This window comes from Tardiphaga sp. 619_E2_N8_4 (assembly GCF_051810905.1).
Taxonomy (GTDB): Bacteria; Pseudomonadota; Alphaproteobacteria; order Rhizobiales; family Xanthobacteraceae; genus Tardiphaga; species Tardiphaga robiniae.
Genome location: NZ_JBPWQJ010000001.1, coordinates 1023492 through 1135503, shown reverse-complemented (window position 1 = coordinate 1135503; position 112012 = coordinate 1023492). Strand labels below are relative to the sequence as shown.

Genomic DNA, 112012 nt, shown 5'->3' with positions numbered 1-112012 from the left:
CGGCCGCTACATCCTCGAACTGACCGGCGTTTCCCGTTTCGAAGTGGTGCAGGAACTCTCGGTGCTGACGGCATACCGGCAGTGCAAGGTCGACTACTTCCCCTTCATCGACGATTTCACCGCACGCAAGGGCGAAGATGATGTCGATCGGGCCGCGCTGCTCGCGGTACTCACCGACTTCCTCAAGGCCAACAACCTGAAAGTGGATTGGGAAGGCATCGACAAGGCTCCCAACGAGGCCCTGGTGAACGCGCTGGCGATGATGTCGCCCTATGGTCCGCCAGAGAAGCAGGCGATGCTCGAAGCCCCTGACCTCAAGACCCGCGCTGAGATCCTGATCGCTGTCACTGAAATGGATCTGGCCAAGAAACGCACCAGCGGCGACCCGCCGCTGCAGTAATTCTGATAGATAAGCATGATCAACGACCGCATCACCGGAGCGCACCCATGACCACACCGCCAATCGAGCGCGCCGAAAGCACCGTCGACGCCAAGCTGCTCGAGATTCTGGTGTGCCCGCTGACCAAGGGCCAACTCGAATTCGATGCCGCCCGCCAGGAGCTGATCTCGCGCCAGGCCAAGCTTGCTTATCCGATCCGTGATGGCATTCCGATCATGCTGCCGGAAGAAGCGCGGAAGATCGACTGAGTTTCTGATATGGCGGCTCATGCCGGCGCAAATCTCAGGGCGACGATACCGGCGACGATGAGGGCGACCCCGCCGCCGCGCAGCAGAGTCATCGACTCGCCAAACAGCACGCTTCCGAACAAGACCGTCCCGGCTGCACCGATCCCGACCCATACCGCGTAGGCGGACCCCACCGGCAAAACCTCCAGAACCCGGCCGAGCAGATAGACGAACGCGGCGAGGAAGATCAACGACAGGATGGTCCAGCCCAGGCGGGTGTAACCCGCGGCATATTTCATCGAGATCGCCCACGCCACATCGAGAAGCCCGGCCACGATCAGCAGCAGCCATGCGACACCCTGGCTCACGGTTGCCTCACGCTGCGATCTTGAGAAGATGAGCGTCCCGCTCAGCGAGGAATGCGCGCAACCGATCAGCGTAGTCGGCCGTGACGGCATTCGCTACGCTCGGACGCCTGCGTAACGCTGCGCGCCATGCCCGAACCTTGGGTGTTTGGGCGAAGACTTCCGTGTCAGCGATGGTATCGAACACATCAAAGTAGCGGAAGATCGGCGCGTAAACCGCATCGACCATACTGAAGTGCTCCCCCGCGAAAAACGGCGCTGCGGTTAGCACGTTCTCGATGCGACCGAATTTGCCGGCCAACATCTTCCGCTTCGCTTCGTAGCTGTTCGCGTCGGTGGCCGTCTCGAATCCCCACAGATCGGCGAGGATCGACGAGCCGAACTCGATCCAGCCACGGTGCCCGGCTCGTTCGAGCGGATCGGATGGGTGAAGCCGCACGCCTGTCTGCGTCTCTTCGAGATATTCGCAGATCACCGCACTCTCGAAGATCGCGGCAGGGTCATTGCGGTCGCGCCGGACAAGCAGAAGCGGAACCTTGCCCAGCGGGGAGATCGCGTGAAACCAGTCCGGCTTGTGCGCGAGATCGATATAGCGCCGCTCGAAACGGACGTCCTTTTCGGCAAGCACGATGGCCGCTCGCTGCACGTAAGGGCAGAGATGATGGCTGACGAGCATCAGTACTGGCGCGTCTGGTTGATCCACGGTCATGCGCTCACCTTTATTCTCTCGGCGCGCATGGCCTGCTGTACGGCGGGCCGCGCTTCGACGCGGGCCATGAAGTCGCGCAGATAGGGAAAGTTGGACAGATCAACCTTGGCGAAGTTGGACCAACCGACGATCGTGAACAGATAGGCGTCGGCCGCCGTGAAGTTTTCTCCGAGCAGGAATGGCCTGCCCGCCGCCAGATGGCGTTCGACCGACGTCAGCCGCTCTGCGATCTTTGCACGTGCAACATCTCCCGCCTGCGCGCCATATTCGGGGTGAAACAGCCACGGGCTGAACATCTTGTGGAGTTCGGTGGCAATGAAGTTGAGCCAGGATTGCAGCTCGACACGCTGCGGTGTGCCGGCAGGCGGCGCCAACCTGCTCTCGGGTTTGAGGTCCGCAAGGTATTGAACGATCGCGGTGCCCTCGGTCAGCACTGTGCCGTCATCGAGCGCCAGCGCCGGCACATAGCCATTCGGGTTCACCGCCGAATAGTCGCTGCCCGCCTCGGTGACGTGGGGCGACTTCCGGATATCCACCCGCACGAGTTCAAGCGGGATACCCGCCTCGTTCGCAACAATGTGTGGCGAGAACGAACAGGTACCGGTGGCGTAATAGAGTTTCATGGTTGGATCTTTCATTGCATCCGTCGTAGGGGCGCTATCGCGCCAGCAACGTAGCGCCCGCGCAAACGCAAGTCCCATTGGCATTTCGCCAGCGACGCTTGCGTGACTGCAAGCAGCTACACTGCTATCTTCGTCGGCATGGATGATTGGAACGAACTTCGGCTGGCGCTCGCCATCCAACGCGCGGGCAGCCTGACGGCGGCGGCGATAACACTCGGCGTCGATCACTCCACGGCCTTCCGCCGCCTGAAAGCGTTGGAGGACAAGGTTGGCGTGCGACTATTCGAACGGCTTCCAGGCGGCGTCTATCAAGCGACGGAAGCCGGTGCGCGGATGGCTGCCGGCGCAGAGCGCATGGAGGACGAGGCACTGGCGCTTGATCGCGACATATCCGGTCGCGATCATCGTTTGTCCGGCCGCCTGACGGTCACGTCGTCCGAAACGCTGGCCTATAGCCGGCTGACGCCGCTTCTCGCCGCGTTCCAGCAGACTCACCCCGGCATTGTCGTGGAGTTGATGATCGACAACCGCGTACTGAGCCTGTCGCGCCGCGAAGCCGACATCGCATTGCGCCCTATCCGTCCGAAGGAAGGCGATCTTTGGGGACGCAGACTGTCGGCCATCGCGTGGGGGCTCTATGCCGCCCCTGCCTATCTCGAGGCAATTGGCGGCCCGTTATCGAATCCATCCGAGATCGATCGCCATTCCTTGATCGGCTGGGAGGAAACAACATCAGGCATCGGGGCCGCCGACTGGCTGTCGCGCGCCGCGCCATCGAAGGCCTTCGTCTATCGGACAAACAGTCTGGTCAACCAGCTCGTCGCAGCGAAGGCCGGCATCGGGCTCGCGCTAATGCCGTGCTATCTCGCAGATCACGACGCCGGGGTGGCAAGAGCACTATCTGAGCCCCTCAAGGAACTTGAGGGTGAACTCTGGATCGTGACTCATGCGGATTTGAAGAATACGGCGCGCGTCAGGGCCTTCTTCGATCTCGTCGGCGAAGGATTGATCCGCGAGCGCCCACTGTTCGAAGGCGAGAAGAAGCAGACACCTTCACCACGTTGAGCGGCATAACCGCATGACGTGCTGCCTACAGTGCCTCGCCCTTCAACAGCCGCGGCACTTCCCCCGACAATCCCGCAGCCTGCTTGATGAACGCGCCCTTCAGCGGCGGCAACCGATCGACGATGCCGAGACCGATGTCGCGGATGCTGCGCACGAAGGGCAGATCGTTCGAGAACAGGACGTTCAGCACATTGGTGGCGACACCCATTGTCATGGTGTCGAAGCGGCGCCAGCGCTGGTAGCGCTCCAAGACATCGCTCTGGCCGAAATCCATCCCAAGACGTGCAGCATCAACGATGGTTTCTGCCAATGCCGCGACATCCTTCAGACCCATATTGAGTCCCTGCCCCGCGATCGGATGGATCACATGCGCAGCGTCGCCGATCAGCGCCAGCCGTTCGCCGATGAAGGAGCGCGCGACGAAATAGCCGAGCGGAAAGGCCCGCGGCTTGTCGAGCGCTTTGACCTCGCCGAGGTGCAGGCCGAACCGCTGCTCGAGCTCGGCATGGAATTCATCATCCGGCAAAGCGACGATGCGCGCGGCTTCCGCGCGCTTCTCGGTCCACACCAGCGACGAACGCTTGCCAGTCAAAGGCAGAATTGCAAACGGCCCGGCGGGCAGGAAGTGTTCTTCGGCACGTCCGTCATGATCGCGCTCATGGCCGACCGTGACGACGATACCGGACTGGTCATAATCCCAGCCATGGGTCGCGATGCCCGCACGCTCGCGTAGCTTCGAGCGCGCGCCATCGGCAGCGACAAGAAGTGCTGCTTCAATCACGCTGCCATCACCGAGCGTGACGCTGACACCGTCGGCCCGTGAATCGAATGTCGTCACCGCGGTCGCACGCAGGTCGACGCCCGCCGCTTCGGCGCGGATCACGAGTTCGTCGATCAACCGGCGATTTTCGACCATATGTGCGAACGGCTCGCCCGGCTCCACATGGCCGCCGAAGGTCAGGAAGGTCGGACGGGTGGCGTCTTCCAGCTTGGAATCGGTGACGACCATGTCGAGAATCGGCTGGCTTTCGGCAGCCACAGCATCCCAGACACCGAGAGCATCGAACAGCCGCCGACAGGCAGCAACGATGGCCGTGGCGCGCGGATCGCGGCTCGGCCGGTTCGCCAGCGCGGGATCGGCTACAATAATCGGCAGATCGGGGCCAAGCCCCTGGCGCAACGCCAAAGCCAGCGCCAGTCCGGCGAAGGCTCCGCCGCCGATGACAATGCCTCGTTGTGCCGCCATGATATCCGTTCTCGCTGTTGCCACGCGCTTATAGCTGGGCGAAACAGGATCGCGAAACAAGGGCGGCAATGGGACCGGGGCCTGCACGGCCAAGGTCTTGGTAAACCTCCCTTAATATTGCCGCTGAGCGAAAGATGCCGACATGTCCAAGAGCCTGATCGATCTGATCGATATCCTCGATCTCGAGACCATCGAGGTGAACATGTTCCGCGGGCGCAGCCCGAAAACGCGCTGGCAGCGGGTGTTCGGCGGCCAGGTTATCGGCCAGGCCATGGTGGCTTCGTGCCGCACCGTCGAAGGCCGCATGCCGCATTCGCTGCATTGTTATTTCATTCTGCCCGGCGACCCGCAGATTCCGATCGTCTACGAGGTCGAGCGCCTGCGCGACGGCAAGAGCTATTCGACCCGGCGTGTCACCGCGATCCAGCACGGCCATGCGATCTTCTCGATGATGGTGTCGTTCCACGCCGAGGAGGAGGACTCGTTCAACCACCAGGATCCGATGCCAGACGTGCCGCCGCCGGACAAGCTCACTGCGGAAGAGCTCTCGAAACATCCGATCATCGAGAAGATGCCCGATTTCATCCGCCGCTATTACGAGTCCGATCGGCCGATCGAGCTGCGTCCGGTGGAATTCCAGCGTTATGCTGGCGAGAAGATTCCGGAGGGGCGGATTAATTTCTGGATTCGTACCGCCGCGAAGCTGCCCGACGATCCGGCGCTCCATATGTGCGCGCTGGCCTATGCGTCGGACTTTTCGCTGCTCGATTCCATCATGGCCCGCTATGGCCGCACCTTGTTCGACGGTCAGGCGATGGCGGCCAGTCTCGATCACGCCATGTGGTTTCACCGCCCGTTCCGCGCCGACGAATGGCTGCTCTACAGCCAGGATTCGCCGAGCGCCCAGAACGGTCGCGGCCTCGCGCGTGGACTGATCTTCAAGCCCGACGGCACGCTGGTGGCGACCGTGGCGCAGGAAGGCTCAGTGCGCGAGCGCCGCGAGAAGCCGGCGACGTAAGTCGCTCCGCTTCCAGTCATGAATCCCGCTTCGCCGTCTTGGCGTGCAAACGGCCCGCCCCGAAGGCAGGGTCGCCGCCCAATTTCCACGCGCCATGCCAACGGGGATGGCATAAAGCTGTCTGATTGCGTAAGCAGGGTCGTACACCGCCCCCGAAGAGGAATCCTGCATGAAGCTCGTGGTCGCGATCATCAAACCCTTCAAGCTCGATGAAGTGCGTCAGGCTCTGACGGCCATCGGCGTCCACGGCATGACGGTGACCGAAGTGAAGGGCTATGGCCGGCAGAAGGGCCATACCGAGATGTATCGCGGCGCCGAGTATATTGTGAACTTCCTGCCCAAACTACGCCTCGAAATCGCTGTGGCGTCCGACCTCGCGGCCAAGGCGGTCGAGGTCATCTCCACCGGAGCCCGGACCGGCCAGATCGGCGACGGCAAGATCTTCGTGACCCCGATCGACCACGCCCTGCGTATCCGCACCGGCGAGACCGACAGCGACGCGCTTTAGGCAATAAGCCAGCGCCCACTGGGCTTTCAGCCAGAACTGCTCTCGCAGTCCGCTCGAATACGCCCGAAGGACTCTGCGGTCTTGCCCGGTTGAACCATGTCAATTCCACGCGCGCCAGTTGGAAGGCCTGCAGATTAGACAATTTCGAGTTTTTTGCCTCGGATTGACGTATTTGGGCACCTCTGGGCTGCCCGCCGCCTAAGCAGGAATATGTCGAGAGCCTGTCATGCTTCCCTTTTGGGCAGGATTGGCTAGAGTTTGGGCGCGACCGAATAGCGCACTCTGTCTCATCACGTGAGAAACGCGAAAAGCTGGGGATTCATAAACCGTTAGAGAATTCCGCCGATCTGGCACGGCATTTGATTCTATCTGGTCTGGCTGTGCCCGCGTAGTGAACTTCTCCGCGTGGTGAACCTCAGTCGAGATCGCCCGGTCGGTTTTCGGTCGGGCCCAAGCGGGGATAGGACCCATGAAAATTGTTATGGCGATCATCAAGCCATTCAAGCTTGAGGAAGTCCGTGATGCCCTGACCGCCATTGGCGTTCATGGTTTGACGGTGACGGAAGTCAAAGGATATGGCCGACAGAAGGGCCATACGGAAATTTATCGCGGCGCTGAATATGCGGTGAGCTTCCTGCCCAAGATCAAGATCGAGGTGGCTGTCGCTTCCGATCAGGTCGACAAGACCATCGAAGCCATCACCACCGCCGCCAAGACCGGCCAGATCGGCGACGGCAAGATCTTCGTCATCAACCTCGACCACGCGGTTCGCATCCGCACCGGCGAGGCCGATGCTGCAGCCCTCTAAGTCGAATTCCTCGGATTTCGCGCTCACCCATTCTTCAATCAGGAGTCAAACACAATGACGTTTAAGCGTCCCTCTGGCGCGGGATTGGCGGCACTCGCCGTTGGCCTGTTCGCCGCAACTGCGGCTTACGCCGATCCGACGGTCAACAAGGGCGATAACGCCTGGATGATGACCTCGACGGTGCTGGTTCTGTTGATGACCGTCCCGGGCCTCGCCCTGTTCTATGGCGGCCTCGTTCGCTCCAAGAACATGCTCTCTGTGTTGATGCAGGTCCTCTACACCGCTTGCATCGTGATGGTGATCTGGGCTCTCTACGGCTACAGCATCACGTTCACTGGCGGTTCGGCCTATATCGGTGGTTTCTCGAAGGCGTTCCTCGCCGGCGTGACGCCTGACTCGATGGCTGCTTCGTTCACCGCGGACGCCAACATCTCGGAACTCGTCTACTTCTGCTTCCAGATGACCTTTGCCGCCATTACCCCCGGCCTGATCGTCGGCGCCTTCGCAGAACGCACCAAGTTCGCCGCGATTGCACTGTTCATCCCGCTCTGGGTGACGTTGATCTACTTCCCGATCGCGCACATGGTCTGGTACTGGGCTGGTCCGGACGCCATCGTTGCAGCCGCCAAGGCTGTTGCGGCTGCGGCTCCCGATGCGAAGGCTGCGGCTCAGGCCAAGCTTGATGAAGTCATGGCCGATGCTGGCCAGGTGTTCCTGTGGGGCGCTCTCGACTTCGCTGGCGGCACCGTCGTTCACATCAACGCCGGCATTGCTGGCCTCGTGGGCTGCCTGATCATCGGCAAGCGCACCGGCTACGGCAAGGAGCTGATGGCTCCGCACTCGCTGACCATGACCATGATCGGCGCGTCCCTGCTGTGGGTTGGCTGGTTCGGCTTCAACGTCGGTTCGAACCTCGAAGCCTCGGGCACTGCCGCTCTCGCGATGACCAACACCTTCCTCGCAACTGCGGTTGCGGCGATGGCCTGGATGTTCGCGGAGTGGATGACCAAGGGTCACCCGTCGCTGCTCGGCGCAGCATCGGGCGCGGTTGCCGGCCTCGTCGCCGTCACCCCGGCTTGCGGCTTCTCGGGCCCGATGGGCGCGATGGTTCTCGGTCTGGTCGCAGGCATCGTCTGCCTGTTCTTCTGCACCGTCGTGAAGAACTCGCTCGGCTATGACGACTCGCTCGATGTGTTCGGCGTCCATTGCGTCGGCGGCATCATCGGCGCGCTTGGCACCGGCATCCTGGTCAACCCGGCCCTCGGCGGCACCGGCGTCATGGACTACGTCGCCGGCAAGATCGGCGACTACGACATGGTCACCCAGATGATCGCGCAGTGCAAGGCTGTCGCGACCACGCTGGTGTGGTCGGGCGTCGGTTCGGCGATCCTGTTCAAGGTCGTCGACGTGATCGTCGGTCTCCGCGTCAATGTTGAAGTCGAGCGCGAAGGCCTCGACGTCACCGAGCACACCGAACGCGCCTACAACATGTAAGCGTCACGAGCCATCCCGGATCATCGGTCTGGGATGCTCACAAAGGGATCGGTTGGGGCACTACCCGGCAATGTCCCAACCGTCGAAGGGCTCCAGCGCAAGCTGGGGCCTTTCACTTTTTGGGGGCCATTCTGATCCCCGCATAGGCCTGGACGGCCGCTGAACGCGTGATAGCAAGGCCGGCCCCTCGATGGTTAATCGCGTCTTAACCTCGCCGTATCTATGGTGGTTTGATCCCATTTCGGCCGATCTCATGGGGCGATCGGCTGCCTTGAAAGTACTGGCGTTTTCCTGATGGCACTCACCGCTCCTCCTTCCGCGGCGCAAGGCGCTGGCAGCCGGACCTCGGCTGGGCCCGATGGCGAGCGTTCGCCGTTTGCGCGACTGACGGAATTGCTGGCGCCATATCAGCCCGGCCAACCGCTGATCACACTGTCATTGGGCGAACCGCAGCACCCCGTGCCGGATTTCGTCGGGCCGGTCCTCGCCAAACACACCGCCGATTTCGGCCGCTATCCGATCGCCAAGGGCATTGAGCCGTTCCGCCGCGCCGCCGCGACGTGGATGGGCACGCGCTTCAATCTCCCGCGCGACCTCGATCCGGAAACCGAAATACTGGTGCTGAATGGCAGCCGCGAAGGCCTGTTCTTCGCCGCGATCACGGCCGCGCGCTTTGTCGGCCCGCGTAAAGGCACGCCGGCGATCCTGCTGCCGAACCCGTTCTATCCGGCCTATGGCGCCGGTGCGCGCGCCGCGGGTTGCGAGCCGATCTTCATGCCGACCACAGTGGCCAACGGCTTCCTTCCCGATCTCGACGCACTCGATAAGGCGACGCTGGCACGCACGGTGGCCATGTACGTCGCATCGCCGGCCAACCCGCAAGGCGCCGTCGCGACGCCCGCTTACTTCAAGAAGCTGCACGACCTCGCGCTGCGCTACGGTTTCATCGTGCTGTCCGACGAATGCTATTCGGAAATCTACACACAGGCCGCGCCCGGCAGCATGCTGGCGTCAGCCGGACCCGACTATGCCAATGTCGTTGCGTTTCAGTCGCTGTCTAAGCGCTCGAACCTACCCGGCATGCGCGTCGGCTTCGTCGCTGGCGACAAGAGATTCCTCGGCGCATTTCACGAATTGCGCAACGTGGCCGCGCCGCAGGTGCCGGTGCCGCTGCAACAGGTCGCAGTTGCCGCCTATAGTGACGAAGCGCATGTGGAAGAGAATCGCAGACTCTACCGCTTGAAGTTCGATCTTGCGGATCAGATCCTCGGCAATCGCTACGGCTACAAGCGCCCGGCCGGCGGCTTCTGTCTGTGGCTCGATGTCTCCGCATATGGCGGTGACGAAGAGGCAGCCGTGAGACTGTATCGCGATGGAGGCGTGCGCGTGGTGCCCGGAAGTTATCTGGCGCGCCCGCAGGCCGACGGCAGCAATCCCGGCGCCGGCTATATTCGTTTGGCCATGGTGCAGGACAGTGAAACGACAGCCGAGGCTTTGCATCGGCTGGTGAAGATTTTGAATTGAAGATCCTGGATTGATGCAGGGCGCATGAGCACTCCGGTATGAGCACCACGATCGAACGCGTCATTCCTCTGGTCGGTCATCTGCCCGCGTCAATTCGCGAGATGCTGGGACGACGGCTGCGCGAACTCGCCGGCTTCGGTCTGGTCTGCGCTGCGGGTGTCGCAACGGCAGCGATGATGACGTGGTCGGTGCAGGACCCGAGCCTGAGCCATGCCACCTCGCGTGCGATCCGCAATGTCGCCGGTTATCCCGGCGCGATCGGTGCCGATCTGTTGATGCAGATCCTCGGCCTCGGCGCGATCATGATGATTCTCACCATCGCCGTCTGGGGCTGGCGGATGATGACGCATCGGCATTTCGATCGCGAAGCGCTGCGTATCGGTTGCTGGGTCCTTTGCACCATCATCGCATCAGGCTTTGCCAGCTGCTGGCAGCATGGCGGGTCGTGGCCCCTGCCGACCGGCGTCGGTGGCGTGGTCGGCGACGCGCTGTTTCGCGCGCCCGCGGTCGTCTTCGGTCCCGTCGGCTTCATCTATCGATTCGTCCTCGGCTTTATTCTCTGCGCGGCGATGATCGTGACCTTCTTCATCGCCTGCGGTTATGGCGCGCAGGCGAAGGAAGAGTTTGCCGAGATCGACATCGAGGAAGACGACGAGCCATTCGAGGAAGACGAAACCCGCGATCGCAGCTCGATCTCGGTCTCGCTTGGCTGGGCCGCGCATGCCGTGATGAGCGCGAAGGCGCGTCTCGGCCGTTTCCTCTCGTTGGTCTATGGCAAGATGGTTGCAAGCGAGCCCAAGGTGCGCGCGGCCTCCTTCGAACGTCAGGAACCGAACCTCGGCGGTCGTCGTAACAGCCCGTCAATTGCGCCGCGCGACGAAGACGAGAGCGATCACGACAAGGACGAAGAGCACGACTACGAGGAAGAAGAAGAGGAAGAGGAGCCCGCCCCGAAGGCGCGCAAGAAATCCTCAGCCAAGGAGCCGGTGCGCAAATCCAACGGCAAGTTCGAACTGCCCTCCGTCGGCATGCTCACCGCGCCGAAGGCCGCCGATCGCAAGCCGCTCAGCAAGGCCGAACTCGAAGCCAATTCGCGCGCGCTGGAAGGCGTGCTGCAGGACTTCGGCGTGCGCGGCGAAATTGTCAAAGCCAATCCCGGCCCCGTCGTCACGCTGTACGAACTCGAACCCGCACCCGGCATCAAGTCGTCGCGCGTGATCGGCCTTGCCGACGACATCGCACGCTCCATGAGCGCGCTGTCCGCCCGCGTCGCCGTCGTCCCCGGTCGCAACGCCATCGGCATCGAGCTGCCGAACGCCCATCGCGAAAACGTCTACTTGCGCGAACTGCTGACCGTGCAAGACACCAATGACGGCAGCATCAAGCTCCCGCTCTGCCTCGGCAAGAATATCGGCGGCGAGTCCATCATCATCGATCTTGCGCGCACCCCGCATATGCTGATCGCCGGTACCACCGGTTCGGGCAAATCAGTCGCGATCAACACCATGATTCTCAGCCTGGTCTACCGGCTGCGGCCGGATCAGTGCCGCCTGATCATGGTCGATCCGAAGATGCTCGAACTCTCCGTCTATGACGGCATCCCGCATCTGCTGACGCCGGTCGTGACCGATCCGAAGAAGGCCGTGGTCGCGCTGAAATGGGCCGTGCGCGAGATGGAAGAGCGCTACAAGCGGATGGCCAAGCTCGGCGTGCGCAATATCGACGGCTATAATACGCGCCTCGTGGAAGCCAAGGCCAAGGGCGAGGAGCTCTCGCGCACCGTTCACACCGGCTTCGACAAGGAAACCGGCAAGGCGATCTACGAAGAAGAGAAACTCGATCTCGCGCCGTTGCCCTATATCGTCATCATTGTCGACGAAATGGCCGACCTGATGATGGTCGCCGGCAAGGACATCGAAGGCCTGGTGCAGCGCCTCGCGCAGATGGCACGCGCCGCCGGTCTGCACGTCGTCCTCGCAACGCAGCGTCCTTCGGTGGACGTCATCACCGGCACGATCAAGGCCAACTTCCCGACGCGCATTTCCTTCCAGGTCACGTCGAAGATCGACAGCCGCACCATCCTGGGCGAGATGGGGGCCGAGCAACTGCTCGGCCGCGGCGACATGCTCTATATGGCTGGCGGCGGCCGCATCTCGCGCGTACACGGTCCTTTCGTGTCGGACGAGGAAGTCGAGAAGGTGGTGCGTCACCTGAAGACGCAGGGCGAGCCAGAATATCTCGAAGCGGTCACCGCCGAAGAACCGGAAGAGGGCGAGGACGGCGCGGTATTCGATTCGACCGGCATGGGTGCCGATGGCGGTGGTGGCGATCTGTTCCAGCAAGCCGTTGCCATCGTGAAGCGCGACCGGAAGGCGTCGACCAGCTACATCCAGCGCCGGCTGCAGATCGGTTACAATCGCGCAGCGTCGTTGATAGAGCGCATGGAAAATGAAGGCATCGTCGGTCAGCCCAACCATGCCGGTAAACGCGAGATTCTGATCGAAGAAGAAGAAAGCGGGTTCTGAGAGTTTGACCCCGCCGATGGACAATCCCGCTTTTGAGTCGCGAAATCGCCACAGCTCCGGGTTAGCGCCTGCGCTGGCGGCGCCAGCCGCGGCGGGGGCGCAAGAGACCACCGGCCGGACCGCAAAACCGGTACCCATTCTGACGCAAAGCGCGGTAAAATGCGCCGAACCCTCCGAGCAGGACGACGCCTTGATGAGACGCCCGACCCATCACGCCGCAGACCGGTCTTTCCTGCGCATCGGCGCAGCCGGCCTCGTCGCGACGTTTGTCGCCGCCATTGTGGCGCCCTCGGCCTATGCCCAGTCAATCCCATTGCCGCGACCTGCACCGCAGGCGCGCAGCAATGGCAGTTTCCAGATGTCGGCCTCCGAGCCCCAGGCCGTTCGGCCGCCAGTTGCAATCGCACCCAAGACATCGGCGACGACATCCACGCCACCGAATCCAATCATTCCGGATCCGCGCCGCAACGTTCCCGCCAGCATTTTCATGAGCTTCGACGCCAATCAGAAGGCGCAGGCGAGCAAAGTAAGCAGCTATCTGTCATCGCTCAGCAATCTGAGCGGTAACTTTGTTCAGGTGGGCCCGGACGGCAGCCGCACCACCGGTGACTTCTTCATCCAGAAGCCCGGCAAGGTCCGTTTCGAATATGATGCACCGACGACCATCGCCATGGTGTCCGACGGCCAGTCGCTCGCCGTCCGCGATTCCAAGCTGGCAACCCAGGACATCTACCCGCTGTCGCAGACACCGTTGCGCTATCTGCTGTCCGATCGCATCGATCTGATGAAGGACACCAATGTGGTCGCCGTCAGCGCTGACGACCTCTATACGTCGGTGACCATTGAGGAAAAGAACGCGCTGGTCGGCACCTCGCGCCTGATGCTGATGGTCGGCACCAAGGATGGACAGCTCAAGCAGTGGACCGTCACCGACCCGCAGGGCTATGACACCACGGTCGCGATCTACAATCTCGATACCGCGAAAAAGCCCGACCCGGGGCTGTTCAAGATCGACTTCACCAAGTATCCCACCAGCGGCGCGAATTAGTTTTCGCTGCAGGTGATGCCCTCATGATGAGCAGGCGCGCTTGCGCCGTCTCACCATCGGATTTCCATGCGTTTTTCCCTGACCACCTGGAATATCAATTCGGTGCGATTGCGCATCGACCTTGTCGCCAAGTTTCTCGAAGAAATGCAGCCGGATGTGCTGTGTCTGCAGGAAACCAAGTGCCCGGACGATGCCTTTCCGCTCAAGCGCTTCAAACAGCTCGGTTATGACCATGTCGTGCTGAACGGGCAGAAGGGCTATCACGGCGTCGCCATCGTCTCGAAACTTCCATTCGAGAGCAGCGACATCCGCGTGTTCTGCAACAATCTGGACTCACGCCACATCTCGGTATCGTTCGGCGAAAAGGCCGGCATGGCCGTGCCGCTGATCGTGCATGATTTCTATGTGCCTGCCGGCGGCGACGTTCCGGATCCGGACGTGAATGCGAAGTTCGCGCACAAGCTCTCGTTCCTCGACGAGATGAAGACCTGCGAGCCGCTGCATCCGCGCGGCGATGCGCGTCATATCCTGGTCGGCGATCTCAACGTAGCACCGCATGAGAATGACGTGTGGTCGCACAAGCAGATGCTGAAGATCGTGTCGCATACTCCGATCGAATGCGAAAAGCTGCTCGCCGTGCAGAGCGAGGGCAACTGGATCGACGTCGCGCGCGAACGCATTCCACTGTCGGAAAAGATCTACACGTGGTGGAGCTACCGCGCCGCCGACTGGGCGGTGTCGAATCGCGGCCGCCGCCTCGATCACATCTGGGTGTCGTCCGCGCTAAAAGATTCGATCCGCGACTTCACCGTCACGTCAGATGCACGCGGCTGCGAGCGACCATCGGATCACGTCCCGGTCACGACGGTGCTGGAGCTTTGATATCAGTTACTGGCTGAGCTTGGCGCCGATCAGCGTCACGTCGCTGGCGAGCTGACTGACGCGAGTCGCCATGTCGTCACGCAGACGGCGCGCGGCCGCGGGATCGCTGTCAAGCACGCGCTGAAACAGGCTGCGTGTGATCCGGATCGTGCTGGAATATTCCGTGGCGACCGCCGTCGAGGGCCGCTGCATCGCCACCAGTAATGCAAGTTCGCCCATCAATGTGCCGGGGCCTGCGATCACTTCATGATCGCTGCCGTCGTCGAGGCTGATGCGGAATGCGCCGTTCTGGACGACGTAGCCGCAATCGGCATCGTCGCCCTGCCGAAACAACACCGAGCCCCGCGCAAATTCCTGCTGCTCGGAACCGATCGCGATCACGCGCAAAGCGGCGATACCCAACAGGCGCAATGTCGGGACACGCTCAAGCAGGGCTACATCATCATCGATCGACATGCAGAACCGTGTGATCGGGACGCGCAAAGGAGGATACCGAACAGCTAATGGCGAATCGGCTCCCGAATCGTATCACGGCACCAACTTGTAGCCACCGGCTTCCGTCACCAGGATTTCAGGATTGGCGGCGTCCTTCTCGATCTTCTGACGCAGCCGATAGATGTGCGTTTCCAGCGTGTGCGTGGTGACGCCGGAATTGTAGCCCCAGACTTCCTGCAGCAACGTCTCGCGCGACACCGGCAACTGCCCGGCGCGGTACAGGAAGCGCAGGATCGCCGTTTCCTTCTCGGTCAGGCGGACCTTCTTGGCATTGGCACCGGTGAGCATCTTGGAGCCAGGCCGGAAGCTATAGGGACCGACGGTGAAGACGGCATCTTCGCTGGCTTCGTGCTGACGGAGCTGCGCACGAATACGCGCCAACAGCACAGCAAAGCGGAATGGCTTGGCGACATAATCATTGGCGCCGGATTCCAGACCGAGAATGGTGTCGGAATCGGTGTCATGCCCGGTCAGCATGATGATCGGCGCCTTGAAGCCACCCTTGCGCAGGCTGCGCACGACTTCGCGACCGTCCGTGTCGGGCAGGCCGACATCCATCAGCACCAGATCGGGGGAATTGGCCTTGGCTGCAGTAGCGCCCTTGGCGCCGGTGTCGACAGCGGAGGCCTCGAACTCTTCGTGCAGCGACAGCTGCTCGACCAGCGCCTCGCGCAAATCAGTATCGTCATCCACGATCAAGATCTTGCGGGCATTGGGCATTGCGACAATCCTTTGAACGGCTGCGGCGGAGCGTTGTTCGCCGCGCTGAAACAGTGGGCCAGAAATCGTGACAGGCTTCGCCGTTACTGCATATTCTAGCGCAAAATCAGCGACATTCCCGGCGAATGTACTGCTGCAGCGCGAAATAGAACATTTGCGGTAAATAGCAAGGCGGAGTTCGCGATTCGGATGGGAAGTCTCGTTATTTCAGACACTTATCGAACAAGCTTGCGTGATCGACCGCTAACTATGGTTCACATTCGCGCGTCAGCCGGAGACAGACTCCGTGGATGGCTGACGACCGATCACGCAACCATACCCGTCGCGCTCGGCCGCGGCGGAATCAAGGCGAACAAACGCGAAGGAGATGGCGGAACGCCGCTTGGGACGTTTCGCCCCATCCGCCTATGGTGGCGAGCCGACCGCAATCCACGTCCGCGTAGCTTTCTGCCGATCCGCCCCATCACGCCGATGGATGGCTGGTGCGAGGATCCGTCTGATCGGCACTACAATCGGCCTGTGCGGCTCGATCGTGGTCATGACGGCGACCGACTGGCCCGCGAGGATCATCTCTACGATTTCATCATCGAGATTGACCAGAACACCCGGCCGCGGATCGCCGGACGGGGGAGCGCGGTGTTCCTGCATCTGGCGCGCCCAAAATTCGCGCCGACCGCGGGCTGCGTGGCCATGACCAAGCCAGCCATGCTGCGGCTGCTGGCCCGGATCGGACCGAAGACGAAGATCGTTATCGGCTAGGCCTCTGGCCTAGCGACGTCCGAAAATCGCCGAGCCGACGCGCACATGAGTTGCGCCGAACTGGATGGCGATGGCGAAGTCGGCGCTCATTCCCATGGATAATTGCGTGAGCCCGTTGTGTGCGGCGATCTTCGCTGTCAGCGCGAAATGCGGTGCCGGCGCATCGTTAACCGGCGGAATGCACATCAGTCCGGAAATCGTCAGCCCATAGGTATCGCGGCAACGCGCCAGGAAATCATCAGCCTCGCCCGGCGCGATACCGGCCTTTTGCGGCTCCTCACCGGTGTTGAGCTGTACGAAGAGCTGCGGCGTCCGCTGCTGCGCCTTCATCTCCTTGCTTAACGCTTCGCAAATGCTCGGTCGATCGACCGAGTGAATCGCATCGAACAAGGCGACCGCTTCCTTGGCCTTGTTGGACTGCAAAGGCCCTATCAAATGCAACGCAATCGCGGGTTGAGTGGCGATTAACGCCGGCCATTTGGATTTTGCCTCCTGGACGCGATTTTCGCCGAACACACGCTGACCGGACTGGATCACGGGCGCAATTGCGTCAGCCTCGAACGTCTTCGACACCGCGATCAACGTCACAGAACTGCGGTCCCGCCGCGCTTCGTTACATGCGCGGAAGATATCGTACTCGACCGAAGCGAGTCCGTCGGTTGGTAAAGAAGACGTTACGCCCGACGACTCTTGCACGGATTTATTTTCAACCAAGGCGCGAACTTTCTTGAGATCCATTGCAGTTTAACGAATCCGGGAAAGGCTTTTTGAAGGCTTTGGAGTACCTATGTCCGCGGGGCTTAGGGATCGAAGATGTCACGCATCGGTATTAACCGCAATAAAGCGAGGCTTAGGGGAGCTCTCGGTATTCGCGCTCGACTGGTCCTGTTGGCCCTCATTCTGGTCGGGCCATTAATGGCGGAGCGAATTCGCTCACTCGATGTGACGCGTACCCACCAGATCGCGACGGCCGCGCGTGATTTCGCTGGCGTCGCCCAGCACAGCGCCGATGCACAGCGCGAAGTCTTCGCCTCGATCGAGGCCGTGCTGAAATCATCCGCCTACATCTATACGTCGGCCGCTCAGGTGAATCGGAGCTGCGCCATCATGCGGGCGAGCCTCCGCGGCGATATGCCGTGGCTGCGCAGCCTGACGGTGGCCGGCGCGGATGGCATCGCCATGTGCTCGACCTGGCCGGAAGTCATCGAGCAGAGATTCGATTTCAGCGATCGCCCCTATTTCAAGAGAGCGATAGCGACCGGTGAGTTTGTCGTCAGCGATTATCTGTTCAGCCGTTTAACGAACCAGCCGACAGTGATGGCTGCCTATCTCGCACCGGGCCTTACTAAGGGCGACGATGCCGTGGTACTGGCGGCGGTGAATCTCGACTGGATGTCGAAGATCATGGGCAATCTCGGCGACCGGCCCGGTGTCACGACACTGCTGGTCGATCATGCCGGCACCGTGCTTGCAGCGCCGCCGACAAACGCCAGCGCGATTGGTCGGCCGATGGAAGACCTTGCTCTATTGCCGATGATCGAAGCGCATCTGCGCAATACGGATAAGCAGACCGGTTCGCTGTCATTCAGCGCCAATGACGGTTCACAGCGCACCGTATCATTCGCGACAATCCCCGGTACCGGCGCGCAATTGATCGTCAGCATCGACGAGGCCCGAGTCTCGGCGGTTGCCGATCGCGAGATCCGCACCGCCTATTTGCAGCTCGCCTTCGTTTGCCTGTTCGTTCTGCTTGGCGCGCTGGTGGTTGCGGAGCGACTGATCATCAAGCCGATCCAGATGATGGAGACCATGGCGCAGCGCTTCGGTCGCGGCGACTGGTCGGCCCGCGTAGCGCGGAACAAGCTGCCGGCCGAGTTCGTACCGCTGGCACGCGCATTTTACGGCATGGCGGCGCAGTTGCGTGGTCGCGAACGCGAATTGCGCGCCAGCAACGAGCAGCTCACGGTGCTTGCCTCCATCGACATGCTGTCTGGCCTTGCCAATCGGCGCGGCTTCCAGAGCCGCCTCGATTTCGAATGGCTGAAGGCCCAGCAATCCGGCGACCATCTGACGCTGCTGATGATCGACGTCGATCACTTCAAACTCTTCAACGACACCTATGGCCATCCCGAAGGCGATGCTTGCCTGGCGCGCGTCGGCGAAGCTCTCTCCAGCCTGGCCGATCGCTGCTCGGGCTTTGCCGGACGCTATGGCGGCGAGGAATTCTGCCTGCTGCTGCCGGGCACCGAGGTCGCCCGCGGCGTCCAAATCGGCGAAATGGTACGCGCGGCAATCTGGAACCTGGCGGTCTCCCATGCCACCAGCGCACATCAGCGGGTCACGGTCAGTGTCGGCGTGGCCTCGACGATGCCAGCTACGCTGGAGACGGCGAACGATTTGATCGAGGCAGCCGATGCCTCGCTCTACGCCGCCAAACGGCGTGGCCGCAACACCGTGGTGGAGCACGGCTTCGTCCGGGCGTATGGCACGGCCGTGTCGCTGGCGGGGTGAGACGGCGGGCCCCCGCCCCTGGCCCGTTTCTTGTCTTAAACCATTGACCTAACGCGGCCTTTTATGGCCTAGTCCCCCGCCTCAGCGCGAATTCAGCCCGAGCAAGCACCGGTTTGCGACCTCGTTCGCGCGTCCATGATCTGAGAAGCGCTCGAACCGGCCGGCGGATTTCAAAAGCACCATGAGCAACGAACGTTACAACGCCCGCGAGACCGAACCGCGCTGGCAGCGCGTCTGGGACGACAAGGCGATCTTCGCCACCAAGAACGACGATCCGCGCGAGAAGTATTACGTACTCGAGATGTTCCCCTATCCGTCGGGGCGCATCCATATGGGCCATGTCCGCAACTATACGATGGGCGACGTGGTTGCGCGCTTCCAGCGCGCGCAAGGCAAGAACGTTCTGCATCCGATGGGCTGGGATGCGTTCGGCCTGCCCGCCGAGAACGCCGCGATCGAGCGCAAGGTCGCTCCGAAGGCGTGGACCTATGAGAACATCGCATCGATGAAGAAGCAGCTGCAGACCATGGGTCTGTCGCTGGACTGGGCGCGCGAATTCGCGACCTGCGACCCCAGCTATTACAAGCATCAGCAGAAGATGTTTCTCGACTTTCTGAAGGTCGGGCTCGCAGAGCGCGAGAAGCGCAAGATCAACTGGGACCCGGTCGATATGACCGTGCTCGCCAATGAGCAGGTGATCGACGGCCGCGGCTGGCGCTCCGGCGCGCTGGTCGAGCAGCGCGAGATGAACCAGTGGGTCTTCAAGATCACGAAGTATTCGCAGGAGCTGCTCGACGCGCTGGATACGCTCGACCGCTGGCCCGACAAAGTCAGGCTGATGCAGCGCAACTGGATCGGCCGCAGCGAAGGCCTGTTGATCCGCTTTGCGCTGGATCCCAAAACGACGCCATCAGGCGACAATGAACTGAAGATCTTCACGACGCGGCCCGACACACTGTTCGGTGCCAAGTTCATGGCGATTGCGCCGGACCATCCGCTTGCCACGGCGGCAGCGAAGAACAATCCGGCACTGACCGAATTCATCGCCGAGTGCAAACGGCGCGGCACCGCCCAGGCTGAGATCGACACCGCCGAAAAGATGGGCTTCGATACCGGCATCAAGGCCGTGCATCCGTTCGATCCGAACTGGAAGCTGCCGGTCTATGTCGCGAACTTTATCCTGATGGAATACGGCACCGGCGCCATCTTCGGCTGCCCGGCACATGACCAGCGCGACCTCGACTTCGTCAATAAATATGATCTCGGCAGCACGCCGGTAGTCTGTCCCGAGGGGCAGGATCCGGCGACCTTTGTCGTGACCGACGTCGCCTATGACGGCGATGGCCGCATGATCAATTCGCGCTTTCTCGATGGCATGACGATCGAACAAGCCAAGGCTGAGGTCGCAAAGCAGCTCGAAGCCGAGATTCGCGGCAACGCACCGGTTGGCGAGCGGCAGGTGAACTTCCGCCTGCGCGACTGGGGCATCTCACGCCAGCGCTACTGGGGCTGCCCGATCCCGATCATCCACTGCCCGAGTTGCGATATCGTGCCGGTGCCGGACAAGGATCTGCCCGTCGTGCTGCCGGAGGATGTGACCTTCGACAAGCCAGGCAACGCGCTCGATCATCATCCGACCTGGAAGCACGTGAAGTGCCCGAACTGTGGCGCGGATGCGCGGCGCGAGACCGACACGATGGATACGTTCGTCGATTCGTCCTGGTACTTCGCGCGCTTTACCGATCCGTGGAACACAGCAGCGCCGACAACACCGGGCGTCGCCAATCGCATGATGCCGGTCAATCAGTATATCGGCGGCGTCGAACACGCGATCCTGCATCTGCTCTATAGCCGCTTCTTCACCCGCGCGATGAAGGCGACCGGTCACGTCAATTTCGACGAACCGTTCGCCGGCATGTTCACGCAGGGCATGGTGGTTCACGAGACCTACAAGAAGCTGGACGGCACCTTCGCCTCACCGGCCGAGATCAACATCACCGGCGACGGTGACGGCCGCCGCGCAACCATGCTGACCGACGGATCACCAGTGGAGATCGGCTCGATCGAGAAGATGTCGAAGTCGAAGCGCAACACGGTCGATCCCGACGACATCATCGGCACCTACGGCGCCGATACCGCCCGCTGGTTCATGCTGTCGGATTCGCCGCCGGACCGCGACGTCATCTGGAGCGAGGAAGGCGTCAAGGGCGCCTCACGTTTCGTGCAGCGCCTGTGGCGTCAGATCAACGAATCAGCCGCGCACGGCAAATCGGCGCCGGCAGCCCGTCCCACCGAATTCGGTCCGGATGCGATGGCGATCCGCAAGGCCGCGCATGGCGCGCTCAGCAAGGTCTCGACCGAGATCGAAAAACTGCATTTCAATGTCTGCCTCGCCCATATCCGCGAATTTTCCAACCTGCTGGGCGAAGCTTTGGCGCGTTCGGGAACCCCGACCCCGGATGTCTGCTGGGCGCTCCACGAGGCCTCGGTCATCCTTGTTCAACTGTTTGCGCCGATGATGCCGCATCTGGCCGAGGAATGCTGGGGTGTGCTGGGGCAACCGGGCATGATCTCGGAAGCCCGTTGGCCGCAAATCGAGCCCAATCTGCTGGTTGAAGACACCATGACCCTGCCGGTACAGGTCAATGGTAAGAAACGTGGAGAAGTCACAGTGGCCCGGGAAGCGACGAACCCGGAAATTGAGGCTGCCGCTCTGGCGCTCGATGCTGTAAAACAGGCGCTGGACGGCAAGCCCGTCAAGAAGGTCATCGTCGTCGCCCAGAGGATCGTGAATGTTGTCGGCTAAATCCCGCATTGCCGCCCGGCTCATGGTCGTCGCCACCCTGGCGGCGCTGACGGCCGGCTGCTTCCAGCCGATGTATGCCGAGCGTGGCGACGGTAAACCCGGCCTGCGCGAGAAGCTGCAGGGCGTCGAGGTGCCGCCGCTAGACTATCCCAACGCGTCGCCGCAAGCCCGCGTCGGCGTGAATATCCGCAATGCACTGATGTTCAAGATGTACGGCAGCGCCACCGGCCTGCCGCCGACCTATCAGCTGAAGATTCGCTTCAATCCGAGCCGGACCTCGCTGATCGTCGATCCGAATACCGCGCTGCCGACCAGCGAAAACTACGGCATCGATGCGACCTATGGTCTAATCGAGATCGCCACCGGCAAACAGGTCCTGACCGGCAGCACCTTCTCCCGCGTCACTTATGACATCCCGGGCCAGTTGCAGCGCTTCGCCCGAGCCCGCGCCTATCGGGACGCCGAAGACCGTGCGGCCGGTGAGATCGCCGACAACATCAATACCCGTCTGGCGTCGTTCTTCTACGCCGGCACCTAAGCCGTCGCGTGGTCGCGCTTCGCGGAAAAGACATCGACACGTTTCTGGCGCGGCCGGATGCCGGCCGGCCGATCATTCTGCTCTACGGAGCTGACGCTGGACTCGTCCGCGAGCGCGCCGACGCGCTGATGAAATCCGCGGTCGACGATCCCAATGATCCATTTTCGCTGGTTCGCATGGACGGCGATGATTTGGCCGCCGAGCCGTCGCGTCTCGTCGAAGAAGCCATGACGGTGCCGCTGTTCGGTGGGCGGCGGGCGATCCGTGTGCGCGCAGGCTCGAAGAATTTTTCCAGCGGCGTCGACACGCTCGCTGACTCCGATATCAAGGATTGCCGCATCGTCATCGAGGCTGGTGAGCTTCGGCCGGAATCGCCATTGCGGAAAGTCTGCGAGAAGGCCAGGACCGCGGTGGCCATCGCCTGTTACCCCGACACCGAGCGCGATCTCGCAAAGCTTATCGATGAAGAGCTCCGCGTCTCCAATCTCCGCATGGCGCCGGATGCACGCGCCACACTAATGTCGCTGCTCGGCGGCGATCGGCAGGCATCGCGTAACGAGCTCCGCAAGCTCACGCTCTATGCGCATGGTACCGGCGAAGTCACGCTCGACGACGTGATGGCCGTCGTCGCCGACGCGTCCGAGCTGAAGATCGATCCAATTGTCGACGGCGCCTTTGCCGGGAATCCCGCCGCGGTGGAAGTCGAGTTCAACAAGGCGATGATCGCCGGAACTTATCCGGGCATGATCATGATGGCCGCGCAGCGCCAGGCCGCATTGCTGCACAAAGCCAGCCTGCTGGTGGAGGCTGGTAGTTCGGCATCAGCAGCCGTGGAAAGCGGATTTCCGCGGCTGCATTTTTCCCGCAAGGGAACGGTGGAAGCAGCGCTGCGAAATTTCTCCGCACAGCGGTTGGTCAGCATCATCGACCAGCTCGCCGTTGCCGCCCTCGACGTCCGCAAGCAAAACGCCCTCGGCGCGGTGATCGCACAGAGGGCGTTGATGTCGATTGCCGTGAATGCAAGGCGGCGAGGTTAGCTCTCCGAATCCAGCCGCTTCAGAATTTCGTCGAGCTGATCGAGATCACGATACTTGATGATCACGGTCCCGCCGGGATCACGGTGATCCACCGACACTTTCAGCCCGAGCACGTCGCTGACCCGTTTCTCCAGCGCGATCGTGTCGGCATCTTTCGCCGCCTTGGGAGACGACGTGCGCGGCTTCTGCGGCGCGCGCTCCGGCACGCCCTCTTCATGCGCGAGTGCTTCGGTCTGACGAACGTTCAGTCCCTCGGCGATGATCCGTTTCGCGGCGCTCGATGCGTCCGGCAGGTTGATCAGCGCGCGGGCGTGACCGTTGGAGAGCTGCCCCGATGCGATCAGGTCCTGCACGTCATCCGGCAGCTTGGTAAGGCGCATCATGTTGGCGACATGGCTGCGGCTCTTGCCGACGATTTTCGCGATCTCGTCCTGGCTGTGTTTGTAGGTCTCGGCGAGCGCGTGATAGCCCTGCGCCTCTTCCATCGCATTGAGATCTTCGCGCTGGACGTTCTCGATGATCGCGATTTCCATCGCGGCCGAATCCGTCACGTCGAGCGGCACGATCGGCACTTCATGCAGACCGGCGATCTGCGACGCGCGCCAGCGGCGTTCGCCGGCGATGATCTCGAAGCGATCGTTGCTACCCTTCACCGGGCGCACCACGATCGGCTGGATCACGCCATGCTGCTTGATCGACGCCGCGAGTTCGCTGAGTTCCGCATCCGCAAAGGCCCGCCGCGGATTGCGCGGATTGGCCTTGAGAAATTCGATAGGCACCTTGCGCTGATTGCGCGAAGGACGCTCGACATGCGCGGCTTCGCCGCCGACATCGCCGATCAGACTTGCAAGACCGCGGCCCAGCCGCGAACGCGCTTCATCAGCCATCGCCAATCCCTTCGAACTCATCGCGCCACTCCGTACTCAAACTTGAAATTCGGTTGCAGGCTGGGTAAAGGCGCACTTGCGCCGCGCCTGCCATTATCGTTTGCGATCCGCTGTGGTGGGCACGCTGTGCTTTGCCCACCCTACTTGCTCAGTGAGCGGTGCGCAGGTCGCGCTCGCGCTGGATCACTTCGGTCGCGAGCCGCAGATAGGCTTCAGAGCCCGAGCACTTCAGGTCATAGACCAGCACCGGCTTGCCGTAGGACGGCGCTTCCGAAATGCGAACGTTACGCGGGATCATGGTCTCGTAGACCTTGCTGCCCATGAATTCGCGGACATCGGCAACCACCTGGTTTGACAGGTTGTTGCGCGAGTCGAACATGGTCAGCACGATGCCATGGATCGACAAGTTCGGATTCAGCGTCGAGCGCACCTGCTCCACCGTCTGCAACAATTGCGACAGACCTTCGAGCGCGAAGAACTCACACTGCAGCGGAACGAGGATCGCATCCGATGCGGCCATCGCATTGACCGTGAGAAGATTGAGCGACGGCGGACAGTCGATCAGCACGTAAGTATAGTCGGAGCCCGGCGAGACATTGTTGTTCAACTCGCCGATCGCATCGCGCAGCCGGAAGGCGCGGTCGCGGGCCGAGCCGAGTTCGAGTTCGAGACCCGAAAGATCCATGGTCGATGCGGCAATATGCAAACGCGGCACCGCGGTGACAACGACGGCATCGCGCAGCGGCGCTTCGCCGATCAACACGTCGTAGGTTGAGCAGTTGCGATTGCGGCGATCGATGCCGAGTCCGGTGGACGCATTACCCTGCGGATCGAGATCGACGATCAACACGCGCTCGCCGATCGCGGCGAGTGCGGTGCCGAGATTAATCGCGGTGGTGGTCTTGCCAACGCCGCCTTTCTGATTCGCCAGCGCCAGGATGCGCGGATGGCCAGGCACCGTATTTGACGTATGCTCTTGATATTGCTGATCAATTACGGTCATTGGTGTGGCCATTTTGGTTTGCGGACGGGGTCAGTCGCTCGATCCGGTCGAGTTCGACGATCCAGCCTTGTCCGCCGGTCAGGCTGGCATGCAGGCGCGGGCTTATATTCCAATATCTAGTAGCTTCGGTCAATTCCGATTCTACATCTTGACCCTTGAGAAATAAGGCTTTTGTGCCCGGCTTCATCAGGGGCTCGGCGAAACCGATAACGATATGTAACGACGCAACGGCACGCGCGGTGATGCAATCGACATGCTCGGGAAATCTATCCACATTATCCCCGATGTCAGCCAGATGAATCGTGCCGGGGGCTTGCGTCACACGTAACGCTTCGCGCAGGAACGCCGCCTTCTTGGCGTTTCGCTCGACGAGATGAACATGTCCGCCAGCGACATCACCCATGGCACAGGCCAGAACCACACCGGGGAAACCTCCGCCGCTGCCGAAGTCGAGCCAGGTCATGGCTGAAGGCGCGAGGTTCAGAAGCTGCAGCGAATCCGAGATATGGCGCGTCCAGAGATTTGGAAGCGTGGCCGGCGAAATCAGATTTGTCTTGGCCTGCCACTGCAGCAACAGGTCGACATAGCGATCGAGCCTGTCTTCCGTTTCACGTGAAACAGGGGTCAGCCGCAAGGCCGCAGCTTTATCGGCATCGAGCCGGGGTGCGGGCGCCGCTTGTTGGGATCGTTGAGCCATTGGATTGTCTGTAAAGCTGTTGGGACCCATCCATACTCTGAGTCCATTTTTCCAGCTATCGAATTGCGGAGCGGCAGCGGCAAATCGGGACGAAAAGCACGCGATGACCGAGCGACCGACCTATCAGGAGGCTCTGCGGCGAACTAATCTGCTCAGGATCCTGGCGCCGTTCGATCCGCATGTGGTCGGCACACTTCCGCTTGGCGTGGCCAGACCCGGCAGCGACATCGATATCGTCTGTTGTGCCACGGATAGATCTTCCGTAGCCACCCTGCTCTGGGAGCATTTTCGCGATGCCGATGACTTCGCGCTCTATCAATGGTCGGCCAGAGGCCGACCGGTCGTCGCTAAGCTCAGCACCTATGGATGGCCATTCGAAATCTTCGTCAGCTCGACTCCGGTACAGGATCAAGCTGGCTGGCGGCACTTCGAGGTCGAGAAGCGACTGCTGACCCTGGGCGGACCCGCCTTCCACACCGCCATCTGCGCGTTACGGGCCGGAGGAGTAAAGACAGAGCCTGCCTTTGCGCGTGCTCTCAAGCTTGAAGGCGATCCTTACGCCGTCCTGTACGACCTGTTCAGCACCTCTGATAACCAGCTGAATGCCGTCCTGAGGGCGCAAGGGTTTGTAGTATAGAGGATTCAGGACAGTGAGTTGACTAGGATCAATGCGAGCAGGACGAGTCCGGCCTCCAATGAATCATCGTTGGAGGCAGATGACCATGAGTGTGATCGTACGGCTTTTCCTGATGCTGGCAGCACCCATCACTGCGCTATTCGTCTCGCGTGATGCGCTCAATTTCGACGTGGTCCAGACAATCGTCGCCGTGATCCTCTTTACGGTGGCCGTAGCGGCTATTGCCTTCTGGCCTCGCCCAACGAAGCCATCTTCCACGAAGCGGCACTGATTTCAGCGTCCTGTTTCACGTGAAACAACCAACTATGCCAAAGCAGCCTTCGGCTTGCGTGCTTCGCGGCGGAGATAGGCCGCGAGAATGGCCAGCGCCGCCGGGGTCATACCATCCAGACGTCCCGCCTGCCCCACAGTGTGAGGAAGCGCTGCCTTGAGCTTCGCCCGGGCCTCATTGGACAGTCCGGGGACCGCATCATAGTCGACATCCACCAGCGAGAGACCCTCGTCACGGCGAAAAGCCTCCACATCCGCGGTCTGACGCTTCAGATAGACATCATATTTGGCGTCGATCTCGATATGGGTGCCGATCGCTGGGTCAATGGCCGACAATTCAGGCCAGATCCGGGTCACGGTGGCCCATTCGGTCTCTGGGTAGGACAGGAGATCGAAGGCAGAGCGACGCTGACCATCGTGATTGAGCACCAGACCATGCTTCGCCGCCCCGTTAGGAGTGATCGAAAGCGCCTGCGTGAGCGTCTTACCGACGGTGAGGGCTTCCATCTTGGCGCCATGCCGGACCGAACGAGCGCTGCCGACACATCCCAGGCTGATACCCTTGTCGGTCAGGCGCTGATCGGCATTGTCGGCACGCAGCGTGAGACGATATTCGGCCCGCGAAGTGAACATCCGATAGGGCTCGGTAATCCCGCGGGTGACCAGATCGTCGATCATCACGCCGAGATAGCCATCGGCGCGATCGAATACGGTCAACTGGCTACCGCTCGCCACCAAAGCCGCATTCAGACCGGCGACGAGACCTTGGGCGGCGGCTTCTTCGTATCCTGTGGTGCCATTGATCTGCCCGGCCAGAAACAGGCCAGGGACGCGCTTGGTCTGCAGCGTCGGATCGAGTTCGCGGGGATCGACGTGGTCATATTCGATCGCATAACCCGGGCGGGCCATTCGGACCCGCTCGAGACCGGGGATCGAGGCCAGGATCGCAGCCTGAACCTCCTCGGGCAGTGAGGTAGAGATGCCGTTCGGATAGACCGTGGAGTCATCGAGGCCTTCCGGCTCCAGGAAGATCTGGTGACCATCGCGATCGCCAAAGCGGACGATCTTGTCCTCGATGGACGGGCAATAGCGCGGCCCTGAGCTCTTGATCTGGCCGGAATACATCGGCGAGCGATGCACATTGGCCCGGATCACCTCATGGGTCGCCTGTGTAGTGCGCGTGATGCCGCACTGAATCTGCGGATTGGTGATCCGCTCGGTCATGACCGAGAACGGCTCCGGCGGATCGTCGGCGGACTGCATCTCAACCCCGGCCCAGTCGATGGTGGTGCCATCGAGCCTTGGTGGCGTGCCGGTTTTGAGCCGTCCGAGGGTGAAGCCGACACGCTCGAAGGCCCGGGACAGGCCCAGCGCCGGGGCTTCATCGATCCGGCCGGCCGGCCAGTTCTTCTCGCCGAGATGGATCAACCCGCGCAGAAAGGTGCCAGTCGTGATGACCACCGATCCGGCAGAGAGTTCGCGGCCGTCGGCCAGACGGATGCCGGTGACCCGGCCATTTGACATCAGCAGATCGTCGGCTTCGCCCTCGATCACGCTCAGATTCTCGGTCGCCACGATCGCCGCCTGCATCGCTGCAGCGTAAAGCTTGCGGTCCGCCTGGGTGCGCGGGCCACGAACGGCCGGACCCTTCTTGCGGTTGAGCATGCGGAACTGGATGCCGCCGGCATCGGCGATGCGTCCCATCAACCCGTCCAGCGCATCGACTTCGCGAACCAGATGACCCTTGCCCAGACCGCCGATGGCGGGGTTGCAGGACATCGCGCCAATAGTCGCGAACTGGTGCGTGACGAGTGCCGTCAGCGCGCCCATGCGCGCAGCACCAGCCGCGGCCTCGCAGCCGGCATGGCCTCCCCCGATTACGATGACGTCGAACTTGTCCTGCATGGCCGCAGCTTCTAGCGCGGGTGCCGCCGGGATTGAAGAGAAATCCACAGGCACTGTTTCACGTGAAACAACGGATGTCCTCTGAAGAGGATCCGAGAGGCAAGACTGTTTCACGTGAAACACAGTCTGCTTTAGCCGTCATTGCGTGGCGCCACGCCTGCAACGAGCAGTCTTGTCCTTTTAAAACGGTTGAAATCTGTTTAACCGAGAGGCTCGCTTCTTAGATGATCTCACATTCATTTCATAAAATAATGAACAAAGAAATATTACTTACCTATACAAAAGTCCCGAAAGATGCTATCGAGGATATCCTCTACATCGACACGTCCCAGCAATCGTCCCAATTGCTGCGCTGCAGCACGCATATCTTCGGCAACGAATTCTTCACCTTGCTCAGCCGATGCTGCAGCATGCTGCAGCAAATCCGATGTGCTGCGCAGCAAAAGACGCTGCCGCTCCCGGGTAATCAGCCCGGCCTCTCCGCTTCCAAAGTACCGACCGGCGAAATCTATAAGCAGGGCCAACAATTGCGCGAGGCCATCGCCGCGCTCTGCAGAGATGGCGATCAACAGGTCTGACCCGGCCGACGCCTCCTGGAACAGATCGACCTTGTTCCGGACCACCCAGACCGGCGTTTCAGATTCCGCCAACCATTGCCCCGGATTGGACGCCTCCGCCTCGGAGTCGACCAGCCACAGCACCAGATCCGCTTCGGCCGCCCGAGCCCGCGCCCGGCGCACGCCCTCCCCCTCCACCGGATCGGCCGTCTCGCGAATGCCGGCGGTATCGATGATCATCACCGGATAACCGTCGAGATCGAGCTGCACCTCGATGACGTCCCGGGTGGTGCCCGCATGCGGTGAAACAATTGCCACGTCGCGCCGGGCGAGCTGATTCATCAGCGTCGATTTGCCGACATTGGGCTGACCCGCGATCGCCACCACCAGACCGTCACGCAAGCGCTCGCTTCGACCCTGTGCCGCCAGCACCTCCTCGATCTCCCGATACAGCGCCGATGCCTTCGCCAAAGCCGGCGCCAGCAATTCGGCAGATACGTCGCCCTCGTCGGAAAAATCGATGCCGACTTCAACCAGGGCCAGCGCCTCGATAATCTGCTGTCGCCAATTGCGCGCCTTGTCGCCGAGCAGTCCCCTGAGTTGCCGCAGCGCCTGACGCCGCTGCCGGTCAGTGTCCGCGTGAATCAGATCGTCGAGGCCTTCCGCCTCGGTCAGGTCGAGCTTGCCGTTCTCGAACGCGCGGCGCGTGAATTCGCCGGGCTCCGCCGGCCGCAAGTCGTCGATGGCGCCCAGGGCCTCAAACAAAGAAGCCAATACCGCGCGCCCGCCATGAATATGAAATTCGGCGACATCTTCCCCAGTCGCACTGGCCGGTCCCGGAAACCACAGCACCACCGCATCGTCGATCGGGCCGAGCTTCTCATCCAACAACAGAACATGGGTAGCCAACCGCGGCGCCGGCAGCTTCCTTGCCAGACGCGTCAGCGCCTCACCTGCCTGAGGACCTGACACGCGGACAATCGCAATCGCCGTCGGCGGGCGCCCGGAGGACAAAGCGTAGATCGTCTGGTCGCGTGGATGCATCGCCTATTTGCCGATGGGGGCGATGCGATGCAATGGGGATTCTGAACCCAGAATCCCCAGATGTTTAAAACAATCCGGGATTCAGGGTCTGTACTTCGGCCGACTTCGCCGACCTCCGTACATCCCGGAATGACGGTCAACGGTCAGTAGCAAAGAACCGACACAAAAAAGCGCCGCTGCTTTCGCAACGGCGCGTTTTGCAGTCCTGCAGCTGTTCGCTCGAACAGCCCCGAAACTTACGTATTCATCGAATCGAAGAATTCCGAGTTGTTCTTCGTGTTGCGGAGCTTGTCGAGCAGGAAGTCGATAGCGTCCATCGTACCCATCGGATTGAGGATCCGGCGGAGCACATACATCTTCTTGAGGAGCTGCGGATCGGTGATGAGCTCTTCCTTGCGGGTGCCCGAGCGCGAAATATCGATCGCCGGGAAGGTCCGCTTGTCCGAGACCTTGCGGTCCAGGATGAGCTCCGAGTTACCGGTACCCTTGAATTCTTCGAAGATGACTTCGTCCATGCGGCTGCCGGTATCGACCAGCGCGGTGGCGATGATGGTCAGCGAACCACCTTCTTCCACATTACGGGCGGCACCGAAGAAGCGCTTCGGACGCTGCAGCGCATTGGCGTCGACACCGCCGGTCAGCACCTTGCCGGATGAAGGCACCACGGTGTTGTAAGCACGGCCAAGACGGGTGATCGAATCCAGCAGGATGACCACGTCGCGGCCATGTTCGACCAGGCGCTTGGCCTTCTCGATCACCATTTCGGCGACCTGAACGTGACGGACGGCCGGTTCGTCGAAGGTCGAGGAAACGACTTCGCCCTTCACCGAACGCTGCATGTCGGTGACTTCTTCCGGACGTTCGTCGATCAGAAGAACGATCAGATAGCATTCCGGGTGGTTGGCGGTGATCGAATGCGCGATGTTCTGCATCAGCACGGTCTTACCCGTACGCGGCGGCGCGACGATCAGTGCGCGTTGACCCTTGCCGATCGGCGCGACGATGTCGATGACACGCGCCGAGAGATCGCGGCGGGTCGAATCTTCCAGCTCGAGGCGGAAGCGCTGGTCCGGAAACAGCGGGGTGAGGTTGTCGAAATTGACCTTGTGCTTCGACTTCTCGGGATCTTCGAAGTTGAGCGTATTGACCTTGAGCAAAGCGAAATAACGTTCGCCTTCCTTCGGGCTGCGGATATGGCCTTCGACCGTATCCCCAGTGCGCAAGCCGAAGCGGCGGATCTGCGACGGCGAGACATAGATATCGTCCGGACCTGGCAGGTAGTTCGCATCGGGCGACCGCAAGAAGCCGAAGCCGTCGGAGAGAACCTCGACGACGCCTTCACCGATGATGTCGGTTTCCTTGATCGCCAGCTGCTTCAAGCTCGCGAACATCAGCTCCTGCTTGCGCATGGTGCTGGCATTTTCGACCCCGAGCTCTTCCGCAAACGAGACAAGCTCGGCTGGCGTCTTGGCCTTGAGGTCCTGGAGTTTCATTTCCCGCATTGGGAGGTGTCCTGTGGAAAGTCGGGGAGGGAGCGCGAGGTAGCCAAGACGGATGCGGACGCTGGAAAAGATCAGGAAAGTCCGCAGGTCTCTGGCCAGGAAGTCTTGAGCGAGGAAGGTGCTGAAGGAGCTTCAAACCTGATGCGGTGGCCGGTTCAAAAAGCGAAACCGGTACAAACCACATCCGCCTGCGTGGGGTGGGATGACGCGAATATAGAAAATCGCAGGGTGTCGCGCAAGGAGCCGAAACGGCGGTTGTGATGAGAAATTTGGCCTAGAACGGCTTCACGATCACCAAAATGACGATCAGGATCATCAAAATTGTGGGTACCTCGTTGATAATTCGATAGAATTTCGAAGTCCGCGTATTTTTGTCCTGAGCAAAATCACGCACCCGGGCACTCAGAAAGCCATGAACGCCAGACATCAGCAGCACCAGCGTCAGTTTGGCGTGAAACCAGCCCGAGCTGAACCAGTGACCGGCCCAGGCGAGATACAGGCCGAGGATCCAGGTGACGATCATCGCCGGATTGATGATCGCCTTGAGCAGGCGACGCTCCATCACCTTGAAGGTTTCGGATTGCTTCGAACCGATCTCCGCATCGCAGTGATAGACGAATAGTCGCGGCAGATAGAGCATGCCCGCCATCCACGAGATGACGGCGATCACATGCAGCGCCTTGGCCCATTCATACATTCAAAAGTTCTTTCCAGCATCACTGCGTCCCATCGCACGTGCCGAGACCGGACATTTCACCGGAAAGCCGCGTTGCAGGACGCGCCGATACAGAGCGGATCACCGCACTATCCGCAAGCCATCCTTCTCTTAAATAATATTTATAGAATCTTAGGTTTGAGTCTAAGTGACAGTGGATTTCAGCCGCCCAAAACAATCCCGGAACTGTCCCACGCTTATGCACATCGCCACGTGATTTCCCCAAAGCGGCCTGCATGCAAGTTCGATATGCAGCGCAAAGGCTTACCGTCGCCGTGCACTGGATTATCCCAAGACAAACCCGGATAACCCCATTATCATTCAGAGCAGCCTCAGAGCTTTTCCTCTTCATGAGCCCTGTGAAGAAAAAACCGAGTTATCCCGGGCTCGCCGAGGCGATGGTCGATTTCCCGGAAAAGCTCCACAGAGATTCACAGGACATACACGATCATGGTGCCCACCACCGGCAGCTATTTTCATCTTCATCTGGTCTCCGATTCGACCGGTGAGACGTTGATCACGGTGGCCCGCGCCGTCGCGGCGCAATATGCGAATGTCACGCCGGTCGAGCATGTCTATCCGCTGGTCCGCAGCCAGAAACAACTCGATCGCGTGCTCTCCGAAATAGAGGAAGCGCCCGGCATCGTTCTCTTCACGCTGCTGGAAAAAGATCTGGTTGGCCGGTTGGAAGCCAAGTGCCAGGAGATCAACAGCCCGAGCCTGTCGATCATCGGGCCAGTGATGCAGCTGTTTCAGGCTTATCTTGGTGCGTCGACCACCGGCCGCGTCGGTGCGCAGCACACGCTCAACGCCGAATATTTCAAGCGTATCGACGCGCTGAATTATTCGATGATGCATGACGACGGCCAGCATGTGGAAGGCCTCGAAGAAGCGGACGTGGTTCTGGTCGGCGTTTCGCGCACATCGAAGACACCAACATCGATCTATCTTGCCAATCGTGGTGTGCGCACGGCCAATGTGCCGCTCGTCCCGGGCATCCCCATTCCCCATCAGCTTGAGACGTTGAAAAATCCGCTGGTGGTCAGCCTGCACGCGACGCCGGAGCGCTTGATTCAGATTCGCCAGAACCGGCTTCTCAGCATTGGCAGCGATACGGCCAATGACGATTATATCGATCGCCAGTCGGTCACGGACGAAGTCACCTATGCGCGCAAGCTTAGCGCCAAATACGGCTGGGCTTTGTTGGAAGTGACACGTCGCTCCATCGAGGAAACCGCGGCGGCCATCATGAAACTGTTGGCCGATCGCCAGCGTCAGAGGATGTCCGAATGACCATTTGGCGTGGCGTGCAACCGCTGATCCTGGCGTCGCAAAGTTTGGCGCGTCGTGAGTTGCTGGCGAATGCTGGCATTACGTTTGACGCGATGCCGGCGGATATCGACGAGCGCGGCATCCAGCAGAAATCCGGGTTGAAGGCGCCGGGCGAGATCGCAGCCTTGCTCGCCGAGCGGAAGGCGGCCTTTATCTCGCTGCGTCATCCCGGCCGCTATGTTCTTGGCGCCGATCAAATCCTGGCGCTCGGGGATCGGATGTTCAGCAAACCCGCCGGACGCGAACAGGCGGCCGAACAACTTGCGATCCTCGCCGGTCGGACCCACGAATTGCATTCAGCGCTTGCCGTCGTTTGCGATGGTGCGACGTTGTTCTCCAATGTCTCCGTGGCGCATATGACCATGCGCAAGCTGGATGGTACGGCGATCAATGCCTATCTGGACGCTGCGGGCGACAAGGTGACGACGAGTGTCGGCGCCTATCAGCTCGAAGGTCTGGGTGTGCATCTGTTCGAGCTGATTGAAGGCGATCACTTCACCATTCTTGGTCTGCCACTACTGCCACTGCTGAGTTTCCTGCGCGGCGAAGAGATGATCGCGATCTGATTTTGATGAGGACTTGATGCGCGTATTGGGGCTGACCGGTTCGATCGGAATGGGGAAATCCACCACGGCGAAGTTGTTCATGGAAGCCGGCGTGCCGGTCTATGACGCCGACGCCACCGTGCACATGATCTATGAGGGCGAAGCTGCACCGCTGATCGAGGCGGCGTTTCCCGGAACCACCGTGAATGGCAAGGTCGACCGCGCGAAGCTATCGCCGCTGGTGGTGCACGATGCCGCCGCGATGAAGAGGCTCGAGCAGATCGTGCATCCGCTGCTCGGCGCCTATCACAGAAAATTCCTGGACGATGCAGAGAAGTCGGGTGCGCCGGTGGCAGTCGTCGATGTGCCCCTGCTCTATGAAACCGGCGGAGAAAAGCGGGTCGATGCTGTAGTCGTCGTGTCCACCAATCCCGAGCAGCAGCGCGAGCGTATCCTGGCGCGCGAGGGTATGACGGCCGAGAAACTCGACGCCATTCTGGCGCGGCAGCTGCCTGACGCCGAAAAGCGCAAGCGCGCCGACTTCGTGGTGGATACATCGAACGGATTGGATCCCGTGCGGGAGCAGATCCGTGAAATTCTCGCCGAGGCTGTTAAGATGCCGCAACGGCGACCGTAACCGCCCCCTGATTCGACAACCGGCTTACTGCGATGCGCGAAATCGTCATGGATACCGAAACAACCGGCCTCGATCCCCTCCGGGGCGATCGGCTGGTGGAAATCGGTTGCCTCGAAATTTTCAACCGGATGCCGACCGGCCAGACCTTCCATGTCTACGTCAATCCCGAGCGTGACATGCCTCAGGAAGCATTCAACGTGCACGGGCTGTCGGCCGAGTTCCTGTCGACCAAGCCGCTGTTTCACGAAGTGGTCGACGACTTCATGGCCTTCATCGGCGATTCGCCGCTGGTGATTCATAACGGCATGTTCGACCTCGGCTTCATCAATGCCGAACTCGATCGCATCAAGCGCCCGCCGGTGCCGCGCGAGCGTCTCGTTGACACGCTGCTGCTGGCGCGCCGCAAGCATCCCGGTGTGTCGAACAAGCTCGACGATCTCTGCGCCCGCTATGCGATCGACAATTCCCGCCGCACCAAGCACGGCGCGCTGCTCGACTCCGAATTGCTGGCGGAAGTCTATATAGACCTCATTGGCGCCCGTCAGTCGCAACTGATCCTGGCGGACGAAGCGCCTGCGCAGCGCACCGGCAGCATCAATGACGCGCCGCGCCGCCAGCGCGAGATCGCACTTGCGCCGCGCGTGACCGAAGCCGATCGCGCCGAGCACCGCGCCTTTGTCGCAACGATGGGCGAGAAGGCAATCTGGAACGAATTTCTGGGAACGCCGTCGTAAAACGACAATGGCCGGGACAAGCCCGGCCATGACGTAAGCTTATTGTTTGGAGCACCCGAACTTAGTTTGCCGGACCAGCGTCGGCTTGAGCCTGACGTTCTAGGTTCTGCCGGTACAGACCGACGAAATCCACGGGATCGAGCATCAGCGGCGGGAAGCCACCATCGCGCACCGCGGTGGCGATGATTTCGCGCGCGAACGGGAAGAGTAGGCGCGGGCATTCGATCATAACCAGCGGGTGCAGGTTTTCCTGTGGCACGTTGACGATGCGGAACACGCCGGCATAGGCCAGTTCGAAAGAGAACAGTACCGAGCCGGCGTTCTCGGCCTTGCCCTCGACCGACAGCGTCACTTCATATTCGCTCTCGGAGAGATTGTTGGCGCCGACATTGATCTGGATATTGATGTTCGGCTGCTGGGCCTGCGGTGCCAGCGAGGCTGGGGCGTTCGGGTTTTCGAACGACAGGTCCTTGGTGTACTGCGCCAGTACATTAAGCTGAGGGGGGGACTGCTCCGGAGGGGTGCCGTTGCCGTTTGCCATCGAAAATTCTCCTGAAGCGCTGCCGGGCGGGTGGAACCGGTTCGTCGCGGGCGTCCGCACGAACGGTCGAATGAGGTGATCGCGGCGAGTGGCTATCATAGGCCTGCGGCACTCGACAAGGATGCCACGCCACAACCTGGACGCTAGAAAATCGCTGGTTTGACCCACCGCTTGGGCATCCAGGTGCAAAACCGGTCATATTCGCCCCGAATTCACGTTAAATGACTGAAAGTGCGGGTTTTCCTCGTTCGATCCGATTTCCTCTGACAGACAAACGCGCTAGAATTTATCGAAACGGTTGCGGTCGAGGCTGCCGGTGCGAAGGCCGCTTTGCCGCAGCCGGACACGATGGCGCGCCATTGGCTGGGCTTAGTTTCATGTCTACATGGAGCAGGTTCGCCCATGACGCGATCTCCCGACCCTGTGGGAGCCGATTTCAGCACCGCGATGGGCGGCATAGTCTTCCGCCGGGCATGCCCGGCACCGATCAGAAAGCAATAAGACGTGGACATTTACACCATCATCTTCCTGGCACTGGCGGTCTTCATTTTCATCCGCCTGCGCAACGTGCTCGGACAGCGCACCGGCGAGGAGCGTCCGCCCTTCGACCGCGCCGCGCGTGATGCTCTGCCGCCCGAAGGCAATGTCGTGCCGATGCCTGGCGGTCCCATCGATCAGGCTGCGCCGGCACCGGCCGCCGACGTCTCTCCCGCCGAGCGCTGGAAGGGCATCACCGAACCGGGCACGCCGCTCGCCGCCGGTCTCGATGCCATCGTCGACCAGGATTCGTCGTTCGATCCGCGCCATTTCATCACCGGCGCCAAGGGCGCCTATGAGATGATCGTGTTGGCCTTTGCCAATGGCGATCGTCGGTCGCTGAAGGATCTGCTGTCATCGGAAGTGTTCGACTCGTTCGACGCCGTCATCAAGGACCGCGAGAAGAACGAGCAGAAGACCGAGACCCGTTTCGTCTCCATCGACAAGGCCGAACTCGTCGGCGCCGAAGTGCGCGATCGCGCGGCACAGCTCACCGTGCGTTTCGTGTCGCAGATGATTTCGGTGACGCGCGACAAGACCGGCGCTGTGGTCGACGGCAATGCCGACAAGGTCAGCGACATCACCGACGTCTGGACCTTTGCCCGCGATATCACCTCGCGCGATCCGAATTGGAAGCTGGTTGGCACCGGCAGCGTGCAATAACGCTGCCGGGCTCGGCCGGCTTGCCGCGCTGTGCGTGATTGCTGCTGCGTTGGTTCCTGCCTCTGCAGACGCGCGGGTCCGGCGTCACGCCAAGCACGTCAAGAATGATCCTGCACAATTTGTATATGTGCCGCGGCACAATCCGCCGCGGGAATGGCCGTTCGAATTCACAGGCAGCCAATATGCGCCGGTGAATTGGGCCGATATCGCCGGCTGGAGCGAGGACGATCACCTCCTCGCCTTCCAGGCTTTTCGCACCAGCTGCAAGCCGATTGTTGCTCAACGCAACCCACCAACTGATTCGAAGGCGCTCGGCACCACGCTCCGCGATCCCTGCCGGGCTGCGAGAACTGCCGAGATTTCCGATGGCGCCAAGGCCCGCGCCTTCTTTGAAGACCATTTTCTGCCGCTGCGTATCTCACGGCTCGGCGAACCCGAAGGTTTCGTCACGGGCTACTACGAGCCAGTGATCGACGGTTCGCGCACGAAGACTGACGTTTACACCGTGCCGGTCTATCGCCGCCCGTCGAATCTGTTTGTGCGCGGCTATCGCCAGTCATCTGCGAGCATGCCGAATGGCGGCGATGTGTTCCGCAAGATTGGCCGTCGCAAACTCGTGCCTTATTATGATCGTGGTGAGATCGAAGACGGCGCCATCGCCGGGCGCGGGCTTGAAATCGTCTGGCTGAAGAGCCAGACCGATTTGCTGTTCACGCAGATCCAGGGCTCGGCGCGCGTCCGCCTCGAAGACGGCGGCACGGTGCGGATCAATTACGATGCGCATAATGGCTATCGCTATACGCCGGTCGGTCGCGTGCTGATTGATCGTGGCATCATTCCGCGCGAGCAGATGTCGATGCAGCGTATCCGGCAATATATGGAAGAGAACCCGGATGCCGCGAGCGAACTGCGTCGGCAGAATCGCTCTTATGTCTTCTTTCGCGAAGTGCAGCTCTCCGACAAGGACGAAGCCGTCGGTGCGCAAGGCGTGCCGCTGACGCCGGGCCGATCCATCGCCGTCGACAAGTCGCTGCATGTCTATGGCACACCGTTCTTCATCGAAGGCGATCTGCCGGTCGACTCGGATACGGCAAAGACGCCGTTCCGTCGCCTGATGGTAGCGCAGGACACCGGCTCGGCCATTGTCGGCCCGGCCCGTGCCGATCTGTATTTTGGGGCCGGCGCAGAAGCTGGCCGAGTCGCCGGCCGGATGCGCCATCCTGCGCGCTTTGTTATGCTGGTGCCGAAGAGTCTCGATCCCTCTGTGCGCGGCCATCACATGCCGCTGCCCGATGCGCGGCCGTCTGAGACAATCGCAAAGATGTTCCCGCAGACCGAGCCGAAGCCGGTCGAAGCATCGAAGGTCGAAAATTTCGCGATCGATAACAAGGCTGCAGCAAGGCCCGATACGTCCAGATCTGATACATCGGTCGCGTCGAAGCCCGCGGCGCCAGCCGTGACAGCGCCGCCGCCATTGCCGGTTGCAAAACCGGCTGTGGCTGCAGTCGCGCCCACCCCGACATCGTCTCCATCCGTGGCTACGACAGTGCCATTGCCGGAGGCTCGGCCTGCGGTCGCGCCTCAAGTCGCAGCCGAGGCGAAGTCGCAGAAAAAACCCGAAGTAAAACCTGAAGTGAAGCGGGAAGCGAAACCGAAACGTGCCAAAGCCAGGCACCGCGTGTATCGTCGCGCAGCGAAGCAGCCGCAGTCCCTCTTCCGTTTCCCCTGGCAATGAAGCGTTCACGTCCACCGCAACTCATCGATCCCGTGGCGCCGCGCCGTCGCCGCGTGCTGAGCGAAGAGGAGCGCGCGCTGTGGGAACTGGTCGCCAAACAGGTCAAGCCGCTGCGCAAGAAGCGTGTGGTGAAGCCGGAGCCTGCGGAAGACGCGCCAACGCTTGTGAAAGTCGCGGCGCCCAGGAAGATGACCTCGGCACCGCCGGCAGTCCTCAAAACCGCAAAGCCTGCGCCGCCGCCGGTGCCGCCTCTGGCGCCGCTCGGCCGTCGCGAGCGTTCGCAGCTCTCGCGCGGTCGCAAGGACATCGACGCGCGGATCGATCTGCACGGAATGACACAGACGCGCGCGCATCACGCGCTGTCGGCATTCCTGCATCGCGCCAGCCATGACGGAATGACTTTCGTGCTGGTTATCACCGGCAAGGGCCGCACGACCGGCCCGGAATCCGAGCGCGGCGTCCTGCGCCGCCAGGTGCCGCTCTGGCTGGGGTTGCCGGAGTTTCGTTCGCTGGTGGTTGGATTCGAGGAAGCGCATATCGGGCACGGCGGCGCCGGTGCGCTGTATGTGCGGATCAGGCGGGCGCGTTCTTAACCTCTCCCCGCAAGAGCGGGGCGAGGGAGCGAAAGGTCGGTGCTTCGTCTCACAAAATAAACCGGCTCAGATCCGAATTCTTCGCCAGATCCCCCACATGCTTCTGCACATAGGCGGCATCGATTCGGATGGTCTCGCCGTTGCGATCGGGCGCAGCGAAGGAAATCTCGTCGAGCACGCGCTCCATCACCGTCTGCAAACGTCGTGCGCCGATATTCTCGACGCTTGAATTCACGGCAACGGCAACGTCGGCCAGTGCATCGATGGCGTCGTCGGCGAATTCCAGCGTCACGCCTTCGGTCTGCAATAGCGCCACATACTGCTTGATCAGCGAAGCCTCCGGCTCGGTGAGAATGCGGCGCATGTCGTCGCGGGTCAGCGCATTGAGCTCGACGCGGATCGGCAGGCGGCCCTGCAATTCCGGCAAGAGATCGCTCGGCTTGGCAATATGGAATGCGCCGGACGCGATGAACAGGATGTGGTCGGTCTTCACCGCGCCATGCTTGGTGGAGACGGTAGTGCCTTCGATCAGCGGCAGCAGGTCGCGTTGCACGCCTTCGCGCGAGACTTCGCCGCCGCTGCGCCCATCACGCACGCAGATCTTGTCGATCTCGTCGAGGAACACGATGCCGTTGTTCTCGACGACTGAAATCGCTTCCTGCACGAGCGCGTCGCTGTCGAGCAGCTTGTCGGCTTCCTCATTCACCAACGGCTCATGCGCATCTTCTACCCGGAGGCGGCGCGTCTTGGTGCCCTTCCCCATCTTGCCGAAGATATCGCCAATCGAGATCGCGCCCATCTGCGCGCCGGGCATTCCCGGGATTTCGAACATCGAGGGGCCGCCGGAGGACTGAACCTCGATCTCGATCTCCTTGTCGTTGAGCTCGCCGGTGCGGAGCTTCTTGCGGAACGACTCTTTCGTTGCTGCGCTCGCGGTGGCGCCGACCAGCGCATCGACCACGCGATCCTCGGCGGCGAGCTGAGCTCGCGCCTGGACGTCCTTGCGCTTGCGCTCGCGGGTTAGCGAGATCGCGACCTCGACGAGGTCCCTGATGATCTGCTCGACATCACGGCCGACATAGCCGACCTCGGTGAACTTGGTGGCTTCGACCTTGATGAAAGGCGCGCCGGCGAGCTTCGCCAGCCGCCGTGCGATCTCGGTCTTGCCGACGCCGGTGGGGCCGATCATCAGGATGTTCTTTGGCAGCACTTCGTCGCGGAGCGATCCGGTCAGTTGCAGGCGCCGCCAACGATTGCGCAGCGCGATCGATACCGCGCGCTTGGCGTCGTGCTGGCCGACGATGAACCGGTCGAGTTCGCTTACGATTTCGCGGGGAGAAAAGTCGGTCATGTCACTCTACGTAAGTTGAGAAGGGCGTGGGGACAAGCGGATCAGATAATAGGTGGGCCGGCCTGCCAGGTTCGGATCGCTTCGAATGGATGAATCAGCATGATCACGTTCAAAGTGAGATTGTCGCGAATGTGCAGGCCGACCAGTACCTCGAACAGAAGCGCGATCGCGACGGTCGCGGCGACTGGGAGCTTCCGCGCAAGGATGAAGCCCGTGATCATCGAGAGTGTATCAGCCAGTGAATTGACGATGCTGTCGCCGAAATAATCCAGCGACATCGTACCCGCGCGATAGCGTTCGATGATCCAGCTCGAATTTTCCAGCAGCTCCCAGCCGCCTTCAATGAGCATGGCGACGATCAGGCGCGCGATCCAGGACAGTCGTGGAAGCAGCAGCCAGGTGGCGGCGTAAAACAAGAAGCCGTGGATGATGTGAGAGAATGTGTACCAGTCGGTGAGGTGCTGTGAATTCTCCGAACTCAGCACCACGCCATGCCACAGCTTCACGTAGCCACAGGCGCAGATCGGCAATCGCCCCATCGCATAAAGAAGAGTCGCCTGCAGGGCGAGCAGGCCGAGTGCGATGACGACGCCCTGCTTGACCGAGAGGTCGCTGCCGGACGACGCGCGGGTATTGTGACCCGCGACGGTCATGCCTCCAGCATTTCCAGCGTCACGTTGCGGTTGGTGTAGACGCAGATATCGGCCGCGATATCCAGCGACTTGCGCACGATGGTCTCGGCATCCTGGTCGGTATCGACCAGCGCCCGCGCCGCAGCCAGTGCGTAATTGCCGCCGGAGCCGATGGCCATCACGCCGGCTTCCGGCTCGAGCACGTCGCCGGTGCCGGTCAGCACCAGCGAGACGTCCTTGTCGGCGACGATCATCATGGCTTCCAGCCGGCGCAGATACCGGTCGGTGCGCCAGTCCTTGGCGAGTTCGACGGCCGCCCGGGTCAATTGGCCGGGATACTGCTCCAGTTTGGCTTCGAGACGCTCGAACAGCGTGAAGGCGTCCGCCGTGGCGCCGGCAAAGCCGCCGATCACGTCGCCCTTGCCCAGTTTACGGACCTTTTTGGCGTTGGATTTGATGACCGTCTGGCCGATCGAGACCTGGCCGTCGCCGCCGATCACGACTTTACCGCCCTTGCGGACGGTCAGGATGGTGGTGCCGTGCCAGACCGGGGACGATCCGTCATGGGAAGCCGAATAAGATGCGTTCATGGAAACCCTCTTGAGCGCCTGATCTAGGCACGGATACCGGCCGTTGCAAATCCGGCGAGGAAGCATAGGCCAGCGGCCGATGGGCGCGGATTCCGGTCACCATAGGCGCAAAGATCGGTCCGGAATCGGCTCTCTCGCGGTAGCGAAGGTGTCATCTCCCTGTTAAAAGGGCGCGTTTTCAGCAGGCGGAGAGGCGTTTTCATGCGCACGGCGACGATCAAGCGCAAGACCAAGGAAACCGATATCGAGGTCTCCGTGAACCTCGACGGTACCGGCGTATCCAAATCGACCACCGGAATCGGCTTCTTTGACCATATGCTCGATCTGCTCGCCCGCCATTCCCGCATCGACGTCACCGTGAAAGCGGTCGGCGACCTTCATGTCGATTTCCATCATACGGTAGAGGATGTCGGTATCGCGCTTGGCCAGGCGGTCAAGCAGGCACTTGGCGACATGGCCGGGATCACCCGCTATGCCTCGGTCTATATGCCGATGGACGAGACCCTGACCCGGGTGGCGCTGGATATTTCCGGCCGGCCGGTGCTGGTGTTCAAGTCCACCTTCCCGACCCACAAGATCGGCGAATTCGACACCGAGCTGGTGCGCGAGTGGTTCAACGCCTTTGCCGGCAATGCGGGCGTGACTTTGCACGTCGAAACCCTATATGGCGAGAACAGCCATCACATTGCCGAATCCTGCTTCAAGGGTCTGGCGCGGGCGCTGCGGGCGGGTGTTGCGATCGATCCGCGCAACGCCGGCGAAGTGCCATCCACCAAGGGTCAGCTCGGCGGCTGATCGGCCTCTACGGTTTCGGGCGGAGTTTGCCATGCCGGTCTACACAGTTCACGCACCTCGCGGTGCCGGCCCTGAGCCGTTTGCGGCAACGGACAAGTTCGAGTTCGTGCGCGATGGATTCCATTTCTGGGCGTTCGTCGCCGGCCTGATCTGGCTGATCTATCATCGGCTGTGGTGGGCACTGCTCGGCTATGTCGTGCTGTCGATCGCCGGCGAAGTCGCGCTGTCGATGTTGAAGGTCGATCTCGGCGCCCGTTTCGTCGTGATGCTGCTGTTCGCGCTGCTGATGGGCTTTGAGGCCGCCAGCCTGCGCCGCTGGACGCTGTCGCGCGGCAAGTGGCGTCAGCTCGATGTGGTCGTCGCCGATAACAAGGATGCCGCCGAGCGTCGCTTCTTCGATCGCTGGACCGCGCAGCACAACGCAGTCAACGATCAGTGGGCGAGCGATCGCGGCGGTCCGCCGCCGACCCGTCACGCGCCCGGCCAAGCATTCTCGCGTCCGCCGTCGCCGGCGCAAAACGACATCATCGGGTTATTCCCGCAACCGGGGGTGACACGGTGAGCGTTGCCATTATCGATTACGGCTCGGGCAACCTGCATTCTGCGGCGAAGGCGTTCGAGCACGCCGCGCGCAGCATGGACGTGCCGGAGAAAATTATCGTCACGCGCGATCCTGAAACGGTGTTTCGCGCCGATCGCATCGTGCTGCCCGGCGTCGGCGCTTTCGCGGATTGCCGCAAGGGACTGGATTCACTGGACGGCATGGTCGAGGCGATGACCGAAGCGGTGCGCGACAAGGCTCGACCCTTTTTTGGCATCTGCGTCGGCATGCAGCTGATGGCGACCAAGGGCAAGGAGCACGTTACGACCGACGGGCTGGGCTGGATCGCCGGCGATGTCGAGAAGATCAAGCCGCGCGAAGAGAACCTGAAGATCCCGCATATGGGCTGGAACACACTCGACATGGTGCGCGAGCACGCGGTGCTGGAGCGCCTGCCACTCGGGCCGAAGGGTCGCCATGCCTATTTCGTACACTCCTATCACCTGAACGCGGTCAACGAGGCCGATGTGCTGGCGCGCGCCGATTACGGCGGTCCCATTACCGCCATCGTCGGCAAGGACACCGCGATCGGTACGCAATTTCATCCCGAAAAGAGCCAGCGTTTCGGGCTGGCTCTGATTTCGAACTTTCTGAAGTGGAAGCCGTGATTCTCTTTCCCGCCATCGATCTGAAAAACGGCCAGTGCGTTCGCCTTGAGCAGGGCGACATGGCGCGCGCCACTGTGTTCAACCTCGATCCCGCAGCACAGGCGCGCGACTTCGAGACTCAAGGCTTCGAATATCTCCATGTTGTCGATCTCGATGGCGCCTTTGCCGGTAAGCCGGTGAATGCGCAGGCCGTGGAATCGATGCTGAAGGTCATCAAGATGCCGGTGCAGCTCGGCGGCGGCATTCGCGATCTCAAGACGGTGGAAGCCTGGCTCTCCAAGGGCATTACCCGCGTCATCATCGGAACGGCCGCGGTGCGCGATCCCGCGCTCGTGAAGGAAGCCGCGAAGAAATTCCCCGGCAAGGTGGCCGTCGGCCTCGATGCGCGCGATGGCAAGGTTGCCGTCGAAGGCTGGGCCGAGACCTCGACGGTTACAGCACTTGAAATCGCGCAGCGTTTTGAAGATGCCGGCGTTGCCGCCATCATCTTCACCGACATCGCGCGCGACGGTTTGCTCAAGGGTATCAATTGGGATGCGACGATTGCGCTGGCAGATTCGATTTCAATTCCGGTGATCGCCTCGGGCGGTCTCGCCTCCATCGATGATATCAAGGCCATGCTTGAGCCACGTGCTGCGAAGCTCGAAGGCGCGATCTCCGGCCGTGCGCTGTATGACGGGCGGATTGATCCGGCCGAGGCGCTGAAGCTCATCAAGCAGGCGGCATAAGGACCGAGCCATGTTCAAAGTCCGCGTCATCCCCTGCCTCGACGTCAAGGATGGACGCGTGGTGAAGGGCGTTAATTTCGTCGACCTGCGCGATGCCGGCGATCCCGTAGAGGCTGCGATCGCCTATGACGCCGCTGGCGCCGACGAGCTCACTTTCCTCGATATCAACGCCACCCACGAAAACCGCGGCACCATGATGGACGTGGTCCGTCGCACCGCCGAAGCCTGCTTCATGCCGCTCACCGTCGGCGGTGGCGTGCGTACGGTGGACGATATCAAGACGCTGCTGCGCGCCGGTGCCGACAAGGTCTCGATCAATTCGGCCGCGGTGGCCAATCGCCAGTTCGTCAAGGAAGCCGCCGAGAAGTTCGGCGACCAGTGCATCGTAGTGGCGATCGACGCCAAACGGTCCGGCTCGCGCTGGGAGATCTTTACCCATGGCGGCCGCAAGTCGACCGGCATCGATGCCATCGAATTCGCCCAGGAAGTCGTGTCATTGGGCGCGGGTGAAATCCTGCTCACCTCGATGGATCGCGACGGCACCCGCTCCGGCTTCGATATCGAACTGACCCGGGCCATCGCCGACAGTGTCGGCGTACCGGTGATCGCCTCGGGCGGCGTCGGCAATCTCGATCATCTGGTCGAAGGTATCAGGAACGGCCACGCCACCGCGGTGCTGGCGGCCTCGATTTTTCACTTCGGGGAATTTACCATTCGCGAGGCCAAGGAGCATATGGTCCGGGCTGGACTGCCGATGCGGCTCGACCCCTAGGTCAATCTCTGGCAGGAGTTTGCGCTGCCCAGCCAACAAGGCGCCGAAATGGCTTTTACGCTTCATGACCTTGCCGATACCATCGACGCCCGCGCGGCGGCGGGTGGCGACGCGTCCTATACCCGCAAGCTGCTCGACAAGGGCGCGGAGCATTGCGCCAAGAAATTCGGCGAGGAAGCGGTCGAGACCGTGATCGCGGCGGTCGAGAACGATCGCACCAATCTGATCAATGAAAGTGCCGACCTGCTGTTTCATCTGCTGGTGCTGCTGAAAGCGCGCGGCGTAACGATTCAGGAGGTCGAGGCGGCGCTCGGTCAGCGCACGTCGCAATCCGGACTGCAAGAGAAAGCGTCGCGCAAGAGCGAGTAACAGCGTCGATCACAACGGGGACCGCTTCATGGATATGCGGGCAGACCAACAATACAATCCCTATCGGAATTTCTCGCGCGAGCAGTGGGCCAAGCTGCGCGACGATACGCCGATGACGCTGGAGGCCGGCGAGATCGCCGCCCTGCGTTCGATGTATGATCGCCTCGATCTGCGCGAGGTCGAAGAGATTTACCTGCCGCTGTCCCGCCTGCTTTCGATCTATGTCACGGCGACACAACGTCTGTATTACGCGCAGCGCAAGTTCCTCGGCATCGAGGATCGCAAGATGCCCTATATCATCGGCGTCGCCGGGTCGGTGGCGGTCGGCAAGTCGACCACCGCCCGCGTGCTGCAGGCACTGCTCGCAAGATGGTCGCCGCGGCCCAAGGTCGATCTCGTCACCACCGACGGCTTTCTCTATCCGAATGCGGTGCTTGAGCGCGAAGGCATCATGCAGAAGAAGGGCTTTCCCGAAAGCTACGATCTGCCGACGCTGCTGCAGTTTCTCAGTGACATCAAAGCCGGCCGCAATGCCGTCCGCGCGCCTGTGTATTCGCATCTCACTTACGACGTGGTCCCAAACAAGTGGGTCGAGGTCGATCAGCCCGACATCCTGATCGTCGAAGGCGTCAATGTGCTACAGACCGGCCGCCTCCCGCGCGACGGCAAGGCGGTGCCTGTGGTCTCCGACTTCTTTGACTTCTCCGTCTATATCGACGCCGATGAGCCGGTACTGCGCGACTGGTATGTGAGACGGTTTCTGGCGCTGCGTGACACCGCATTCCACGATCCGCGATCCTACTTCAATCGCTACGCATTGCTGTCGGATGAAGAAGCGACGGCGACGGCGCTGGCGATCTGGGAGCGCACCAACCTCGCCAATCTCGAAGACAACATCCTGCCAACACGACCGCGTGCGACGCTGATCCTCAAAAAGGGCGCGGATCATGTGGTGGAAAACGTCGCGCTGCGTCGCCTCTAAGCGATTACGCCGCGTGGCGTGAGGTGTCCGTGCTGAAATGCTCGATATAGCGTGCGCCGATCGACGTCACCGGCATCACGATCAGAACGTCGGTGGTGCCGAACTGATGATCGATCACGGCGCCGTCGCCGATCATGGCGCCGATCCGTAGATAGCCTTTGATCAGCGGCGGTAGCGCACGAAGCGCCGCCTTGGTGTCGATGGCATCCGCGGCCATCCGGTTCATCTCGACATAGCGCGACGGATGCGCGCGGGCGCGCCAGGCCTCGGGGGCACGCGCATTGTGGTGCAGGAACGACAGCGGCAGCGCGAGGCGATCCGGATCGGTGCCTTCAAAGCTGGCGCAGCCGATCATGACGTCGAACTTGTTCTGCCGCACGTAGCTCCAGATGCCCTGCCACAGCAATTCGACGGTGCGCTTGTTGCGGTAGCGCGGCAGCACGCAGGAGCGGCCGAGTTCAAGAAAGCGCAGACCGGCATGGCGCTCGATCATCCCCGACAGATCGAATTCGCTGTCGGTATAGAAGCCGCCATTCTGCATGGCCGCCTCATGGCGTAGCAGGCGATAGGTGCCGACCACCGGCTGCTTGCCGGACAATGTGGGCTTGGCATCGTGATCGACGACGAGAAGGTGATCGCAGATCTTGTCGAATGCATCCTTGTCGCGGCGTGCCAGCATGGTGGCGGCGTCGGCGATCGCGGTGCCGTTCTTGTAGAATACCTTGTAGCGCAGACGCTGCGCGCGCTTCACGTCGCGCTTGTCCTGCGCGAGGCGAACTTCGAGCGGACCCATCCGGCCCAGCGAATTCGTGGCGACGGGAATACCGTTGGCCGGATCGAGATGCAGCGGCGGCTTGAACCAGGTGATCGCAGTCTGCGCAGCGGCGCTCATGTTCTGGGGCCGCAACATCTGCATGAAACCCTGCTTCGGTCGCACCAGTTCGTTGCCGTGCATGGCCATCCCCAACTCAATCGCCTTGTGCCGCAGGCATCACGCGAATCATCGATGCGGCTTATCCGCACCAGACATCACGGGCGCTCAACAGCCGTGTGACGGGCGTGTTGCGGGGGTGTGACAGCGAAGGTGGAGCTAGGCGGCGACGTGCCGCATCTTGGCGAGTCCCTTGAGGGCTTCGGCGAGCTTGTCGCGGTCCAGCGGCTTCATCAGGAAGCCGTCCATGCCGGCCTCGAAACAGGCATAGCGATCTTCGACCAGTGCGTTCGCTGTGAGGGCCAGGATCGGCGTCCGCCTGACGCGTTGACCGGCCTCGCGCGCGCGAATGCGTTTGGTGGTCTCGATGCCGTCGAGCTTCGGCATCTGGATATCCATCAGGACGAGGTCATAGGGCGTGCCTGCGGAGTCGGAGGCGAGCCAGGATTCCAGTGCCTCTTCGCCGTTGGTGGTCACGACGGGCTTGTGGCCAAGCCGCGTCAGCAACGAGCGCATCAGTAGCGCGTTGATCTCGTTGTCTTCGGCGACCAGGATCGAGAGGCTGGGTGCCATCGCCGCCGTTGGTTCCGGTGTGGCCGGATCACGATCCAACGGATCATCGGCGGCGATTGTCGGTGAGTCCGTCTGTAATGTCAGGCGCGCGGCGAGCGAGGTCGCACGCAGTGGCTTCACCAGATAGCCGGTGAACGCACTCGGCGTTGTGGGCTGCAGCTCATGACGCATCGCCGGCGTGAACAGCACGATCCGTCGCAGCGCGTGCGGAATTGCAGCGTTCGCAAGCTGCTCGGCAGCGTCAGCACCAAGAGCGCGATCGATCATGACGGCATGCCATGAACGTTCGGGTAGCAGCGCCTGCGCGACGGCGAGATCGGAGACAGTGCAGGTCTGGGCGCCCCATCGCCCGAGTCGCAGGGCTGTGAGCGAAGCTTCGATGGTTTGTGGCGCCACCAGCATCACCGAAAGGTCCGTGAGATCCGGCGGCACGAAGGTCGCGGTGCCGCTGTCGGAAGCGGTGAGCGGGATAGACACTTCGAATGTCGAGCCGGCACCGAGCGTGCTCTGCAGCGTGATGCGGCCGTTCATGCGCTTGACGATGCGCTCGCTGATGCTGAGGCCAAGACCCGTTCCGCCATAGTGCCGCGCGGTACCCTCGTCTGCCTGTTCGAATTCGCGGAAGATGCGCTGCTGCGCATCCGGCGCGATGCCGATGCCGGTGTCGCGCACCAGGAAAGAGACTTCGTTCTGCCAGATGCCGGGTTCGACGATCAGCGCTACGCCGCCGGTCGCCGTGAACTTGATGGCATTGCCGGCGAGATTGAGCAGCACCTGGCGCAGGCGCGCCGCATCGCCCATCACTGTCAGCGGCAATCGCTCATCGACATAGGCCGCGATTTCGAGATTGCGTGCCTGCGCGCGCGGCGCCAGCAATTCGGTGATGTCCTCGATCAATCCGGCTAGTGCAAAGGGGCGATGTTCCAGATCGATCTTGCCGGCCTCGATCTTGGAGTAATCCAGTAGCTCCTCGATCAGCGACAGCAGCGCATCGCCGGAGGTCTTCACGGCCTTGGCGTAAGTGGTCTGTTCGGGGGTCAGCGGCGTATCGAGCAGCAAGCCGCTCATGCCGAGAATGCCGTTCAGCGGCGTGCGGATTTCATGCGACGCCATCGCAAGGAACCGTGACTTGGCGCGGTTGGCGGCATTGGCATGGTCGCGCGCTTCACCGAGGGCGCGCTCGGTCTGGGTGCGGTCGGTGACATCGCGTCCAACGCATTGCAACTCGGCGGGCTGGCCCGCATCGATCCGCACCAGACCTTCGCGCCAGGCGATCCAGCGCGGACCGGTCGCCGTGGCGATCTTCTGATCGTGCATGCTGGTGCCGTTGGGCTCGTTGGCGATATCGCCCTGCTCCAGCAGCGTGAGTTCGAAACGGCTGCCGATCAATGCTTCGCGTGATTGTTCCGCCAGCGCACAATAGGCATCGTTGACGAAGGTGATGCAGCCTTCGCTATTGCGGATTACGATCAGGTCGCCTTGCGCTTCGAACAGGCTGCGCGCGCGCTCTTCGGCTTCTTTCAATTCCCAGTTCCGATCGACCAGGGCTTCGTTATGCGCAGCCAATTTGCGCATCCGCTTGCCTATGAAGCGCATACGGATGCTCATGGTGGCCAAGGCGACGCAGGCCAGCGCGAACAGGAAGCTGGCACCGATCGCAAAAGCATGCGGATCGTAACCGGAGTCTTTGGAGGTCGAACCGGAGATGAAGCCATAGGCGCCACCGAAGGCAGCCGAGAACATCACGAAGGAGCGGATGACGAAAGCAAGCCACGGAAAGCGGCGCGCGAAGCGGCGGAAGTAGACCTTGATCCGGAAGACACCTTTCGCCACAGATCAGCACTCCGGCTTGGTCACATCATGGCTCGCGATTGCACGCGACTACAGGCCGCGATCAGGCGATCGCAGATCTCAGAAACAATGCGGGTATGTTGTTGCCAAGTGCTTGCACGGGGGCAGTTTTGAATTTGCCCGCGCAGACATGGTTGATGAAGCGTTAATGCGCGGCCTAGAGGCTGGCCGCTGCCATCCGCGCCGGGCTGCGGCTGTGGGCGCTGACGATCAGCGCTGCGGCATCGCGCACCGTGAAGCTGCGAGATTTCACGAAGATCCGGTAGTCGGCGTCGCCCTGTTCCGACAGGTAGATGATGGGCTCTGACGTTGCCGATGTGTCGGCAATACCGATGAAACGCGTCGCAGCGGTGACGGGACAGGCATCGGGTTCCGCTGCATCGACATCATCGAGCACGACAAAGTCGGCGGTCTCGGCGCTGTCGACGATCTGCACACGGACGGTTGCCTGTAGGGGATCGTTGGTGAAGCTGACATGCGATCGCGCCTGCCAGGGCATGGCGGCGATCTGGACGGTGGTCTCACCGGTGGAGATGCAGGGATGCGTGCCGGCTACGAGATCACCACGCGCGAGAAAGGCCGCGAGTACCAAAGGAATCGTCGAGGCTAAAATCTTGAAACGCAGCATGACACGGTACTCGCCCTGGCCCCGTAACGCGGGGTTATGGTGAGCAGAGCGTAAACAAAACTCGTTACTATCGCGTTGACGTCCACATCAGTGGCGAGGAGGAGACGTCAAGCAGCTCGGCGAATGTCCTCCGCCAGCGCGCGGTAAGACAACGCTTCGGCCAGATGCAGCCGCCCGATTTTCTCGGCGCCGTCGAGATCCGCCAGCGTCCGCGCCACGCGCAGTACGCGGTGATAACCGCGCGCGGTCAGTCGCATCGTTTCGGCGGCATCGCGCAACAATATCAGTCCCTGCGCATCGGGCTGCGCAACCGTTTCCAGCACGGAGGCGGGCGCGGAGGCATTGGTATGTGTGCCCGGCAATCCCGCCGCGGCATAGCGCATGGTCTGCAGATCGCGCGCGGCGGCGACACGCGCCGCGACTTCGGCGGAACCTGCCGACGGTGGTGGCAAAATGAGATCCGCCGCGGTGACCGCGGGCACTTCGATGCGTAGATCAATGCGGTCCATCAAGGGGCCCGAGATGCGCGCCTGATAGTCCGAGGTGCAGTGGTCGATCCGGCCGCGCTTGCAGGAGAAGCCAGGCTCGAAAGCGTGACCGCAGCGGCATGGGTTCATCGCAGCGACAAGCATGAAACGGGCGGGATAGGTGACGCGGTGATTGGCGCGCGAGACCGCCACCTCGCCATTCTCGAGCGGCGCGCGCAGCGAATCCAGCACGCGCGGATCGAACTCCGGCAGTTCATCGAGAAACAGCACCCCCTGATGCGCCAGCGAAATCTCGCCCGGCCGCGCGCGCAACCCGCCGCCTGTGAGTGCGGCCATGCTGGCGGAATGATGCGGTGCGCGGAACGGCCGGCGTGCGGTGAGTGCGCCGTCCTTGATCTCGCCGGCCACCGACGCAATCATTGAGACTTCGAGCAGCTCCGCCGGCGACAGCGGTGGCAGGATCGACGGCAGCCGTGCCGCCAGCATGGATTTGCCGGAACCTGGCGATCCCGCCATCAATAGATGGTGGCCGCCGGCGGCAGCGATCTCCAGCGCGCGTTTGGCGCTTTCCTGTCCCTTGATGTCGCGCAGATCCAGCAGCGTTTCCTCACGCGCATGTATCTTCGGCTGCGGCCGCGACAGAACCTGCGTGCCCTTGAAGTGATTGGCGATCTGGATCAGCGATGTCGCGGCAATGATCTGAATATCGGGACTGGCCCAGGCGGCTTCCGCGCCGCAGGCTTCTGGGCAGATCAATCCCTCGTCGCGCGCATTGGCGCCGATCGCTGCAGGCAGTACGCCAGCCACTGGCGCGAGCGAGCCATCGAGACCGAGTTCGCCGAGCACGGTGAAGCCCGTCAATGCATCCGGCGGAATCGCGCCGATCGCGGCCATCAATCCCAGCGCGATCGGCAGATCGTAATGGCTGCCTTCCTTGGGTAAGTCAGCGGGCGCGAGATTGACGATGATCCGCCGTGCCGGCAGCGCCAGACCCGAGGCGACCAGCGCGGCACGGACCCGTTCGCGCGCTTCGGATACTGCCTTGTCGGGCAGGCCGACGATCAAAAAATTCGGCAGACCGGGCACGACCTGAACCTGCACGTCGACCGCGCGGGCCTCGATCCCCTCAAAGGCTACGGTGGAAACCCGTTGAACCATGCCGCCCCCATTCGAGATGAGAGCGTAACCTAAGGTTGCTTCTACATCAAGAACAATCAGTGAACGAAATGTAGCGGTAAAGTATGCTGGTTTCGGCTGAAGTCGGCCATTGGCGTAGAAAATCTTAAACACGTCATGCAAAGCATCCTATGAGCTTCGAGACGAAGACTGGGTGCCCGCAGATGTCAGATCGCTTGTCGATGCCGCCAGACGCTCCGGATGACGCCGACCTGATCGCTGCGCTGAAGGCGCAGATCGAAGCTCAACAGGCCATCATCGATCAACAGGCTGCTTCGCTGGCGCATAGCCGGAAGATATTCGATCGCTCCTCGGCGGCAGCGCGAATCGGCGTCTGGGAATGCGACCTCTCCGATGAATCGCTGGTCTGGACCGATGTTGTCTATGACATCTTCGATCTACCGCGTGGCTCGACGCCGATTCGCGAGGAGGCGCTCGCCTGTTATCCCGAAGAATCCGTCAGGGAACTGACGAAGCGGCGCAGCAAGGCCATCGAGGATCGCACGGGCTTCAGTCTCGATGCGGAGATCATCACCTTCAAGGGCAACCGGCGCTGGATCAGGATCACGGCCACTGTCGAGTCGGTCGATGGCGTTGCCGTCCGCATCTTCGGCATGAAGCAAGACATCACCGAAGAGAAAATTCTGGCGGATCGCAACCGCTATCTCGCCGAATTCGATACGCTGACCGGCCTCGCCAATCGCAGCCAGTTTCAAACCAAGCTGTCGCTGTTCGATGCGGCGTCGGCCATCAAGGTGAAGCCGTTCGGCGCGCTGCTGTTGATCGATCTCGATGAATTCAAGCCGGTCAATGACTGTTTCGGCCACGCAGCGGGCGATGCCTGCCTGACCGTTGTTGCAAATCGAATTCGCAACATCTGTGCCGGTGCGGAACTGGTCGCACGACTCGGCGGTGACGAATTCGCGGTTCTGCTGGGGCCTCACGCGGAATTCGAGGAAGCCTCGGAGACGGCGCGTGCGATTGTCACGCAGTTGGGACTGCCGATTGATCATCGCGGACAACAGTTGCGGGTTGGCGCATCGGTCGGCATCGCGCTGGCCGATAACTGCACGTCATCGCAATTGGCAGCCATGGCCGATTCGGCGCTCTATGCGGCGAAGGATGCCGGACGTGGCACGTTCCGGATCTACAAACGCGGAGCGGAGAGACGTCAGAGGGACGCCTCATCCGCGGCGTGAGGATAAATTGCTGCGGAATTCCTGCGGCGGTCACTGTCTCAAGATCGCCGCAGGAAAGTCGCAGGACTTCCGCTAGAGATTCATCACCATCGGCTCGGCGATATAGCGGAAGCCGTCGCCCGATTTGACCACATGGCCATAACCCGGCCAGGCAAAGTGATAGGACATCACGGCGGTCTTGTTGGCCGCGAGCATGTCGAGCATCTTTACCCGCGTTGCCGCGGCCATCTTCGGATCGGAATCATAGGCGAACTCCATCCGCGGCTTCTCCAGCAACAGCACCTGATGATGGGTGAGGTCGCCGAGGAACGCGAAGGACTTTCCGTCCGACTGGATCATGAACATGTGGTGGCCGAACGTATGGCCGGGCGCATGCATGGCAGTAACGCCGGGCAGGAACTCCTGGCCGTCCTTGAAGAACACCAGGCGATCCTTCACCGGCAGCAGGTTCTTGCGTGCATGGACGATGAAGTCCTTGAGCGGCGAACCGAGCTTGCCTTCGTCGGTCCAGAACTTGAAGTCTTCCTCGCTGAGATAGACCTGCGCATTGGGAAAAAGCGGCTTGTCATTGGCATCGACGATGCCGCCGATATGATCGATATGTGCGTGCGAGCACACCACGGCATCGATATCGCCCGGCTTGATGCCGGCTTCGGCCATGCTCTTCTGCAGGCGGCCCGTGGTGTTGCCGAATAGTTGTGACGTGCCCATGCCGGTGTCGAACAGGATGAGCTTGTCGCCCATGTTGACGATCGGCGCGTTCTGTTCGAGCACGACATTGCTGCTGCTGAGGAAATTATCCGTCAGCATCTTCTGCACGTCTTCCTTGGGCACGCCGACGAATGTGCCGGAGGGATCGCCGAGCGGCAAAGGTCCGTCCGAGACAACGGTGACTTCCGCGTTGCCTAACATGAAACGGTGGAAGTAGGGCGCTTGTGTGCCGAGCTTTGGTGCCTTGGCCGATGCGCTGCCGATAAGGCCGGGAGCGAGGAGATTAGCGCCCAACCCTGCGCCGAGCGAGAGCAGGGACCTTCGCGAAACTTCTGAAGTCATGCGTTTCTCCACTGATATGCTTTTGCTTGCCGCCATATGTAGCGGGCCGCCCGATTGGTCGAGCGTGCATCAGCATGCTGCGCTTGCCGTCCATGACTGGCAAGCAAAAGCAGCAAGCGGAGAATTGCGACAAATGGAATTCAAACTGCTGCGTCAAGTATTGACGCAGCGCAGCGAGTGACGCGAGCGGAGTTTACTTCCGCTTCGCTTCGATCACGTCCCAGACCCGCGCCGCGACATCCGGTCCGCCAAGCTTGGCGATGGCGCGAATGCCCGTGGGCGACGTCACGTTGATCTCGGTGAGATTGCCATCGATCACGTCGATGCCGACGAACAGCAGACCGAGATCACGCAGTGCCGGTCCGACACGTTCGCAGATTTCGCGCTCACGCGGCGAGAGTTCGGTGGCCTTGGCGGCGCCGCCACGCACCATGTTGGAGCGCAAATCGTCTTCAGCCGGCACGCGGTTCACGGCACCCGCGAATTCGCCGTCGATCAGGATGATGCGCTTGTCACCATGCTTCACTTCGGGGAGGAAGCGCTGGATGACCCACTGCTCCTTGAAGGTCACGGAGAACAGATCGTAGAGCGAACCGAAATTCATGTCCTGCGGCAGCACGCGAAACACCGCTGCGCCGCCATGGCCATGCAGCGGCTTCATCACCACAGCGCCATGCTCGGCGCGGAATGCATTAATCTCGTCCTTGTCGCGCGAGATTAGCGTCGGCGGCATCAGGTCCGAGAAGCCCATCACGAAAATCTTCTCCGGCGCGTTGCGCACCGAGGCCGGATCGTTGACCACCAGCGTTTTCGGATGAATGCGCTCGAGCAGATGCGTCGAGGTGATGTAAGCGAGATCGAATGGCGGGTCCTGCCGCAGCAACACCACGTCGAAGGATTCCATGTTGGTGCGGGTGGGATCGCCGAGGGTGAAATAATCGCCCTCGATATCGCGCACCGACAGCGATTGCACTGGCGCCACCACGTCATTGCCGCGCAGCGAGAGCTTGTCCGGCGTGTAATAGGACAGTTTGTGGCCACGCTTCTGGGCTTCCAGCAACATCGCGAAGGTCGAATCGCCCTTGTGATTGATGCGCGCGATGGGGTCCATCTGGACGGCGACGTTTAAGGTCATGCTGGGGTCCGGAATTGTGGTCGGGAAAGCGAAAATTCAGGTACTGGCGTCGAATGCCGCTAACAGATGGCGTGGCAAATGTCTTGGCGCAATCAGCACGACGTCGAAACGCAGGTCGAATTCTGCATGTTCGGGATGCGCCATCAGCCAGCCCTGGGCGGCATCCATGATCCGGGCCTGCTGACGTGGTGTCACCGCATAGGCGGCCTCGTCCAGGCTGGCGCGGGCCTTCACCTCGACAAAGGCGATCAGGCTGCGTTTCTTGGCGACAATGTCGATCTCGCCGTGGGGCGTGCGAAAGCGGCGTGCGAGGATGCGGTAGCCCTTGGCCAGCAGCAAAGCGGCAGCGCGGCTTTCGGCGGAGAGGCCGGTATTGAACGCGGCAACGCGTTCCGGCGCTGCCGGTCTGGCCGCGGGCTTTGGCGCGGAGACTTTGTCAGTCTTCGTCATCGCCGGCGTCCCTGTGAATCTCCTTCGCCAGTTCCAGCGCGCGAGCATAGACGGCGCGGCGCGGCCGGCCGGACAGTTCGACCGCATGTGCCACGGCATCCTTGACGCTGTCGCGCTGCAACGAGCTGCGCAGCAGGGCATCGAGATCGTCCTCGGTCATGGCCTGCGCATCCGCAGCCGGTGGCCCGATGACGAGCACGAATTCACCGCGGGTCTCCAGCCCATCGGCCCCCTTGGCCAGATCGACAATGGGTCCACGATTGATCTCTTCATGCATCTTCGTGAGTTCGCGGCAGATCGCCGCATCGCGGTTGCCCATGATATCAGCGAGATCGGCCAGCGTGTCCTGCACGCGGTTGCCGGAGTCGAACATCACCAGCGTGGCGTCGATGGCAGCGAGCTCCGTCAGCCGTGACCGGCGCGCCATTTGCCGTGACGGCAGAAAACCCTCGAAGAAAAAGCGATCCGTCGGCAGGGCAGAGACGGCCAGCGCGGCTAGCACCGAGGACGGCCCCGGCAGCGAAATCACATTGAAGCCTGCTGCAGTCACTTCCCGCACGAGTTTGAAGCCCGGGTCGGAAATCAATGGCGTGCCGGCATCGGACACCAGTGCGATGGACGCGCCCTGCGACAGCTTTTCAAGAATTTTTGGCCGTGCCTGTTCGGCATTGTGCTCATGATATTGCTTGAGTGTGCCGGTGATCCCGTAGCGCTCGGTCAGGCGGCGGGTGATGCGGGTGTCTTCGCAGGCGATGATATCGACCCCCGCCAGGGTCTCCAGCGCGCGCAGGGTGATGTCGCCGAGATTGCCGATCGGCGTGGCCACAAGATGCAGCCCCGGAACAGCTTTCGGTGCCATGAGCAGATGGCCGGAGACCGTGAAGGTCCGGGCCGATGGCGCCGCGGCGTCCGCAGGCGATGAGGAGAGGGGTGTTGCGCGCATGGCGACAATGTAGAGCGAATTGCGCCAAAGGGGGACAGCCGTTTTTTGGGCGTTTGGCCGTGGTTCATTCCCGTCGTGCTAATCCAGCCGCGGTGACGGGGTATGCCGGACATAAAGCTTTTGTTTTGGTTAACTTATCGCCGACAATATGTCTGAATCCGCGCCTCACACTATATAGTGGGTGACGAGGCGGGCCGATCTGATACGGCCGAAAGAAGAGAAGTGATGGCGGATCCGTTCGACCCCAAATCCGGGACCAAGGGCGCGACGTCGGGCGCAACACGGCGGACGGCTGTCGGCCTGCTGCTGGGCGCGCCGCTGCTCGGGGCCTGCGCGGGTGTGCAATCGACGCTGACCAATGCGTTTGGCACCGGACCGACGGCGCCATCGGGACCGCCTGCGGGACCGGCGCAGCAGTCGCAAGCCATCGGCACCGGGGGCACGAAAGTCGGACTGATCCTGCCGCTGTCGGCTTCCGGCAATGCCGGCGTCGCCGCGCAGTCGATGAAGAACGCCGCCGAAATGGCGCTCACCGAATTCCAGAATCCCAGCATTCAACTCCTGATCAAGGACGACAATGGCAGTGCGCAGGGCGCGCAGCAGGCCGCCCAGCAGGCGCTCGACGAAGGATCCGAAATCATTCTCGGACCGTTGTTTGCGCTGTCAGTGCCGGCCACCGCGCAGCTCACGCGCGCGCGCAACGTGCCGGTGATCGCGTTCTCGACCGATTCCAGCGTCGCCGGCCGTGGTGTCTATTTGCTCAGCTTCCTGCCCGAGTCCGACGTCAATCGCATCGTCGATTACGCCGCGGGCACGGGCAAACGCTCCTTTGCGGCGATGCTGCCCGAGAATGCCTATGGCAATGTGGTCGAAGTTGCGTTCAAGCAGGCCGTCGCGCGCAAGGGTGGCCGCGTCGTCGCTTTTGAGCGCTATGGTGCTGACCGCTCCAGCGCAGCACGCAACATTGCCGCATCGCTCACCGGCGCCGACGCGTTGTTCATTGCTGACGACGGCGATGCGGTCGTCGCGACGGCTGATGCCTTGACTGCGGCGGGTGCCAATCTGCGCAATGTGCAATTGCTCGGCACGGGCCTGTGGGACAATCCGCGCGTCTTCAACAGCGCCGCGTTGCAGGGTGGGCTCTATGCCGCGCCGGATCCCGCAGGGTTTCGTGCCTTTGCGGGCCGTTATCGCGCGAAATATGGCGGCGATCCCGTGCGTACCGCGACGCTCGCTTATGATGCGGTGGCGCTGGTCGCCGCGTTGGCGCGCACCCAGGGCGGACAGCGCTTCGCACCTGAAACGCTCACCAATCCATCAGGCTTTGCCGGCATCGATGGCCTGTTCCGGTTCCGCAGCGATGGCGGTAACGATCGCGGCCTCGCCGTGATGAAGGTCGCGTCGGGTGGTGGTCAGGCCGTGGCGGGCTCGCCGAAGAGCTTCGGGGCTTAGCGCCTACGCCGCCAGATCTGCCACGACAGCATCGAGCACGGGGAATCCTTCCTGCGTCACGCGCAGGCGGCCGTTCTGCTCGACGACGATCGCGCCTTCTTCGCGCAGGATCTGAATGCGCTTTTCATCCAGCGCGCGGCCGGACAGCATCTGATAGCGCGCGGGATCGATGCCCTCAGCGAGGCGCAGGCCCATCAGCAGATATTCGTCGGCGCGTTCTTCGCTGTTGAGCAACTCATCCGACGTGACGCCGTGGCCGTTGTCTTCCACGCGCATCACCCAGGCTTCCGGGCGTTTCTCGGTGGCGATGGCATGTCTGATACCATCGATGTCGAGGCGGCCATGAGCGCCTGGCCCGATACCGGCATATTCCTGGCCGCGCCAGTAGACGAGGTTGTGTTTGCACTCCGCGCCGGGGCGGGCATGATTGGAAATCTCGTAGAACGGCAGGCCTTGCTGTGCGCAGACTTCCTGCGTCACGTCATAAAGTGCGCGCGCGAGGCCCTCGTCGGGGGTCTTGAGCTTGCCGGCGGCGTGCAACCCGAAGAACGGCGTGCCTTCCTCGATGGTCAGCTGATACAGTGACAGATGTTCGGCGGCTTCCGAGATCGCGAGCTTGAGTTCGTCGGTCCACATCTGCGGGGTCTGGTCGGGGCGCGCATAGATCAGATCGAACGAATATCGATCGAACGCGCTGCGCGCGATGGCCACGGCATCGAGTGCCTCGCGCGCCGTATGCAAACGTCCGAGCGACTTCAGCGACGCATCGTCGAGTGCCTGTACGCCAAGTGACACGCGGTTGACGCCGGCCTCGCGATAGCCGCGAAAGCGCGTCGCTTCGACGGAGGTCGGGTTGGCTTCGAGTGATACTTCGACGTCGGAGGCGACGTTCCAGTACTTGCCGATCGAATCCAGAATCGCGCCGACCGTCTGCGGCTGCATCAGCGACGGCGTGCCGCCGCCGAGAAAGATCGACGTCACCGTGCGGCCCGGGGTGCGGGCTGCGGTGGTTTCGATCTCCCGTGCGAAGGCCCGCGCGAAACGTACTTCATCGACGGCGTGGTGACGGACATGGCTGTTGAAGTCGCAATACGGGCACTTCGACAGGCAGAACGGCCAGTGCACATAGACGCCGAAAGCGTCTTGCTGTGCGTCAGCGGGGTTCAAGGCAGATCTCCGCGAGTTTCACGAATGCCTTGGCGCGATGCGACAAGCCCTCGCCGAGTGGCGGCAACCCGTGCTTCTCGACCGCGGTCATTTCGCCGTAAGTGCGGGTGTGACCATCGGGCAGGAATGTCGGATCGTAGCCGAAGCCGGCAGCGCCGCGCGGCGGCCAGACCAGCGTGCCATGGGCGTGCGCTTCGACTTCCTCGAGATGACCGTCGGGCCACGCCACGCAGAGTGCCGAGACGAAATGCGCGGTGCGCTTGTCAGGCGAGGTCGCGCCGCGCTCTTGCAGCAAACGCTCGATGCGCGTCATTGCGCCGGTGAAGTCCTTGGACTCGCCGGCCCAGCGCGCCGAGAGGATGCCGGGCGCGCCGTCGAGGGCATCGACGACGAGGCCGGAATCATCTGCGAAGGCGGGGAGTTGCGCGACATTGGCCGCGGCAATCGCCTTGATCGCGGCATTGGCCTTGAAGGTGTCGCCGGTCTCGTCGGGCTCGGCGAGGTCGAGTTCGCCGGCCGACACTGCTTCGATGCCGTAGGGGGCCAAGAGATCGCGCATCTCGGCAAGCTTGCCGGGATTGTGGGTGGCGATGACGAGCTTCCCAGTGATTCGACGATGCATGATGCGAGTCTACGCCTGCTTGATGACTTGCGGAATCACGCGATGGCCATTTTCTGCAGTTCAACCAGACGTCCGACGCCCTTTTGCGCCAGTGCCATCAACTTCAGGAACTCGTCCTGCGTGAACGGCGTCTTCTCGGCAGTGCCCTGCACCTCGATGATGCGGCCGTCGCCGGTCATCACGAAATTGGCGTCGGTGTCGGCTTCGGAATCTTCGGCATAATCGAGATCGAGCACCGGGGTGCCCTGATAGATGCCGCAGGAAATCGCCGCGATATTGTCGCGCAGCACGTTGCCGCCGCCGTTCTTGAACATGTTGCGGTTCTTCATCCACGAGATGCAGTCGGCCAGCGCAACCCATGCGCCGGTGATCGACGCCGTGCGGGTGCCGCCATCGGCCTGGATCACGTCGCAGTCGATGGTGATCTGGCGTTCGCCGAGCGCTTCGAGGTCGACGGCAGCGCGCAGCGAGCGGCCGATCAGGCGCTGGATCTCGACGGTGCGGCCGCCCTGCTTGCCGGATGCGGCTTCGCGGCGGGTGCGTTCCAGCGTGGCGCGGGGCAGCATGCCGTATTCGGCGGTGACCCAGCCGCGGCCCTGGCCCTTAAGCCATGGTGGCAGGCGCTCCTCCAGCGTGGCGGTCACCAGCACGTGGGTGTCACCGAATTTCACCATGCAGGAGCCTTCGGCATATTTGACCACGCCGCGTTCCAGCGACACGGCGCGCAGTTCATCGGGCGCACGACGGCTTGGCCGCATGAGAAAATCCTTCCAAATGTCCAGAGAAGCCTGTTCGCGGTGCTTTTAGGGGCCACAGACCGCAGCGGCAAGGGCGGGGCAGGTTCCACAACCGCAATGGTGCTTGTATCCGGCCCGCCGGAGCGACAGATTAGGTTCTCAAGGAGTACCCTGTGGCCCACCACGATCCGATCGGCCTGATTTCGCCGCATGCCGGGCTCGCCCAGCTCAATGAGCGATCGCGTGAGATCTTCCGGCAGATCGTCGAGAGCTATCTCGCCACCGGCGAACCTGTCGGTTCGCGCAATATTTCACGCCTGATCACGGTTCCGCTGTCGCCAGCCTCGGTCCGCAACGTCATGTCGGACCTGGAGCAGCTCGGCCTCATCTATGCGCCACACACGTCTGCCGGCCGGCTGCCAACCGAACTCGGGCTGCGGTTCTTCGTCGATGCCTTGATGCAGGTCGGTGACCTCACCGAGCCCGAACGGCAGTCGATCCAGCAGCAACTGTCTTCGGTGGGGCGCTCGCAGACGGTGGAAGCGGCGCTCGGCGAGGCGCTGACGCAGCTGTCCGGGCTGACCCGCGCGGCGGCGGTGGTTTTGACCGCCAAGTCCAATGTGCGGCTGAAACACATCGAATTCGTCCGTCTGGAGCCCGAAAAGGCGCTGGTCGTGCTGGTCGCCGAGGATGGCCAGGTCGAAAACCGCGTGCTGACCCTGCCGCCGGGCGTGCCGTCGTCGGTGCTGAATGAGGCGTCGAACTTCCTTAATGCCCGGATTCGCGGCCGCACGCTGGCTGAGGCCCGGTTGGAGCTGGAGACGGCGCTGACCCAGAACCAGATCGAGCTCGATCAGCTGACCCAGAAGGTCATTGCCGCCGGCATTGCCAGCTGGTCGGGTGGCGAGAAGGATGATCGGCAGCTGATCGTGCGCGGCCAGGCCAATCTGCTCGAGGATCTCCATGCGCTGGAGGATCTTGAACGCGTTCGCCTCCTGTTCGACGATCTCGAAGCCAAGCGCGAGGTGATCGACCTTCTCGGCCGGGCGGAGACGGCCGAAGGTGTCCGCATCTTCATCGGCTCGGAAAACAAGCTGTTCTCGCTGTCCGGCTCGTCCACGATCATTGCGCCCTACAGCGATGGCGCCGGCCATATTGTCGGCGTTCTCGGTGTCATCGGCCCGACCCGGCTGAACTATGCGCGGGTGATCCCGATGGTAGATTACGCGGCGCGCATCGTTAGCCGCATGCTCGGCGGCTGACAGATCGGCCGAATCCGGCCGGTTGCGCTTGATTTTCGGCGCTCAAACCCCGATATCCCGCTCAGCAATCCCACCATTTTGGCGTGTTTTTGAGAAGGCAGCGTGATGACTGATTCCAATGGGCAGAACGACAATCAGGACAAGACGGCAGCGGCCGCCGATCCGGTGGTCTCCAAGCCCTACATCATGCCGGACGATCCGGAACCGAATTCGGTCGAGGCCCTGACCAAGGAAGCAGCGGAATCGCGCGACAAGATGCTGCGCACGCTGGCGGAGATGGAAAATCTGCGCAAGCGGACCCAGAAGGAAGTCGCCGACGGCCGCACCTATGCGATCGCCAATTTCGCGCGTGAAGTGCTCGATATCGCCGACAGCCTGCAGCGCGCCCTCGATGCCGTGCCTGCCGACACCAAGGCCGCCGCCGATCCAGGCCTGAAGGCGCTCCTCGAAGGTGTCGAGCTCACCGAGCGTTCGCTGCTCAACACGCTGGAAAAGAACGGCGTGAAGAAGTTCGATCCGTCGGGCGAGAAGTTCGATCCGAACTTCCAGCAGGCGATGTACGAAGTGCCCGATGCCTCGGTGCCCGCGGGCACCGTCGTTCAGGTCGTGCAGGCCGGTTACACCATCGGCGAACGCGTACTGCGCCCGGCGCTGGTCGGCGTGTCGAAGGGTGGGGCCAAGGCGGCGCCTGTAGCGTCGGAGTAAAGCTGCGTAGTAAGAGCTGGATCGCCCGGTCAAGCCGGGCGATGACAGCGAGAGTTAAGCCGCCAGATCGCCTGACTGAATCCGTTTCACGCCGGCTTTGTTCATGTCGGCCCAGGCCTTGGCCAGCGAGCCCTGCGTGTCGATGCCGCGGCAGGCATCTTCGATCACATAGACATCGAAACCTGCTTTTCGCGCATCGAGCGCCGACCACGCGACACAGAAGTCGGTGGCGAGGCCGGCGATAAATACACGCTGCAATTTGCGGGCTTTCAGATAGGCGGCAAGACCGGTGGTGGTCTTTCCGTCAGCCTCGGTAAACGCCGAATAGCTGTCGACGTCCTTGTTGAAGCCCTTGCGCAGGATCAGCTCGGTATGCGGGATCGCGAGATCCTTCGACAGCGCAGCCCCTTCAGTGCCCTGCACGCAGTGATCCGGCCACAGCACCTGTTTGCCGTATTTCACCTCAAGGGTCTCAAACGGCTTCTTGCCGCTGTGGCTGGATGCGAAGGAGATATGGCCCGGCGTGTGCCAGTCCTGTGTCATCACCACATCGGCGAATTTCTTCGCGATGCCGTTGATGATCGGGACGACCTTGTCGCCGTCCTTCACGGCCAAGCTGCCGCCCGGCAGGAAGCAGTTCTGCACGTCGATCACCAGCAGAACGGATGTGCGATCGAGACTGACCTTGCCGGCGGCGGATAATGTTTTGGGAGCTAGGCTGGTCATGGCTACGGCTCCAAGCCCCCCGAGAACCTGACGTCTGTTGAGCATCGCGAAATTCCCCGTACCGAATTGGCCCAGCAAATCAGGTCACGGGGAGATCGTAAAGCGGGCCGTGAGGACGGCCGTGCGTTCTTTAGCGCGGCTCGATACCGTCGCGCACGGCGCGGAAGCGCGGAAACGCCTTGGCCCAATCGTCACGTGGGGCGCTTGCGATAATGCGCATGGTGACCTTGCCGCCGCCGAAGCGCAGCCACTGCACAACGCTGACCGGCGTGTTGTTCTTGCCGCTGACGGCGTCGATACGGGTCTCCCAGCCTGCCATGCCGTCGATCCGTTGCGGCTCCGACATGGTGATGCGGCCTTCGCGCAGGCCGGGAATCGTGCCTGCTGCCTGCTGAGCAAAGCGGCCGCGATCTTCGGCCTTTTCCGGCGCCGAGGCCAGGCTGCCGATCACCATGAAAGGGCTCGTTTCTATGCTGTTCTCGTCGCTCGAGTCGGCAAGCAACAAAGCGGCGCCGGGCGCCAGCGTACGGACAGTTTTGAAGTCGCTCATTTCGGCGACCTTGAACGGCATCAGGCCGAGCTGCTCGGCCAGCGGGACTTCCTTGCGGACCACGGCGGATGAGAGCATCTGGCGCACCGCGTCGTCGGTGTAGATTTTCTGGGCGTTTTCCGGGACCTGCACGGCGACATAGCCGGAGAAGGTCCCGCCGCCGACGATCATCGAATAGCGCCTGACATTGCCGGTCGCGTCCTTGGCATTCTCGATCGTGTAGAAGGCCTTTCCGGCTGTGGTCTCTATGCTTTCCGGCTTCGCGACCATGCCCGCCGGATTGGCCTTGAACGCGGTCTCAACCTCGTTGAAGGCGGCGGCCGGCAGTTCGGTTACAAGCACCTTGACGCCCTGATCGGAGGTCTCGAAGCCGACAAAGGTCTTTGCCGGGGCGAGGCCAACCAGCGGGGCCAGACCCACACGGACACCCGGCGGGAAGACGGGATCAGCCGCCAAAGCGGGGCGGTGGGCGACCGAAATGGCCGTCAGCATGGTCAAGGCGAACAGGGGCGCAGCATGTTTCATGAAAAATCTACTGGGTTTGCATTGAGGCTGTTCGATGGTGCGGGGCTCCGGCCTTGGTCGCCGCGCGCCCGGTCGGAAAGGGCTTTCACGGTTGCCCTGTTCCGCCAACAGATCAAGCCATAAATCCGTTCCCGGCGCGGTCCGCGCCCATCCGTCGCGTATTGGCGAAACAACCGCCAAGGGTCTGTTTCACCAAATATTAATTTCGCGCACCGGTCGTGTTTTCATGGGTCTGGAGTGTGCCAGATGCCTTGCGGCCACCACCCCCCCTCCTATATGAGGCCTACCGTCGCAATATCGCGAATAGTTGATGTTTGGGGGTTGGGAGCGGGGTGCCGTCAGGGCCCAGCCAACCTGCCGCAGAAAAAGGATATGAGAGCATGGGAAAGGTCATCGGTATCGACCTCGGTACGACGAATTCCTGCGTCGCCGTCATGGATGGCAAAACGCCGAAGGTCATCGAGAACGCAGAAGGCATGCGGACCACGCCGTCCATCGTGGCTTTTACCGATGATGGCGAGCGCCTCGTCGGCCAGCCGGCCAAGCGCCAGGCAGTTACCAATCCCGAGCGCACCATTTTCGCGGTGAAGCGCCTGATCGGCCGCCGCTATGACGATCCGACCGTCGAGAAGGACAAGAAACTTGTCCCCTACAAGATTGCCAAGGGTGGCAATGGCGACGCCTGGGTCGAAGTCGACGGTAAAACCTATTCGCCCTCGCAGATCTCCGCCTTCACGCTGCAGAAGATGAAGGAGACCGCGGAGGCTCATCTCGGCCAGAAGGTCGAGCAGGCCGTCATCACCGTGCCCGCCTACTTCAACGATGCCCAGCGTCAGGCCACCAAGGATGCCGGCAAGATCGCCGGCCTCGAAGTGCTGCGCATCATCAACGAGCCGACTGCGGCTGCGCTCGCTTACGGCCTCGACAAGTCGAAGTCCGGCACCATCGCGGTGTACGACCTCGGCGGCGGCACCTTCGACGTCTCGATCCTTGAGATCGGCGACGGCGTGTTCGAAGTGAAGTCCACCAACGGCGACACGTTCCTCGGCGGTGAAGACTTCGACATGCGTCTGGTCGGCTACCTCGCCGACGAGTTCAAGAAAGAGCAGGGCATCGACCTGCGCAACGACAAGCTGGCTCTGCAGCGCCTGAAGGAAGCTGCTGAAAAAGCGAAGATCGAACTGTCGTCGACGACCCAGACCGAAATCAACCTGCCGTTCATCACGGCGGATGCCTCCGGTCCGAAGCATCTGACGTTGAAGCTGACCCGTGCCAAGTTCGAAGCGCTGGTCGACGATCTCGTGCAGAAGACCATCGAGCCTTGCCGCAAGGCGCTCAAGGATGCGGGCCTCACCGCCGGTGAAATCGGCGAAGTGGTTCTGGTCGGCGGCATGATCCGCATGCCGAAGATCCAGGAAGTCGTGAAGCAGTTCTTCGGCAAGGAGCCCCACAAGGGCGTCAACCCGGACGAAGTCGTGGCCATCGGCGCCGCCATTCAGGCCGGCGTGCTGCAGGGCGACGTCAAGGACGTGCTGCTGCTCGACGTGACCCCGCTGTCGCTGGGCATCGAGACGCTGGGTGGCGTGTTCACCCGCATCATCGAGCGCAACACGACGATCCCGACCAAGAAGAGCCAGGTGTTTTCGACGGCCGAGGACAACCAGAACGCCGTCACCATCCGGGTCTTCCAGGGTGAGCGCGAAATGGCAGCCGACAACAAGCCGCTCGGCCAGTTCGACCTGATGGGCATTCCGCCGGCTCCGCGCGGCATGCCGCAGGTCGAGGTGACCTTCGACATCGACGCCAACGGCATCGTCAACGTGTCGGCGAAGGACAAGGCGACCAACAAGGAACAGCAGATCCGGATCCAGGCATCCGGCGGTCTGTCCGAGTCCGACATCCAGAAGATGGTCAAGGACGCCGAAGCCAACGCTGCCGAGGACAAGAAGCGTCGTGAGGCTGTCGATGCCAAGAACCACGGCGATGCCCTCGTGCATTCGACCGAGAAGGCTCTCGGCGAGCATGGCGACAAGGTCGGTGAGACCGAGCGCCGCGCTATCGAGGATGCCATGAGCGACCTGAAGGAAGCTCTGAAGGGTGATGATGCCGAGGCGATCAAGGCCAAGACCAACACGCTGGCGCAGGCTTCGATGAAGCTCGGCGAAGCGATGTACACCCAGCAGGCCGAGGCTGACGCCAAGCGCGATGCCGAGAAGGATGACGTGGTCGACGCCGAATTCACGGAAGTCGACGACGACAAGCCGAAAAAGTCGGCCTGATAGGCGAGCGGAACAATGACCCTCATCCTGAGTAGCGCGGTGCGCGTCTCGATGGATGAGGGTTGTTTTTTGTCAGGCGGGCCTTGTTAGGCAAGTTTTGTTAGTGCGGGAGTAGCATCTTCATCGATGCGTTCTTCTGGGATGCTCCTCGGGATGAGGACCAATTTCGGGCGGATCTGACTGATGTCCACCAAGCAATGTTATTACGAGACGTTGGAAGTCGAGCGCGGCGCGAATGATGCGACCCTGAAGACGTCGTTTCGCAAGCTTGCGATGAAATGGCATCCGGACAAGAATCCAGGCGATGCCGCCGCTGAAGTGAAGTTCAAGGAAATTGCCGAGGCCTACGACGTTCTGAAGGACGGCGACAAGCGCGCGGCCTATGACCGTTATGGCCATGCGGCCTTCGAACAGGGCAATGGTGGCGGTGGTGGTCCGGGCTTCGGATCCGGCTTCGCCTCCTCCTTCTCCGACATTTTCGAAGACCTGTTCGGCATGGCCGGACAGCGCGGCGGTGGCCGCAGCGGCGGCCGCGAGCGCGGGGCAGATCTTCGCTACAACATGGAAATCACGCTGGAGGAGGCTTATTCCGGCAAGACCGCACAGATCGAGATTCCGGTCGCGGTGACCTGCGAAGCCTGCTCCGGCACCGGCGCCAAGGCAGGAACCAAGCCGAAGGCCTGTTCGACCTGCGGCGGTGCCGGCCGCGTCCGTCAGGCCCAGGGCTTCTTCACGCTGGAAAGAACCTGCCCGAGCTGTCAGGGCCGCGGTCAGATGATCGAGGATCCGTGCCCGAGCTGCTCCGGCGCCGGCCGCGTCGAGCGCGAGCGCACGCTCTCGGTCAACATTCCGGCGGGCGTCGAGGACGGCACCCGCATTCGTCTTGCCAATGAAGGCGAAGCCGGCGCGCGCGGTGGTCCGTCGGGCGATCTCTATATTTTCCTGTCGCTGGCCTCGCACGACTTCTTCCAGCGCGATGGCGCGGACCTACATTGCCGCGTGCCGATCTCGATGGTGACTGCGGCGCTGGGCGGCGAATTCGAAGTGCCGACCATCGAAGGCGGGCGCAACAAGGTCAAGGTTCCCTCGGGCACCCAGTCCGGGCGCCGCTTCCGCGTTTCGTCGAAGGGCATGCCGGTGCTGCGCTCGCGCCAGACCGGCGACATGTATGTCCAGGTCGTCGTGGAAACGCCGCAGAACCTGACGAAAAAGCAGCAGGAGCTGCTGGCCGAATTCGAGAAACTATCTTCGGGTGCAACGCAACCTGAAGCCGCGGGTTTCTTCACTAAGGTCAAGGACTTCTTCGGAACGCGGACCGGCTCCTGACGTTGGAAGCTTGACCGTTTCTATTGTTGCCTATACCTCTTTATGACGAAATTCTGACGTTCCGCACGTTCCGCGGTCTGCCTGGAAGCGACATGCCTCTGCACTCGTCCGCGCGTACGTTGAAGAAGCCGCTCCGTCTCGACGACGAGGTTCGCTTCCTCCGTTCATGGATCGATAAGCCGCTGCATATGGGTGCCGTGATGCCGTCGGGCAAAGCTCTTGCCCGCACGATGGCGCAATATGTCGACAATGACGCGACCGGTCCGGTCATCGAACTTGGACCCGGCACCGGCGCGATCACCTCTGCGCTCGTCGCGCATGGGGTGGACCAGAAGCGTCTGGTGCTCGTCGAATTCAATCCCACCTTTTGCGCACTGCTGCGTGAGCGTTACCCACAGGCGACGATCGTTCAGGGCGACGCCTACACATTGCGCGATACCCTGTGGGATGTGCTGAAAGAGCCCGCCTCCGCCGTCGTCTCCGGCCTGCCGCTGGTCACCAAGCCGATGCTGACGCGCCTCAAGCTGATCCGCGATGCCTTCGCGGCGATGTCGCCGAACGCGCCCTTCGTGCAGTTCACCTATTCGGTGGCGCCGCCGATCCCCAAATCGCTGCCCGGCGTGTCCACAGAGGCCTCCGAGCGGATCTGGATGAACCTTCCGCCGGCGCGCGTCTGGGTGTATCGCAAACGCTAGTGCCGGCCGCGATCGCGCGGTGGCTTCGCCCCGACGATCGGAATCATGGCTGCGATCAAGATCCTCGTTATTCCAGGCTCGCTGCGCACAGGGTCGCTGAATGCGAAACTCGCGGCTGTCGCCATTGACGCGCTGGTTCGCGCCGATGTCGATGCCACCAGGATTTCGCTCGGTGACTTTCCGCTGCCGATCTATGACGGCGACCTCGAGAGCAATTCCGGCGTACCGAAACATGCGCTCGATCTGAAGCGTATGATATCGGCGCATCATGGTGTGCTGATCGTGACGCCTGAATACAACGCGTCGCTGCCGCCGCTGGTGAAGAATACGATCGACTGGATCTCGCGCGTGGAAGACACGCATGAGAGCAAGGGCCAGGTGTTTCGCGAGCGGCCGTTTGCGATTGCGGCGGCTTCGAATGGGCGGCTTGGCGGTGCGCGCTGTTTGCAGGCTTTGCGGCTGGTGCTGTCGGCGTGTCGCGCGATGGTGATCCCGAACCAGCTCACGCTGGCGTTCGCCGGTGAGGCCTATGACGATATGGACCGGCTGAAACACGCCGCCGACAAGGATGCGATGACGGCGATGGTGCGCCAGCTTATCGATGTCGCGCAGCAGATGAAGTGAGACGAGATGACGTTGCAGACCATTGATCCCCGCGACCGCCTGATCGTCGCGCTCGATTTGCCGGATGTTGACGCTGCCGAAGCGATGATCGCGCGGCTCGGCGACAGCGTGACTTTCTACAAGATCGGCTATCAGCTCGGCTATGCTGGTGGTCTGCCGCTGGTGCGCAAGCTCGCCGATACCGGAAAGAAGGTGTTCGCCGATCTGAAGATGCACGACATCGGCAACACCGTCGCGCGCGGTGTGGAAAGCGTGGCGAAGCTCGGCGCGACCTTTCTCACCGTGCATGGGTATCCGCAGACCATGCAGGCCGCGGCCAATGCCAGCAAGGGCTCCGGCCTGAAGATCCTCGCGGTGACAGTACTGACCTCGTACGACAATGAGGATCTGAAGGCCGCGGGCTATCAACTCGGTGTCAGCGATCTCGTCGCCGCGCGCGCGCAGCAGGCGCAGGCGCTCGGTATCGATGGCCTCGTCTGCTCGCCGGAAGAGGCGGCGAACCTGCGCAAGCATATCAAGCCTGAGATGTGTCTGGTCACGCCCGGTGTGCGCCCTGCGGGCAGTGACGTGGGCGATCAGAAGCGGATCATGACCCCGGCACGCGCGATTGCCGAAGGTTCGGACTATCTGGTGGTCGGCCGTCCGGTAATGGAAGCTGCTGATCCGAAGGCTGCGGCCGAGGCGATCGTCGCCGAAATTACGCAGGCACTGGCGAACAAGTAACAACGGGACAGGGAGAGAGACAGATGGCCAAGGCTTACTGGATTGCACGTGTCGACGTGCACAATATGGACGGCTACAAGCAATACGTGGCCGAGAACGGCCCGGTCTTCAATAAATTCGGGGCCAAATTCCTGGTGCGCGGTGGTCAGTTCGAGGCCAAGGAAGGCACGTCGCGCTCGCGCAATGTTGTGCTCGAATTCAAGGACTACGCGACCGCGCTAGCCTGTTACAATTCGCCGGAATACCAGCGGTTGGTAGCGATGCGCAGCCCGCACGGCGAGAGCGATCTCGTGATCATCGAGGGGTATGACGGTCCGCAGCCTTGAGCGGCAGGGCCTTAAGCATGTGTTTGATCTGATTGGTATCTAAGGACTTTAGGTACCGTGGGCGTGTTGCCGCCGTGGCAACGCGCCGCTATACCGCCTTGAGATACTGAGGATCGTTCAATGTCCGATATGAGACTGATCGTTGCTGGCGCCGGCGGCCGAATGGGCCGCGCGCTGATCCGCACCATCTCCGAAACCCCCGGCGCTGTCGTTTCCGGTGCGCTCGAGGCGCCCGGCTCGGAGCTGCTCGGACAGGATGCCGGCGTGCTCGCCGGCCTGCCCGAGAACGGCGTCAAACTCTCGGCCGACCTCTGGACGCTGTCGAAGGATGCCGATGGTATCCTTGATTTCACCGTGCCTGCGGCGACCATCGCCAATGTTGCGATCGCAGCCCAGCGCGGCCTCGTTCACGTGATCGGCACCACCGGCCTGTCGTCGTCGGACAACGCGGTGATCAAGAGCGTGACCGGTCAGGCCATCGTCGTGCAGTCGGGTAATATGAGCCTCGGCGTCAATCTGCTCGCCGCGCTGGTGAAGCGCGTTGCGCAGTCGCTCGATGACGGCTTCGACATCGAAGTGCTGGAGATGCATCACAAGGCCAAGATCGACGCGCCCTCGGGCACGGCTTTCATGCTGGGTCAGGCTGCGGCCGAGGGTCGCAAGATTCCGCTCGAGCAACATTCGGCGCGTGGCCGCGACGGGCTCACCGGCGCGCGCAAAACCGGCGATATCGGCTTTGCCTCGTTGCGCGGCGGTACTGTCGCTGGCGATCATACGGTGATCTTCGCCGGTCCCCATGAACGCATCGAGCTGTCGCACAAGGCCGAGGATCGCATGATCTTCGCCCATGGTGCGCTGAAGGCGGCGATGTGGGCGCATGGAAAAAAGCCCGGTTTGTACTCGATGGCTGACGTGCTCGGCCTTGGTGAAATGTAAGAAGAACGAAACGGAATTCTCGATGAACGAACGTCTTCTCGTCCTCGTCCGTCATGGACAGAGCGAATGGAATCTGAAGAACCTTTTCACCGGCTGGAAAGATCCTGATCTCACCGAGAAGGGCGTCGCAGAGGCCAAGGAAGCCGGCCGCAAGCTGAAGGCGCAGGGCTTGACCTTCGATGTCGCGTTCACCTCGGCGCTGACCCGCGCGCAGCACACGCTCGATCTCGCACTGGATGAGATGGGCCAGACTGGTCTGCCGATCACCAGGAACCTGGCGCTGAACGAGCGCGATTACGGTGATCTCTCCGGCCTCAATAAGGACGACGCCCGCGCCAAATGGGGCGAGGAGCAGGTCCATGTCTGGCGCCGTTCCTATGACGTGCCGCCGCCCGGCGGCGAAAGCCTGAAGGATACGCTGGCGCGTACGCTGCCGTATTTCGTGCAGGAAATCCTGCCTTGCGTGCTGCGCGGCGAACGCACGTTGGTCGCCGCGCACGGCAATTCGCTGCGTGCCCTGATCATGGTGCTGGAGAAGCTGACGCCGGAAGGCATTCTGGCGCGGGAGCTCGCGACCGGCGTGCCGGTGATCTATCGGCTCAATGCCGATGCGACGGTGGCGTCGAAACTCGATCTGGCGGGTTGATCGACGCGCTCGGTTGCGTGGCGCGGTTAGCGCGCCATCGCAGCCGACACGAAATCCGAGATCGCATCGAGAAAGACGTCCGGCTTCTGCAATTGCGGGACATGCGCGCAGCCCGGAAGCAGGATCAGCCGTGCATCAGGTAGTCCGGCAGCAAGCTCTCTGGACATCGGTGGTGGCGTCGCTTCATCGTGCTCGCCGACCAGTACCAGCACCGGCACTTTGACGGTCCCGATCTCAGGCCGGAGGTCCAGCGTCGCCAGGGACTCGCAGGCACTCTGAAACACGCCGGGATTCGTGCGTAAAAAGGCCTCGCGGCGATCGCGCATCAGCTCCGGGTTCTGTTCCTGAAATTCAGCGGCGAACAAGCGTCGCATCGCGACATCGGTAACCGCCGGCAATCCCTTGGTCGATGCTGCTGTCGCCATGTTGCGGAACGCCTCGCGGCCGGATTCGGAAAACGCTGCGCCGCAATCGGCGAGAACCAGACGGCCTGCAATGCCGGGATGGCGGATCGCCATCTGCAAGGCAACGAAACCGCCATAGCCGTTACCGAGCACGATCGTGTCCGCGCCGTCGCCGCAGTCCCTGACGGCCTCCGCCACGCGGTCCGCTACGGCTGCCAGTCCGCCGCTTACGGCGTCTGATCCCCCAAAACCCGGCAATTCGGGAACGATGACACGGTGGGTCTTGGCCAGCGACGGCACGATGCTGTCGAAGCTTGCCCGGTCAGACAGCAGCGAGTGAAGCAGCACGATGGCCGGTCCTTCGCCGAATTGCGCTGCATTGACGGTTCCGTTTGCCAAGCGCCGATCTGCCATTTCTGCCTCTCCCGTCAAAAGCTTGTAGCCCGCAGCCTGATCGGCTGTCGCATCCGCCTGTCTTGTTGTGTCCCGGACCGGAGCCTAAAAGCAAGGCCTCGATCGCGCAAATCTGACTTGACGTGATATTTCACGAGATGCATCTTTGTCGGAGAATCAGAGGAAATATCCGTGCTTCTTCGAGATAATGTCTACAATAGCCTCAGGTCTGATATCCTGATGTGTCGCTTTCTGCCAGGCGATGATATGCGGGAGCAGGAGCTTGCGGAGCGCTATGCGGTCAGCCGCCAGCCCGTACGTGAGGCTTTGCTGCGGTTGGAGCGCGAGCATCTCGTGACGGTGCAGCCGCGCCAGGGTTATCGGGTCAATCCGATCTCGATCTCGGACGCCCGGGACCTGTTGCGGTTTCGCTATGCGGTCGAGCCGGCCTGTGTGTCGGAAGCGATCGAGCACGCCTCGGACAACATCCTGCGCGGATTGGACCAATACAGGTCGTTCGACGGCTCGGCGGAAGATTTCATCGATTATAACCGCGCCTTCCATATCGCGCTGGCACAGGCGTCCGGCAACCGGCGCATGGCGTCGGCCGCGCGCGATCTGATCGAACAGGCCGACCGGCTGGTGCGTATCAGCATCGCCAACGTCAAGGGCCGCGATCACATGCAGCTCGTGGGCGAGCACGTCAGCCTGATCGACGCCATGCAGCGCCGCGACCAGCGCGGCGCGGCGCGCATCATCAAGGCTCACATCGAGAAAACAGAAAAGCGCGTGCTGCCTGCCTTGGCGCGTAACGCGATCATCGTCGAAGGGAGAGATCTATGAACATTCCAACAAAAACAGGCTCCATCGATGTCGAGATTCACGGCAACTTCGTAGACGGCCGCGAAGTCGAGGCCGGCAACGGCGAGATGATCGATGTGCGCAACCCGGCCACGGGCGACGTCATCGCGCGAATTCCCAATTCGACCGCAGCCGATATCGATCATGCCATGAAGAGCGCGCGTGTGGCGTTCGAAGGGCGCGCCTGGGGTGGCATGGATACACGTGCCCGGGCGCGCCTGATCAATAAGCTCGCCGATGCCTTCGAGGCTAATCTCGACACGCTGTACCGACTGGAGACGTTGAACAACGGCCGTCCGGTCAACGAGACCCGTGCGCAGCTTGCGCGTCTCCCTGATTTCTTCCGCTATTTCGCCGGCGTCGCTCTGGCGCGGCGCGATTCCGTCATCCCGGTCGAAGGCGCGTATCTCAACTACACACTGCGCACGCCGATCGGGATCGTGGCGAACTGTACGCCGTTCAATCATCCGCTGATGATCCTGTGCAAGTCGCTGGCTGCCGTTCTGGCCACCGGTTGCGTCACCGTCGTCAAGCCGTCGGAATATACGCCCCTGACCACGTTGAAGCTCGCGCAGATCTTTACCGAAGCCGGCCTGCCGCCGGGTGTGTTTAATATCGTGCTGGGCTACGGCCCAAGTACCGGCAAGATGTTGTCCGAACATCCTGACATCAACAAGCTGGTGTTGACCGGCGGTACCGAAGCCGGGCGCATCGCCGGTGCTTCGGCAGCGAAAGTATTCGCGCATCAGACGATGGAGCTTGGCGGCAAGACGCCCGTCATAGTGTTCGACGATTTCGATGTCGATCAGGCAGTGAACTACGCTGCCTTCGGTGCCTTCATCGGTGCCGGCCAGACTTGCGTCTGCGCTTCCAGGCATATCGTGCAGGCCTCGATCTACGACGAGTTCGTCGCGAAGCTACAGGCCAAGACGAAGTCTATCCGTATCGGCGATCCGTTCGATCCCAACACGCAGCTCGGCCCGGTGATCTCGGCGCGCCAGCGTGACCGCGTGCTGTCCTATGCGCGTTTCGGTCACGAAGACGGTGCCCGGCTGGTTGCTGGTGGCGTTGCGGCAAAGGTTGCCGGTCACGAAAACGGGTTCTTCGTGGAGCCCACGGTGTTCGCCGATGTTCGGTCGGACATGCGCATCTTCCAGGAAGAGGTGTTCGGCCCGTTCACCTCTGTCACGCCGTTCAAGGACGAGGCCGATGCGTTGCGTCTGGCCAACGATTCTCCGTTCGGCTTGGCCGCGGCGATCCGCACCCGTGACGTCGCGCGCGCACATCGCGTGGCCGGCCGCGTCAAGGCGGGTATCGTCTGGATCAACGATCATCATCGCCTCGATCCTGCATCGCCCTGGGGCGGCGTGGACGACAGTGGCATCGGCCGTGAATGCGGCACCGAAAGCTTCGATGATCACTTCAACACCAAGAGCGTGATGGTGGCGACGGGCGATGGCCCGTTCGACTGGTATCGCGACACGGCGGGGCAGAAGCGACTGAACTAGAGCAAAGCGATCGCCAACAGATCCCCCACAGAGGGACGGCGCTAATCGATATGGAAACAAACAGGGAGAGACGACGATGCCGACATCAGTAAATGCGGGCGGCCGGTTGGACCGGCTGCCGATCGGACCGTTCCACTACCGCATCATGACGTTGATCGGGATTGGAATGTTCTTCGACGGCTTTGACATCTATATCGCAGGAACAGTGCTGGGCGTGACGCTCAAGAGCGGCTTCTCAACACTCGCGGAGAATGCGCTGTTCATTTCGGCGACGTTCTTCGGAATGATGCTCGGCTCGTTCGGCACCGGCTTTCTCGGTGATCGCTACGGCCGTCGGTTCTCCTATCAGTTCAATCTGCTGCTATTCGGCGTAGCATCGCTCGCGGCGGCATTCGCGCCAAACATGACCATCCTGATCCTGTGCCGCTTCGTGATGGGTCTTGGGCTCGGTGCTGAAAACGTGGTCGGCTACTCGACGATGACCGAGTTCGTTCCCGCGCGTTCGCGCGGCAAGTATCTGGGGCTGATGGCCGTCTGCGTCGTTAGTGGCCTGCCGGTGGCGTTACTGGTGGCCTCGTTCGTGGTGCCGATGTTCGGATGGCGCGCCATGTTCGTGCTCGGCGGCATCGGTGCGCTGGTGGTCTGGTACATGCGCAAGAACCTGCCCGAGTCGCCGCGCTGGCTCGAGGCCGTCGGCCGCCGCGAGGAGGCTGAGGCGCTGATGCAGAAGATCGAAAGCGAGGCTGCCCAGGGCAAGCCGCTGCCGCCGGTGACCACGGTCCCGACCGTGCAGGCGTCCGGCCAGCTGTCGTCGCTATTCGCGCCCCCACTGCTGTCGCGTATGATCGTCGGTTCGATCTGCCTGATCACCATCAACACATTGCTGTATGGCTTCGTGACCTGGCTGCCGGTGTTCTTCATCAAACAGGGATTGAGTGTCGCCACGTCGTTCAGTTACTCGCTACTGATGGCGCTGGGTGCTCCGGTCGGCTCGGCCATCGGCGCGCTGACGGCCGACCGTTGGGGCCGCAAGCCGACCATCATCGGTTCGTCGCTGATCGCGGTGGTGTTGGGCATCATCTATCCGATGATTTCCGATCCGCTTCTGCTGCCAGCGGTCGGTTTCGCGCTCACGATCCCGATCTATGTGCTGGTTGCGTTGCTGTTCGGCATCTATATCCCCGAACTGTTCCCCACCGAAGTGCGCTTGCGGGCGTCGGGGATCGTCAACACGCTGGGGCGCGGCGCAACCATCGTGACGCCGTTCTTGGTGGTGACCCTGTTCGAGGCGCGCGGCGTTGCGGGCGTAATGGCGCTGATGATCGGATTGCTGGTGCTGCAGATCATCACGGTGTGGGCGTTCGGCATTGAGCCACGGAACCGCAGCCTTGAAGAAATGAAGACCGACGAATCCTCAGCGCCCGTGCTGAAGGAAGCGTCCTAGTCATTCAGTCCAATGGGCCGCAGGAAACTGCGGCCCATTGCTGCTAATTCGCTCCCACCTGTCCGGCTTCCCAGCCGATCATGGCCTGCTTCCGTGTAATGCCCCAATGATAACCCGTCAGCGCGCCGGATTTACCGAGCGCGCGATGGCACGGCACCACGAAGGAAATCGGGTTCTTGCCCACGGCCGCGCCGACGGCGCGTGAGGCCTTCGGGTTGTCGATCTTGCAGGCGATATCCGAATAGCTGACCGCACGACCCATCGGGATCTTCAGCAGCGTTTCCCAGACGCGGACTTCGAAATCCGTCCCGATCAACACCACCCGCAGCGGCTGGTCCGGGCGCCACAGCTTGCTGTCGAAGATGCGCTGCGCCAGTCCGGCCGTGCCGGGAGTGTCCTCAATCAATGTGGCCGCCGGCCAGCGCCGGCTCATGTCGGCGAAAGCGCGCTGTTCGTCGCCCGGATCGGAGAAAGCGAGACCCGCAAGGCCGCGGTCGCTGGCGATCACGATCGCGGTGCCGAACGGTGAGGGATGGAAGCCGTAGCGCAACTCCATGCCGGCGCCGCCGGTTTTCCATTCTCCGGGTGACATCGCTTCATGGGTTACGAAGAGATCGTGCAGCCGGCCCGGGCCGGAAAGGCCTGAGTCGAGCGCGGCGTCGAGGACGCTGGCGGAATCGCGCAGCAGGTGCTTGGCGTGGTCGAGCGTCAGCGCCTGCATGAACGCTTTCGGTGTCAGTCCCGCCCAGCGGCGGAACAGGTGATGCAACTCGTCCGGCGTCACGCTCGCGGCGTCCGCCACGGCCTCGATGTTCGGCTGGTCCCGCCACTGCGAGTGCATGAAGCCGATGGCACGGCGTACGGAATCGTAATCGCGCAGGGCCGCGTCGCGCTGGCCCGGCTTGATCGGGCGATGCTCAGTCATCGCTAGGTCTCTGGCAAGATTCATCATGATATCGATGTAGGCCTGCCCCGGCGCGCAAACCACCCGTTTCCCGATGGATCATTAGTTCACCGGATTATAGGTCGGGCCGCGTTTGGCGGCCTGGAGCGCTTCCATCAAGGCTTTGATAAAGCTTGCCTTTTCCTCCGCGCCGAGGAACCGTGCGATCGACACCCGACGGCCGCGCGACACCAGAAAAAGCTGCTCGATGCCGAATTCGGCGTGGCACACCTGATCGATCTGCACCCAGAGCGGATTGAATGCCCATTCCACGACGTCCCCTGATGGGCTGACCCGGCGCACACGGATTTCCGACGGCGTGACCGTGATTTCTTCGGTGGCCCTGGCGCGTCTGTCGTAGATCTTGAAGGCGATATAGATCGCCAGCAGGTCGAGGCCGAAAAAGCCGAGCACCGGCCAGGCGCCCATTAGCAGGAAGGCCATCCCTGCGCCGAACGAGACCATGCTGATGAAACCCATGAGCACGAGGAAGCCCTTGCGACCCAGCGCGTGATGCGGACGCAGCAGCGCGCTGAACAGCATCGGTTCCTGCGGGACGTCAAAGTCGTTGCCTGATGTCATGGTCCCTCAGTATATCCCTTTGATGCCGAAAATCACCCGCAAGCTCCCTGCCAGCACGAAATCCAGTCCTGCAAAGAAGGTTGTAGCGAAAGCGGTCAAGGCGCCTGCGAAGAAGATGGCCAAGTCGAAGCCCATCAAGTTGAAACCCATCAAGCTGAAACCTTGGACCAAAGCCCAGGTCCATGAAGCCTTCTCGCGCTTCCGCAAGGCCAATCCCGAGCCCAAGGGCGAGCTCGAACATCTCAACCCCTACACATTGCTGGTCGCAGTGGTGTTGTCCGCGCAGGCGACTGACGCCGGCGTCAACAAGGCGACGCGCGCGCTGTTTCCCATCGCCGATACACCGCAGAAAATGATTGATCTCGGCGAAGAGACGGTGCGGGACTATATCAAGACCATCGGCCTCTATCGCACCAAGGCGAAGAACGTTATCGCGCTGTCGGAAAAACTGATCCGCGAATTCGGCGGCGTCGTGCCGCGCACCCGCGCCGAAATCGAGTCACTGCCGGGCGCCGGGCGCAAGACCGCCAATGTTGTGCTCAATATGGCGTTCGGCGAGCACACGATGGCTGTGGACACCCATGTCTTCCGCGTCGGCAATCGCACCAATATGGCGCCGGGCAAGAACGTGCTGGACGTCGAACTCGAACTGGAGCGCGTGATCCCGCATGAGTTCATGCTGCATGCCCATCATTGGCTGATCCTGCACGGCCGCTATACGTGTCTCGCGCGCAAGCCGCGCTGCGAGGTGTGTCTGATCAACGATCTGTGCCAGTGGCCGGAGAAGACGGTGGTCTAAGCGACCGGCATCTTCGTCACGCGACCCGGCTCGATCAGCTCCGGTCGTGGTCCGCTCAATCGCTTGTGCATATGGACCATGAAGGCCATGCCGAACAGCGGCGTGGCCAGGTTGACAATCGGGATCGAGACGAAGGCTGCGATGAACAGCCCGGCGGTGAACACCGTCGCCGCATGCTGCTTGCGCATCGCCTTGGCGTCCGCCGGCGAGCGGAACCGTATGGCGGCCAGCTCGAAATATTCACGGCCGAGCAGCCAGGCTGTCGCGATGAAGAAGACAACGAAACCAATGCCGGCGAAGAACACGAAGGGCAGCGCGATCAGATAGACCGCGATGGTCAGCAGCGCGGTCTTGCCGCCTTCGGTGATAGCGAGCCCGAACGGCAAGGCGACGCCGACACGCTCCGCGGGATAGTGCTCGCGCTCGACGATATCGGCAACATCATCGACGAACACGCTGGCAATCAGTGACGTGATCGCCGGCATCAGAAAGATTGCGCCGACGACGACGCCGAGACCGGCGGCAATCGACAAGATCCAGGACAGCACATTGATCATCATGTGGTAGTCCGACCCGATCGTGCTTTCGGCCCAGACGCCGCCCGAAGTGGCAGCCCAGTTCAACAACCGCTGCATGCCGATTGCCAGGACAGTGATTAAAACCAGGGCAAGTCCGATTGACTTCCACAGGATGCTGCGCATCGGCGGTGAAAGAATTTGCGATAGCGCCTTGGCGGCAGCGACAAGCATCCGATTTTCTCCTTGCAATCACGAAGACGTAACCCTTGCGAAGTTGTCAGACAAGTGCAGCGCAGCATCGACTTCTTCACTGGACGGATAAATAGAAAGAGGTAGTCTCAAGAAAAACAATCATCAGGGAGGACGACGTCTTGATCACCAAGGGTACCCGTGCGCTTGTTTTCGCTACTGCCGCTTCTGGCTTGTTTCTGACCGCAGCGCCCGCCTTCGCGCAGCAAAGCATCACCGTCTGGTTCAGCAAGGGGTTTTATAAGTCCGAAGACGAATCGCTGCTGGCGGCGATCAAGAAGTTCGAAGACAAAACCAAGATCAAGGTCGAACTCTCGCAATATGCCATTCAGGACATGATCCCGAAGACCGTGGCTGCGCTGGATTCCGGCACGCCGCCGGATGTCGCCTATGCCGACACCTACGATGTGCAGGCATCCGGCAAATGGGCCTTCGAAGGCAAGCTGGAAGATATCACCGACATCCTAAAGCCGATGATGGATAAATTCGCGCCGAATACGGTCGAGACGGCCTATCTGATGAACGGCCAGACCAAGAAGAAAGCCTACTACGGCTTTCCGCTGAAGCAGCAGTCGATGCATGTGGAGATCTGGAGCGATCTGCTCGAGCAGGCCGGCTTCAAGGTCAGCGATATTCCCAAGGACTGGAAGGGTTATTGGTCGTTCTGGTGCGACAAGGTCCAGCCGGCCTATCGCAAGGCGTCAGGCAGCCGTGCCTATGGTGTCGGCCAGCCAATGGGCGTGGAGTCCACGGACTCGCTGCAATCGTTCTACACTTTCATGGATGCCTACAACGTCAAGCTAGTCGATGATGACGGCAAGCTTCTGGTGGACGATCCCAAGGTCAAGGAAGGTCTGATCGGCGCGCTCAGGGACTATACCGACACCTATATCAAGGGCTGCACGCCGCCATCCTCGACGACGTGGAAGGACCCCGACAACAATGTCGCCTTCCACAACAAGAGCATCATCATGACCCACAACTTCACGATTTCGATCGCGGCGAAGTGGTTTGAGGATTCGCAAAACCAGACGTTGACGCCGGAGCAGCGAGCGGCCGGCAAGAAGGCCTATGAAGAGACGATCGTCACGGCATCGTTCCCGCTGAAGCCGGACGGCACGCCGATCAAGTATCGCTCCGACGTGAAGACGGGGATGATCTTCTCGCAGTCGAAGAACAAGGCGGGCGCCAAGGAATTCGTCAAGTTCCTGATGGAAGAAGAAAACCTGGGCCCCTATGTCGAGGGCGCGCTCGGTCGTTGGTTCCCGGTGACCAAGGCTGGACAGGCAAGCCCGTTCTGGCAGGCCGACAAGCATCGCAAGGCGGTCTACACCCAGTTCACGGGAGGCACCTCGTCGTTCGATTTCGTGAAGAACTACAAGTTCACAATCCTCAATAACGAGAACGTCTGGGCCAAGGCGATGAACCGCGTGGTCAGCGAGAAGGTGCCGGTAGAGAAGGCCGTCGATGAGTTGATCGCCCGCATCAAGGAAATCGCGGGTTAGTCCGAGACAAAGCCGGCCGCCCCTCGCGGCCGGCTTTTGCAATGGTGTACAGCATGGCCACGATCACCTATCCCGCTCCCGCCGATACGCTGCCACGCCGGCCATGGTCCGCCCGCCTGACGACGCCGCAGGTCTGGGGCGTCGTGATGATCGCGCCCTATCTGCTCGTGTTCGCCGCCTTCGTGGTCTATCCGATCGGTTATGGCTTGTGGCTGGCGCGGCACCCGGCGAGTTACGTCGCGCTCTATAACGATCCGGTATTCGCGCGCGCCGTCGTCAACACGCTGATCTTCCTGATTATCGGCATCAATGTGAAGATGCTGATCGCTCTGTTTCTGTCCGGCTTCTTCGTGCAGTCACGGACATGGATACGCTGGCTGTCGGTACTGTTCATCCTGCCTTGGGCGGTGCCGTCGATCCCGACCATCCTGTCGGTGCGCTTCATGTTCAATCCCGAATGGGGCGTGATCAATAATCTGATCTTCAAGTTTACTGGCGAGGATGGGCCCAACTGGCTGAACGATCCCGCTATCGGCCTGACGCTGGCGATCATGGTCCACATCTGGAAGTCGCTGCCGTTCTGGACGCTGATCCTGATGACAGGACGTCTGGCAATCTCGACGGACATGTTCGAGGCCGCCGATGTGGACGGCGCCAGCTGGTGGCAGAAATTCCGCTTCATCACCTGGCCATCGATGCAGACGCTGTATCTCACCTGCACGCTGCTTTCGATGATCTGGACGCTCGGCGACTTCAACAGCGTCTATCTGTTGACGGGAGGCGGGCCAGCCGATCTCACTCATGTTCTGTCTACATTGGGGATTCGCTATCTCCGCCTCGATCAGCTCGACATGTCGATGGCATCCATCGTTTGCGCGATGCCGCTTGTGCTGCCGCTGGTCTATTTCATGATGAAACGGCTCTCTCGATGAAGAGGTTCACCCGATGAGAGTGCCAACGCTACGAGAGGTCGGCACCGAAGCGCGACTGTTGTTGATTGGCATTCCCGTGCTGATCTGGACGCTGATTCCCATCTATCACATGTTCCTGTTCGCGATCTCGCCGAAGCAGGATGCATTCGCGGGCAAGTTGTGGCCCGACCATCCGACGCTGAACAATTTCAGAATCGTGTTCAATCAGCAGCACTATTTCCTGCGCGATTTCTGGGCGCAGTTCCTGAACTCGGTCGTCATCGCGGTGGCGGTCGGTGCGCTGACGCTGGTGATTGCGACATCGGCGGCCTTTGCGATCAGTCGCCTGCGCGTCCGCGGCGGCCGAACGGTGATGAACATGGCGCTGTTCACCTATTTCATTCCCGCCGCATTCCTCGCTGTGCCAATGTATCGCACCATGGGCAATTACGGCCTGCTCAACAATCACTGGTCGCTGATCCTGGCGATGGTGACCATTGCTTCGCCCTATGCGATCTGGGTGCTCAAGCAGGCGTCCGACAAGCTGCCGCTCGAGCTGGATGAGGCCGCCATCATGGATGGCGCGACGCCGCTGCAACTGTTTCGCATGGTCTATGTGCCGCTGATGTTGCCATCGCTGGTCGCGATCGGGACCTATGCGCTGCTGCTCGCCTGGAACGAATATCTCTACGCCTTCCTGCTGCTGTCCAAGGATACCGAGATCACGCTACCCGTCGCGCTCGGCAACTTCCTGGCCGCTGATGACTCGCCCTGGGAATTGCTGATGACCACGGGCTTTATTTACGCGCTACCACCAGCCGCAGTGTATTACGCCTTTCGGCGCTACATGGTCGGCGGACTCACAGCGGGCGCGGTCAAGTCTTGAAGTGGCGGATCAGGCGATAAGCCTGATCCGAGGCCTGCTCACGTCTTCGTCAGCCACTTCCGCTTCCGTGTCAGTCGTCTCAGGAATGAGCGTCGGCGTGCCGAAGACGTCCGGAAATGGATCGAAAGTGCCCGCCACCTCCCGGAGCGGCTTTTGTTTGTCGGCCCAATGCAATGCCGTGTAGTCGAATCCGAGTTCAATGGTCGGCTTCACCACTTCGAAATAGGGCGAGATATCGAAATCCCTGGGCATATACAGCGATGAATCGCGGATGTGCAGAATCTCGCGACGGGCCTGGCGGCTACCGGCGCGGGTGATTTTCGGCAGAATCGGATAGCGCACGGCATCGAAAGCCTGCGCGATCAATGCCGAGCAGATGATCTTGGTGGGATCGCCGGAGCCGAAAGCGATCATGCGCCGCCGCCAGCGCTGCGGTATTGGCAGCGGGATCAGGAAGCGCATCAGGTCGAGAATGTTCTTGGTGTCGTAACCAAAGCCAATCCGGTTGATGGCGTAGCGACACACAGTGGTGCGGTCCTCGTAGGACAGACCGACCGGGCGGCACAGGCGGGTGTGGAACGGATAATATTTCGACAGCGGTGCCGAGGTGACACCTTCGCCGATATTGGCCTCGATCAGCACATGCGGCTCGCCGTTCGGCTCTGCAGCACCATCGATTGGGCCGACATAGAGCGCGGCATGCGACCAGGTCGATTGCGTGAGATATTTGATGATGCCGGAGACGCGGTTGTTGCCTTCGACCAGCAGCACGTCACCTTCCTCGATGATACCGCGCAGGCGTTCGGGGTCGCTCGGCGTGAAAGGCTCGTAGCCGGGCAGCTCCTTCTGCAGATATTTCGCGATCAGTTTCCCGACCGTATCGAGCATGAGGCCCATGATCGTGACTCCCCCAGCGCGGTTCATGTCGACCGCTTTCCCTGGCTCCATCATGGTCGAGAGCCATTGCAATTTGGTTCATGCCCGCGCGGCGCTGGTGACAATTCATTCACCACGACGGTTGCCGCACACCCTCGAATACGGCAAGGTTCGCGAGACGTTCTCATGCATCATAAAATTTCGGAAACCATGTCATGACGATTTCACGCCGGGATTTCCTGTCGGCGTCCGCAGCATTGACACTTGTGCCGCTGTTCGGCGCAAGGACATTGGCCGCGTCGCTGCCGCGGGATGCTGACATTGTCGTGATTGGCGCGGGCGCTGCGGGCATCGCTGCGGCGCGTCGCATCCAGGCGGCCAATCGCAAGGTGATCGTGATCGAGGCCTCCAGCCGGATTGGCGGACGGTGCATGACAGACGCGACAGGTTTCGACGCCCCGTTCGATCGCGGCGCGCGCTGGCTGCACACGCCGGAAACCAACGCAGTGGTGAAGCTTGCCCGGCCGGTGGGAATCGATGTCGCGCCATCGCCGCCGAGTCAGAAGCTGCGCATCGGCCGTCGCAATGCCCGCGCCGGCGAGACCGAGGAATTGCTCGCCGCGGTCGTGCGCGCCAATCGCGCCATCGACGAGGCAGCGCGCCGCGCCGACATCTCCTGCGCCGCGGCGCTGCCGAAGGATCTCGGGGACTGGGCGGGCACGATCGATTTCGTGCTCGGGGCCTATGCGACCGGCAAGGACCTCAAGGATCTATCGACGCTGGATCTCTCGCGCGCGCAGGATCGCGCCATCGATGTCGCTACGCGCCAGGGGCTCGGGGCGTTGATGGGTAAGCTTGGCGAGGCCCTCCCGGTGGCGCTGTCGACGCCTGCGACGCGCGTGACCTGGAGCGGACGCGACATCGGCGTTGAGACGGCGTCGGGGCGCATTGCGGCGCGGGCGGTGATCATCACCGCATCAAGCAATGTGTTGTCGTCGGGGACAATCAAGTTCACGCCGGAACTGCCAAAGCGGCAGCTCGACGCGGCGGCAAAACTCAGCCTCGGTAGCTATGACCGTATCGCGCTACAGTTTATTGGCAATCCGCTCGGGCTGGGTCGCGATGAGCTGATGGTCGAGCAAAGCACGAGCACACGTACCGGTGCGCTGTTTGCGAATATTGGCGGGTCATCGCTGTGTACCGTCGATGTCGCGGGCGCATTCGGCCGCGACCTTGCAACTCAGGGCGAGGCCGCGATGGTGGCTTTCGCCGTTGAATGGCTGACGAAGCTGTTCGGCTCCGATATCAAACCGGCGATCATGCGTTCTGCAACGACGCGCTGGGATACGATGCCATTCGTGCTCGGAGCCATGTCGGGGGCCGCACCGGGTGGCCAGGCCTCGCGCCGCGTATTGGCTGAGCCCATGGGCAGTCTGTTCCTTGCCGGCGAAGCCACGCATGAAACATTGTGGGGCACGGTCGATGGCGCATGGGAAAGCGGCGAGCGCGCAGCAGAAGCGGCGCTCAAGAAGATCGGCGCAATAAAAGAGCCGGAACCAGACAAGCCGGTGCGGACGAAGCAGCGGCGGCAGCGGTCGAGCGGAGCGGGGTTGGAGTAGCCGCGACGTGAGGCTGCTATTGGCGCTACACCGGTAGCGCCAGCTGCATCAGATCCTTGGCCACGATGATCTTGCCGGAAAAATTCTTTCGCACGCCCGAGATCCAGTCCTCGTCGGTGACTTCGGGATCGTCGCCCGGCACGAAGTGGCTGAGCACCAGCACCTTCACGCCGGCCGCGGCGGCGATGCGGCCGACATCCTCGGTGGTGGTATGGCTTTCCATCAAATGTTTTTTCAGCGTCGCGCCGTTCTTCGTCTTGATCACCAGCCGGTCAACAGCGGGCACGTAAAGTGCCTCATGCACCAGCACGTCCGCTCCCTTGGCGAACTCTGCTAGCCTCGGGTTGTAGGCGGTGTCGCTGGAGAACACGATGACGCCGTCGGGCGTCTCGAATTTGTAGGCGAAGCTGTCGACGATCGGCGGATGCGGAGTGCGAAACGCTGTCACCTTGACGTCGGCGGTCTGCAGCACCACGCCATCCTCGGTGATATCCTTGGCAACGAGCAACGGCCGCGGATCGGGGCGGCCTTCATCTTCGATGCGGGTATCAACGTCGAATTTGTTCAACTCCCAGTAAGTCCGGGTCATTGCCTCGATGCCCTTGGGACCAAACGAGTGGATCGGCGTCGAGAGGCCTGCGGCCCAAGCATTGTAGAACAAGTTGCCGTATTCCAGATTGTGATCGGAATGGTGGTGGCTGATGAAGATATACTTCACCGAGGGAAGCGGCACGCCGGCATTGACCAGTTGCCGGCTGACGCCCATGCCGCAATCGATCACGAATGGCGTGTCGTTGACCACAACGAGATTGGCTGGATTGGATGCACCGACGCCGACGCGCGGGCCGCCCTTGGTGCCGAGAAATATGATCCTGGTGCGCGGTTTTGCCGGCGTCTGCGCCAGCACGGGGCGCGCCGCGAGGACCATGGCGCCGGCAGCGGCAAACTTCAGCATGTCGCGGCGATCGATCATGGTCTTCTCCCGTTGTTCTTGAATTGGAGAGACCCTAGCGCCGCGGCGGCTGGCGCCGCAAGTCACGCAAGCGTCAGTGAAATATCCCGTCGAACAGCGGCAGGCTGATCAGCGCCGAGACGGCGATCAGCGCGTAGCAGATCTTGCGGAACAGCTCATCGCTGGCCTTGCCGAACAGTTTCGAGCCGAGCCAGAGGCCGAGACCGAACAGTGGTCCGGTAATCACCGCGAGGCCGAGAATGGCGGAACTCCACAATCCGCCGATCGTATAGCTGACGATGATCAAGACGTCTGCGACCGCGAAATACAGGATGATATTTGCGCGGGTGACGGCAGCGACTGCCGCGTCTCGCAGCCAATACATCACTATCGGCGGGCCGCCGAGTTGCGCCAAGCCACCAAAAAAGCCGGCGACGCCGCCGACACTGACCGTCACTGGAACGGTCGGCTTACCGGGATAGCGCCAGCCGGAGATCAGTAGCGTCAGCATCGTGACGATCAGTGCGACGATGCCCCAGCGAACGGTCAGCGGATCGGCCCAGGCCAAGGCCATCGTGCCAAGCGGCACGCCAATAAGTGCGCCCAGCGAAATGATGCTGACGTCGCGCCTGTCGGCTCGTCTTGCGGCGTTCGGGATCAGCGTCAGCGTGGTCGAGAAGTCGATCAGTAGCAGCAAGGGTGACGCGACTTGCGCGCCGGCCACACTTGAGGCGAGCGGCATGAAGATCAGCGCCGAACCGAAGCCCGAAAACCCACGGGCCAGTCCGGCGATGAAGGCTGTGAAGGTGATAAAAACGAGCGACGTGGTCGAATACTGGACCAGGCCGAGTGATTCCATCATGCGCGCAACGTGCCGCCCGTCTTCTTCGTTACTTCCGCCACGATCTTCGCTGCCACCGCATCGATTTCCTGATCGGTCAGGGTCTTCTCGCGCGGCTGGATCGTGACAGCGATGGCCACGGACTTCTTGTCGTCGTCGATGCCCTTGCCTTCATAGACGTCGAACACCGTCACATCGGTGACCAGCTTCTTGTCTACGCCGGCTGCCGCACGGACGATGTCGCCGGACCTGACCTTGCGATCGACGATGAAGGCGAAGTCGCGTGACACAGGCTGGAACGCCGAGAGCTCCAAAGTCGGTTTGGCGCGGGTCGCCTTCTGCTTGGCGTCGGGAATGCGATCGAGGATCACCTCGAATGCCATCAACGGGCCATCGGCACCGAGTGCCTCAAGCGTGCGCGGATGCAGTTCGCCGAAATGACCGAGGACGTTCTGCGGTCCGATCTGGATCGTGCCGGAGCGACCTGGGTGCAGCCAGTCCGCGCCACCGGCCACGATCTGCAGCGCCTGCATCGGTGCACCTGCGGCTGCGAGAACTGCAAAGGCATCGGCCTTGGCGTCGAGTGCGTTCGCAGCGCTGGCGCCGGACCAGTGACGGCCGTTGCCAGCCGACGAGGCGAGGCCACGCCGCACGCCGGATGCAGCCATGAACTGATCCTGCGGGCGATCGCCGCGGAAGATCTGGCCGACTTCGAACAGCGCGAGGTCGGACGACCCGCGATGCGCATTGGCTTGAGCGGCTGCGATCAGTCCGGGCAACAGGCTCGGCCGCATGTCGGAGAGATCGGCGGCGATCGGGTTGGCCAACGCCAGTTCAGGCGCGCCGCCGCCGAACACTTCGGCATGCGGCTTCGAAATGAACGACCATGTCACGACCTCGACGAGGCCGCGCGCGGCCAGTCCACGCTTGGCGCGGCGGGTGCGCTGCTGGATTTGCGTCAGCACCGGCTTGCGCGGGGCGTCGCCACGCGGGAACGGCGTCATCGGCACCTTGTCGACGCCGAAGATGCGCATGACTTCCTCGACGATGTCGGCCTTGCCGGTGACATCGCTGCGCCATGACGGCACTGCGACCTTCACCACGGGGCCGCTGCCGGCCACCATGAAGCCGAGATGCGTCAGGATGCGTCGCATCTCCGGGAATGGCACGTCGATGGCGGCGAGGCGCTTCACCTCGGCAATCGGGAAGTCGATGATACGGTCGTCGCCGTAGGGCTTGCCAACGACGATGCTCTCCGACGGTGCGCCGCCGCACAGTTCCATCACCAGCTTGGTTGCCAGTTCGAGACCGGGCACCATGAAGACCGGATCGACACCGCGCTCGAACCGATAACGCGCGTCGGAATTGATCCCGAGCCTGCGGCCGGTCTGCGCGATATTGATCTCGTTCCACAGCGCGGATTCGATCAGTACATCGGTGGTGTCTTCCGAACAGCCCGACGCTTCGCCGCCCATGATGCCGGCGAGCGACTCGACACCATTGTCGTCGGCGATGACGCAGGCCTTGCTGTCGAGCGTGTAGGTCTTGCCATCCAGCGCGAGCAGTGTTTCGCCGTCACGGGCACGGCGTACCACGATATCGCCCTTCACCTTGGCGGCGTCGAACACATGCAGCGGACGGGCGCGGTCGAAAGTCAGGAAGTTAGTGATGTCGACCAGCGCATTGATCGGGCGCAGGCCGATGGAGGTCAGCTTCTTCTGCAGCCACTCCGGCGACGGGCCGTTCTTGACGCCGCGCACGAGACGTAGCGCGAAGCCGGGGCACAGCTTGGCGTCTTCGACCGTGACTTTCACTGGGCAGGGGAATTCGCCCTTGATCGGCTTGATGCCGGGATTCTTGAACACGCCCATATCGGCCGCGGCGAGATCCCTGGCGATGCCGGACACACCAGTGCAATCCTGACGATTAGGCGTCAGGTTGATTTCTATGACGGGATCGCCGAGCTTGGCCCAGTCGGGGTAAATCGCGCCGACCGGCGCATCGGCCGGCAGCTCGATGATGCCATCGATATTGTCGGGGAGTCCGAGTTCACCGGCCGAGCACATCATGCCCTGGCTTTCGACGCCGCGGATATTGCCGAGGCCGATGGTGAAATCCTTGCCTGGAATATAAGTTCCGGGCCTTGCAAGGACGGTCTTCAGTCCCGCGCGCGCATTCGGCGCCCCGCAGACGATCTGCAGCGGCTTGTCATCGCCGGCATTGACGGTGCAGACGCGCAGCCGATCTGCATTGGGATGTTGCACGGCTGTGACGATCTCGGCGATCGTGAACGGCTTCAGCAGCTTCGCCTTATCGTCGATATGTTCGACCTCGAGCCCGATCATGGTGAGCTTGTCGGTCAGCGTCTCGAGCGACTCGTCGGTCTCGAGATGATCCTTCAGCCAGGAGAGGGAGAATTTCACGTGCTCAGTCCTCCGGCCAGCGTCGGTACTTCAAGCGGCTTGAAGCCATAGTGATTGAGCCAGCGCACGTCGCCCTCGAAGAGCTGACGCAGGTCGGCCATGCCGTATTTCAGCATCGCGATACGATCGATGCCCATGCCCCAGGCGAAACCCTGATACACGTCGGGATCGATGCCGCAGGCGCGCAGCACATTCGGATGCACCATGCCGCAGCCGAGAATCTCGAGCCAATCTTCTCCCTCGCCGAAACGGATCTCGTTCTTGTCGCGGCGACACTGGATATCGACTTCCAGCGACGGCTCCGTGAACGGGAAGAACGACGGACGGAAGCGCATATTGACGTTATCGACTTCGAAGAACGCCTTACAGAATTCGTGCAGGATCCATTTGAGGTGGCCGAGATGCGAACCCTTGTCGATGACGAGACCTTCGACCTGATGGAACATCGGCGTGTGGGTCTGGTCAGAGTCGCTGCGATAGGTGCGGCCCGGACAGATCACGCGGATCGGCGGCTGCTGGCTGAGCATGGTGCGCACCTGAACCGGTGATGTATGCGTGCGCAGCAGCAGGCGCGAGCCGTCTTCCTTCGGATTGAAGTAGAAGGTGTCGTGCATCTCGCGGGCCGGATGGCCCTCGGGGAAGTTCAGCTTGGTGAAGTTGTAGTCGTCGGTCTCGATGTCCGGACCTTCGGCGACGGCGAAGCCCATATCGGCGAAGATCGTCGTCAACTCGTCCCATGTCTGGCTGAGTGGATGAATGCGGCCGAGCTCAGCGGGGCCATCGCGCAGCGGCAGCGTCACGTCGATGGTCTCGGAAGCGAGACGTGCATCGAGGGCTGCGGATTTCAACACATCGCGGCGCGCGGTCAGCGCTTGCGTGACGGTGTCCTTGGCCAGGTTGATGGCCGCGCCTTCGGTCTTGCGTTCTTCTGGCGTCATCTTGCCGAGAGTCGACAACAGCGCGGAGATCGAACCCTTCTTGCCGAGCGCGCCGACGCGCACGGCTTCCAGGGCGGCTTCGTCGGAGGCATTGGCAATATCGGCCAGAATAGTCTGTTGGAGCGTCGTCAGATCGGACATCAGCAACCTCGATGAGAGAGGCGGGCGCCTCTTGCTGTCTGCGCGTCCGACGGAAGGCCGGGCACCAGCTTCTACAGCACGGGTATCACAGGGATTAAGACGTCAATGGCCGGGACAGGAGCGCGTGAACGCTTCTGCCCGGCCATGACAATGTCGATAAATACGCGGAGTGGAGAGCTCAGGCCGCCAGTGCGGCCTTTGCTGGCTTAGGCTGCGAGTGCAGCTTTGGCCTTCTCAGCAATCGCGTTGAACGCCGCCGGCTCGTTGATCGCGAGATCCGAGAGCACCTTGCGGTCGACCGTCACGCCGGACTTGGCGAGACCGTTGATAAACACGCTGTAGGTCATGCCGAGCGGACGGACGGCAGCGTTGAGACGCTGGATCCAGAGCGCGCGGAACGTACGCTTCTTGCGCTTGCGATCGCGGAACGCATATTGGCCGGCCTTGTCGACGGCGGCCTTTGCGGCGCGAATGGTGTTCTTGCGGCGACCACGGAAACCCTTGGCGGCCTTGTAGACTTTCTTATGCTTGGCGTGAGCCGTCACACCGCGTTTTACGCGAGCCATGACTGATCTCCTTCATCTGAAATAACAAAAGGGGTGATATCCGCCGCAATGAAGCGGCGTAAGGGCGATCAGGCGTTTGGCAGAAAGTACTGCTTGATGTTGTCGCCGTCGGTCTTGAACAGCACGCGGGTGCCGCGGAGCTGACGAATCTGCTTCTTCGTCCGCTTGATCATACCGTGGCGCTTACCGGCATGGGCGGCCATGACCTTACCCGTTCCGGTGACTTTAAAGCGCTTTTTAGCGCCCGACTTGGTCTTCAGCTTGGGCATTTGGCTCTCCTATGGCCACGCAGAAAGCGCCCCGAAAGGCGTTGCGTCGGCTAAAATGCTCGTTAGAGCGTTGAAAATGCTCAACTAACCGCCGTTTGCGGAAAGTCAGCACAGTCGTCGACACGGCAGCCCTTAATCAGCCGGGCGACGAAGGTTGCGCTTATGGCAGAGGAATGCTCCGATGGCAACGATTAACGCGGCTCAACACTCTGTTTAGCGCATGGCTTCAGACTGGTCCGACGCGCCCCGGATGCCTATGTGATCCGGACCAGAGAAACAGAGGGACGACGACAATGGCCCGGAATGCACGTGCCGCCGCAAGGGCGGTTGCCATCCAGCAAGATGCTGCTGCTCAGACCGCCACCCGTTGGATGTTCGCAGCCGCTGGCCTCGCCGCGGCTCTCGCGCTGGCCGGTGCACTCGCCCTCATTTCGGGCTGAGCCGCCTAGCTTCGAACGATTTCAGAATACGCCCAGAGAAAAAAGGCCCGCCAGAAATCTGACGGGCCGAAATTCCTGATTACCAACCTCGTTAAGGTCAGTCGGCGCTGTGATCAGCGCGGTGCGAGCACCATCACCACCTGACGACCTTCGAAGCGCGCGTCCTGCTCTACCTTGGCGTATTCGGCGACGTCTGCTTTGACCTTGTCGAGCAGCTTGGTACCGATTTCCTGGTGCGCCATTTCGCGGCCACGATAGCGCAAGGTGATTTTGACCTTGTCGCCTTCTTCGAAGAAGCGCTGCATTGCGCGCATTTTCACGTCGTAGTCATGATCATCGATCATCGGGCGGAGCTTGATCTCCTTGATTTCGACGATCTTCTGCTTCTTGCGGGCCTCGGCGGCCTTCTTCTGCGCCGAATACTTGAACTTCCCGTAGTCCATGATCTTGCAGACGGGGGGGCTCACATTCGGCGAAATCTCGACCAGATCCATACCGGCTTCCATCGCCATCTTGATCGCAGCAATGGTTTCCACGGTGCCGTGGTTGAGGCCGGTCTGATCAATCAGCTGGATCTGCAGATTGCGAATTTCATCGTTGGTGCGCGGCCCGTCTTTGGTTGCGGCGGGCGGGGCTCTGTTGGGACGGCGAATGGGTAACTCTCCAATGTTGTTTAGGAAGGCCGCAGTGTGAAGGAATAAGGCGTTTGGAGCAAGCAAACTCACGCAACGCAGCGTCAATCACTCAAATACGAGGCAATTTCGTCACGCGAAAGGCCATAGGCGTCGTACACCGCTGACCTTGCTCAAATAGAGTTCCCCGGCCCATTCTGCAAGCGTGATTGACAGGAGCGCAACGCGGCATCGAGGTGGCGTTCCCTGGGATGATATGGACGTTGAGGGATCGACGTTGACGATCCCGACCTGCTCAATCAAACAGCAATCGGCATTTCAGGGTCGAACAAGGATGGTTTGATGAGCACAACGGTATCGACCGACCCCACTTTCATCACGGCAGGTACAGGCAGTAGCCGCCGCCAGATCGCGATGCGGGTCCGCGCCGGCGTTGCTCCGGGCCTGTTCTGGATGAGCGGCTTCAAATCCGACATGCAGGGCGGCAAGGCGCTGGCGCTCGATGCCTGGGCCGCCGACCATGGCCGGGCCTGTGTACGTTTCGATTATTCCGGCCATGGCGAATCCGGCGGCGATTTCGTCGATGGCACCATCGGCCAATGGTTGGAGGATGGCCTCGCGGCGTTCGATGCGGCCTGTCAGGGGCCGCAGGTGGTGATTGGCTCGTCGATGGGCGGCTGGATGGCACTCCTGCTGGCGCGCGCGCTGGCCCGACGCGGCAAAGTAGGGCGCGCGACGCTGAAGGGCCTGGTGCTGATCGCGCCGGCGCCGGATTTCACCGAAGAGCTGATGTGGAAAGGCTTCTCGCCGGAAATCCGCGCGGAGATCGAGACCACCGGTCAATGGCTGCGCCCGTCGGAATATGGCGAGCCCTATCCGATCACGCGGCGGTTGATCGAAGAGGGGCGCAATCACCTGCTGCTCGGCAGCGCGATCGATGTCGGTTGCCCCGTGCGGATTTTGCAAGGCAGGCAGGACCCCGACGTGCCTTGGCAGCACGCTTTCCGCCTTGCCGAACGGCTGCCGAGCGACGACGTCGTGCTGACCATGATCCAGGACGGCGACCATCGGCTGTCACGCCCGCAGGACATTGCGCGACTATTGTCGGCTGTGGCGGAGTTTTGATTGCATCACCCGTACCGTTGAATAGGCTCGCCTGAAAAGAGCGACAATCAGCGGGAGGAATTCGGATGGACGCTACGGCACTCTTGCGCGCATTTTGCGATGCCGTTGAACAGCGTGACGGCCAGAGCTTCGCTGCGCTGTTCACTGAAGACGGCGTCTATCACGACGTCTTCTACGGCGCATTCGAAGGCCGTGCCAAAATCGCCGACATGGTCGATGACTGGTTCTACCGGACCGCGGAAGATTTTCGTTGGGACATGCACACGCCCGTCAGCGACGGCACCACGCTCTATGCGCGCTACACGTTCAGTTATCGCTCGAAACTCCCGGAAGCCAATGGCGGCCGCGCGATGTTCGAAGGCGTTGCGATCATGACGCTGCGTGACGGGAAGATCGTGAGCTATCATGAAGTGGCCAATACGGCGCCGGCCTTCGTCGATTTGCATTTCGCGCCGGAGCGCATCGCCAAGATCGTCGCCAAGCAGGGTGAAGCGCTCAAAGCGCGACCGGAGATGGCGCGACATCTGACGAACTGAGGGCCAGTCGCCACTCGCTGCCGACGCTATCGTCCTGTTCGGCTTCGGTGAACTGCACAGCCAATGCAGCAAACGCATCCGCAGGCATCAGTCGCGACAGCGCCCATATCGCTGCCCCGCGCACCACAGGACTTTCATCGCCCAGCAGCTGCTGCGCATCGCTTACCAGCGATAGGTCGTTCGAATTGCCGATGGCGATCAACACATTGCGGATGAAGCGGTTGCGGCCGATGCGCTTCACGGGTGACTTCGTAAAGAACGCGCGGAAAGCCGCATCGTCGAGCTTCGCAAGTTCGGCCAGCGACGGCGCGCGCAACTCATCGCGTGCGGCGAGTTTGATCTCGCGGCCTTCCTGGGCGAATTTGTTCCATGGGCAGGCGGCGAGGCAATCGTCGCAGCCATAGATGCGATTGCCCATGGGTTTGCGGAATTCGTGCGGGATAGGCCCCTTGTTCTCGATGGTGAGATAGGAAATGCAGCGCCGCGCATCGAGTTTGTAAGGCGCCGGAAAGGCCGATGTCGGGCAACTGTCGAGACAGGCCTGGCACGAGCCGCAGTGATCGATGGTGCGCGCATCGCGCGGCAGTTCGAGCGTGGTGAAGATCGCGCCGAGAAACAGCCACGAGCCGAATTCGCGCGAGACGAGATTGGTATGCTTGCCCTGCCAGCCCAATCCTGCGGCGCCGGCGAGCGGCTTTTCCATCACGGCAGCCGTATCGACAAACACTTTCACATCGCCGCCGGCTTGCGCGATCAGCCAGCGCGCCAGCAGCTTCAGGCGCTTCTTGATGAGGTCATGATAGTCGTCGCCGCGGGCATAGACCGAGATCGCGGCGTGCGAGCGTTGCTTGAGGATCTCGAGCGGATTCTCGTCGGGTCCGTAATTGACGCCGAGCATGATGACGGAGCGAACGTCCTGCCACATCACCTTGGGGTCGGCGCGGCGGTCGGGATTGTCGGCAAGCCACTCCATGTCACCATGGGCGCCGGCGTTGAGAAATTCCTGTAGCCGTTCGCGTACGCCGGCGATGGCGTCCGGATCGGTGATCCCGATTGAATCGAAGCCCAGCGCCTTCGCCTCGCGCGTCAGCCTATCCTTGAGATCGGCGGGAAGCGTGGCGATCACATCGTCAGCGGGTGGGCTCAGAAATCGAGATCCACATAGGTCCGCGATGCTGGCACGCCCGCCAGCCACTCGCTCAGCAGCGGTCGGAACGACGGACGGGATTTCACCCGCGCGTACCACGCCTTCGCCGCGTCGTCCTCGCTCCATGGAACATCGCCCAGATAGTCGATCGCCGACAGATGAGCTGCCGCGACCAGATCCGCATAAGTCAGTCGGTCACCGGCCAGAAAATTGCGTGTCCGCGCCAGCCAGCCGATATAGGCCAGATGATAGCGCACATTTGCGGTGGCTGCGCGAATCACATCCATCGCCGGGGCGCCGCCGCCGACCTCTTCGCTCATGAAGCGCTTGTAGATGCGTTCGGTGACCAGTGGGCCGGACGCTTCCTCGAAGAATTTCTCGTTGAACCACGCCATCAGCCGGCGCACTTCGATGCGTTCCGCCATCGCGACAGGTAGCAGGCGGCGATCGCCCATCTCCGGTCCATGGGTCTCGTCGATATATTCGGCGATGATCCCGGCGCCAGGAATGGGCGGGAAACCATCGGTGAGCAGCACAGGCGTAGTTCCCGCAGGATTGAGCGCCAGAAATGCCTCGCGCCGATCCCACGGCCGCTCGTCCACCAGTGTGAGGTCGAGTCCGTATTCGCCGAGTACGAGACGAATGAAGCGGGAATGCGGACAGAACGAGTGATGGTAAAGCGTGTACATGCGGGCCTTGATAGTTATGCGGTCGTTAAGAAAGCGTCTCGGTTGCGTCGGTGGTAAAAGTGTCACGCGGCGCGCGCCAAACTAGCGAAGCTTGGCTCTGAGGCAACCCGCGAATGTGATGGTATTTGCGATTGCAGCAATGAAGGGAATAGGCGAGAAGAACCCGGCTTTTTCAGGCCCACACTGACGAAGGACAGATAAGCGGATGATGTCTGATGCGATAAGGGCGGTGATTCTCGGCATTGTCGAGGGTGTCACCGAGTTCCTGCCGGTTTCCTCAACGGGGCATCTGCTGCTCGCGGAACGCTTCTTCGATCTGGGCGAGGACAATTTCTGGAAAAGCTTCGCCGTGCTGATCCAGCTCGGCGCCATTCTGGCGATCCTTGCACTTTACTTCGGCAAGTTGTGGCATATCGCGCTGAACCTGTTCAAAGGCGACGCTGCTGCGCGCCGTTTCGTGATCGGCGTGCTGATCGCGTTCCTGCCTGCCGCGATCATCGGCGCGGCTGCGGGCGGCTATGTCAAAAGCTATCTGTTCAATCCGTGGGTCGTGTGCTTTTCGCTGATCGTCGGCGGCGCGATCCTGCTTTGGGTCGATCAGCTCGATCTTGAGCCGGTACATCACGATGCCACGACGTTTCCATTGCCGATGTATCTGAAGATCGGTCTGGCGCAGTGCGTGGCGATGATTCCCGGCGTGTCGCGCTCCGGCGCGACCATCGTCGGCGCTATGCTGCTCGGTGCTGAAAAGCGCGCAGCGGCGGAGTTCTCGTTCTTCCTGGCGATCCCGACCATGGTCGGTGCCTTCGTCTACGATCTCTACAAGAGCCGGGCCGATCTCTCGGTCGATCACGGCGTGATCATCGCCATCGGTTTCGTGGTGTCGTTCATCACCGCTATCATCGTGGTGAAAAGCTTTCTCGGCTACGTGACCCGCCACGGCTTCGCGTTGTTCGCATGGTGGCGCGTGATCGTCGGTACGCTCGGCCTGATCGCGCTGGCGCTGGGCTACTGAATTTTGCCAAACACTCTGCTGTCATCCCCGCCGCGCACGCCTTCGGCGTGCCAGGCGGGGACGATATCGTCAGTTTATGCCGTTATGTGCGAACTGACCGGTGGCGCGGAAGCGCCAGAGATATTGTGGCGCAATCGCTTCCAGTGAATCAGCGGCAATACCCAAGCCATCCAGCGTTAGACCGGCCGCCTTGGCGGCTTCCGACACCACATTGTCGACACCAAGCATGGCGACCTGATCCGGCGTCAGTTTGAAGTCGCCCGGGGCGAACTGCAGGAAATAGGACTGCAGCTTGGCGATGGCCGCCGGCACCGGCAGCGTCATGCGCTTGCGCTCGATGGTCGCGAGGATGATGTCGATGATTTCACTCATCGTTAGCACTTCCGGGCCGCCAAGTTCATAGGTGGCGCCCGGCTTGGTCTTGCCGTCGACGGCATCGGCCGCAGCCTGGGCGACATCGCCCACATAGACCGGCTGCATCTTGGTCGTGGCGCCGAACACCGGCATCACCGGGGCCATCCGGGCGAGATTGGCAAATCGATTGGTGAACTGATCCTCGGGGCCGAACACGATCGACGGGCGCAGGATGGTCGCGGAAGGCACAGCCGCCAGCACGGCCTGCTCGCCGGCCGCCTTGGCACGGGCATAGGCCGATTCGGAATCGGCATCGGCGCCGATGGCTGAAAACTGCACCATCCTCGCGCCGATCTCGGCGGCAGCCTGCGCGACCGCGCCGGCGCCTCGCGCCTGCACGGCATCAAAGGTCTGCGCGCCGCTTTCGGTCAGGATACCCACCAGATTGACGACGATGCTGGCGTCGCGCATCGCGGCCTTGATCGAGGCGGGGTGGCGCAGATTGGCCTGAACGATATTGATCTGTCCGACACGGCCAAGCGGTTGCAGATGGCCGGCCAGTTCCGGCCGACGCACGGCGACCCTGATCCGGTATTCGCGCTTCGCCAGCGCGCGGACCACATGGCGTCCCACGAAGCCGGATCCGCCGAAAACCGTAACGAGGGTGTCGATGGGGGCAGCCATGGATCAGTTCCTTGAGTCAGTCATGCAAGGGCAAAACGGGGGAATTTAGACCAATTCGCGATACGCCAACGCGCGAGGCGTGTACAGCGGATTTGGAATTGAACGAAGCAATTTGACAAGCGCGTAACGGCCCCCTACTAACCGCGCCACGTGCCTCGCACGTGCCCAGGTGGCGGAATTGGTAGACGCGCTGGCTTCAGGTGCCAGTGGCTTAACGGCCGTGAAGGTTCGAGTCCTTTCCTGGGCACCACGGTGCTCCTAAGTCTCTGATATTCAGAGCAATTCATTGAATTTGACAGTTTGGTGCTGCGCGGTCGATGCGTGCGGCGCAGAGACGTTCTTGCTCTGCCGTCCCTCGCGAAGCGCGCGCAACAACCGCAAACAGACACTGCACTTTGCTTCTAGCGGGCCATCGCCTGATCATAAGCCACGACAGACGCCTGCGCGGTCGCCTTCACCTCGATAACGCTCATTCCAGGCCGATACAGGCTGCTGCCAAGGCCGAAGGCCTGTATGCCGGCGGCGACATAGTCCGCGAAATTCCGATCGGAAACACCACCAACAGCCCCGATCACGACATCCCTGGGCAGAACCGCGCGAATGGCGGCGATACCGGACGGGCCGAGGATCGACGCCGGAAAGAATTTCAGGGCGGACGCACCGGCGCGGAGCGCGAGGAAAGCTTCGGTCGGCGAGAACACGCCGGGCATCGTGACCATGCCGCGGCTCGCCGCCATCGCCAGCACATCGACATCGACATTCGGGCTCACCATCAGGCGCCCGCCGACATCGGCGACGCGCGCGCAGTCATTCGCGGTGAGGACAGTGCCGGCGCCGATCAGGGTGTCGCTGCCAAATCGTTTGCAGATCCGTGCGATGGAATCGAACGGATCGGGCGAGTTCAGCGGCACTTCGATCAGCTCGAAGCCGGTGTCGATCAACGCCTCGACGATGCTCTCCACCTCGTCGGGCTGCACGCCGCGCAGGATGGCGACGAGCGGACGCTTCACGGTGGGCCAACGGATTGGCTGGTTCATGTGAACTGAGCTCCCCAGAGATGGATTGCGGCCTTGGTCAGGCCGTGTTGCGAGGCGCGTTCGGCATCGACGATGGCGACCTCGAAGCCGGCAGCCGCAAGCGCCGACTCATAGAGATCCTTGAGCGCGCCGGCGCCGATCAGGCGTACCGGATGCCGCGTGCCATAGCGCGATCCGGCATCGGCGATTTCCGTGCCGATCAGGAGGCCCGACAGGCGCGTCGCGCCGTCGGCCTGTTGCTGGAAGCCGAGCAGTTGCGCCGCGCGCAAGCTGAATAGCGAGGCGGTGAGGCCCGTCGGCGCATCGAGCGCGCGTTGCAGGCCATCGCGGAACGCGTCATTCGCGGCGGGCGACGGTGCGTCGTGATCCAACGCGTGTTTCAGGATGCTGTGTTGAGTGATGACCGAAAAGAGCTCGCCGGTCATATAGGTCGTGAATGACACCACGCTGCCGGACTCGATCCAGACCCATTTGCTGTGGGTGCCGGGAATGCAGACCAGACCGGTGAAGCCTGGTTCGGTCACGCCGAGCAGTTGCGTCTCTTCGCCGCGCATGACGTCGGGTGCCGCGGCGTCGGCTTGCGCGATGCCGGGCAGGATACGCACGTCGCCTTGCGCGTCGACACGCTGCGCACCGTCGTGCAAGGCGTCGAGGCGTGTCGGTGTGTGCAGATAGGGCGCCTCGATCCAGCCCTGTCGTGCGCCGGCCATACCACAGATCAACACAGGTACGTTCTGCATTCCGCCAAGTTTGGCAAGATGATCAGCGAGCACCGGAGCGAAGCCTGCAGCCGCGCAATGCAGCATGCCTTCAGGCCCGCGGGTTTCCGCAAGCGCATTGCCGTCGGCGGTCATCAACCAGCCGCGAAAGCTGCTGGTGCCCCAATCGACTGCAACGAAAGCCGGTTTGCCTGATGTCACGTTTTGCTCTGGCTTGTCTTGGCACGAATTCGTGCCGAGCATAGCCGAAAGCTTCACTCTTGGAAGGCTGTTCGCGGCAGTTCTAGCTACAGCATTTCGCACCGCCCCTCTTCGCTCAACAGTAATTCTCACACAGCATCGGCTCGGAATCGGTGGATTGGATCGCGCGCACGGGCGCTTGCGTCAGATGCGGCGTGCCTCCGCGACTAACAACAGCGCGAAATGCATCCAGGATCGCCGTCGCCATGTCTGGGTGATGCGTCTCGACGGCGCTGTCCAGCCAATCTGGAAGGTCACGCTGGTTCGAGAGAGCGCAATGCCATTCACCTTCGTCATAAGCGAGCCGACGCAGTTGCCACCGCGGCAGTTCGATCGCGATCAGGGCAAGCGCGGCATCGGTCCAGGCGCCGGCAGTGACCAGGCGATCGAGGCGCTGGGCCTCCGCTGTGCGACGCATTGCCGGCAGGCGCTTGCAGGTGGTGAGGCAGATCGCGGTGAAACTCGTAGCGTCAAGCGGAGCCGTTTCGGATGGCGCTTCGGAAAGGGGCGTTCGCTGAATCGAGATGAACGACATGACGGGTCTCCATGGAACAGCGCGATCTTCAGAAGACCGCATCATGCAATATCCGTAGTCCGTCATTTGAATACGAGGCAGCTTCGGGCACGAAGATATAAAGGCTGCATAAGCGCCCGAGGACTAGCGGCGCACGCGCATGCGCTCCGCCGCGTCTTTATGAGATTCCTATAAGTTCGCTGCTGGCCTCATCTCGAAAACCTACGTCCTGAATGGCACCTGATCGTGCATCGGGCGCGCGAGCCGTTTGCTCCGTGCCGCCTCAGCCATTGCATCAGGAGCATTCCATGCTGGACATCGTCATGCTGGCCCTCGGGCTCGGCTTTTTCATTCTCACCCTGGGCTACGCCTATGCTTGCGAGCGGCTGTGAGGAGCGCATCATGATTTTCGATTACACGCTCGCCGGCTTCGTGTCCGCGGCATTGCTGATCTACCTCACTTACGCGCTGCTGCGACCCGAGCGGTTCTGAGCGCGCGCACCTCAAAAGGTCAACTGACATGACAATGATTGGCTGGATTCAAATTGCTCTGTACTGCGCGGTGGTTCTCGCGCTGGTGAAGCCGCTCGGCGGCTACATGACATCAGTCTTCAACGGCGAGCGTACGTTCCTCTCTCCGATTCTGCGGCCGGTCGAAGCCGGTCTGTACTGGATCGGTGGCGTCGACGAGAAACGTGAGCAGCACTGGCTGACCTATACGGTTGCCATGCTGCTGTTTCATGTGGTCGGCTTCCTCGGTCTCTACGCGATCATGCGGCTGCAGGCCGTGCTGCCGTTCAATCCTGCCGGGCAGTCCGCGGTCGCCGAAGATCTCTCCTTCAACACCGCGATCTCCTTCATCACCAACACCAACTGGCAGAACTACGGCGGCGAAAGCACCATGTCGTATCTGACCCAGATGCTGGGTCTGACGGTACATAACTTCCTGTCGGCGGCGGCCGGCATCGCATTGGCCGTGGCACTGATCCGCGGCTTCGCACGGTCGTCGATGCGCACCATCGGTAATTTCTGGGTCGATATTACCCGTTGCACGCTCTATGTGCTGCTGCCGATCTGCATCGTCTACACGCTGTTCCTGGTCTGGCAGGGCATGCCGCAGACGCTCGGCGCCTATGTCGATGCGACCACGCTTGAAGGTGCGAAGCAGACCATCGCGGTTGGCCCCGTTGCGTCGCAGGTTGCCATCAAGATGCTCGGCACCAATGGCGGCGGCTTCTTCAACGCCAATGCGGCGCATCCGTTCGAGAACCCGACGGCGCTGTCGAACTTCATCCAGATGATCTCGATCTTCGCGCTAGGTGCGGCGATGACCAATGTGTTCGGCCGCATGGTCGGCAACCCAAGGCAAGGCTGGGCGATTCTGGCCGTGATGGGCGTGCTGTTCATTGTCGGCGTTGCCATCACCTATGGCGCCGAAGCCTCGGGCACCACAGGCCTGAATGCACTCGGCCTCACCGGCGGTAATATGGAAGGCAAGGAACTGCGCTTTGGCATTGTCGCCTCCAGCCTGTTCGCGGTCATCACCACGGCGGCATCCTGCGGTGCGGTCAATGCGATGCATGACTCGTTTACAGCGATTGGCGGCATGATCCCGCTGATCAATATGCAGCTCGGCGAGATTATCGTCGGCGGTGTTGGTGCCGGTCTCTACGGCATGCTGCTGTTCGTCGTGCTGGCAATCTTCGTCGCCGGTCTGATGGTCGGCCGCACACCGGAATATGTCGGCAAGAAGATCGAGGCGCGCGAAGTAAAGATGGCAATGCTTGCCATTCTCGTGTTGCCGCTGATGTATCTCGGCTGGACCGCGGTGGCGGTGGTGCTGCCGTCGGCCGTGGCCTCCATGGCCAATGCCGGGCCGCATGGCTTCACCGAGGTGCTCTACGCTTTCACCTCGGCCACCGGCAATAACGGCTCGGCCTTCGGCGGGCTCACCGGCAACACCTTCTTTTACAACCTCACACTGGCGAGTTCGATGTTCGTCGGCCGCTTTTTCATGATCGTGCCAGCCATGGCGCTGGCCGGATCATTGGCCGCGAAGAAGTCGATCCCGGCTTCGGCCGGCACCTTGCCGACCACCGGCGGACTGTTTGTCGGTCTCGTCATCGGCGTGATCCTGATCATCGGCGGTCTCACCTTCTTCCCGGCACTCGCGCTCGGGCCGATCGTCGAGCACCTCGCGATGACCGCCAGCACCCTGTTCTGATCGGATTTGGAGTTATGTCCATGGAAACGTTGAAACTGCAGAAGCGGGTGCCGGTCTCGGCCATGCTCGATTCGAAAATTGTCATCCCAGCCATCGGCTCGGCTTTCAAAAAGCTTGATCCGCGGCTGATGATCAAGAATCCCGTGATGTTCGTGGTCGAGGTCGTCGCCGCACTCACCACGGTGATCTTCATCAAGAACGTCATCACCGGCGGAAGCGATCTGGGATTTGCGTTCCAGATCATCCTCTGGCTCTGGTTCACGGTGCTGTTCGCCAACTTTGCCGAAGCCGTCGCCGAAGGCCGCGGCAAGGCGCAGGCGGAATCGCTGAAGAAGACCCGCACCGAAAGCCAAGCCAAGCTGCTCACCGGCAGCGACAGCGGCGACAAGAGCTACCGCATGGTCTCGGGCACCAGCCTGAAGGTCGGCGATGTCGTGCTGGTGGAAGCCGGCGACAACATCCCGTCCGACGGTGAAGTGATCGAAGGCGTGGCTTCAGTTAATGAGGCGGCGATCACCGGCGAGTCCGCACCTGTCATTCGTGAATCCGGCGGCGATCGCTCGGCGGTGACCGGCGGCACGCAGGTGCTGTCCGACTGGATTCGCGTCCGCATCACTGCGGCGCAAGGCTCGACCTTTATCGATCGCATGATCAAGCTGGTCGAAGGCGCCGAGCGGCAGAAGACACCGAACGAGATCGCACTGAACATCCTGCTGGTCGGCCTTACCATCATCTTCGTGTTCGCGACGGTGACGATCCCGAGCTATGCGGCTTATGCCGGTGGTTCGATCTCGGTGGTGGTGCTGGTGGCTTTGTTCGTGACCCTGATCCCGACCACCATCGGCGCGCTGTTGTCGGCGATCGGCATTGCAGGCATGGATCGTCTGGTGCGCTTCAACGTGCTGGCGATGTCCGGTCGTGCGGTGGAAGCTGCCGGCGACGTCGATACGCTGCTGCTCGACAAGACCGGCACCATCACGCTCGGCAATCGTCAGGCGACGGCCTTCCGTCCGGTGCGCGGCGTGACCGAACAGGAACTGGCCGATGCGGCGCAGCTTGCATCGCTCGCGGACGAAACCCCGGAAGGCCGCTCCATCGTCGTGCTGGCCAAGGAGAAATACGGCATCCGCGGCCGCGACATGGCCGAACTGTCAGCGACTTTCGTGCCGTTTACCGCACAGACCCGGATGAGCGGTGTCGATGCCGGTGGTTCGTCGGTCCGCAAGGGAGCGGTGGATTCGATACTCGCTTACGTCAACGGTGGCGCGTCGTTCGCCGTCGCGTCCGGCAACACCGTGCGTGCGATGCAGCCGGCCGCGATGTCGGACACGGCACGTGAAATCCAGGCGATCTCCGACGAGATTGCAAAGGGCGGCGGCACCCCGTTGGCGGTTGCGCGCGATGGCAAGCTGCTCGGCGTCATCCATCTGAAGGACATCGTCAAGGGCGGCATCCGTGAGCGTTTCGCCGAGCTGCGCCGCATGGGCATCCGTACCATCATGATCACCGGCGACAATCCGATGACCGCCGCAGCCATCGCAGCCGAAGCCGGCGTCGATGATTTCCTGGCGCAGGCGACACCCGAGGACAAGCTGCAGCTCATTCGTGACGAGCAGGCCAGGGGCAAGTTGGTGGCGATGTGCGGCGACGGCACCAACGACGCGCCGGCACTGGCGCAGGCCGATGTAGGCGTCGCCATGAACACCGGCACGCAGGCGGCGCGCGAGGCGGGCAACATGGTCGATCTGGACTCCAATCCGACCAAACTTATCGAGGTCGTCGAAATCGGCAAGCAGCTTCTGATGACGCGGGGGGCGCTGACCACGTTCTCGATCGCCAATGACGTGGCGAAATACTTCGCCATTATCCCGGCGATCTTCCTCGCCTTCTATCCGCAGCTTGAAGCGCTCAATGTCATGAAGCTGGCGAGCCCGCAGAGTGCCATTCTGTCGGCCATCATCTTCAATGCGATCATCATCATCGCGCTGATCCCGCTCGCCCTGAAAGGCGTCGCCTATCGCCCGATCGGCGCCGGCGCACTGCTCGGCCGCAACCTGCTGATCTACGGCCTCGGCGGCATCATCATTCCGTTCATCGGTATCAAGGCGATCGACCTCGTCGTCACCGCCCTGCACCTGGTTTGAGGAGTTACGTTATGTTGAGAGAAATTCGCCCGGCCATCGTTCTGCTGCTCGGTCTCACGGCCATCACCGGCCTCGCCTATCCGCTCGCGATGACAGGCATTGCCGAAGCGATCATGCCGAACCAGGCGCAAGGCAGCCTCATCGAACGGGCCGGCAAGGTTGTCGGCTCGTCCCTGATCGGTCAGGAATTCAAGGGTGAGGAATACTTCCACGGCCGCCCGTCGGCGACCCTGGGTCCCGACCCGCAGGATTCCACCAAGACGGTGCCGCAGCCTTACAATGCCATCAACTCGATGGGCTCCAATCTCGGCCCGACCAGCAAGGCGCTGATCGACCGCGTGAAGGAGGACGTCGAGAAACTGAAGGCAGAGAACCCGTCGATGCCGGTGCCGATCGATCTCGTGACCACCTCGGGCAGCGGTCTCGACCCGAACATTTCGCCGGAGGGCGCGCTGTTTCAGGTGCCTCGCGTCGCCAAGGCGCGCAAGCTGCCGGAGGACCGCGTCCGTCAGCTGGTGACCGAAAAGACAGAAGGCCGCTTTGGTGGCTTGCTCGGCGAACCGCGCGTTAACGTTCTCGCCTTGAATCTCGCGCTGGACGCCGCCTCACCGCAATAGGCCGTCTATGCCCTAGCCCTGGCGGAGACTATATTGCCTTATGGCAAATCAGCGCCGCGATCCCGACCAACGACCTTCGCCTGAGGCCTTGCTGGAGACAGCAAGGCGCGAGGAAGATGCCGCCGGGCGGCTGAAGATCTTCGTCGGCGCCGCCCCCGGCGTCGGCAAGACTTATGAGATGCTGCAGAGCGCCCATGCCAAGCGCAAGGCGGGCGTCGATGTGGTGGTCGGTGTCGTCGAGACCCATGGCCGCGCCGAGACCGAGGCGTTGCTCACGGGTCTTGAAGTCATTCCCCGGCGCCGGATCGATCACAAGGGTCAGGTCCTCGAGGAGATGGACCTCGATGCGCTGATCGCGCGGCGCCCGCAGATCGCATTGGTCGATGAACTCGCCCATACCAATGCGCCCGGCAGCCGGCATCCAAAACGTTATCTCGACGTCGCGGAATTATTGGCCGCAGGGATCGACGTCTACACGGCAGTCAATATCCAGCACATCGAAAGCCTGAATGATGTGGTCGCCCAGATCACCCATGTGCGGGTGCGCGAGACCGTGCCGGATTCGGTGTTCGATCGTGCCGACGCCATCGAGCTGATCGACCTCACCCCGGACGATCTGATCCAGCGCCTGAAGGAAGGCAAGGTCTACGTTCCCAAACAGGCCGAGCGTGCGCTGGAACATTATTTCTCGCCCGGCAATCTCACGGCGTTGCGCGAGCTGGCGTTGCGCCGCACGGCCGACCGGGTCGATGAGCAATTGCTCACGCATATGCAGGCCAATGCCATTGCCGGCCCGTGGGCTGCCGGCGAACGCATTCTGGTCTGTATCAGTGAGGACCCGCGCTCAGCCGGGCTGGTGCGCTACACCAAGCGTCTCGCGGATCGGCTTCACGCGCCGTGGACGGCGGTCAGCATCGAGACGCGACGCAGCCTTCAACTCACCGAAGAACAGCGCGACCGGCTGGCCGATACGCTGCGGCTTGCCGAGGCACTTGGCGCCGAAGCGCTGACGATTCCGGGCGCAGGCCGGCGCATCGCCGACGATCTGCTCGGTTATGCCCATGCCAACAACGTTACCCAGATTGTGATTGGCAAGGCATCACGGTCGTGGTGGTTCGAGCTGGTGCGCGGTTCGGTGGTGCATGATCTCGTGCGGCGCGCCGGCAATATCAGTGTGCATGTGATCGCCGGCGATGCGTTGCCAACGGAGCCGGCTGCGAAACGTGCGCAGATGACCGATCGCGTCGAGCCGTTCGATGCAAAGCCCTATATTGCGGCGCTGGCAGTCGTGGCGCTGGCTCTTGGGGCCGCAACGCTGCTGCGTCCGATCTTCGGGATCGAGAATGTCGATCTGATGTTTCTCACCGCCGTGGTCGGCGTCGCCGTGCGCTTTGGTCTCTGGCCATCGCTGCTGGCGAGCGTCGTGGCATCGCTGAGCTATAATTTTTTCTTCCTGCCACCGGTCTATACGCTCACCATCACCGATCCGACCAATGTGGCGGCCTTCTTCTTCTTCATGCTGATCGCCATTCTCGTGTCCAATGTCGCGGCGCGGGTGCGTACCCAGGCCGTCTCGGCCTTTGGCCGTGTGCGCACAACCGAGTCGCTCTATGCGTTCAGCCGCAAACTCGCGGGTACGGCGGCGCTTGACGACGTGCTGTGGGCGAGCGCGTATCAGATCGCATTGATGCTGAAGGTGCGGGTTGTGTTGCTGTTGCCGGAGCGGGGTGTGATCACCGTCAAGGCCGGATATCCGCCTGAGGACGAATTGGACAAGGCGGATCTGGCCGCTGCCAACTGGGCCTGGAGCAATGATCGCCCCGCCGGTCGTGGCTCTGAAACATTGCCCGGTGCGAAGCGGCTGTTTCTGCCGATGCGGACCGGTCGTGGACCGATCGGTGTGATCGGCATCGACGATGATCGCACGGGGCCATTGCTGACACCCGACCAGCGCCGGTTGCTGGATGCACTTGTGGACCAGAGCGCACTGGCGATCGAGCGCGTACAACTCGTCGAAGACATGGACCGTGCGCAGCGCAACGTCGAATCCGATAGGTTGCGTCAGGCGCTGCTGACCTCGATCTCGCATGATCTGAAGACGCCGCTGGCCTCCGTGCTTGGCGCGGCCTCCACACTGCGCGATCTGTCGCCGAAGCTCAGCGAGGCCGAGAAGGCCGATCTGCTCGGTACGGTGATCGACGAATCCGAACGGCTGAACCGCTTCATCGCCAATCTGCTGGATATGACCAAGCTGGAGTCCGGTGCCGTGGTGCCCAATGCAGCGCTGCAGGATCTCACGGAGATCGTCGGCAGCGCGCTGCGCCGGGCCGGCAAGATCCTCAGCAGACATCGTGTTGCGCTCGATCTGTCGCCAAACCTGCCGATGCTGGAGCTGGATGCGGTACTGTTCGAGCAGGTGCTGTTCAATTTGCTTGATAATGCTGCGAAATATGCCCCGGATGACACTACCATCGCGATCCGGGCCATACGCGACAAGGAGTCGGTCTCGCTGCAGGTGATGGACGAGGGTGCGGGCATTCCACCCGCCGATCTCGAGCAGGTGTTCGATAAATTCTATCGCGCCAACAAGGGCGATCACGTTCGGGCGGGCACCGGCCTCGGCCTTGCGATCTCCCGGGGCTTTGTTGAGGCAATGCATGGCACCATTTCGGCCACCAATCGCGCCGACCGATCAGGCGCCGTGTTGACCATCCGCCTTCCCGTCCCGCCGGCCTCCGAAGCTCTGGACACCGCCGCATGAACACCGCCGCCATCAAGGTCCTAGTCATCGATGATGAGCCGCCAATCCGCAAATTGCTGCGCATGGGCCTCAGCACCCAGGGCTATGACATCCTTGAGGCCAGCAACGGCAAGATCGCGCTGGAGAAACTGGCGGAGAAACCGGCCGTGATCATCCTTGATCTCGGCCTGCCGGACATCCAGGGCCACGATCTGCTGCAGATGATTCGCGCGCGCGATGACAGCGTGCCGATCGTGGTGCTGTCCAGCCGCGGGGACGAGGCTGGCAAGGTGCAGGCGCTCGATCTCGGTGCCGACGACTATCTCACCAAGCCGTTTGGCATGGATGAGCTGCTGGCGCGCATGCGGGCCGCGCTCAGGCATCAGCTGCAGGTTCATGGCGAGCGGCCGGTATTCCGATCCGGGGAATTGTCGGTCGATCTGGTGCGCCGCATCGTCAAGGTGGGTGACCGTGAGGTGAAACTGTCACCAAAGGAATATGAGTTGCTGCGGGTCCTGGTGCAGCATGCCGGCAAGGTGCTGACTCACCGGTTTCTGCTGAAGGAATTGTGGGACGAACTCACCGACGCACAATATCTGCGCGTTTATGTCCGCCAGCTGCGTCAAAAGATCGAGCTCGATCCGGAGCGCCCGCAATTCGTCCTGACCGAGACGGGTATCGGCTACCGGCTGCGCGCCGGAGAATAGCTAACGACAAACCCGTCAAACAGCAGGTTATTTGGTCTGCCGGGCGACCGATGCCGGTGCGTTGTAGTCCAGCAGCCGGATCGCCTCGTCGGCGGCGTCCACCATCTCCGACATCAGCTTGCGCGTTCGCTCGAAATCCGCAGCCGACATGCTGCGAAACAGCATATCGTTCACCGGACGCTGAACGGGTGCCAGTTCATTGAGCAGCGCGCGCGCTTTCGGCGTGATGGTCAGAATGACGCGGCGGCGATCTTCCTCATCGGTCTCTTTTTCAACAAGGCCGTTTGATACCAGCTTGTTGATCTCGATCGTAATGAACGCGCCGCTGAAGTGCAGGTGCTCGGCGACCTGATTGACGCCGATCTTCTCATCCGTGCCGCTCAAATGAGCAATAGCGATCAGCACGGTGTATTGCGTGCCGGACAGGCCGATCACTGCGCCGAGTTGCCCGCGCACAGCCTGAAGCCGCGCCGAAAACGCCAATGTGTCATGGACAAATTGGCGGAAAGCCCGATCCGATCCGTCGACCATCAATTGTGGCCGCGAAATCGTCGGTTCTACCTTCATTTTACGTGATTTGCTCTTAATCGCCATCAGGTCCCCGCACACCTATGAGTCGTATAGCGGCGGCGTTACGCACAAACAAGTTGGAACCAGTGCGTTTTGATAGCAGGCCAGCCATGCTTGACAGCGCGCACTTTCGTTCGATAATATAGCTTTGTTATAAAGCTAATGCGCGTCGTTCAGGTTTCGCGATCAGGAGATGACCATGGGCGCCACTGCGGACGTGGATCCTCGCGCCTTCCGACAGGCGCTCGGACAGTTTGCCACCGGCGTCGCCGTGATCACGGCCGAAGCGGCCGATGGCCAGGCAATCGGCTTGACCATGAGTTCGTTCAACTCGGTCTCGGTGGACCCACCGCTGATCCTGTTCTCGATCGACCGCAAGGCCTTCAGCCTCAAGGCGATGACCGAGGCCAAGGGCTATGCCGTGAACATCCTCGGCCGCGATCAGGAGCATCTGTCGAACAAGTTCGCCAGGGCGCTCGGCGACAAGTGGGCGGCGGTCGAACATACGCTGGGCCATGAGGCGGCGCCCTTGATCGCCGGCGCGCTCGCACACTTCGAATGTGCGCCATACGCGCAGTATGACGGCGGGGACCATGTGATCTTCGTCGGCCAGGTGGTGAAGTTCAGCGCCTATCCGGCCAACGAGCCGTTGGTCTTCTTCCGTGGGGCCTATCGCAGCCTTGCAAGTACCGAGCGCAGCCCGGAATGGCCGCTGCCGATGCACTACTGAAATAATGCACCTGAGAATGCTACCCATGACTGAAAGTGATCGAGGCAACCCATGATCAAGACCGGCGAACAGCATATCGCGAGCCTGCGCGACGGCCGTGAAATCTATCTCGATGGCGAGCTGGTGGATGACGTGACCACCCATCCGGCCTTCCGGGGGGCGGTGGCTTCGATCGGACGGATGTTCGATTTCCAGAGCGCGCCGGAAAATCGCGAGCTGATGACTTTCGAGACCGAGACGGGCACCCGAGCCAACCGAATCTGGGAATTGCCCGGCAGCTATGATGCGCTGGTCAATCGTCGCCGCGGGCTGGAAGCCTGGACCGAGCTGCATGCCGGCTTCATGGGCCGCGCGCCGGATCACGTCGCCTCCTGCATCGCCGGTATGTATATGGGCGTCGAGGTATTCGAGGCCTACAACGAGGATCGCGCCAAGGCGCTGGCGGATTACTATCGCTACGCCCGCGACAACGACCTCTATCTCACTTACGTGATCATCAATCCGCAGGCCGACCGTTCCAAG

At 61.7% G+C, this 112012-nt stretch carries 115 protein-coding genes and 1 tRNA gene (2 of these 116 only partly in view); 66 read left to right on the top strand and 50 right to left on the bottom strand.

Annotation, left to right across the window (positions count from 1 at the left end):
* Positions 1–400: the 3' portion of an LON peptidase substrate-binding domain-containing protein gene (locus tag AB8A23_RS05395; RefSeq protein ID WP_068730203.1), read on the top strand. 275 nt of this gene lie to the left of the window's left edge; 400 of the gene's 675 nt are visible here — the last part of the coding sequence; its start codon lies off the left edge, out of view; the stop codon is at positions 398–400.
* A gap of 47 nt (positions 401–447) precedes the next feature.
* On the top strand, positions 448–648 hold the full coding sequence (locus tag AB8A23_RS05390; RefSeq protein WP_068730204.1) for a Trm112 family protein: 201 nt from the start codon (positions 448–450) through the stop codon (positions 646–648).
* Between the two features lie 17 nt (positions 649–665).
* On the opposite strand, the gene AB8A23_RS05385 is transcribed toward AB8A23_RS05390, so the two are convergent.
* From AB8A23_RS05385 to gstA, 3 genes are read right to left on the bottom strand one after another with little or no spacing between them, the layout of a single operon-like run.
* Positions 666–995 carry a DMT family transporter gene (locus AB8A23_RS05385; protein ID WP_089263163.1) on the bottom strand — a complete coding sequence of 110 codons (330 nt, stop codon included), beginning with the start codon at positions 993–995 and terminating at the stop codon, positions 666–668.
* Between the two features lie 7 nt (positions 996–1002).
* Complete coding sequence (locus tag AB8A23_RS05380) at positions 1003–1701, bottom strand: glutathione S-transferase family protein (protein ID WP_439060230.1); 699 nt, start codon at positions 1699–1701, stop codon at positions 1003–1005.
* The gene (gene gstA / locus AB8A23_RS05375) at positions 1698–2339 is read right to left on the bottom strand and encodes a glutathione transferase GstA (RefSeq protein ID WP_439060232.1); all 642 of its coding nucleotides are present in this window, start codon (positions 2337–2339) and stop codon (positions 1698–1700) included. The genes AB8A23_RS05380 and gstA overlap by 4 nt, the downstream gene beginning before the upstream one ends.
* 87 nt (positions 2340–2426) lie before the next feature.
* On the opposite strand from gstA, the gene AB8A23_RS05370 reads away from it, so the two are divergent.
* Positions 2427–3389, top strand: a complete 963-nt coding sequence (locus tag AB8A23_RS05370) for a LysR family transcriptional regulator (RefSeq protein WP_439060234.1) — start codon at positions 2427–2429, stop codon at positions 3387–3389.
* Positions 3390–3414: 25 nt separating this feature from the next.
* Here AB8A23_RS05370 and AB8A23_RS05365 read toward each other — a convergent pair whose 3' ends face one another.
* Positions 3415–4635: a ubiquinone biosynthesis hydroxylase gene (locus AB8A23_RS05365; RefSeq protein WP_089263155.1), complete on the bottom strand. Its 1221-nt coding sequence runs from the start codon at positions 4633–4635 to the stop codon at positions 3415–3417.
* Positions 4636–4777: 142 nt separating this feature from the next.
* Here AB8A23_RS05365 and tesB point away from each other — a divergent pair, with 142 nt between their 5' ends.
* From tesB to AB8A23_RS05325, 8 genes are all read left to right on the top strand, one after another.
* Complete coding sequence (tesB, locus tag AB8A23_RS05360) at positions 4778–5653, top strand: acyl-CoA thioesterase II (RefSeq protein ID WP_089263153.1); 876 nt, start codon at positions 4778–4780, stop codon at positions 5651–5653.
* A 169-nt stretch (positions 5654–5822) separates the two neighbouring features.
* Complete coding sequence (locus AB8A23_RS05355) at positions 5823–6161, top strand: P-II family nitrogen regulator (RefSeq protein ID WP_089263151.1); 339 nt, start codon at positions 5823–5825, stop codon at positions 6159–6161.
* Between the two features lie 469 nt (positions 6162–6630).
* Entirely contained in the window at positions 6631–6969 is a 339-nt protein-coding gene (locus AB8A23_RS05350; RefSeq protein WP_068730208.1) for a P-II family nitrogen regulator, read from the top strand.
* A gap of 54 nt (positions 6970–7023) precedes the next feature.
* Positions 7024–8463, top strand: coding sequence for an ammonium transporter (locus tag AB8A23_RS05345; RefSeq protein WP_439060239.1), 1440 nt, complete (start codon positions 7024–7026; stop codon positions 8461–8463).
* A 294-nt stretch (positions 8464–8757) separates the two neighbouring features.
* The gene (locus tag AB8A23_RS05340) at positions 8758–9987 is read left to right on the top strand and encodes an aminotransferase class I/II-fold pyridoxal phosphate-dependent enzyme (RefSeq protein ID WP_439060241.1); all 1230 of its coding nucleotides are present in this window, start codon (positions 8758–8760) and stop codon (positions 9985–9987) included.
* Positions 9988–10025: 38 nt separating this feature from the next.
* Positions 10026–12512: a DNA translocase FtsK gene (locus AB8A23_RS05335; protein WP_439060242.1), complete on the top strand. Its 2487-nt coding sequence runs from the start codon at positions 10026–10028 to the stop codon at positions 12510–12512.
* A gap of 193 nt (positions 12513–12705) precedes the next feature.
* A complete protein-coding gene (locus tag AB8A23_RS05330) occupies positions 12706–13560 on the top strand; it encodes an outer membrane lipoprotein carrier protein LolA (RefSeq protein WP_349633095.1) in 855 nt (284 codons plus the stop codon).
* Between the two features lie 66 nt (positions 13561–13626).
* Positions 13627–14442, top strand: coding sequence for an exodeoxyribonuclease III (locus AB8A23_RS05325; RefSeq protein ID WP_439060243.1), 816 nt, complete (start codon positions 13627–13629; stop codon positions 14440–14442).
* Between the two features lie 6 nt (positions 14443–14448).
* Here the strand turns inward: AB8A23_RS05325 and AB8A23_RS05320 are convergent, their stop codons facing one another.
* Complete coding sequence (locus AB8A23_RS05320) at positions 14449–14898, bottom strand: cyclic nucleotide-binding domain-containing protein (RefSeq protein ID WP_089263672.1); 450 nt, start codon at positions 14896–14898, stop codon at positions 14449–14451.
* 72 nt (positions 14899–14970) lie between these two features.
* On the bottom strand, positions 14971–15657 hold the full coding sequence (locus tag AB8A23_RS05315; RefSeq protein WP_068730214.1) for a response regulator transcription factor: 687 nt from the start codon (positions 15655–15657) through the stop codon (positions 14971–14973).
* A 249-nt stretch (positions 15658–15906) separates the two neighbouring features.
* Between AB8A23_RS05315 and AB8A23_RS05310 the strand changes: the two genes are divergently transcribed.
* Positions 15907–16416: a L,D-transpeptidase family protein gene (locus AB8A23_RS05310; protein WP_414716827.1), complete on the top strand. Its 510-nt coding sequence runs from the start codon at positions 15907–15909 to the stop codon at positions 16414–16416.
* Positions 16417–16425: 9 nt separating this feature from the next.
* Here AB8A23_RS05310 and AB8A23_RS05305 read toward each other — a convergent pair whose 3' ends face one another.
* Complete coding sequence (locus tag AB8A23_RS05305; RefSeq protein ID WP_439060244.1) at positions 16426–17154, bottom strand: YggS family pyridoxal phosphate-dependent enzyme; 729 nt, start codon at positions 17152–17154, stop codon at positions 16426–16428.
* Positions 17155–17229: 75 nt separating this feature from the next.
* On the opposite strand from AB8A23_RS05305, the gene AB8A23_RS05300 reads away from it, so the two are divergent.
* From AB8A23_RS05300 to holA, 4 genes are all read left to right on the top strand, one after another.
* Positions 17230–18927, top strand: coding sequence for a diguanylate cyclase domain-containing protein (locus tag AB8A23_RS05300; protein WP_439060245.1), 1698 nt, complete (start codon positions 17230–17232; stop codon positions 18925–18927).
* Between the two features lie 181 nt (positions 18928–19108).
* Positions 19109–21733 carry a leucine--tRNA ligase gene (leuS, locus tag AB8A23_RS05295; RefSeq protein ID WP_231078647.1) on the top strand — a complete coding sequence of 875 codons (2625 nt, stop codon included), beginning with the start codon at positions 19109–19111 and terminating at the stop codon, positions 21731–21733.
* Positions 21720–22271 (top strand): LPS assembly lipoprotein LptE, encoded by a 552-nt coding sequence (locus AB8A23_RS05290; RefSeq protein ID WP_089263131.1) that lies wholly within the window; start codon positions 21720–21722, stop codon positions 22269–22271. The genes leuS and AB8A23_RS05290 overlap by 14 nt, the downstream gene beginning before the upstream one ends.
* Positions 22272–22279: 8 nt before the next feature.
* Positions 22280–23308 (top strand): DNA polymerase III subunit delta, encoded by a 1029-nt coding sequence (gene holA / locus AB8A23_RS05285; protein ID WP_089263129.1) that lies wholly within the window; start codon positions 22280–22282, stop codon positions 23306–23308.
* On the opposite strand, the gene AB8A23_RS05280 is transcribed toward holA, so the two are convergent.
* From AB8A23_RS05280 to rsmG, 3 genes are all read right to left on the bottom strand, one after another.
* Positions 23305–24195: a ParB/RepB/Spo0J family partition protein gene (locus AB8A23_RS05280; RefSeq protein WP_439060572.1), complete on the bottom strand. Its 891-nt coding sequence runs from the start codon at positions 24193–24195 to the stop codon at positions 23305–23307. The genes holA and AB8A23_RS05280 overlap by 4 nt on opposite strands.
* Positions 24196–24343: 148 nt before the next feature.
* Entirely contained in the window at positions 24344–25198 is an 855-nt protein-coding gene (locus AB8A23_RS05275) for a ParA family protein (RefSeq protein ID WP_068730223.1), read from the bottom strand.
* Positions 25185–25895 carry a 16S rRNA (guanine(527)-N(7))-methyltransferase RsmG gene (gene rsmG / locus AB8A23_RS05270; protein WP_231081251.1) on the bottom strand — a complete coding sequence of 237 codons (711 nt, stop codon included), beginning with the start codon at positions 25893–25895 and terminating at the stop codon, positions 25185–25187. Before rsmG ends, AB8A23_RS05275 begins: the two co-directional genes overlap by 14 nt.
* Before the next feature lie 103 nt (positions 25896–25998).
* On the opposite strand from rsmG, the gene AB8A23_RS05265 reads away from it, so the two are divergent.
* Together AB8A23_RS05265 and AB8A23_RS05260 are read left to right on the top strand one after the other, a co-directional pair.
* On the top strand, positions 25999–26532 hold the full coding sequence (locus tag AB8A23_RS05265; protein WP_439060246.1) for a DUF4269 domain-containing protein: 534 nt from the start codon (positions 25999–26001) through the stop codon (positions 26530–26532).
* 85 nt (positions 26533–26617) lie between these two features.
* Entirely contained in the window at positions 26618–26803 is a 186-nt protein-coding gene (locus tag AB8A23_RS05260) for a hypothetical protein (protein WP_439060247.1), read from the top strand.
* A 32-nt stretch (positions 26804–26835) separates the two neighbouring features.
* Here AB8A23_RS05260 and mnmG read toward each other — a convergent pair whose 3' ends face one another.
* The 4 genes from mnmG to hemJ form a co-directional block, all read right to left on the bottom strand.
* Positions 26836–28707, bottom strand: coding sequence for a tRNA uridine-5-carboxymethylaminomethyl(34) synthesis enzyme MnmG (gene mnmG, locus AB8A23_RS05255; protein WP_439060573.1), 1872 nt, complete (start codon positions 28705–28707; stop codon positions 26836–26838).
* Positions 28708–28973: 266 nt separating this feature from the next.
* Entirely contained in the window at positions 28974–30308 is a 1335-nt protein-coding gene (mnmE, locus tag AB8A23_RS05250; RefSeq protein WP_439060248.1) for a tRNA uridine-5-carboxymethylaminomethyl(34) synthesis GTPase MnmE, read from the bottom strand.
* Positions 30309–30544: 236 nt separating this feature from the next.
* A complete protein-coding gene (gene rho / locus AB8A23_RS05245; protein ID WP_068730228.1) occupies positions 30545–31810 on the bottom strand; it encodes a transcription termination factor Rho in 1266 nt (421 codons plus the stop codon).
* Positions 31811–32084: 274 nt separating this feature from the next.
* Positions 32085–32507, bottom strand: coding sequence for a protoporphyrinogen oxidase HemJ (hemJ, locus tag AB8A23_RS05240; RefSeq protein WP_093757804.1), 423 nt, complete (start codon positions 32505–32507; stop codon positions 32085–32087).
* A 471-nt stretch (positions 32508–32978) separates the two neighbouring features.
* Here hemJ and AB8A23_RS05235 point away from each other — a divergent pair, with 471 nt between their 5' ends.
* Genes AB8A23_RS05235 through dnaQ form a run of 4 tightly spaced genes read left to right on the top strand, consistent with a single transcriptional unit; the run spans position 32979 to position 35773 of the window.
* On the top strand, positions 32979–33818 hold the full coding sequence (locus AB8A23_RS05235) for a pyruvate, water dikinase regulatory protein (RefSeq protein WP_089263669.1): 840 nt from the start codon (positions 32979–32981) through the stop codon (positions 33816–33818).
* Positions 33815–34423, top strand: a complete 609-nt coding sequence (locus AB8A23_RS05230; protein ID WP_439060249.1) for a Maf family protein — start codon at positions 33815–33817, stop codon at positions 34421–34423. The genes AB8A23_RS05235 and AB8A23_RS05230 overlap by 4 nt, the downstream gene beginning before the upstream one ends.
* A gap of 16 nt (positions 34424–34439) precedes the next feature.
* Positions 34440–35039: a dephospho-CoA kinase gene (coaE, locus tag AB8A23_RS05225; protein WP_439060250.1), complete on the top strand. Its 600-nt coding sequence runs from the start codon at positions 34440–34442 to the stop codon at positions 35037–35039.
* 32 nt (positions 35040–35071) lie between these two features.
* Positions 35072–35773 carry a DNA polymerase III subunit epsilon gene (gene dnaQ / locus AB8A23_RS05220; protein WP_089263111.1) on the top strand — a complete coding sequence of 234 codons (702 nt, stop codon included), beginning with the start codon at positions 35072–35074 and terminating at the stop codon, positions 35771–35773.
* A 61-nt stretch (positions 35774–35834) separates the two neighbouring features.
* Here dnaQ and secB read toward each other — a convergent pair whose 3' ends face one another.
* A complete protein-coding gene (gene secB, locus AB8A23_RS05215; RefSeq protein ID WP_068730233.1) occupies positions 35835–36314 on the bottom strand; it encodes a protein-export chaperone SecB in 480 nt (159 codons plus the stop codon).
* A gap of 504 nt (positions 36315–36818) precedes the next feature.
* Between secB and AB8A23_RS05210 the strand changes: the two genes are divergently transcribed.
* The 3 genes from AB8A23_RS05210 to AB8A23_RS05200 are packed head-to-tail and all read left to right on the top strand — an operon-like array spanning position 36819 to position 39842.
* The gene (locus AB8A23_RS05210; RefSeq protein ID WP_068730234.1) at positions 36819–37514 is read left to right on the top strand and encodes a Tim44/TimA family putative adaptor protein; all 696 of its coding nucleotides are present in this window, start codon (positions 36819–36821) and stop codon (positions 37512–37514) included.
* A complete protein-coding gene (gene mltA / locus AB8A23_RS05205; RefSeq protein WP_439066016.1) occupies positions 37411–39249 on the top strand; it encodes a murein transglycosylase A in 1839 nt (612 codons plus the stop codon). Before AB8A23_RS05210 ends, mltA begins: the two co-directional genes overlap by 104 nt.
* Positions 39246–39842 (top strand): Smr/MutS family protein, encoded by a 597-nt coding sequence (locus tag AB8A23_RS05200; protein ID WP_439060252.1) that lies wholly within the window; start codon positions 39246–39248, stop codon positions 39840–39842. Before mltA ends, AB8A23_RS05200 begins: the two co-directional genes overlap by 4 nt.
* 49 nt (positions 39843–39891) lie before the next feature.
* Here the strand turns inward: AB8A23_RS05200 and hslU are convergent, their stop codons facing one another.
* Genes hslU through hslV form a run of 3 tightly spaced genes read right to left on the bottom strand, consistent with a single transcriptional unit; the run spans position 39892 to position 42415 of the window.
* Entirely contained in the window at positions 39892–41193 is a 1302-nt protein-coding gene (gene hslU, locus AB8A23_RS05195; protein ID WP_231078639.1) for an ATP-dependent protease ATPase subunit HslU, read from the bottom strand.
* A gap of 41 nt (positions 41194–41234) precedes the next feature.
* The gene (locus AB8A23_RS05190) at positions 41235–41846 is read right to left on the bottom strand and encodes a DUF2585 domain-containing protein (RefSeq protein WP_231078638.1); all 612 of its coding nucleotides are present in this window, start codon (positions 41844–41846) and stop codon (positions 41235–41237) included.
* A complete protein-coding gene (hslV, locus tag AB8A23_RS05185) occupies positions 41843–42415 on the bottom strand; it encodes an ATP-dependent protease subunit HslV (protein WP_068730238.1) in 573 nt (190 codons plus the stop codon). The genes AB8A23_RS05190 and hslV overlap by 4 nt, the downstream gene beginning before the upstream one ends.
* Positions 42416–42616: 201 nt before the next feature.
* Between hslV and hisB the strand changes: the two genes are divergently transcribed.
* The 7 genes from hisB to coaA are packed head-to-tail and all read left to right on the top strand — an operon-like array spanning position 42617 to position 47270.
* Positions 42617–43210, top strand: coding sequence for an imidazoleglycerol-phosphate dehydratase HisB (gene hisB / locus AB8A23_RS05180; protein ID WP_089263102.1), 594 nt, complete (start codon positions 42617–42619; stop codon positions 43208–43210).
* Positions 43211–43241: 31 nt separating this feature from the next.
* Positions 43242–43772, top strand: coding sequence for a DUF2628 domain-containing protein (locus tag AB8A23_RS05175; protein WP_175369352.1), 531 nt, complete (start codon positions 43242–43244; stop codon positions 43770–43772).
* Complete coding sequence (gene hisH, locus AB8A23_RS05170) at positions 43769–44419, top strand: imidazole glycerol phosphate synthase subunit HisH (protein ID WP_439060253.1); 651 nt, start codon at positions 43769–43771, stop codon at positions 44417–44419. Before AB8A23_RS05175 ends, hisH begins: the two co-directional genes overlap by 4 nt.
* On the top strand, positions 44416–45147 hold the full coding sequence (gene hisA, locus AB8A23_RS05165) for a 1-(5-phosphoribosyl)-5-[(5-phosphoribosylamino)methylideneamino]imidazole-4-carboxamide isomerase (protein ID WP_120288087.1): 732 nt from the start codon (positions 44416–44418) through the stop codon (positions 45145–45147). Before hisH ends, hisA begins: the two co-directional genes overlap by 4 nt.
* A 10-nt stretch (positions 45148–45157) precedes the next feature.
* Complete coding sequence (gene hisF, locus AB8A23_RS05160) at positions 45158–45919, top strand: imidazole glycerol phosphate synthase subunit HisF (protein WP_320446115.1); 762 nt, start codon at positions 45158–45160, stop codon at positions 45917–45919.
* Between the two features lie 48 nt (positions 45920–45967).
* Positions 45968–46288 carry a phosphoribosyl-ATP diphosphatase gene (locus AB8A23_RS05155; protein WP_089263096.1) on the top strand — a complete coding sequence of 107 codons (321 nt, stop codon included), beginning with the start codon at positions 45968–45970 and terminating at the stop codon, positions 46286–46288.
* A gap of 28 nt (positions 46289–46316) precedes the next feature.
* Positions 46317–47270, top strand: a complete 954-nt coding sequence (coaA, locus tag AB8A23_RS05150) for a type I pantothenate kinase (protein ID WP_089263094.1) — start codon at positions 46317–46319, stop codon at positions 47268–47270.
* 4 nt (positions 47271–47274) lie between these two features.
* Here the strand turns inward: coaA and AB8A23_RS05145 are convergent, their stop codons facing one another.
* The 4 genes from AB8A23_RS05145 to AB8A23_RS05130 form a co-directional block, all read right to left on the bottom strand.
* Positions 47275–48225 (bottom strand): GNAT family N-acetyltransferase, encoded by a 951-nt coding sequence (locus AB8A23_RS05145; protein ID WP_439060574.1) that lies wholly within the window; start codon positions 48223–48225, stop codon positions 47275–47277.
* A 135-nt stretch (positions 48226–48360) separates the two neighbouring features.
* Positions 48361–50607 carry an ATP-binding protein gene (locus AB8A23_RS05140; protein WP_439060254.1) on the bottom strand — a complete coding sequence of 749 codons (2247 nt, stop codon included), beginning with the start codon at positions 50605–50607 and terminating at the stop codon, positions 48361–48363.
* A 175-nt stretch (positions 50608–50782) separates the two neighbouring features.
* Positions 50783–51253, bottom strand: coding sequence for a hypothetical protein (locus tag AB8A23_RS05135; RefSeq protein WP_439060255.1), 471 nt, complete (start codon positions 51251–51253; stop codon positions 50783–50785).
* A gap of 107 nt (positions 51254–51360) precedes the next feature.
* The gene (locus AB8A23_RS05130) at positions 51361–52899 is read right to left on the bottom strand and encodes a YifB family Mg chelatase-like AAA ATPase (protein WP_439060256.1); all 1539 of its coding nucleotides are present in this window, start codon (positions 52897–52899) and stop codon (positions 51361–51363) included.
* 182 nt (positions 52900–53081) lie between these two features.
* On the opposite strand from AB8A23_RS05130, the gene AB8A23_RS05125 reads away from it, so the two are divergent.
* Entirely contained in the window at positions 53082–54116 is a 1035-nt protein-coding gene (locus AB8A23_RS05125) for a diguanylate cyclase domain-containing protein (RefSeq protein WP_439060257.1), read from the top strand.
* A 72-nt stretch (positions 54117–54188) separates the two neighbouring features.
* Here the strand turns inward: AB8A23_RS05125 and AB8A23_RS05120 are convergent, their stop codons facing one another.
* The gene (locus AB8A23_RS05120) at positions 54189–55169 is read right to left on the bottom strand and encodes an MBL fold metallo-hydrolase (RefSeq protein ID WP_439060258.1); all 981 of its coding nucleotides are present in this window, start codon (positions 55167–55169) and stop codon (positions 54189–54191) included.
* Here AB8A23_RS05120 and AB8A23_RS05115 point away from each other — a divergent pair.
* Entirely contained in the window at positions 55168–55350 is a 183-nt protein-coding gene (locus AB8A23_RS05115) for a hypothetical protein (protein WP_439060259.1), read from the top strand. The genes AB8A23_RS05120 and AB8A23_RS05115 overlap by 2 nt on opposite strands.
* 12 nt (positions 55351–55362) lie before the next feature.
* Here AB8A23_RS05115 and gshB read toward each other — a convergent pair whose 3' ends face one another.
* Genes gshB through rsmI form a run of 3 tightly spaced genes read right to left on the bottom strand, consistent with a single transcriptional unit; the run spans position 55363 to position 57697 of the window.
* Entirely contained in the window at positions 55363–56304 is a 942-nt protein-coding gene (gene gshB / locus AB8A23_RS05110) for a glutathione synthase (RefSeq protein ID WP_120287688.1), read from the bottom strand.
* 36 nt (positions 56305–56340) lie between these two features.
* On the bottom strand, positions 56341–56754 hold the full coding sequence (locus AB8A23_RS05105) for a YraN family protein (protein ID WP_439060260.1): 414 nt from the start codon (positions 56752–56754) through the stop codon (positions 56341–56343).
* Entirely contained in the window at positions 56741–57697 is a 957-nt protein-coding gene (rsmI, locus tag AB8A23_RS05100) for a 16S rRNA (cytidine(1402)-2'-O)-methyltransferase (protein WP_439060261.1), read from the bottom strand. Before rsmI ends, AB8A23_RS05105 begins: the two co-directional genes overlap by 14 nt.
* Positions 57698–57922: 225 nt before the next feature.
* Between rsmI and AB8A23_RS05095 the strand changes: the two genes are divergently transcribed.
* Positions 57923–59149 (top strand): penicillin-binding protein activator, encoded by a 1227-nt coding sequence (locus AB8A23_RS05095; RefSeq protein ID WP_093757821.1) that lies wholly within the window; start codon positions 57923–57925, stop codon positions 59147–59149.
* Between the two features lie 3 nt (positions 59150–59152).
* Here the strand turns inward: AB8A23_RS05095 and hemW are convergent, their stop codons facing one another.
* From hemW to rph, 3 genes are read right to left on the bottom strand one after another with little or no spacing between them, the layout of a single operon-like run.
* The gene (hemW, locus tag AB8A23_RS05090; protein ID WP_439060262.1) at positions 59153–60316 is read right to left on the bottom strand and encodes a radical SAM family heme chaperone HemW; all 1164 of its coding nucleotides are present in this window, start codon (positions 60314–60316) and stop codon (positions 59153–59155) included.
* A complete protein-coding gene (gene rdgB / locus AB8A23_RS05085; RefSeq protein ID WP_439060263.1) occupies positions 60303–60938 on the bottom strand; it encodes an RdgB/HAM1 family non-canonical purine NTP pyrophosphatase in 636 nt (211 codons plus the stop codon). The genes hemW and rdgB overlap by 14 nt, the downstream gene beginning before the upstream one ends.
* A gap of 35 nt (positions 60939–60973) precedes the next feature.
* Positions 60974–61696 carry a ribonuclease PH gene (rph, locus tag AB8A23_RS05080; RefSeq protein WP_093757824.1) on the bottom strand — a complete coding sequence of 241 codons (723 nt, stop codon included), beginning with the start codon at positions 61694–61696 and terminating at the stop codon, positions 60974–60976.
* A 152-nt stretch (positions 61697–61848) separates the two neighbouring features.
* Between rph and hrcA the strand changes: the two genes are divergently transcribed.
* Entirely contained in the window at positions 61849–62937 is a 1089-nt protein-coding gene (hrcA, locus tag AB8A23_RS05075; protein WP_439060264.1) for a heat-inducible transcriptional repressor HrcA, read from the top strand.
* A gap of 105 nt (positions 62938–63042) precedes the next feature.
* On the top strand, positions 63043–63642 hold the full coding sequence (gene grpE, locus AB8A23_RS05070; RefSeq protein ID WP_175369366.1) for a nucleotide exchange factor GrpE: 600 nt from the start codon (positions 63043–63045) through the stop codon (positions 63640–63642).
* Between the two features lie 54 nt (positions 63643–63696).
* On the opposite strand, the gene pncA is transcribed toward grpE, so the two are convergent.
* Both pncA and AB8A23_RS05060 read right to left on the bottom strand, forming a co-directional pair.
* The gene (pncA, locus tag AB8A23_RS05065; RefSeq protein WP_175369367.1) at positions 63697–64413 is read right to left on the bottom strand and encodes a bifunctional nicotinamidase/pyrazinamidase; all 717 of its coding nucleotides are present in this window, start codon (positions 64411–64413) and stop codon (positions 63697–63699) included.
* A gap of 85 nt (positions 64414–64498) precedes the next feature.
* Positions 64499–65443 carry a hypothetical protein gene (locus AB8A23_RS05060; RefSeq protein ID WP_439060265.1) on the bottom strand — a complete coding sequence of 315 codons (945 nt, stop codon included), beginning with the start codon at positions 65441–65443 and terminating at the stop codon, positions 64499–64501.
* Positions 65444–65823: 380 nt separating this feature from the next.
* Here AB8A23_RS05060 and dnaK point away from each other — a divergent pair, with 380 nt between their 5' ends.
* From dnaK to AB8A23_RS05020, 8 genes are all read left to right on the top strand, one after another.
* Positions 65824–67722 (top strand): molecular chaperone DnaK, encoded by a 1899-nt coding sequence (gene dnaK, locus AB8A23_RS05055; RefSeq protein WP_068730261.1) that lies wholly within the window; start codon positions 65824–65826, stop codon positions 67720–67722.
* A 183-nt stretch (positions 67723–67905) separates the two neighbouring features.
* Complete coding sequence (dnaJ, locus tag AB8A23_RS05050) at positions 67906–69048, top strand: molecular chaperone DnaJ (RefSeq protein ID WP_092140889.1); 1143 nt, start codon at positions 67906–67908, stop codon at positions 69046–69048.
* A gap of 92 nt (positions 69049–69140) precedes the next feature.
* Complete coding sequence (locus AB8A23_RS05045) at positions 69141–69743, top strand: class I SAM-dependent methyltransferase (protein ID WP_093757830.1); 603 nt, start codon at positions 69141–69143, stop codon at positions 69741–69743.
* Between the two features lie 45 nt (positions 69744–69788).
* Positions 69789–70367, top strand: coding sequence for an NADPH-dependent FMN reductase (locus tag AB8A23_RS05040; RefSeq protein ID WP_093757831.1), 579 nt, complete (start codon positions 69789–69791; stop codon positions 70365–70367).
* 6 nt (positions 70368–70373) lie between these two features.
* Positions 70374–71090, top strand: a complete 717-nt coding sequence (pyrF, locus tag AB8A23_RS05035; RefSeq protein ID WP_089263059.1) for an orotidine-5'-phosphate decarboxylase — start codon at positions 70374–70376, stop codon at positions 71088–71090.
* Positions 71091–71113: 23 nt separating this feature from the next.
* The gene (locus AB8A23_RS05030; RefSeq protein ID WP_068730266.1) at positions 71114–71416 is read left to right on the top strand and encodes a DUF1330 domain-containing protein; all 303 of its coding nucleotides are present in this window, start codon (positions 71114–71116) and stop codon (positions 71414–71416) included.
* A gap of 120 nt (positions 71417–71536) precedes the next feature.
* On the top strand, positions 71537–72352 hold the full coding sequence (gene dapB / locus AB8A23_RS05025) for a 4-hydroxy-tetrahydrodipicolinate reductase (RefSeq protein ID WP_089263057.1): 816 nt from the start codon (positions 71537–71539) through the stop codon (positions 72350–72352).
* A 22-nt stretch (positions 72353–72374) separates the two neighbouring features.
* Positions 72375–72998, top strand: a complete 624-nt coding sequence (locus tag AB8A23_RS05020; protein WP_439060266.1) for a 2,3-bisphosphoglycerate-dependent phosphoglycerate mutase — start codon at positions 72375–72377, stop codon at positions 72996–72998.
* Between the two features lie 26 nt (positions 72999–73024).
* On the opposite strand, the gene AB8A23_RS05015 is transcribed toward AB8A23_RS05020, so the two are convergent.
* Complete coding sequence (locus AB8A23_RS05015; protein ID WP_439060267.1) at positions 73025–73816, bottom strand: alpha/beta fold hydrolase; 792 nt, start codon at positions 73814–73816, stop codon at positions 73025–73027.
* Positions 73817–73987: 171 nt separating this feature from the next.
* On the opposite strand from AB8A23_RS05015, the gene AB8A23_RS05010 reads away from it, so the two are divergent.
* From AB8A23_RS05010 to AB8A23_RS05000, 3 genes are all read left to right on the top strand, one after another.
* Positions 73988–74638: a GntR family transcriptional regulator gene (locus AB8A23_RS05010; protein WP_115032048.1), complete on the top strand. Its 651-nt coding sequence runs from the start codon at positions 73988–73990 to the stop codon at positions 74636–74638.
* Positions 74635–76164, top strand: a complete 1530-nt coding sequence (locus tag AB8A23_RS05005) for an aldehyde dehydrogenase (RefSeq protein WP_439060268.1) — start codon at positions 74635–74637, stop codon at positions 76162–76164. Before AB8A23_RS05010 ends, AB8A23_RS05005 begins: the two co-directional genes overlap by 4 nt.
* 76 nt (positions 76165–76240) lie before the next feature.
* Entirely contained in the window at positions 76241–77608 is a 1368-nt protein-coding gene (locus AB8A23_RS05000; protein ID WP_089263047.1) for an MFS transporter, read from the top strand.
* Between the two features lie 43 nt (positions 77609–77651).
* On the opposite strand, the gene AB8A23_RS04995 is transcribed toward AB8A23_RS05000, so the two are convergent.
* Positions 77652–78533 carry a methylated-DNA--[protein]-cysteine S-methyltransferase gene (locus tag AB8A23_RS04995; RefSeq protein ID WP_414716825.1) on the bottom strand — a complete coding sequence of 294 codons (882 nt, stop codon included), beginning with the start codon at positions 78531–78533 and terminating at the stop codon, positions 77652–77654.
* Between the two features lie 81 nt (positions 78534–78614).
* The gene (locus tag AB8A23_RS04990) at positions 78615–79133 is read right to left on the bottom strand and encodes a DUF2244 domain-containing protein (RefSeq protein WP_439060269.1); all 519 of its coding nucleotides are present in this window, start codon (positions 79131–79133) and stop codon (positions 78615–78617) included.
* Between the two features lie 22 nt (positions 79134–79155).
* Here AB8A23_RS04990 and nth point away from each other — a divergent pair, with 22 nt between their 5' ends.
* On the top strand, positions 79156–79932 hold the full coding sequence (nth, locus tag AB8A23_RS04985; RefSeq protein ID WP_439060270.1) for an endonuclease III: 777 nt from the start codon (positions 79156–79158) through the stop codon (positions 79930–79932).
* On the opposite strand, the gene AB8A23_RS04980 is transcribed toward nth, so the two are convergent.
* A complete protein-coding gene (locus tag AB8A23_RS04980; protein ID WP_439060271.1) occupies positions 79929–80681 on the bottom strand; it encodes a sulfate transporter family protein in 753 nt (250 codons plus the stop codon). The two genes, nth and AB8A23_RS04980, sit on opposite strands and share 4 nt — an antisense overlap.
* A gap of 140 nt (positions 80682–80821) precedes the next feature.
* Between AB8A23_RS04980 and AB8A23_RS04975 the strand changes: the two genes are divergently transcribed.
* The 3 genes from AB8A23_RS04975 to AB8A23_RS04965 are packed head-to-tail and all read left to right on the top strand — an operon-like array spanning position 80822 to position 84001.
* Positions 80822–82204 carry an ABC transporter substrate-binding protein gene (locus tag AB8A23_RS04975; protein ID WP_093757839.1) on the top strand — a complete coding sequence of 461 codons (1383 nt, stop codon included), beginning with the start codon at positions 80822–80824 and terminating at the stop codon, positions 82202–82204.
* A 53-nt stretch (positions 82205–82257) separates the two neighbouring features.
* On the top strand, positions 82258–83136 hold the full coding sequence (locus AB8A23_RS04970) for a carbohydrate ABC transporter permease (protein ID WP_089263663.1): 879 nt from the start codon (positions 82258–82260) through the stop codon (positions 83134–83136).
* A gap of 13 nt (positions 83137–83149) precedes the next feature.
* Entirely contained in the window at positions 83150–84001 is an 852-nt protein-coding gene (locus AB8A23_RS04965) for a carbohydrate ABC transporter permease (RefSeq protein WP_068730277.1), read from the top strand.
* Positions 84002–84010: 9 nt separating this feature from the next.
* Here AB8A23_RS04965 and AB8A23_RS04960 read toward each other — a convergent pair whose 3' ends face one another.
* Positions 84011–84898, bottom strand: coding sequence for a YiiX/YebB-like N1pC/P60 family cysteine hydrolase (locus tag AB8A23_RS04960; protein ID WP_120287707.1), 888 nt, complete (start codon positions 84896–84898; stop codon positions 84011–84013).
* Positions 84899–85092: 194 nt separating this feature from the next.
* Between AB8A23_RS04960 and AB8A23_RS04955 the strand changes: the two genes are divergently transcribed.
* The gene (locus AB8A23_RS04955; RefSeq protein WP_439060272.1) at positions 85093–86496 is read left to right on the top strand and encodes a flavin monoamine oxidase family protein; all 1404 of its coding nucleotides are present in this window, start codon (positions 85093–85095) and stop codon (positions 86494–86496) included.
* Positions 86497–86521: 25 nt separating this feature from the next.
* On the opposite strand, the gene AB8A23_RS04950 is transcribed toward AB8A23_RS04955, so the two are convergent.
* From AB8A23_RS04950 to rpmI, 6 genes are all read right to left on the bottom strand, one after another.
* Complete coding sequence (locus tag AB8A23_RS04950) at positions 86522–87469, bottom strand: MBL fold metallo-hydrolase (protein WP_439060273.1); 948 nt, start codon at positions 87467–87469, stop codon at positions 86522–86524.
* Between the two features lie 73 nt (positions 87470–87542).
* Positions 87543–88310: a TSUP family transporter gene (locus AB8A23_RS04945; protein WP_439060274.1), complete on the bottom strand. Its 768-nt coding sequence runs from the start codon at positions 88308–88310 to the stop codon at positions 87543–87545.
* Complete coding sequence (pheT, locus tag AB8A23_RS04940) at positions 88307–90712, bottom strand: phenylalanine--tRNA ligase subunit beta (RefSeq protein WP_439060275.1); 2406 nt, start codon at positions 90710–90712, stop codon at positions 88307–88309. Before pheT ends, AB8A23_RS04945 begins: the two co-directional genes overlap by 4 nt.
* Positions 90709–91791, bottom strand: coding sequence for a phenylalanine--tRNA ligase subunit alpha (pheS, locus tag AB8A23_RS04935; RefSeq protein WP_089263024.1), 1083 nt, complete (start codon positions 91789–91791; stop codon positions 90709–90711). The genes pheT and pheS overlap by 4 nt, the downstream gene beginning before the upstream one ends.
* A gap of 206 nt (positions 91792–91997) precedes the next feature.
* Positions 91998–92357 carry a 50S ribosomal protein L20 gene (gene rplT, locus AB8A23_RS04930; protein WP_068730282.1) on the bottom strand — a complete coding sequence of 120 codons (360 nt, stop codon included), beginning with the start codon at positions 92355–92357 and terminating at the stop codon, positions 91998–92000.
* A gap of 68 nt (positions 92358–92425) precedes the next feature.
* Positions 92426–92626, bottom strand: a complete 201-nt coding sequence (rpmI, locus tag AB8A23_RS04925) for a 50S ribosomal protein L35 (protein WP_068730283.1) — start codon at positions 92624–92626, stop codon at positions 92426–92428.
* 293 nt (positions 92627–92919) lie between these two features.
* On the opposite strand from rpmI, the gene AB8A23_RS04920 reads away from it, so the two are divergent.
* On the top strand, positions 92920–93066 hold the full coding sequence (locus tag AB8A23_RS04920) for a hypothetical protein (RefSeq protein WP_176454502.1): 147 nt from the start codon (positions 92920–92922) through the stop codon (positions 93064–93066).
* Positions 93067–93179: 113 nt separating this feature from the next.
* Here AB8A23_RS04920 and infC read toward each other — a convergent pair whose 3' ends face one another.
* A complete protein-coding gene (gene infC, locus AB8A23_RS04915; protein WP_086936983.1) occupies positions 93180–93719 on the bottom strand; it encodes a translation initiation factor IF-3 in 540 nt (179 codons plus the stop codon).
* A gap of 321 nt (positions 93720–94040) precedes the next feature.
* Between infC and AB8A23_RS04910 the strand changes: the two genes are divergently transcribed.
* Together AB8A23_RS04910 and AB8A23_RS04905 are read left to right on the top strand one after the other, a co-directional pair.
* Positions 94041–94823, top strand: a complete 783-nt coding sequence (locus tag AB8A23_RS04910) for an alpha/beta hydrolase (RefSeq protein WP_439060276.1) — start codon at positions 94041–94043, stop codon at positions 94821–94823.
* Between the two features lie 65 nt (positions 94824–94888).
* Entirely contained in the window at positions 94889–95359 is a 471-nt protein-coding gene (locus AB8A23_RS04905; RefSeq protein ID WP_089263020.1) for a nuclear transport factor 2 family protein, read from the top strand.
* Here the strand turns inward: AB8A23_RS04905 and queG are convergent.
* Entirely contained in the window at positions 95319–96554 is a 1236-nt protein-coding gene (gene queG, locus AB8A23_RS04900; RefSeq protein WP_439060575.1) for a tRNA epoxyqueuosine(34) reductase QueG, read from the bottom strand. The genes AB8A23_RS04905 and queG overlap by 41 nt on opposite strands.
* Complete coding sequence (locus tag AB8A23_RS04895; RefSeq protein ID WP_068730287.1) at positions 96503–97195, bottom strand: glutathione S-transferase family protein; 693 nt, start codon at positions 97193–97195, stop codon at positions 96503–96505. The genes queG and AB8A23_RS04895 overlap by 52 nt, the downstream gene beginning before the upstream one ends.
* Positions 97196–97400: 205 nt before the next feature.
* On the opposite strand from AB8A23_RS04895, the gene AB8A23_RS04890 reads away from it, so the two are divergent.
* A complete protein-coding gene (locus AB8A23_RS04890; protein WP_170849629.1) occupies positions 97401–98210 on the top strand; it encodes an undecaprenyl-diphosphate phosphatase in 810 nt (269 codons plus the stop codon).
* 69 nt (positions 98211–98279) lie between these two features.
* On the opposite strand, the gene AB8A23_RS04885 is transcribed toward AB8A23_RS04890, so the two are convergent.
* On the bottom strand, positions 98280–99248 hold the full coding sequence (locus AB8A23_RS04885) for a complex I NDUFA9 subunit family protein (RefSeq protein WP_175369382.1): 969 nt from the start codon (positions 99246–99248) through the stop codon (positions 98280–98282).
* Positions 99249–99411: 163 nt separating this feature from the next.
* On the opposite strand from AB8A23_RS04885, the gene AB8A23_RS04880 reads away from it, so the two are divergent.
* Positions 99412–99498: transfer RNA gene (locus AB8A23_RS04880), tRNA-Leu, on the top strand.
* A 151-nt stretch (positions 99499–99649) separates the two neighbouring features.
* Here AB8A23_RS04880 and AB8A23_RS04875 read toward each other — a convergent pair.
* The 3 genes from AB8A23_RS04875 to AB8A23_RS04865 all read right to left on the bottom strand — a co-directional run bounded on the left by AB8A23_RS04875 (position 99650) and on the right by AB8A23_RS04865 (position 101779).
* A complete protein-coding gene (locus AB8A23_RS04875) occupies positions 99650–100285 on the bottom strand; it encodes a 2-dehydro-3-deoxy-6-phosphogalactonate aldolase (protein ID WP_439060277.1) in 636 nt (211 codons plus the stop codon).
* Complete coding sequence (locus AB8A23_RS04870; protein WP_439060278.1) at positions 100282–101247, bottom strand: 2-dehydro-3-deoxygalactonokinase; 966 nt, start codon at positions 101245–101247, stop codon at positions 100282–100284. Before AB8A23_RS04870 ends, AB8A23_RS04875 begins: the two co-directional genes overlap by 4 nt.
* Positions 101248–101320: 73 nt before the next feature.
* Positions 101321–101779 (bottom strand): hypothetical protein, encoded by a 459-nt coding sequence (locus AB8A23_RS04865; RefSeq protein WP_439060279.1) that lies wholly within the window; start codon positions 101777–101779, stop codon positions 101321–101323.
* Positions 101780–102160: 381 nt separating this feature from the next.
* Between AB8A23_RS04865 and AB8A23_RS04860 the strand changes: the two genes are divergently transcribed.
* From AB8A23_RS04860 to AB8A23_RS04835, 6 genes are read left to right on the top strand one after another with little or no spacing between them, the layout of a single operon-like run.
* Positions 102161–102250, top strand: coding sequence for a K(+)-transporting ATPase subunit F (locus tag AB8A23_RS04860; protein WP_081421711.1), 90 nt, complete (start codon positions 102161–102163; stop codon positions 102248–102250).
* Between the two features lie 28 nt (positions 102251–102278).
* Complete coding sequence (gene kdpA, locus AB8A23_RS04855; RefSeq protein WP_175369386.1) at positions 102279–103982, top strand: potassium-transporting ATPase subunit KdpA; 1704 nt, start codon at positions 102279–102281, stop codon at positions 103980–103982.
* Between the two features lie 20 nt (positions 103983–104002).
* On the top strand, positions 104003–106126 hold the full coding sequence (gene kdpB, locus AB8A23_RS04850; protein ID WP_439060280.1) for a potassium-transporting ATPase subunit KdpB: 2124 nt from the start codon (positions 104003–104005) through the stop codon (positions 106124–106126).
* Between the two features lie 11 nt (positions 106127–106137).
* Positions 106138–106743 carry a K(+)-transporting ATPase subunit C gene (locus tag AB8A23_RS04845; RefSeq protein WP_439060281.1) on the top strand — a complete coding sequence of 202 codons (606 nt, stop codon included), beginning with the start codon at positions 106138–106140 and terminating at the stop codon, positions 106741–106743.
* A 40-nt stretch (positions 106744–106783) separates the two neighbouring features.
* Positions 106784–109504 (top strand): DUF4118 domain-containing protein, encoded by a 2721-nt coding sequence (locus AB8A23_RS04840; protein ID WP_439060282.1) that lies wholly within the window; start codon positions 106784–106786, stop codon positions 109502–109504.
* Positions 109501–110190, top strand: a complete 690-nt coding sequence (locus tag AB8A23_RS04835) for a response regulator (RefSeq protein WP_439060283.1) — start codon at positions 109501–109503, stop codon at positions 110188–110190. Before AB8A23_RS04840 ends, AB8A23_RS04835 begins: the two co-directional genes overlap by 4 nt.
* 27 nt (positions 110191–110217) lie before the next feature.
* Here the strand turns inward: AB8A23_RS04835 and AB8A23_RS04830 are convergent, their stop codons facing one another.
* Complete coding sequence (locus AB8A23_RS04830) at positions 110218–110757, bottom strand: MarR family winged helix-turn-helix transcriptional regulator (protein ID WP_158596735.1); 540 nt, start codon at positions 110755–110757, stop codon at positions 110218–110220.
* 202 nt (positions 110758–110959) lie between these two features.
* Here AB8A23_RS04830 and AB8A23_RS04825 point away from each other — a divergent pair, with 202 nt between their 5' ends.
* Both AB8A23_RS04825 and AB8A23_RS04820 read left to right on the top strand, forming a co-directional pair.
* The gene (locus tag AB8A23_RS04825) at positions 110960–111490 is read left to right on the top strand and encodes a flavin reductase family protein (protein ID WP_231078599.1); all 531 of its coding nucleotides are present in this window, start codon (positions 110960–110962) and stop codon (positions 111488–111490) included.
* A 51-nt stretch (positions 111491–111541) separates the two neighbouring features.
* Positions 111542–112012, top strand: partial view of a 4-hydroxyphenylacetate 3-hydroxylase family protein gene (locus AB8A23_RS04820; protein WP_439060284.1) — the 5' portion only. The gene runs 1029 nt beyond the window's last position; only the first 471 of its 1500 coding nucleotides appear in the window; the start codon lies at positions 111542–111544; its stop codon lies beyond the right edge, outside the window.

Bases quoted from the DNA above. Each gene is read 5' to 3' on its own strand.
- AB8A23_RS05380 (WP_439060230.1), bottom strand. From the start codon at position 1,701: ATGACCGTGGATCAACCAGACGCGCCAGTACTGATGCTCGTCAGCCAT.
- AB8A23_RS05305 (WP_439060244.1), bottom strand. From the start codon at position 17,154: ATGGATCTCAAGAAAGTTCGCGCCTTGGTTGAAAATAAATCCGTGCAA.
- rph (WP_093757824.1), bottom strand. From the start codon at position 61,696: ATGCGGCCAAGCCGTCGTGCGCCCGATGAACTGCGCGCCGTGTCGCTG.
- nth (WP_439060270.1), top strand. From the start codon at position 79,156: ATGCCGAAAATCACCCGCAAGCTCCCTGCCAGCACGAAATCCAGTCCT.
- AB8A23_RS04920 (WP_176454502.1), top strand. From the start codon at position 92,920: ATGGCCCGGAATGCACGTGCCGCCGCAAGGGCGGTTGCCATCCAGCAA.
- AB8A23_RS05145 (WP_439060574.1), bottom strand. From the start codon at position 48,225: ATGCACGGCAACGAACTGGTGCGACCGAAGCAGGGTTTCATGCAGATG.
- AB8A23_RS04980 (WP_439060271.1), bottom strand. From the start codon at position 80,681: ATGCTTGTCGCTGCCGCCAAGGCGCTATCGCAAATTCTTTCACCGCCG.
- AB8A23_RS04960 (WP_120287707.1), bottom strand. From the start codon at position 84,898: ATGGGCCTCATGCTCGATACGGTCGGGAAACTGATCGCGAAATATCTG.
- AB8A23_RS05190 (WP_231078638.1), bottom strand. From the start codon at position 41,846: ATGACCGTCGCGGGTCACAATACCCGCGCGTCGTCCGGCAGCGACCTC.
- AB8A23_RS05310 (WP_414716827.1), top strand. From the start codon at position 15,907: ATGGTTCACATTCGCGCGTCAGCCGGAGACAGACTCCGTGGATGGCTG.
- AB8A23_RS04965 (WP_068730277.1), top strand. From the start codon at position 83,150: ATGAGAGTGCCAACGCTACGAGAGGTCGGCACCGAAGCGCGACTGTTG.
- AB8A23_RS05320 (WP_089263672.1), bottom strand. From the start codon at position 14,898: ATGTCGATCGATGATGATGTAGCCCTGCTTGAGCGTGTCCCGACATTG.
- AB8A23_RS04845 (WP_439060281.1), top strand. From the start codon at position 106,138: ATGTTGAGAGAAATTCGCCCGGCCATCGTTCTGCTGCTCGGTCTCACG.
- coaE (WP_439060250.1), top strand. From the start codon at position 34,440: ATGCGCGTATTGGGGCTGACCGGTTCGATCGGAATGGGGAAATCCACC.
- rsmG (WP_231081251.1), bottom strand. From the start codon at position 25,895: ATGGCTCAACGATCCCAACAAGCGGCGCCCGCACCCCGGCTCGATGCC.
- AB8A23_RS05135 (WP_439060255.1), bottom strand. From the start codon at position 51,253: ATGCTGCGTTTCAAGATTTTAGCCTCGACGATTCCTTTGGTACTCGCG.
- AB8A23_RS05115 (WP_439060259.1), top strand. From the start codon at position 55,168: ATGCGTTTCTCCACTGATATGCTTTTGCTTGCCGCCATATGTAGCGGG.
- AB8A23_RS05355 (WP_089263151.1), top strand. From the start codon at position 5,823: ATGAAGCTCGTGGTCGCGATCATCAAACCCTTCAAGCTCGATGAAGTG.
- AB8A23_RS05260 (WP_439060247.1), top strand. From the start codon at position 26,618: ATGAGTGTGATCGTACGGCTTTTCCTGATGCTGGCAGCACCCATCACT.
- AB8A23_RS04905 (WP_089263020.1), top strand. From the start codon at position 94,889: ATGGACGCTACGGCACTCTTGCGCGCATTTTGCGATGCCGTTGAACAG.
- rplT (WP_068730282.1), bottom strand. From the start codon at position 92,357: ATGGCTCGCGTAAAACGCGGTGTGACGGCTCACGCCAAGCATAAGAAA.
- AB8A23_RS05335 (WP_439060242.1), top strand. From the start codon at position 10,026: ATGAGCACCACGATCGAACGCGTCATTCCTCTGGTCGGTCATCTGCCC.
- AB8A23_RS04995 (WP_414716825.1), bottom strand. From the start codon at position 78,533: ATGACTGAGCATCGCCCGATCAAGCCGGGCCAGCGCGACGCGGCCCTG.
- AB8A23_RS05125 (WP_439060257.1), top strand. From the start codon at position 53,082: ATGTCAGATCGCTTGTCGATGCCGCCAGACGCTCCGGATGACGCCGAC.
- dapB (WP_089263057.1), top strand. From the start codon at position 71,537: ATGTCCGATATGAGACTGATCGTTGCTGGCGCCGGCGGCCGAATGGGC.
- AB8A23_RS05345 (WP_439060239.1), top strand. From the start codon at position 7,024: ATGACGTTTAAGCGTCCCTCTGGCGCGGGATTGGCGGCACTCGCCGTT.
- AB8A23_RS04945 (WP_439060274.1), bottom strand. From the start codon at position 88,310: ATGATGGAATCACTCGGCCTGGTCCAGTATTCGACCACGTCGCTCGTT.
- AB8A23_RS05330 (WP_349633095.1), top strand. From the start codon at position 12,706: ATGAGACGCCCGACCCATCACGCCGCAGACCGGTCTTTCCTGCGCATC.
- AB8A23_RS04830 (WP_158596735.1), bottom strand. From the start codon at position 110,757: ATGAAGGTAGAACCGACGATTTCGCGGCCACAATTGATGGTCGACGGA.
- AB8A23_RS05230 (WP_439060249.1), top strand. From the start codon at position 33,815: ATGACCATTTGGCGTGGCGTGCAACCGCTGATCCTGGCGTCGCAAAGT.
- kdpA (WP_175369386.1), top strand. From the start codon at position 102,279: ATGACAATGATTGGCTGGATTCAAATTGCTCTGTACTGCGCGGTGGTT.
- grpE (WP_175369366.1), top strand. From the start codon at position 63,043: ATGACTGATTCCAATGGGCAGAACGACAATCAGGACAAGACGGCAGCG.
- gstA (WP_439060232.1), bottom strand. From the start codon at position 2,339: ATGAAAGATCCAACCATGAAACTCTATTACGCCACCGGTACCTGTTCG.
- AB8A23_RS04875 (WP_439060277.1), bottom strand. From the start codon at position 100,285: ATGAACCAGCCAATCCGTTGGCCCACCGTGAAGCGTCCGCTCGTCGCC.
- mltA (WP_439066016.1), top strand. From the start codon at position 37,411: ATGCCGACAAGGTCAGCGACATCACCGACGTCTGGACCTTTGCCCGCG.
- AB8A23_RS04990 (WP_439060269.1), bottom strand. From the start codon at position 79,133: ATGACATCAGGCAACGACTTTGACGTCCCGCAGGAACCGATGCTGTTC.
- kdpB (WP_439060280.1), top strand. From the start codon at position 104,003: ATGGAAACGTTGAAACTGCAGAAGCGGGTGCCGGTCTCGGCCATGCTC.
- AB8A23_RS05200 (WP_439060252.1), top strand. From the start codon at position 39,246: ATGAAGCGTTCACGTCCACCGCAACTCATCGATCCCGTGGCGCCGCGC.
- rdgB (WP_439060263.1), bottom strand. From the start codon at position 60,938: ATGCATCGTCGAATCACTGGGAAGCTCGTCATCGCCACCCACAATCCC.
- mnmE (WP_439060248.1), bottom strand. From the start codon at position 30,308: ATGCATCCACGCGACCAGACGATCTACGCTTTGTCCTCCGGGCGCCCG.
- AB8A23_RS04860 (WP_081421711.1), top strand. From the start codon at position 102,161: ATGATTTTCGATTACACGCTCGCCGGCTTCGTGTCCGCGGCATTGCTG.
- tesB (WP_089263153.1), top strand. From the start codon at position 4,778: ATGTCCAAGAGCCTGATCGATCTGATCGATATCCTCGATCTCGAGACC.
- AB8A23_RS05040 (WP_093757831.1), top strand. From the start codon at position 69,789: ATGGCTGCGATCAAGATCCTCGTTATTCCAGGCTCGCTGCGCACAGGG.
- AB8A23_RS05020 (WP_439060266.1), top strand. From the start codon at position 72,375: ATGAACGAACGTCTTCTCGTCCTCGTCCGTCATGGACAGAGCGAATGG.
- secB (WP_068730233.1), bottom strand. From the start codon at position 36,314: ATGGCAAACGGCAACGGCACCCCTCCGGAGCAGTCCCCCCCTCAGCTT.
- coaA (WP_089263094.1), top strand. From the start codon at position 46,317: ATGGATATGCGGGCAGACCAACAATACAATCCCTATCGGAATTTCTCG.
- AB8A23_RS05000 (WP_089263047.1), top strand. From the start codon at position 76,241: ATGCCGACATCAGTAAATGCGGGCGGCCGGTTGGACCGGCTGCCGATC.
- rho (WP_068730228.1), bottom strand. From the start codon at position 31,810: ATGCGGGAAATGAAACTCCAGGACCTCAAGGCCAAGACGCCAGCCGAG.
- AB8A23_RS05365 (WP_089263155.1), bottom strand. From the start codon at position 4,635: ATGGCGGCACAACGAGGCATTGTCATCGGCGGCGGAGCCTTCGCCGGA.
- AB8A23_RS05045 (WP_093757830.1), top strand. From the start codon at position 69,141: ATGCCTCTGCACTCGTCCGCGCGTACGTTGAAGAAGCCGCTCCGTCTC.
- AB8A23_RS05060 (WP_439060265.1), bottom strand. From the start codon at position 65,443: ATGAAACATGCTGCGCCCCTGTTCGCCTTGACCATGCTGACGGCCATT.
- hslU (WP_231078639.1), bottom strand. From the start codon at position 41,193: ATGACCGACTTTTCTCCCCGCGAAATCGTAAGCGAACTCGACCGGTTC.
- AB8A23_RS05120 (WP_439060258.1), bottom strand. From the start codon at position 55,169: ATGACTTCAGAAGTTTCGCGAAGGTCCCTGCTCTCGCTCGGCGCAGGG.
- dnaJ (WP_092140889.1), top strand. From the start codon at position 67,906: ATGTCCACCAAGCAATGTTATTACGAGACGTTGGAAGTCGAGCGCGGC.
- AB8A23_RS05290 (WP_089263131.1), top strand. From the start codon at position 21,720: ATGTTGTCGGCTAAATCCCGCATTGCCGCCCGGCTCATGGTCGTCGCC.
- AB8A23_RS04840 (WP_439060282.1), top strand. From the start codon at position 106,784: ATGGCAAATCAGCGCCGCGATCCCGACCAACGACCTTCGCCTGAGGCC.
- AB8A23_RS04825 (WP_231078599.1), top strand. From the start codon at position 110,960: ATGGGCGCCACTGCGGACGTGGATCCTCGCGCCTTCCGACAGGCGCTC.
- AB8A23_RS04955 (WP_439060272.1), top strand. From the start codon at position 85,093: ATGACGATTTCACGCCGGGATTTCCTGTCGGCGTCCGCAGCATTGACA.
- gshB (WP_120287688.1), bottom strand. From the start codon at position 56,304: ATGACCTTAAACGTCGCCGTCCAGATGGACCCCATCGCGCGCATCAAT.
- hisB (WP_089263102.1), top strand. From the start codon at position 42,617: ATGCGCACGGCGACGATCAAGCGCAAGACCAAGGAAACCGATATCGAG.
- AB8A23_RS05175 (WP_175369352.1), top strand. From the start codon at position 43,242: ATGCCGGTCTACACAGTTCACGCACCTCGCGGTGCCGGCCCTGAGCCG.
- AB8A23_RS04885 (WP_175369382.1), bottom strand. From the start codon at position 99,248: ATGGCTGCCCCCATCGACACCCTCGTTACGGTTTTCGGCGGATCCGGC.
- AB8A23_RS05315 (WP_068730214.1), bottom strand. From the start codon at position 15,657: ATGCCCAATGCCCGCAAGATCTTGATCGTGGATGACGATACTGATTTG.
- rpmI (WP_068730283.1), bottom strand. From the start codon at position 92,626: ATGCCCAAGCTGAAGACCAAGTCGGGCGCTAAAAAGCGCTTTAAAGTC.
- pncA (WP_175369367.1), bottom strand. From the start codon at position 64,413: ATGCTCAACAGACGTCAGGTTCTCGGGGGGCTTGGAGCCGTAGCCATG.
- AB8A23_RS04835 (WP_439060283.1), top strand. From the start codon at position 109,501: ATGAACACCGCCGCCATCAAGGTCCTAGTCATCGATGATGAGCCGCCA.
- pyrF (WP_089263059.1), top strand. From the start codon at position 70,374: ATGACGTTGCAGACCATTGATCCCCGCGACCGCCTGATCGTCGCGCTC.
- AB8A23_RS05325 (WP_439060243.1), top strand. From the start codon at position 13,627: ATGCGTTTTTCCCTGACCACCTGGAATATCAATTCGGTGCGATTGCGC.
- mnmG (WP_439060573.1), bottom strand. From the start codon at position 28,707: ATGCAGGACAAGTTCGACGTCATCGTAATCGGGGGAGGCCATGCCGGC.
- AB8A23_RS05280 (WP_439060572.1), bottom strand. From the start codon at position 24,195: ATGGCTGATGAAGCGCGTTCGCGGCTGGGCCGCGGTCTTGCAAGTCTG.
- AB8A23_RS04870 (WP_439060278.1), bottom strand. From the start codon at position 101,247: ATGCTCGGCACGAATTCGTGCCAAGACAAGCCAGAGCAAAACGTGACA.
- hisF (WP_320446115.1), top strand. From the start codon at position 45,158: ATGTTCAAAGTCCGCGTCATCCCCTGCCTCGACGTCAAGGATGGACGC.
- AB8A23_RS05340 (WP_439060241.1), top strand. From the start codon at position 8,758: ATGGCACTCACCGCTCCTCCTTCCGCGGCGCAAGGCGCTGGCAGCCGG.
- pheS (WP_089263024.1), bottom strand. From the start codon at position 91,791: ATGTCCGATCTGACGACGCTCCAACAGACTATTCTGGCCGATATTGCC.
- AB8A23_RS05095 (WP_093757821.1), top strand. From the start codon at position 57,923: ATGGCGGATCCGTTCGACCCCAAATCCGGGACCAAGGGCGCGACGTCG.
- hemJ (WP_093757804.1), bottom strand. From the start codon at position 32,507: ATGTATGAATGGGCCAAGGCGCTGCATGTGATCGCCGTCATCTCGTGG.
- hslV (WP_068730238.1), bottom strand. From the start codon at position 42,415: ATGAACGCATCTTATTCGGCTTCCCATGACGGATCGTCCCCGGTCTGG.
- AB8A23_RS04910 (WP_439060276.1), top strand. From the start codon at position 94,041: ATGAGCACAACGGTATCGACCGACCCCACTTTCATCACGGCAGGTACA.
- AB8A23_RS04970 (WP_089263663.1), top strand. From the start codon at position 82,258: ATGGCCACGATCACCTATCCCGCTCCCGCCGATACGCTGCCACGCCGG.
- rsmI (WP_439060261.1), bottom strand. From the start codon at position 57,697: ATGCGCGCAACACCCCTCTCCTCATCGCCTGCGGACGCCGCGGCGCCA.
- AB8A23_RS05130 (WP_439060256.1), bottom strand. From the start codon at position 52,899: ATGGTTCAACGGGTTTCCACCGTAGCCTTTGAGGGGATCGAGGCCCGC.
- dnaQ (WP_089263111.1), top strand. From the start codon at position 35,072: ATGCGCGAAATCGTCATGGATACCGAAACAACCGGCCTCGATCCCCTC.
- AB8A23_RS04950 (WP_439060273.1), bottom strand. From the start codon at position 87,469: ATGATCGATCGCCGCGACATGCTGAAGTTTGCCGCTGCCGGCGCCATG.
- AB8A23_RS05350 (WP_068730208.1), top strand. From the start codon at position 6,631: ATGAAAATTGTTATGGCGATCATCAAGCCATTCAAGCTTGAGGAAGTC.
- AB8A23_RS05030 (WP_068730266.1), top strand. From the start codon at position 71,114: ATGGCCAAGGCTTACTGGATTGCACGTGTCGACGTGCACAATATGGAC.
- dnaK (WP_068730261.1), top strand. From the start codon at position 65,824: ATGGGAAAGGTCATCGGTATCGACCTCGGTACGACGAATTCCTGCGTC.
- AB8A23_RS05265 (WP_439060246.1), top strand. From the start codon at position 25,999: ATGACCGAGCGACCGACCTATCAGGAGGCTCTGCGGCGAACTAATCTG.
- AB8A23_RS05015 (WP_439060267.1), bottom strand. From the start codon at position 73,816: ATGGCAGATCGGCGCTTGGCAAACGGAACCGTCAATGCAGCGCAATTC.
- AB8A23_RS04865 (WP_439060279.1), bottom strand. From the start codon at position 101,779: ATGTCGTTCATCTCGATTCAGCGAACGCCCCTTTCCGAAGCGCCATCC.
- AB8A23_RS05105 (WP_439060260.1), bottom strand. From the start codon at position 56,754: ATGACGAAGACTGACAAAGTCTCCGCGCCAAAGCCCGCGGCCAGACCG.
- AB8A23_RS05155 (WP_089263096.1), top strand. From the start codon at position 45,968: ATGGCTTTTACGCTTCATGACCTTGCCGATACCATCGACGCCCGCGCG.
- AB8A23_RS05390 (WP_068730204.1), top strand. From the start codon at position 448: ATGACCACACCGCCAATCGAGCGCGCCGAAAGCACCGTCGACGCCAAG.
- AB8A23_RS04895 (WP_068730287.1), bottom strand. From the start codon at position 97,195: ATGTACACGCTTTACCATCACTCGTTCTGTCCGCATTCCCGCTTCATT.
- AB8A23_RS05275 (WP_068730223.1), bottom strand. From the start codon at position 25,198: ATGACCGTAATTGATCAGCAATATCAAGAGCATACGTCAAATACGGTG.
- leuS (WP_231078647.1), top strand. From the start codon at position 19,109: ATGAGCAACGAACGTTACAACGCCCGCGAGACCGAACCGCGCTGGCAG.
- AB8A23_RS05005 (WP_439060268.1), top strand. From the start codon at position 74,635: ATGAACATTCCAACAAAAACAGGCTCCATCGATGTCGAGATTCACGGC.
- AB8A23_RS05300 (WP_439060245.1), top strand. From the start codon at position 17,230: ATGTCACGCATCGGTATTAACCGCAATAAAGCGAGGCTTAGGGGAGCT.
- AB8A23_RS04890 (WP_170849629.1), top strand. From the start codon at position 97,401: ATGATGTCTGATGCGATAAGGGCGGTGATTCTCGGCATTGTCGAGGGT.